This window comes from Leptolyngbya sp. FACHB-60 (assembly GCF_014695775.1).
In the GTDB taxonomy this organism is placed as follows: domain Bacteria; phylum Cyanobacteriota; class Cyanobacteriia; order Phormidesmidales; family Phormidesmidaceae; genus Nodosilinea.
In genome coordinates this window covers 1-93,907 of record NZ_JACJOX010000068.1, presented here as the reverse complement: position 1 = coordinate 93,907, position 93,907 = coordinate 1, and the positions used below count along the sequence as shown (strand labels likewise).

Annotated in this window: 87 protein-coding genes and 2 pseudogenes; 48 read left to right on the top strand and 41 right to left on the bottom strand. The window is 57.6% G+C overall.

The window, feature by feature from the left end; translation table 11 throughout:
• The first annotated feature begins 67 nt into the window (after positions 1 to 67).
• From H6F57_RS25045 to H6F57_RS25025, 5 genes are all read left to right on the top strand, one after another.
• Entirely contained in the window at positions 68 to 895 is an 828-nt protein-coding gene (locus tag H6F57_RS25045; RefSeq protein WP_190631662.1) for a hypothetical protein, read from the top strand.
• 137 nt (positions 896 to 1,032) lie between these two features.
• Positions 1,033 to 1,212, top strand: a complete 180-nt coding sequence (locus H6F57_RS25040) for a hypothetical protein (protein WP_190631661.1) — start codon at positions 1,033 to 1,035, stop codon at positions 1,210 to 1,212.
• A 119-nt stretch (positions 1,213 to 1,331) separates the two neighbouring features.
• On the top strand, positions 1,332 to 1,778 hold the full coding sequence (gene psbQ / locus H6F57_RS25035) for a photosystem II protein PsbQ (RefSeq protein ID WP_199290010.1): 447 nt from the start codon (positions 1,332 to 1,334) through the stop codon (positions 1,776 to 1,778).
• A 21-nt stretch (positions 1,779 to 1,799) separates the two neighbouring features.
• A complete protein-coding gene (locus tag H6F57_RS25030; protein ID WP_190631659.1) occupies positions 1,800 to 2,927 on the top strand; it encodes an FAD-dependent oxidoreductase in 1,128 nt (375 codons plus the stop codon).
• 42 nt (positions 2,928 to 2,969) lie between these two features.
• Entirely contained in the window at positions 2,970 to 3,512 is a 543-nt protein-coding gene (locus H6F57_RS25025; protein WP_190631657.1) for a Uma2 family endonuclease, read from the top strand.
• Positions 3,513 to 3,589: 77 nt separating this feature from the next.
• Here H6F57_RS25025 and H6F57_RS25020 read toward each other — a convergent pair whose 3' ends face one another.
• The 4 genes from H6F57_RS25020 to H6F57_RS25005 form a co-directional block, all read right to left on the bottom strand.
• Complete coding sequence (locus tag H6F57_RS25020) at positions 3,590 to 3,781, bottom strand: DUF2949 domain-containing protein (RefSeq protein ID WP_190631655.1); 192 nt, start codon at positions 3,779 to 3,781, stop codon at positions 3,590 to 3,592.
• A 377-nt stretch (positions 3,782 to 4,158) separates the two neighbouring features.
• Positions 4,159 to 5,061: an NAD(P)-binding domain-containing protein gene (locus H6F57_RS25015; protein ID WP_190631652.1), complete on the bottom strand. Its 903-nt coding sequence runs from the start codon at positions 5,059 to 5,061 to the stop codon at positions 4,159 to 4,161.
• A 77-nt stretch (positions 5,062 to 5,138) separates the two neighbouring features.
• Positions 5,139 to 5,900, bottom strand: coding sequence for a glutamine amidotransferase (locus tag H6F57_RS25010; protein ID WP_313933688.1), 762 nt, complete (start codon positions 5,898 to 5,900; stop codon positions 5,139 to 5,141).
• A 129-nt stretch (positions 5,901 to 6,029) separates the two neighbouring features.
• On the bottom strand, positions 6,030 to 6,803 hold the full coding sequence (locus tag H6F57_RS25005) for an ABC transporter permease (RefSeq protein WP_190631650.1): 774 nt from the start codon (positions 6,801 to 6,803) through the stop codon (positions 6,030 to 6,032).
• A gap of 202 nt (positions 6,804 to 7,005) precedes the next feature.
• Here H6F57_RS25005 and H6F57_RS25000 point away from each other — a divergent pair, with 202 nt between their 5' ends.
• The 8 genes from H6F57_RS25000 (at position 7,006) to H6F57_RS24965 (ending at position 15,433) form a co-directional block, all read left to right on the top strand.
• Entirely contained in the window at positions 7,006 to 8,961 is a 1,956-nt protein-coding gene (locus H6F57_RS25000) for an FAD-dependent oxidoreductase (protein WP_190631648.1), read from the top strand.
• A gap of 51 nt (positions 8,962 to 9,012) precedes the next feature.
• Entirely contained in the window at positions 9,013 to 10,137 is a 1,125-nt protein-coding gene (locus tag H6F57_RS24995) for an aromatic ring-hydroxylating dioxygenase subunit alpha (RefSeq protein WP_190631645.1), read from the top strand.
• 99 nt (positions 10,138 to 10,236) lie between these two features.
• A complete protein-coding gene (locus tag H6F57_RS24990) occupies positions 10,237 to 11,061 on the top strand; it encodes an HAD family hydrolase (protein WP_190631644.1) in 825 nt (274 codons plus the stop codon).
• 195 nt (positions 11,062 to 11,256) lie between these two features.
• On the top strand, positions 11,257 to 12,306 hold the full coding sequence (locus H6F57_RS24985) for a type I secretion C-terminal target domain-containing protein (RefSeq protein ID WP_190631642.1): 1,050 nt from the start codon (positions 11,257 to 11,259) through the stop codon (positions 12,304 to 12,306).
• A gap of 63 nt (positions 12,307 to 12,369) precedes the next feature.
• Positions 12,370 to 12,984, top strand: coding sequence for a chromophore lyase CpcT/CpeT (locus H6F57_RS24980; RefSeq protein ID WP_190631640.1), 615 nt, complete (start codon positions 12,370 to 12,372; stop codon positions 12,982 to 12,984).
• A 171-nt stretch (positions 12,985 to 13,155) separates the two neighbouring features.
• A complete protein-coding gene (locus tag H6F57_RS24975; RefSeq protein ID WP_190631638.1) occupies positions 13,156 to 13,956 on the top strand; it encodes a hypothetical protein in 801 nt (266 codons plus the stop codon).
• Positions 13,957 to 14,026: 70 nt separating this feature from the next.
• Positions 14,027 to 14,665 carry a glutathione transferase gene (gene yfcF / locus H6F57_RS24970; protein WP_190631636.1) on the top strand — a complete coding sequence of 213 codons (639 nt, stop codon included), beginning with the start codon at positions 14,027 to 14,029 and terminating at the stop codon, positions 14,663 to 14,665.
• A 72-nt stretch (positions 14,666 to 14,737) separates the two neighbouring features.
• Entirely contained in the window at positions 14,738 to 15,433 is a 696-nt protein-coding gene (locus tag H6F57_RS24965) for an SAM-dependent methyltransferase (RefSeq protein ID WP_190631634.1), read from the top strand.
• On the opposite strand, the gene H6F57_RS24960 is transcribed toward H6F57_RS24965, so the two are convergent.
• The 5 genes from H6F57_RS24960 to H6F57_RS24940 form a co-directional block, all read right to left on the bottom strand.
• Positions 15,402 to 17,009 (bottom strand): cyclic peptide export ABC transporter, encoded by a 1,608-nt coding sequence (locus tag H6F57_RS24960; protein ID WP_190631632.1) that lies wholly within the window; start codon positions 17,007 to 17,009, stop codon positions 15,402 to 15,404. The two genes, H6F57_RS24965 and H6F57_RS24960, sit on opposite strands and share 32 nt — an antisense overlap.
• A gap of 59 nt (positions 17,010 to 17,068) precedes the next feature.
• Complete coding sequence (locus tag H6F57_RS24955; RefSeq protein ID WP_190631630.1) at positions 17,069 to 18,337, bottom strand: FAD-binding oxidoreductase; 1,269 nt, start codon at positions 18,335 to 18,337, stop codon at positions 17,069 to 17,071.
• Between the two features lie 3 nt (positions 18,338 to 18,340).
• Positions 18,341 to 19,138: a glutathione S-transferase family protein gene (locus H6F57_RS24950; RefSeq protein ID WP_190631628.1), complete on the bottom strand. Its 798-nt coding sequence runs from the start codon at positions 19,136 to 19,138 to the stop codon at positions 18,341 to 18,343.
• Positions 19,139 to 19,146: 8 nt separating this feature from the next.
• A complete protein-coding gene (locus H6F57_RS24945; RefSeq protein WP_190631626.1) occupies positions 19,147 to 20,028 on the bottom strand; it encodes a DUF4230 domain-containing protein in 882 nt (293 codons plus the stop codon).
• 208 nt (positions 20,029 to 20,236) lie between these two features.
• A complete protein-coding gene (locus H6F57_RS24940; protein ID WP_190631625.1) occupies positions 20,237 to 22,738 on the bottom strand; it encodes a GH116 family glycosyl hydrolase in 2,502 nt (833 codons plus the stop codon).
• Positions 22,739 to 23,065: 327 nt separating this feature from the next.
• Between H6F57_RS24940 and H6F57_RS24935 the strand changes: the two genes are divergently transcribed.
• The 8 genes from H6F57_RS24935 to thiO all read left to right on the top strand — a co-directional run bounded on the left by H6F57_RS24935 (position 23,066) and on the right by thiO (position 32,220).
• A complete protein-coding gene (locus tag H6F57_RS24935) occupies positions 23,066 to 24,310 on the top strand; it encodes a cysteine desulfurase-like protein (RefSeq protein WP_190631623.1) in 1,245 nt (414 codons plus the stop codon).
• Between the two features lie 534 nt (positions 24,311 to 24,844).
• The gene (locus tag H6F57_RS24930) at positions 24,845 to 25,396 is read left to right on the top strand and encodes a M23 family metallopeptidase (protein ID WP_199294902.1); all 552 of its coding nucleotides are present in this window, start codon (positions 24,845 to 24,847) and stop codon (positions 25,394 to 25,396) included.
• Between the two features lie 45 nt (positions 25,397 to 25,441).
• A complete protein-coding gene (locus tag H6F57_RS24925; RefSeq protein ID WP_313933689.1) occupies positions 25,442 to 27,556 on the top strand; it encodes a pentapeptide repeat-containing protein in 2,115 nt (704 codons plus the stop codon).
• 39 nt (positions 27,557 to 27,595) lie between these two features.
• Entirely contained in the window at positions 27,596 to 28,192 is a 597-nt protein-coding gene (locus tag H6F57_RS24920; RefSeq protein ID WP_313933686.1) for a 5-formyltetrahydrofolate cyclo-ligase, read from the top strand.
• Positions 28,193 to 28,216: 24 nt separating this feature from the next.
• The gene (locus tag H6F57_RS24915) at positions 28,217 to 28,852 is read left to right on the top strand and encodes a CatB-related O-acetyltransferase (protein ID WP_190631616.1); all 636 of its coding nucleotides are present in this window, start codon (positions 28,217 to 28,219) and stop codon (positions 28,850 to 28,852) included.
• Between the two features lie 57 nt (positions 28,853 to 28,909).
• Entirely contained in the window at positions 28,910 to 29,599 is a 690-nt protein-coding gene (locus H6F57_RS24910; protein ID WP_190631613.1) for a hypothetical protein, read from the top strand.
• Positions 29,600 to 29,691: 92 nt separating this feature from the next.
• On the top strand, positions 29,692 to 30,156 hold the full coding sequence (locus tag H6F57_RS24905) for a hypothetical protein (RefSeq protein WP_190631611.1): 465 nt from the start codon (positions 29,692 to 29,694) through the stop codon (positions 30,154 to 30,156).
• Positions 30,157 to 30,234: 78 nt separating this feature from the next.
• Positions 30,235 to 32,220, top strand: coding sequence for a glycine oxidase ThiO (gene thiO, locus H6F57_RS28480; protein ID WP_190631609.1), 1,986 nt, complete (start codon positions 30,235 to 30,237; stop codon positions 32,218 to 32,220).
• Positions 32,221 to 32,391: 171 nt separating this feature from the next.
• Here the strand turns inward: thiO and H6F57_RS24895 are convergent, their stop codons facing one another.
• The 4 genes from H6F57_RS24895 to H6F57_RS24885 form a co-directional block, all read right to left on the bottom strand.
• Positions 32,392 to 32,592: a hypothetical protein gene (locus H6F57_RS24895; protein ID WP_190631607.1), complete on the bottom strand. Its 201-nt coding sequence runs from the start codon at positions 32,590 to 32,592 to the stop codon at positions 32,392 to 32,394.
• A gap of 212 nt (positions 32,593 to 32,804) precedes the next feature.
• The gene (locus H6F57_RS24890; RefSeq protein WP_199292408.1) at positions 32,805 to 34,337 is read right to left on the bottom strand and encodes an EAL domain-containing protein; all 1,533 of its coding nucleotides are present in this window, start codon (positions 34,335 to 34,337) and stop codon (positions 32,805 to 32,807) included.
• Between the two features lie 19 nt (positions 34,338 to 34,356).
• Positions 34,357 to 34,935, bottom strand: coding sequence for a hypothetical protein (locus tag H6F57_RS27235; protein ID WP_199290006.1), 579 nt, complete (start codon positions 34,933 to 34,935; stop codon positions 34,357 to 34,359).
• Positions 34,932 to 36,338 carry an extracellular solute-binding protein gene (locus H6F57_RS24885; protein WP_199290005.1) on the bottom strand — a complete coding sequence of 469 codons (1,407 nt, stop codon included), beginning with the start codon at positions 36,336 to 36,338 and terminating at the stop codon, positions 34,932 to 34,934. The genes H6F57_RS27235 and H6F57_RS24885 overlap by 4 nt, the downstream gene beginning before the upstream one ends.
• A gap of 445 nt (positions 36,339 to 36,783) precedes the next feature.
• On the opposite strand from H6F57_RS24885, the pseudogene H6F57_RS28475 reads away from it, so the two are divergent.
• From H6F57_RS28475 to H6F57_RS24855, 6 genes and pseudogenes are all read left to right on the top strand, one after another.
• A pseudogene (locus H6F57_RS28475) lies at positions 36,784 to 37,333 on the top strand (diguanylate cyclase).
• A gap of 277 nt (positions 37,334 to 37,610) precedes the next feature.
• Positions 37,611 to 42,548, top strand: a complete 4,938-nt coding sequence (locus tag H6F57_RS24875; RefSeq protein WP_190631605.1) for a PAS domain S-box protein — start codon at positions 37,611 to 37,613, stop codon at positions 42,546 to 42,548.
• Positions 42,549 to 42,611: 63 nt separating this feature from the next.
• Positions 42,612 to 42,803 (top strand): hypothetical protein, encoded by a 192-nt coding sequence (locus tag H6F57_RS24870; RefSeq protein WP_199290002.1) that lies wholly within the window; start codon positions 42,612 to 42,614, stop codon positions 42,801 to 42,803.
• A gap of 59 nt (positions 42,804 to 42,862) precedes the next feature.
• The gene (locus tag H6F57_RS24865; protein WP_199290001.1) at positions 42,863 to 43,465 is read left to right on the top strand and encodes a DUF3124 domain-containing protein; all 603 of its coding nucleotides are present in this window, start codon (positions 42,863 to 42,865) and stop codon (positions 43,463 to 43,465) included.
• 520 nt (positions 43,466 to 43,985) lie between these two features.
• A complete protein-coding gene (ltaE, locus tag H6F57_RS24860) occupies positions 43,986 to 45,044 on the top strand; it encodes a low-specificity L-threonine aldolase (protein WP_190631604.1) in 1,059 nt (352 codons plus the stop codon).
• Positions 45,045 to 45,224: 180 nt separating this feature from the next.
• Positions 45,225 to 45,845, top strand: a complete 621-nt coding sequence (locus H6F57_RS24855) for a precorrin-8X methylmutase (protein ID WP_190631603.1) — start codon at positions 45,225 to 45,227, stop codon at positions 45,843 to 45,845.
• Positions 45,846 to 45,949: 104 nt separating this feature from the next.
• Here H6F57_RS24855 and H6F57_RS24850 read toward each other — a convergent pair whose 3' ends face one another.
• Positions 45,950 to 46,504: a pentapeptide repeat-containing protein gene (locus H6F57_RS24850; protein WP_190631602.1), complete on the bottom strand. Its 555-nt coding sequence runs from the start codon at positions 46,502 to 46,504 to the stop codon at positions 45,950 to 45,952.
• A gap of 89 nt (positions 46,505 to 46,593) precedes the next feature.
• Entirely contained in the window at positions 46,594 to 47,274 is a 681-nt protein-coding gene (locus H6F57_RS24845; protein ID WP_190631601.1) for a hypothetical protein, read from the bottom strand.
• Positions 47,275 to 47,551: 277 nt separating this feature from the next.
• On the opposite strand from H6F57_RS24845, the gene H6F57_RS24840 reads away from it, so the two are divergent.
• Entirely contained in the window at positions 47,552 to 48,289 is a 738-nt protein-coding gene (locus tag H6F57_RS24840; protein WP_190631598.1) for a PHP domain-containing protein, read from the top strand.
• A gap of 170 nt (positions 48,290 to 48,459) precedes the next feature.
• Here H6F57_RS24840 and H6F57_RS24835 read toward each other — a convergent pair whose 3' ends face one another.
• The 3 genes from H6F57_RS24835 to H6F57_RS24825 form a co-directional block, all read right to left on the bottom strand.
• A complete protein-coding gene (locus H6F57_RS24835) occupies positions 48,460 to 49,071 on the bottom strand; it encodes a PAP/fibrillin family protein (protein WP_190631597.1) in 612 nt (203 codons plus the stop codon).
• 64 nt (positions 49,072 to 49,135) lie between these two features.
• A complete protein-coding gene (locus tag H6F57_RS24830; RefSeq protein ID WP_190631595.1) occupies positions 49,136 to 50,509 on the bottom strand; it encodes a heterodisulfide reductase-related iron-sulfur binding cluster in 1,374 nt (457 codons plus the stop codon).
• A 212-nt stretch (positions 50,510 to 50,721) separates the two neighbouring features.
• A complete protein-coding gene (locus H6F57_RS24825; RefSeq protein WP_190631593.1) occupies positions 50,722 to 51,267 on the bottom strand; it encodes an NAD(P)H-dependent oxidoreductase in 546 nt (181 codons plus the stop codon).
• 247 nt (positions 51,268 to 51,514) lie between these two features.
• Between H6F57_RS24825 and H6F57_RS24820 the strand changes: the two genes are divergently transcribed.
• From H6F57_RS24820 to H6F57_RS24805, 4 genes are all read left to right on the top strand, one after another.
• Complete coding sequence (locus H6F57_RS24820; RefSeq protein WP_190631668.1) at positions 51,515 to 52,504, top strand: succinylglutamate desuccinylase/aspartoacylase family protein; 990 nt, start codon at positions 51,515 to 51,517, stop codon at positions 52,502 to 52,504.
• 35 nt (positions 52,505 to 52,539) lie between these two features.
• On the top strand, positions 52,540 to 54,264 hold the full coding sequence (locus H6F57_RS24815; RefSeq protein WP_190631590.1) for an ATP-dependent DNA ligase: 1,725 nt from the start codon (positions 52,540 to 52,542) through the stop codon (positions 54,262 to 54,264).
• Positions 54,265 to 54,345: 81 nt separating this feature from the next.
• Positions 54,346 to 54,627, top strand: coding sequence for a type II toxin-antitoxin system RelE/ParE family toxin (locus tag H6F57_RS24810; RefSeq protein ID WP_190631588.1), 282 nt, complete (start codon positions 54,346 to 54,348; stop codon positions 54,625 to 54,627).
• 9 nt (positions 54,628 to 54,636) lie between these two features.
• Entirely contained in the window at positions 54,637 to 54,939 is a 303-nt protein-coding gene (locus tag H6F57_RS24805) for a HigA family addiction module antitoxin (protein ID WP_190631586.1), read from the top strand.
• Here the strand turns inward: H6F57_RS24805 and H6F57_RS24800 are convergent.
• Together H6F57_RS24800 and H6F57_RS24795 are read right to left on the bottom strand one after the other, a co-directional pair.
• Entirely contained in the window at positions 54,930 to 57,164 is a 2,235-nt protein-coding gene (locus tag H6F57_RS24800) for an AAA family ATPase (protein ID WP_190631584.1), read from the bottom strand. The genes H6F57_RS24805 and H6F57_RS24800 overlap by 10 nt on opposite strands.
• Before the next feature lie 194 nt (positions 57,165 to 57,358).
• Positions 57,359 to 57,541, bottom strand: a complete 183-nt coding sequence (locus H6F57_RS24795; RefSeq protein WP_190631582.1) for a DUF2283 domain-containing protein — start codon at positions 57,539 to 57,541, stop codon at positions 57,359 to 57,361.
• Positions 57,542 to 57,717: 176 nt separating this feature from the next.
• On the opposite strand from H6F57_RS24795, the gene H6F57_RS24790 reads away from it, so the two are divergent.
• Positions 57,718 to 58,479, top strand: coding sequence for a transposase (locus H6F57_RS24790; RefSeq protein ID WP_190631580.1), 762 nt, complete (start codon positions 57,718 to 57,720; stop codon positions 58,477 to 58,479).
• Between the two features lie 145 nt (positions 58,480 to 58,624).
• Here H6F57_RS24790 and H6F57_RS24785 read toward each other — a convergent pair whose 3' ends face one another.
• From H6F57_RS24785 to H6F57_RS24770, 4 genes are all read right to left on the bottom strand, one after another.
• On the bottom strand, positions 58,625 to 61,276 hold the full coding sequence (locus H6F57_RS24785; protein ID WP_190631578.1) for a GUN4 domain-containing protein: 2,652 nt from the start codon (positions 61,274 to 61,276) through the stop codon (positions 58,625 to 58,627).
• Between the two features lie 449 nt (positions 61,277 to 61,725).
• Positions 61,726 to 62,310 (bottom strand): hypothetical protein, encoded by a 585-nt coding sequence (locus tag H6F57_RS24780; protein ID WP_190631576.1) that lies wholly within the window; start codon positions 62,308 to 62,310, stop codon positions 61,726 to 61,728.
• Between the two features lie 224 nt (positions 62,311 to 62,534).
• The gene (locus H6F57_RS24775) at positions 62,535 to 63,497 is read right to left on the bottom strand and encodes an RpoD/SigA family RNA polymerase sigma factor (protein WP_190631666.1); all 963 of its coding nucleotides are present in this window, start codon (positions 63,495 to 63,497) and stop codon (positions 62,535 to 62,537) included.
• A 93-nt stretch (positions 63,498 to 63,590) separates the two neighbouring features.
• Entirely contained in the window at positions 63,591 to 64,445 is an 855-nt protein-coding gene (locus tag H6F57_RS24770) for a hypothetical protein (RefSeq protein ID WP_190631574.1), read from the bottom strand.
• Positions 64,446 to 64,599: 154 nt separating this feature from the next.
• Between H6F57_RS24770 and H6F57_RS24765 the strand changes: the two genes are divergently transcribed.
• On the top strand, positions 64,600 to 66,468 hold the full coding sequence (locus H6F57_RS24765) for a metallophosphoesterase (RefSeq protein WP_190631572.1): 1,869 nt from the start codon (positions 64,600 to 64,602) through the stop codon (positions 66,466 to 66,468).
• A 69-nt stretch (positions 66,469 to 66,537) separates the two neighbouring features.
• On the opposite strand, the gene H6F57_RS24760 is transcribed toward H6F57_RS24765, so the two are convergent.
• The 6 genes from H6F57_RS24760 to H6F57_RS24735 form a co-directional block, all read right to left on the bottom strand.
• Positions 66,538 to 67,875, bottom strand: coding sequence for a folylpolyglutamate synthase/dihydrofolate synthase family protein (locus tag H6F57_RS24760; RefSeq protein WP_190631664.1), 1,338 nt, complete (start codon positions 67,873 to 67,875; stop codon positions 66,538 to 66,540).
• A 277-nt stretch (positions 67,876 to 68,152) separates the two neighbouring features.
• On the bottom strand, positions 68,153 to 68,491 hold the full coding sequence (locus H6F57_RS24755) for a P-II family nitrogen regulator (protein WP_190631570.1): 339 nt from the start codon (positions 68,489 to 68,491) through the stop codon (positions 68,153 to 68,155).
• A 152-nt stretch (positions 68,492 to 68,643) separates the two neighbouring features.
• Positions 68,644 to 69,315, bottom strand: a complete 672-nt coding sequence (locus tag H6F57_RS24750; RefSeq protein WP_190631568.1) for a hypothetical protein — start codon at positions 69,313 to 69,315, stop codon at positions 68,644 to 68,646.
• A gap of 380 nt (positions 69,316 to 69,695) precedes the next feature.
• Positions 69,696 to 70,481 (bottom strand): isochorismatase family cysteine hydrolase, encoded by a 786-nt coding sequence (locus H6F57_RS24745; protein ID WP_190631566.1) that lies wholly within the window; start codon positions 70,479 to 70,481, stop codon positions 69,696 to 69,698.
• A gap of 28 nt (positions 70,482 to 70,509) precedes the next feature.
• The gene (gene mraY, locus H6F57_RS24740) at positions 70,510 to 71,604 is read right to left on the bottom strand and encodes a phospho-N-acetylmuramoyl-pentapeptide-transferase (protein WP_190631564.1); all 1,095 of its coding nucleotides are present in this window, start codon (positions 71,602 to 71,604) and stop codon (positions 70,510 to 70,512) included.
• Positions 71,605 to 71,887: 283 nt separating this feature from the next.
• Complete coding sequence (locus tag H6F57_RS24735; protein WP_190631562.1) at positions 71,888 to 72,139, bottom strand: DUF3134 domain-containing protein; 252 nt, start codon at positions 72,137 to 72,139, stop codon at positions 71,888 to 71,890.
• Between the two features lie 119 nt (positions 72,140 to 72,258).
• On the opposite strand from H6F57_RS24735, the gene H6F57_RS24730 reads away from it, so the two are divergent.
• Positions 72,259 to 72,852, top strand: coding sequence for a PAP/fibrillin family protein (locus H6F57_RS24730; RefSeq protein ID WP_190631560.1), 594 nt, complete (start codon positions 72,259 to 72,261; stop codon positions 72,850 to 72,852).
• A 7-nt stretch (positions 72,853 to 72,859) separates the two neighbouring features.
• Here the strand turns inward: H6F57_RS24730 and H6F57_RS24725 are convergent, their stop codons facing one another.
• From H6F57_RS24725 to H6F57_RS24715, 3 genes are all read right to left on the bottom strand, one after another.
• Complete coding sequence (locus H6F57_RS24725) at positions 72,860 to 73,549, bottom strand: ATP-dependent Zn protease (protein ID WP_190631558.1); 690 nt, start codon at positions 73,547 to 73,549, stop codon at positions 72,860 to 72,862.
• A gap of 78 nt (positions 73,550 to 73,627) precedes the next feature.
• Positions 73,628 to 76,924: a DUF748 domain-containing protein gene (locus tag H6F57_RS24720; RefSeq protein WP_190631557.1), complete on the bottom strand. Its 3,297-nt coding sequence runs from the start codon at positions 76,922 to 76,924 to the stop codon at positions 73,628 to 73,630.
• A gap of 52 nt (positions 76,925 to 76,976) precedes the next feature.
• Positions 76,977 to 77,771 (bottom strand): M15 family metallopeptidase, encoded by a 795-nt coding sequence (locus H6F57_RS24715; protein WP_190631555.1) that lies wholly within the window; start codon positions 77,769 to 77,771, stop codon positions 76,977 to 76,979.
• Between H6F57_RS24715 and H6F57_RS24710 the strand changes: the two genes are divergently transcribed.
• From H6F57_RS24710 to H6F57_RS24700, 3 genes are all read left to right on the top strand, one after another.
• Positions 77,770 to 78,909, top strand: coding sequence for an AEC family transporter (locus H6F57_RS24710; RefSeq protein ID WP_242042997.1), 1,140 nt, complete (start codon positions 77,770 to 77,772; stop codon positions 78,907 to 78,909). The two genes, H6F57_RS24715 and H6F57_RS24710, sit on opposite strands and share 2 nt — an antisense overlap.
• Positions 78,910 to 78,915: 6 nt before the next feature.
• The gene (locus H6F57_RS24705; protein ID WP_190631551.1) at positions 78,916 to 79,461 is read left to right on the top strand and encodes a peptidoglycan-binding domain-containing protein; all 546 of its coding nucleotides are present in this window, start codon (positions 78,916 to 78,918) and stop codon (positions 79,459 to 79,461) included.
• A 263-nt stretch (positions 79,462 to 79,724) separates the two neighbouring features.
• The gene (locus tag H6F57_RS24700) at positions 79,725 to 80,123 is read left to right on the top strand and encodes a CBS domain-containing protein (RefSeq protein WP_190631549.1); all 399 of its coding nucleotides are present in this window, start codon (positions 79,725 to 79,727) and stop codon (positions 80,121 to 80,123) included.
• Between the two features lie 102 nt (positions 80,124 to 80,225).
• Here H6F57_RS24700 and malQ read toward each other — a convergent pair whose 3' ends face one another.
• Positions 80,226 to 81,737, bottom strand: coding sequence for a 4-alpha-glucanotransferase (malQ, locus tag H6F57_RS24695; RefSeq protein ID WP_190631548.1), 1,512 nt, complete (start codon positions 81,735 to 81,737; stop codon positions 80,226 to 80,228).
• A 105-nt stretch (positions 81,738 to 81,842) separates the two neighbouring features.
• Between malQ and H6F57_RS24690 the strand changes: the two genes are divergently transcribed.
• From H6F57_RS24690 to H6F57_RS24670, 5 genes are all read left to right on the top strand, one after another.
• A complete protein-coding gene (locus tag H6F57_RS24690) occupies positions 81,843 to 82,292 on the top strand; it encodes an NUDIX hydrolase (RefSeq protein ID WP_190631546.1) in 450 nt (149 codons plus the stop codon).
• Between the two features lie 121 nt (positions 82,293 to 82,413).
• Entirely contained in the window at positions 82,414 to 82,803 is a 390-nt protein-coding gene (locus tag H6F57_RS24685; protein ID WP_190631544.1) for a RidA family protein, read from the top strand.
• 75 nt (positions 82,804 to 82,878) lie between these two features.
• Positions 82,879 to 83,838 carry a glutathione synthase gene (gene gshB / locus H6F57_RS24680; RefSeq protein WP_190631542.1) on the top strand — a complete coding sequence of 320 codons (960 nt, stop codon included), beginning with the start codon at positions 82,879 to 82,881 and terminating at the stop codon, positions 83,836 to 83,838.
• A 62-nt stretch (positions 83,839 to 83,900) separates the two neighbouring features.
• Positions 83,901 to 84,110 carry a toxin-antitoxin system, antitoxin component, Xre family protein gene (locus H6F57_RS24675; RefSeq protein ID WP_190631540.1) on the top strand — a complete coding sequence of 70 codons (210 nt, stop codon included), beginning with the start codon at positions 83,901 to 83,903 and terminating at the stop codon, positions 84,108 to 84,110.
• Positions 84,100 to 84,438, top strand: a complete 339-nt coding sequence (locus H6F57_RS24670; protein ID WP_199290000.1) for a type II toxin-antitoxin system PemK/MazF family toxin — start codon at positions 84,100 to 84,102, stop codon at positions 84,436 to 84,438. The genes H6F57_RS24675 and H6F57_RS24670 overlap by 11 nt, the downstream gene beginning before the upstream one ends.
• An 11-nt stretch (positions 84,439 to 84,449) precedes the next feature.
• Here the strand turns inward: H6F57_RS24670 and msrA are convergent, their stop codons facing one another.
• Positions 84,450 to 84,905: a peptide-methionine (S)-S-oxide reductase MsrA gene (msrA, locus tag H6F57_RS24665; RefSeq protein WP_190631536.1), complete on the bottom strand. Its 456-nt coding sequence runs from the start codon at positions 84,903 to 84,905 to the stop codon at positions 84,450 to 84,452.
• 205 nt (positions 84,906 to 85,110) lie between these two features.
• Here msrA and H6F57_RS24660 point away from each other — a divergent pair, with 205 nt between their 5' ends.
• A complete protein-coding gene (locus tag H6F57_RS24660; protein ID WP_190631534.1) occupies positions 85,111 to 86,064 on the top strand; it encodes a type I restriction enzyme HsdR N-terminal domain-containing protein in 954 nt (317 codons plus the stop codon).
• Positions 86,065 to 86,094: 30 nt separating this feature from the next.
• Here the strand turns inward: H6F57_RS24660 and H6F57_RS24655 are convergent, their stop codons facing one another.
• On the bottom strand, positions 86,095 to 86,313 hold the full coding sequence (locus tag H6F57_RS24655; RefSeq protein ID WP_190631532.1) for a helix-turn-helix transcriptional regulator: 219 nt from the start codon (positions 86,311 to 86,313) through the stop codon (positions 86,095 to 86,097).
• 212 nt (positions 86,314 to 86,525) lie between these two features.
• Here H6F57_RS24655 and H6F57_RS24650 point away from each other — a divergent pair, with 212 nt between their 5' ends.
• Positions 86,526 to 86,774 carry a hypothetical protein gene (locus H6F57_RS24650; protein ID WP_190631531.1) on the top strand — a complete coding sequence of 83 codons (249 nt, stop codon included), beginning with the start codon at positions 86,526 to 86,528 and terminating at the stop codon, positions 86,772 to 86,774.
• Positions 86,775 to 86,787: 13 nt separating this feature from the next.
• Here H6F57_RS24650 and H6F57_RS24645 read toward each other — a convergent pair whose 3' ends face one another.
• Positions 86,788 to 87,504 (bottom strand): SDR family oxidoreductase, encoded by a 717-nt coding sequence (locus tag H6F57_RS24645; RefSeq protein WP_190631529.1) that lies wholly within the window; start codon positions 87,502 to 87,504, stop codon positions 86,788 to 86,790.
• A 214-nt stretch (positions 87,505 to 87,718) separates the two neighbouring features.
• Here H6F57_RS24645 and ilvC point away from each other — a divergent pair, with 214 nt between their 5' ends.
• On the top strand, positions 87,719 to 88,714 hold the full coding sequence (gene ilvC, locus H6F57_RS24640) for a ketol-acid reductoisomerase (protein WP_190631527.1): 996 nt from the start codon (positions 87,719 to 87,721) through the stop codon (positions 88,712 to 88,714).
• A gap of 42 nt (positions 88,715 to 88,756) precedes the next feature.
• On the opposite strand, the gene H6F57_RS24635 is transcribed toward ilvC, so the two are convergent.
• Positions 88,757 to 89,044: a DUF427 domain-containing protein gene (locus H6F57_RS24635; RefSeq protein WP_190631525.1), complete on the bottom strand. Its 288-nt coding sequence runs from the start codon at positions 89,042 to 89,044 to the stop codon at positions 88,757 to 88,759.
• 190 nt (positions 89,045 to 89,234) lie between these two features.
• Here H6F57_RS24635 and H6F57_RS24630 point away from each other — a divergent pair, with 190 nt between their 5' ends.
• Positions 89,235 to 90,743 (top strand): aminotransferase class I/II-fold pyridoxal phosphate-dependent enzyme, encoded by a 1,509-nt coding sequence (locus H6F57_RS24630; protein ID WP_190631523.1) that lies wholly within the window; start codon positions 89,235 to 89,237, stop codon positions 90,741 to 90,743.
• Here the strand turns inward: H6F57_RS24630 and H6F57_RS24625 are convergent.
• The 3 genes from H6F57_RS24625 to H6F57_RS24615 form a co-directional block, all read right to left on the bottom strand.
• Entirely contained in the window at positions 90,640 to 91,794 is a 1,155-nt protein-coding gene (locus H6F57_RS24625; protein WP_190631521.1) for a beta-ketoacyl-ACP synthase, read from the bottom strand. The genes H6F57_RS24630 and H6F57_RS24625 overlap by 104 nt on opposite strands.
• 37 nt (positions 91,795 to 91,831) lie before the next feature.
• Complete coding sequence (locus H6F57_RS24620; protein ID WP_190631519.1) at positions 91,832 to 92,575, bottom strand: peptidylprolyl isomerase; 744 nt, start codon at positions 92,573 to 92,575, stop codon at positions 91,832 to 91,834.
• A gap of 95 nt (positions 92,576 to 92,670) precedes the next feature.
• Entirely contained in the window at positions 92,671 to 93,237 is a 567-nt protein-coding gene (locus H6F57_RS24615; RefSeq protein ID WP_190631516.1) for a photosystem I assembly protein Ycf4, read from the bottom strand.
• Between the two features lie 506 nt (positions 93,238 to 93,743).
• On the opposite strand from H6F57_RS24615, the pseudogene H6F57_RS24610 reads away from it, so the two are divergent.
• A pseudogene (locus H6F57_RS24610) lies at positions 93,744 to 93,907 on the top strand (photosystem II D2 protein (photosystem q(a) protein)); the annotation flags it as partial.

Sequence of the window (93,907 nt, the reverse complement as noted above, 5' to 3'; positions counted from 1 at the left end):
CAATTCCCGCCCATTCTTTACAACCTGGAGGCTCTGGCAGTGAGGACAATCCATGGCTCTGGAGTAGTTGCACTGCAACCATTTTACCCATCACCGTCTAACAGACCAGTGCCCTTTAGTCTGGGTACAGCACAAAGCAACCTCAGTAAATACCGCCTACAAACCCGTCGCAGTTCGAGCTTTCTACTACGCCCAAGCCTTTACCCTCGCCCTCGCCCACGGCCTTAGCTACGCCCTTGGCTGCGCCCACGCCCACGCCTACTTCCTCGACCTTAACCCTGAACTCGACCTTAACCCTGAACTCGACTTCAACCACGCCCGTGCCTACGCCTTCAGCTGTGAACTCGGCATCGCCCACGCTCTTGACCACGCTCTTGACCACGCTCTTGACCACGCTCGCGACCTTGACTTCGACCTTGACCTCGACCTCGACCTCGGCTTCGCCCGAGCCATCGACTTTGCCCTTAACTTCGACCACGACTACGACTTCGACCACGCCCTCGCCCGCGATCACGTCCTCGCTCGCGCTGAGCGGGCATTGAGCCAGAGTAGTCCCGAATTAAAACCTGAGATTCAGGCGTTAAGGGCTGAATTGCCTGCTTCAGATAATCGTGAAGCTTCTAAGCACTGGTGGCAGCAGAACGGCGAAGCTTGGGGCGAAAAGCTGCGAACCGTAATGACCGATCATTGCAATATTGGGCACAACTGGCAATTTTCTGAAGCTCAAAAAGAAAAGCTGAAACACTACTACTATGCCAACAAACTCTTGGTTGATTGCCTCAACAGCGATTGTTATGTCACCAAAGCCACCCGGCAATATATCGAAGACACCCTGCTGTTGCCCCTCAGCGAAATCAAAAAATATCCAGTCCCCGATGCCATAGCAAATCTATAGCTGCAAAGACCCCAGGGTTTTGAAAAATCCTGGGGTCTGGCCATCTCCCATCAAAATCAATAGATCAGATTAACTAGTGAATTTTGAGGTGAAATATGTTGGAATCTAGCCTGAGCGAAACTTAAATCAAAGATTTGATGAAGGCAGCAATTCTTGAAATCTTTCAAGAGCGGCGAGATTTGTTCCAAAACCTGATTGCAGAGGCTTTAGAAGACATCCCTTTAGTGAAAGCAATTGATGAAAGCAAAGATTCTGAGCTAGTCAGCCGCGAGGCAATCTTTGAGATATTGGGAGACTCGCAAAGGGGTCGTGGGTGAGTGAAGGGTAGGGACCTGGGGAAAGTTTAGCCCCCCTCGCCACAGCATCTTGGCGCTTCACAAGTCCCCACGGCGGCGTAAAATACAGACGACTGATGTAGAGAGCGCAAAGGTTAACTATGGGACGCTTCAGACCTCTTTTGGGAATTTTGCTGGCGGTAGTGGCCTCCTGCCTGGTGGCGTGCGGTGGCCCAGCAGCGAAAATACCGACGACCTATACCCCAGAGATTTTGCAGCAGGTAGAGCTATACACCCCCGCTGTAGCCGAGCTGCGCGATCGCTTCCCCGAGCTTCAGGGCTACATTCAACAGAAAGACTGGGTGAACGTGCAGAGCTTTATCCACGGCCCCATGGGTGAAATGCGGACGCGGGTCAACCGGCTGGCGGGCACATTGCTAACCAAAGACAAGACCCAGGCCCAGGCTCTGGCCAAGGAGATTTACAGTCACCTAGAGCGCCTAGACGAAGCCGCCGCCAACAATCAGCAGGTAATCGCCGGTCAAGAATACCGCAATGCTCTAGATGACTTTGACGCATTCTTGAGTCTGGTGCCGACGTTTCAATAGACTGACTCAGTTCACCCTCCCTTGAAGCACATCACCATCATCGGCTGCGGCGTTGTGGGGGCCGCGATCGCCTACGAACTGAGCCTCTGCCAGGGGATTCAGGTTACGGTAGTCGATCAGACCGCCCCAGCCCAGGGTTCTACCGCCGCCGCCTTAGGGGTGGGCATGGCGGTGATTAGCCACAAGGTGAAAGGCCGCAACTGGCAACTTCGAGAGCGCAGTCTCAAACGCTATCAAACCCTGATTCCAGAGCTGGAAGCGCTGACGGGGCGCGAAATTCAACACAATACCCACGGTATTCTCAGCCTGTGTTTTGCGGCGGAGGAACTGCCCCGGTGGCGATCGCTTCAAGCAATCCGCCACAAACAGGGGTATGAGCTGGAATTGTGGGAACCGGAGCAGGTGGGCGATCGCTGTCCCCACCTCAGCACCGCTGGAGTCGTCGCCGGCATCTACTCGTCCCAAGATTTCCAGGTCAATCCTACCGATCTCACGCTGGCGCTAGTAGCTGGTGCCCAGGCGAACGGGGCTGAGTTCCACTTTGGTGAGCCGGTCGTGGGGTTTGACGAGTCTGATCTGGAGGCTTCATCTCAGGAAGGACGGCGCTGTGGCGCTGTGCATACTGCAAATCAAAGCTTTGCAGCGGATGCGATCGTGATTTCCGCAGGCTTAGGGTCTCTGCCCCTCACCCAAGCCCTTTACCAGCCTACAGACGTTGGCCCAGTGCTGGGTCAAGCTCTCCGTCTTCATCTGGACGAACCTTTGGGAAATTTCGACTTTCAGCCTGTGGTCAATGGCAACGACATTCACCTGGTGCCCCTAGGCGATGGCGACTACTGGGTGGGGGCCACGGTAGAGTTTCCGCCCGATACCGGCTTAGACGAAGCCCTGGCCATAAAGCCTGAGGCCGAGCGGCTGGATGAGGTGTTAGCCAGTGCGATCGCCTACTGCCCAGCTCTAGCGACAGGCAAGATTACCCATCGCTGGTCTGGCCTCCGCCCTCGACCTCAGGGCCAAGCTGCTCCAGTTATCCAATCCTTGACGGGCTACAGTAATATTTGGCTGGCCACCGGCCACTACCGCAACGGCGTCCTCCTCGCCCCTGCCACTGCTCTAGCAATCCGTGACCTTTTAGAGCAGCTAGGCTGATGGTTATGATGAAGCAAACACCTCTGCTACGAGGGTTAAGTCATGGCGCTAACAATTCACGAATTAGAGAGACTTCAGGCCGCACACCCCGACTATCGAATGGAGTTGGTAGATGGTGAAGTGACAATTATGAGCCCCTCCAGCTACGAGTCAGACGAGGTCTCGATTGAACTGGCGCGAGTGCTTGGCAACTGGGTACGCCCCCGTCAAATCGGTCGAGTCACGGGTTCTAGCGCTGGCTTCATATTGCCTAACGCTGACACTCGCGCCCCCGATGTTTCGTTTGTCAAAGCTGAGCGGCTACGGCGTAGCCCTCGCTCCTTTGCGGAACTTGCTCCCGACCTGATGGTCGAGGTGAAATCGCCAACCGACAAACTGACGAAGCTGCGGAGCAAAATCCAAGATTTTCTCGCCCTGGGTACTCAGGTAGGCATTCTCGTTGATCCTCAGACTCGTTGTGTGGAGGTGTATCGAGCTGGGGGTGAAGCAATTCTTTTGAGAGATGGCGATCGCCTAACGGTGCCTGACCTACTGCCGGGGTGGGAGGTGGCCGTCGCTGACCTGTGGCTCTTAGTCTTCGAGTAAGTTCAATGCCCTTTAAAAACGGCAAGAGGCGCAGCCGGTGCTACGCCTCTCAAAAGTTAGGCAAGGTTGCCTTTGGCTTAAGCCGCTTCCATCCAGTCATAGATCTGCTCTAGTTGCTCCAGGGTTACCAAACCGTACTGCCACAGAATCATGGGCAACGGGCCAGGGTCTTGCTCGCTGTGCTTTAGGGCGACCTGAATTGAGGCCGTCGAAATAGCCAATTCATCCTGTAGAAACCGAATGAGATTGGGTTGAGTGCTCACCGTCATATAAGTCTCACCTCCTTAATGGGGCGCTAGGGGTTACAGATATTGCCCACGATTTTACACAAGGATGCCTCCGTGGCAACATCAATTTCGCGGTAGATTAACTGAACTTTTATCACACGTTTGCCTATAGGTGAACTAACCCGTAATGGGGCAATTGACCACCATGGCAGGGCAACTGCTCCTCGGCCCTTGATGTTTTGAGGGCAACGCTTCAGTAGTAATTAACCTTTGGTTGTGATAAAAGATGCCCAAAAATAACACAAAAACTCGGATGCGGCTTTACGGAATGTTGAAAGCCGTAATATTTAGTCAAACTTCAGAACAGTTTTGGCCCACCGTCCATTCTGGAGAAGTTCGCCCATTGGATTAGCGCGTTACTAAGGTTTGGGGATAGGGCTAACGATATTGAATAGGGCCGCGTAGTCATCGTCGTCGAACCCAGCCTGCACGGCCTGCTCAACTAGCTGGCGCACACTTTCAGCGGGGAATGGGGAAAGCCCAGCAGACTTGGCGGCAGATACAAATAGCCCCATATCCTTGAGCAAATGTTTGGTCGGAAAGTTGGGGTCGGCAAACTGGCGGGTCTGCATGCGGTGCAGCTTTTTGTCGAAGGTGGGGGCGTAGAGAGCGCTCTGGCGCAACACCGCCATGAAGATATCGACATTGATACCAGTCGCCTGCACTAGCCCTAGACTTTGAGCAAAGGCGGCGGTGAGCGAGCCAATCAGCTGATTCATAGTCAGCTTGAGGGTGGCTGCACTGCCCACGGGGCCGACGTGGTAGAGAGTAGTGCCTAAGCATTCCAGCAGGGGCTGCCAGCGTTGATAGGCCTCATTTTCGGCTCCGGCCATGATGATCAGCTTGCCGTTTTTAGCTTCGGGGATGCTGCCCAAAACTGGGGCTTCTAGGTAGGTACCTCCGGCTTGGGCCACCATTTGGCCAAGCTGCTGACTCTCGGCGGGGGCAATGGTGCCCATTTGAATGATGGCTTTGTCGGCGAGGGGCGAGGGGCGATTCTCATCCGGGGACGCTTCGCGATCGCCTAAATCTATGTCTTCAAGGAGCGATCGCACCGCCTCCCCGTTGGTGACCATAAAGATAACGGCTTCCACGTTCTGAATTAGAGCCAAGGGCGTAGCGCAAACCTTGGCCCCCGCCAGCTCTAGAGGTATGAGCCGGGCCGGAGTGCGGTTGTAGACCCAAACTTTATGGCCCGCCGACAGCAGCCTGAGGGCCATGGGCGATCCCATTAACCCGGTGCCAATTATCCCAATGTTCACCAGCGATGTCCTCTTGCTTGAGAATGGAATGATTTAGCCGGTTGCGGCCACAACTTGTGGGCCGCAATCGCGAACGGTTAAACAATCCCTTGGGGGCTGTGGTGAACAGGGCGATGCTGTTCCCAATGCGCCTCGGCCTGAGGGGTGACCCCAAGCCAATCAGCTAAAAACCGCCTCAGCCAGCCCTCTACTGCCGCACCATAAAGGCGATGCTGGCTGAGGTGATAGGCTCGCCCCTGGGCGCCGGGGTAGGTTAGCTGGTCGGCCCCTTCGGTCGTCCAATGGTTGACCATAGTAGCGGTAATTTCGGGATGAAACTGCAACCCGTAGGCTCGCTTGCCGTAGCCAAACGCCTCGTGCGGAAAGGTGGTGCCAGTGGCCAGCAGGTGGCTGCCCTGGGGCAGCGTAAACCCCTCTTGATGCCACTGGTAAACCATTAGCGGGCCAGGAAACACTCCCTGACCCGCTGGGGTCGGCAGGATAGGGTAGTAGCCGATCTCGCGCCGGCCTGTGGGGTGAGGTGTAACGGAGGCTCCCAAGGCACGGGCCAGCAGCTGCGCTCCTAAGCAAATGCCCAGGTAAGGTTTTTCGGCGGCGAGGGCGAGGGTAATCCAGTTGAGTTCTTGGCTGATGAAGTCGAGGTGGTCGTCGTTGGCGCTCATGGGGCCACCAAACACCATCGTGCCGCTGTGGCGATCGAGATTGGCAGGCAGCGGGTGGCCCAGGGCCGGACAGCGGATATCGAGGGCAAAGCCCAGGTCGCGCAGCACCTCTCCCACCAGGCCTGAGCTGGAGGTGGGCTGATGAACAACGACTAAAACGGGGTAATTGAAACTCACAGAAGGGGGCAATGATTGTCTATAGAAGCGTTCCTAAAGGTGGGCCGCTATTGCAAAGGCGGCGCGATCGGCCGAGGAAGCATCCTTATCACTGTATCGCTTCAGCTCAGAACCGGATCTATGTAGCTCCTAGAGCTGACGCTCAACCTGCACCATACGGCGGTAGGCCAGCCAGCCGGTGACTACCATAGCGATCGCGAACAGTCCCAAAAACTTCACGTGCTCACCCACGTCCGCTAGGGTGCTACCCTCAACCACTACTCCCGATAGGGCTTCGATCATGTGATAGATGGGGTTGTACCGGGTGAGCTGGGCAAGGGAGTCCGGAAAAAATGCCGTGGGCAAAAAGGTGCCTCCCAAAATCATTAGTGGAATACCGAAGGCCGCGATTAGGGCGTTGACGTCTTCGGTGCGGCGGGCCAGTTGGGTGCCCAGCACAAACCCCACCCCCACATAGGCGGCAATGCTGAGCCCCACAATCAGCAGGTTGGCGAGGGGGTTGCCGTCGAGGGTGGCCCCCTGGGAGAGGGCGATCGCATACACCAGAGCCGCCTGAGCCAGCCCAATCACCCCGTAGGCCAGGCAAATGCCTAAAAAATACGACACCCCGCTCAAGGGCGACAAAAACAGGCGCTTCAGCGTCTTCTGCTCCCGCTCTGAAACCACCGTAGCCACGCTGCCCCCCAGTCCGCTAAAGAACAGCGCCGCCCCTACCAGGGTCGAGGGAGCCGCCTGGGTATAGGCCTCGGCCAGGGTAATCTGCAACCGCTCCTGCAAGATCAAACTGTTGAGAATTAGCAGAATAACCGGAAAAATTGCCCAAAAAACCAGACTGCGCCGCCGCCGCCACAGCTCGACTAAGATTCGCTGGGCAACCGCCAGGGTCTCTCGCGCGTATTTCATCAGGATGAGTAGACTGTAAAGGCAACTTAATACTACAGTCTTTAACAGGTTCCACGCGGGATGCAGCCTCCTTTAGCCGGGAGCGCCAGATGCCCCTCTCCTGGCCGAGAGACTGTGTTACCGTTAATGCCCAAGTCGCTCTCCACACACCCTGGGGAACATCCCCAAGCGAGTCTGACCCAAGCAACGCCTAAAACTTCAGATGAGTCAATCCCTAGAGGGGCTGTTTGCCCAAACCCTGGCCCGTCGCAACGTCCTCAAGCTGTTTGGCGTTGGGGGGATAGCAGCACTACTGAGCTATTCACGCCTGAGCAAACCCCAGCCCACGGTGTTTCAGCGCGATCGACTTGAACTGCCCACCCAGGTCGGCAAGCCCACTACGGCGGTGATAATTGGCGGTGGCCTGGCAGGGCTGGCGGCGGCCTACGAGCTTAGCCAGCGCGGCGTAGCGGTGACGCTGCTAGAGCGATCGCCCCAGCTGGGCGGCAAAATTGCCAGCTGGCCCATCCAGGTGGGCGACGACTCCTTCATGATGGAGCACGGCTTCCACGGCTTTTTTCCCCAGTACTACAACCTGTTTGGCCTGGTTGACGAGCTGAGCATTCAGCAAAATTTTAAGTCCCTCGACTACTATTCGCTGGTCTATAAAGACCACTACGACCCCGAGGTCTTTCGCCCCAGCAATTCGGCGTTTCCGTGGAATATTGTCGATCTGGCGATCTCGTCTTCGAATCGGCTGGAATGGGGCATCAACCTTACCCACCTCAAGCATCTCCAGGTTTTTCGAGAAATTACCGGCTTCCGCAATCCCCAGACCTACGAACGCCTTGACCAGCTGTCGGTGACCGAATGGGTGGGCAACGACTTTCCTAGGGGGCTCTACGACCTCTACTTTTTGCCCTTCGCTAAGTCAAGCCTCAACTCCCCCGATGTGCTGAGTGCCGGGGAGCTGATGCAGTTCTTTCACTTCTATTTCTTTGGCAACCCCGAGGGGCTGGCCTTTAACGGCACCCGTCAAGACATGGGGCGATCGCTAGTCGACCCCATGGTTGCCGCCATCCAAGCCAACGGCGGGCAGGTGCTGACTGGCGTGACCGTCAGCCAGGTGGCCTGGCAGGGGGGCCAAGTCGCTGGGGTGACCTACCAAAAGGGCAGCGTTGCCGTCAACCCGGTGCCCTTCTGGGTCGATCGCAACCCGCTCCTGAGTTCAGACACCATGGAATACTTCGGCGCGGGCGACAGCGTCTACTCGGTGGCACCAGGGGCTAAAACGGCCCTATCGTTGACCTGCACCCACCAGGGCTGTAGCGTGCAGCGCCAGGTGACCACGACTGCTGAGGGCTACCTCTGCCCCTGCCACGGGGCCGCCTACGCCAGCGACGGCGCGGTGCTGGCCGGTCCAGCGCAGGAGAATCTGACGACGTTTAAAGTGTTGCAGCGAGAGGGCGATCGCATTCAGCTAATTGCCGCCAATGTCGATGGCGTGCCCAACGTCGCCCACGATCTCACCGCCGACTACTACGTCATGGCCGCTGACATTCCTGGCATCAAAGCTCTATTTTCTCTATCCGAGGGCGATATCGATGCCGCCCTGGTCACTCAGGTCGATCAGCTCCAGGTGGCTGACCCCTTTGCCGTCGGCCGCTTCTGGCTCGATCGCGACTTCGACTGGCAGCACAGCTGGTTTACCTCCCTCTCGGGCTACCGGCTTACCGACAGCATCACCCTCTACCACCGCATTCAAGATGACTACATTGCCTGGGGTGAACGCACCGGGGGCAGCGTCGTTGAGCTGCACGCCTACTGCTACAAGGAAAAAGAATTTCCCACCCAGGCCGAGATTCTCGACACCTTTGAGGCCGAGCTTTACGAGATTGTGCCAGAGCTAAAGGGCGCGACCGTGCTACACCGCCAGCTAGTGAATCAGAAGAATTTCGCGGGCTTCCCCCCCGGCAGCTTTGCCAACCGTCCACAGACTGCTACCGCCGTTGACAATCTCCTGTTTGCGGGTGACTGGGTGCGCATGCCCTTCCCCTGCGGCCTGATGGAGCGGGCGGTGAGCAGTGGTTTGCTGGCGGCCAACGCCATTTTGCAGCGCGAAGGGGTGCAGCGCCGTCCCATCCTCTCGGTCAATCCCGAAGGGGTGCTTAAAATTTAGGGGATCATCCCCGGCATGGCAGATTGTCTTCAGCGATAGGGCAGGTGTGAGATGGACGGATTGGAGAGAGACACGGCGGTCACAACCCTCAAACAGCCTGATCTGGGGAATAGTCAAGATTCCTCTACGCCCCACGAGGCTGCGGCTCCTAAACGCCATCTACGAGAACTGGGAATTAACCTCAACCACTGGTACGTGGTGGCCCAGAGCAAAGAACTGGGCACCCAGCCGCTAGCGGTGAACCTATGGCACCAGCCGATTGTGCTGTACCGCGATCGCACCGGCTCCCCGATCGCCCTCGAAGATCGCTGCCCCCATCGTCAGGTCAAGCTCAGCGAGGGCACGGTGGAGGGCGACAACATCGCTTGCACCTACCACGGCTGGCAGTTTGCCCCCAGCGGTAGCTGCGCCCACGTACCCTATCTAGAGCCTCAGCAAAAGCTGCCTACCTGCCAGCTGCGACAGTACCCCGTGCAAGAGCAAGACGGCTTTATCTGGCTCTTTCCCGGTGAGGCAGAGCTGGCCGAGCAACAGGTTCCTCTGGGCGTGCCCGAGTGGGAGCACCTCAACTTCATTGGCTCGCTGACCACCATCGACGTGCAGGCCCATTACTCATTCCTTATTGAGAACCTAATGGACATGTACCACGGCCACCTGCACGGCGGCGCTCAGGTGTGGGCTAACCCGGTACTGGCCGAGCTAAAAGCTGACGATACCCACGTCCATGCCCACTACGATGCCGAGAGCTACTACCGCATCGACAAAATCTGGTCAGCTTCGCAGCTCATCTTTCCATCCTTACGTCAGCTGCACCCTGAACCGCTGGATGTCTACTATTACTATCCCCACTGGCGATCGACCCTGGGGGATGACTTCGTGATTTACTGCCTGTTTTGCCCGGTGAGCGAGACTCACACCCGCGCTTATCTGCTGCACTTTACCTCTCTAGAGCGGTTTCCGAAGCTGCACAAAACCCCACTAGCGGTGCGGCGGTTCGTCAAACGGGCCTTCACCAACTCGGCGAGCTTTGTGCTGCGACGGCTGGTGCGCGAAGACGTGCTGATGCTAGAGCAAGAGCAGCAGGCCTTTGAGCAGCACCCCACCTATCGAGGCCCGGAGCTGAACCGGGCGCTGACGGCGGTGCAGCAGTTGATTCGGCAGCAGGCGGAGGAATGATGGGTACTAGGTCAAAGGTTTAAGGTACAGGGTTTAGGGTATAAGGCTCGGCCCCAAACCCTGTACCCTAGACCTTGAACCCCTTTTCCCCGTTTCTCGATGGTTTCTCCCGATATTCTGGCGCTCGATTTTGATGGCGTGGTCTGCGATGGGCTGCGGGAGTATTTTCAGACCGCCTGGCGGGCTTATAGCGAGGTGTTTGAGCCGGGTGCGGGGGCACCGCCGGAGGGGCTGGCGGAGCGCTTTTATCCGCTGCGGCCTGTGGTCGAAACGGGGTGGGAGATGCCGCTGGTACTCTACGGGCTGATGTCGGGGGTATCCGAGGGCGATATTCTCGATCGCTGGCCCGAACTCGTGCCGCAGATGCTGGCCCAAGCGGGGGTAGAGCCTGCCACCATCGGCAAAGCGGTGGATGGGGTGCGCGATCGCTGGATTCAAGCCGATGTTGACGACTGGCTGAGCTACCAGCGCTTCTACCCCGGCGTGATCGATCGTCTCCAGCAGGCAATGGGAAATGGGGTCGAGTTGGTGATTATTTCAACGAAGGAAGGCCGGTTTATTCAGCAACTGTTGGCCAAGAGCGGCGTTGTGCTGCCCGGCAATGGCCCTCTTGGCCCGGAGCCGATCGATCGGATTTTGGGAAAAGAAGTCAAACGGCCCAAGTACGAGACCTTAAGGCAGATCAAAGCCGTTCAACCGGAGGCTACCCTCTGGTTTGTGGAGGATCGGGTCAAGGCGCTGCAATCGGTGCAAGCCCAGCCCGATCTGGGCGGTGTGGAGCTGTTTTTGGCCGACTGGGGCTACAACACAGGGGGCGATCGGGCGATCGCCGCGCCCCAGAGCGGGATTCACCTAATTTCCCTGGCTCAGTTTTGCGCTCCCTTTGAGCAGTGGGTGGCGATAGACCCTAGCAATGTAGCTTAGGATTCACCGTAGATTTACGGAATCTTGACTGCTGGGGCGATCGCTTGAATTGTTCGTATCGATACCAAGTCATTTTTTTCCGGATTTCAGTCCCCGCGCCAGAATGTGGGATAGAACCCCAACGTCCAGCGACGCGCTTCACTTGAATTTACAGCCTTAGCCTCACCCTCTGCTGTTGTTTTTGCCTGTGCTCCTATGACTGATCTTTTTGTCCCCCCATCCAAAACCGCCCCTACAGCAGAGCCTGTCATTAGAGAAGCGCCTGTTTCCCTCTCCGAGGTGTCCGACGCGACGACAAACCCAATTTTAGAGGCCGCTTTAATTCCTGTGGAGCCCCCCGCACCAGCGGGCTTCGCTGGAGCCGCTGGGGCGGTTTTTGCAACCGACGCAGTACCTCAGGCGCAGGTTTCTGCCGATGCGACATTGGCAACGGTAGACTCCCTGTTTTTCTACGGTCGAACCAGCAGTAGCGATTCCACCCTTTACAAAGTTGACCTATCCAGCGGCACTCTGTCTCCGGTAACTACCCCGCTAAACCTGTTCCCCACCACCTTAGACGGACTCTTAGCCGCTGAGCCCCCCGCCCCCCCGGTTGGAACTGAGCAACCCACCACCGATAGGGTCTTCACCCTAGTACAGGGCAGCAACAGCAAAAACTTTCTCATCGGCACCGCTGCTGACAATGCCCTCTTTGGCCTTGGTGGTGACGATCTAGTGCTAACCGGGGCAGGTCACAACTTGGCCTTTGGCGGCCTTGGCAACGATACGTTGGTGGGTGGGGCAGGCGACGATGGCCTCTTTGGCGGCGCGGGCAACGACATAATGGAGGGCGGCGCAGGGGACGACCTGCTGATGGGTGGCCCCGGCAACGATGTGCTCGATGGCGGGGGCGGCACCAACGTGTTGGTGGGCGGCACCGGTGCCGATACCTTTAGGCTCAACACGCCAGGGGCCTACGACATCGCCGCTAGTGCTACGCCCTCACCAGACACCGTCGTCGACTTTAACGTTGCCCAGGGCGACCTGCTCGACTTTAGCCTGATTGCAGCTCAGTCTCTGTTTGCCGGTAGCGATCTGCTACCTCTCCTGAACTTTGTGCAGGTGGGGTCCGATACTCACGTGCAGGTGAGCATGCCCTTGGGTCAAGTCACCACCGAAGCGATTTTGCTGGGGGTCGAAGCCGACACTATCACCCCCGCCAACCTCACTTTTACGCCCCCCGTCGGCCTGCCCGTACTGAAATAGACTAGCTGCGCCAGTTGCCCCACTTTTCGGTAGCATCGGGGCTAAAGCGATCGCGGTAACGTTATGAGCGAGGCCCTGCTGCATCAGCTGGCCACCCACATGGCCGGGGAGTTTGACAATCGTCAGCAATCTCTGGCAGACCCAACCTGGTATCTGCACCTGCGGCTGTGGCAACGACCTCTGCCCAGGTCGTTGTTTGACGAAGGGTACAGCTTTTTTATTGAACAAATCAGTGTGACATCGGGTAAACCGCCCTATCGTCAGCGCATTTTGCACCTTACCACCCGCGACGGCCAGCTCTGGGGCCAATACTACGCGCTACCCGACCCGATCGCCTACAGTGGTGCGGCCACTCAACCTGATCGCCTGACAGCGCTCACCCGCGAAGACCTAATTGCTCTGCCCACCTGTGGGGTGGCCATTGAGTATCAACCGGCCAGCCAAACCTTTAGTGCTCGCCTGCCGGGGAACAGCCTGTGCAGCTTTACCGCCAACGGCATCACCGCCTACGTGCGGCTCAAGTTTGACCTGGGCCCCGAGTCGCCCGCTGCCAACAGCCCCGTGGTGCTGTATTTGGAGGATCGTGGCGTTGACCCCGATACCGGCAAACCCACCTGGGGACCGCTGATGGGACCGTTTCAGCTGGTGAAGCAAAGCGCGTTTGCACTGCCGGGGTAAGGTACTGATAAACCAGGGCGTTCTCGCTGCTTGCGGAGCGGCCATCGGTGTTACCCTGAAGCGATGTTTGAGGCCGTTGAGGCCTGCATTGGGGACGCTTTGCGCGTGCCTCCAGTGGAAAATCGCCCCTGTTGCCCTACCGTCCAACGTTTCCCTTCTTACCGACCACCTATGGAGATCGATATCCTGATTTTGGCGGTGTACTTCATCTGCATGTTCATTGTGATCTATCAGATGGCGCTGTCGATTGAGGCAGAACTCGAAGACCAGGTGGTGCTGGTGCCCGACGTCGTTAGTTTGGAGAGCAGCGTGCGATCGCAGCTGGTGCGCCAGGGCTTTGCCGAAACCGCCGCCACTGTGCTCCAGCCTAAAGAAGGAGCTTTGCCCAAAGCCGTCTCCCTCAGCTTAGTGGTGCCCGAGCCTAGAAGCCTAGCTCCTGCCGAAGACCAGCCAGACGAACCCGACGAAGGTCAAATTACGGTACAGGTGCTGCCCCAGGGGCCTCACCCGCTCCAGCCGGTAAATGGGCTGACGGTGCAGGTGGTCAACCAGAGCCGCGCTGTTCAGGTGATCGTCGATTGGGATCGCAGTTCCGTTAGCCGCATGACCAATGAAATTCGTCGGGTGATTCGCCACACCCCCGGCATGCGCCTCGACCTCGCTATGCCGCAGGCATCGAGCGTCGTTAACCCCAACCAGTACCTCAGCACCGTAGTGGCCAGCGAAGACTGCTTTGGCCGCAGCGCCGACAACCAGGTGCTTCAGCAGACCGCCCCGGTGGTAGACATTCCAAAAATGGCAAACCTCAAAGGTCCCTTGCGCAACTATTCTCTCGACCTAGTGGTGCAGCTGGCCCCCTTTAGCGGCCGTGGGGGCCGACCGATTATGCTGCTCTTGCCTTTTCGCTTTGTCATTGAGCCCCTCCCCGCCAAGGCCGCCATTCCCCTAGTGAATTGGATTTTGAAGCGCTAGATTATCCGAGAAGAAACCGGTTAGCGCCGTACAGCTTTAGCGATAACCCTCAACTCTCCCGGAGGAAAGCATGGGCAATTCTGACCTCAAGCTATTTATCGATGCCCAGTTCACCAGTCCCTACACGCTATCTACGTTCGTGGCCTTGCACGAGAAGGGGCTATCCCACGACCTGGTCTGCATCGACCTGGCAACCCAGGAGAACCGCCAGACCCATTATCAGCAGCGCTCCCTCACGGGTCGGGTGCCAACTCTAGAGCATGGCGAGTTTGCCCTGTCAGAGTCGTCTGCCATCACAGAATATTTAGAAGAAATTTTTCCACCGCCCACCTACGCGGCCATCTACCCGCAAAATCCTAGGCATAGGGCCAGAGCGCGACAGGTTCAGGCCTGGTTGCGCAGCGATCTACTATCCATTCGCGACGAGCGACCGACAACGGTTATCTTCCATCAGCCCTGCGACCTACCCCTGTCAGACAAAGCGCGGGTTGCAGTTAAGACGCTGTTTCAAGCGGCAGAAGCTTTACTTAAAGACTATCGCCTTTCGCTCTTCGGCCAGTGGTGCATTGCCGATACCGATTTGGCGCTCATGCTAAATCGGCTGGTTGCCAATGGCGATCGCGTGCCCGAGCCGCTGGTAGAGTACGTGCAGCATCAGTGGCAACGTCCGTCAGTACAAGCCTGGCTAGAGCAGTCCAAAGCAGTTTGACCCGTTGTGCAGGGTTCTATGGCGCGCTAGCTTCTCACCCTAAACCGTCATTTTGAGACCGACTCCCCACCTATGAAACTCAATGAGATTGTTCCCTGGGGCAGGACGCTAGATGAATATAGGGCGATGTTTAGCCTGTCAGAGGCAGATTTAAGCCTGAAAATGCTTGGTTGTGGCGACGGCCCGGCCAGCTTTAATGCTGAAATGACGCAGCTTGGAAAATCTGTTGTGTCGATTGACCCGGTGTATCAATTTTCGGCGGCGCAGATTGAGCAGCAGGTGCGAGACACCTATGACTCAATTATTTCTCAGGTTCGGCAAAATGCTAGCCGTTATGTCTGGCAGACCTTTCGCGATGCTGATGCGTTGGGACAGGCTCGCCTCGCTGCCATGGAGACGTTTTTATCAGACTATGCGTTAGCGCAAACAGACGGTCGATATTTATGTCAGGCTTTGCCAAGCTTAGACTTCAATGACGACCAGTTTGAGCTGGGGCTGTGTTCCCATTTACTGTTTTTGTACGCCGAGCAGCTCTCGCTTGATTTCCATGTCGCATCTATTCAAGAACTGCTGCGAGTTGCCATGGAAGTGCGGATTTTTCCGTTGATTCAGCTCAATTGTGAGCCCTATCCGCATTTGGATGGGGTTTTAGAAGAGTTGTCTGAGAAAGGATACAGCGTTCATATTGAGCCTGTTGCCTACGAGTTTCAAAAGGGCGACAATCAGATGCTAAGAATCAGTCGACCCGCTGGCCATACTCCAGCTTGATCAGCTGATCGGCAAGGTAAAAATAGCGATCGTCGTGGCTGATAACTAACACAGTTTTACCGCGCTGTTTTAGCTCTAGCAAAATTTGCTTGTAGAAAATTTCTCGAAAAAATGGGTCTTGATCCGATGCCCATTCATCAAATAAATAAACTGGACGATCTTCTAAATAAGCCGTCAGCAGAGCTAGTCGCTTACGCTGCCCCTGTGACAGATCCAGTGTCGAGAGCATGCCCTGACTCACCTTAACCTTGTGCTCAAGCTGAAGTTTTTCTAGGTAGTGCTGGGCTTGACCATCTAAATTGTCAGTTTGCAGACCCAGCATTCGCTCAAACAAATAAAAGTCTGAAAATACAGCCGAGAAAAGCTGCCGATAGGCGTCGTTATTTTGCTCGGTTACAGATTTACCATCCCAGCATAAAAGTCCAGACTCGGGCGAGTAGAGCCCTACGATGAGCTTGGCCAGGGTTGATTTTCCGCTGCCGTTGCCCCCCACAATAAACACCAGTTCTCCTGGCTGAAACGCCAGACTAATGGGGCCGAGGGTAAACTGCCCCTCGCGCTCGGTGTGGTAGGTGTGGGTAATATCTACCAGCTCAATGTGCTGCTGAAACGCTCTTAAATTGCGCCCATTTGAGTTAGCTAGCTCAGGCTGATTGGCCAGCGATAGCCCTAGTTCTTCAATTTTTTTGAGGGCTACGCTGCCCCGGCTTAGCGCCGGTAGCACCGTAATAATACTTTCAATTGGTCTGGCCAAATAGGTGATCGTGAGCGCATAGGCCGACAGAATGGGGATGGTGACATCGGTAAAACGGGGTAAGCCAAAAACGAGCACTCCCAAAATGCCAAAGAATAGCAGGCTGCTGAAGTTTAAGGTGACGGCCGCAATGCTTTCTGCCTGGATTTCGTAATCGCGAAACGTGGCAGCGGTGGTGTGCAAATCTTCATGGAGAAAGGCATTGCGGCGAGAGGTGTGCAGCTTTAGCTCTTTAATGCCGTCGGTAATAGTGCGAAAGTGCTTAAACAATAAATCTTGCTGATTGCGAGCCAGCCTTAGCAGGGTATACACCCGATTGAGCATGAGCTGAACGATCGCGATAGTGACCGCAATCACCACTAAAATCGTCAAAAATACCCCAAAGGAGAGCCAAGCTAAATAACCCAGGCAGCCAAGCACCAACGCTGCATTAACGCACAGAAAAGGAATATTGATGACCGTATTAGAAATCGCCTCAATATCGTCGGTCAGCGAGGCTAAGATACGATTGGCTCCCAGTTGTTCTAGCTGACGCAGTGGGCAGGCCAAAATCCACTGGCTCAGCTGCAGCCGCATTTTGTAAACCGCCTGTTGAGACAGCCGCGCCAGCAAAATCTGTGAGCTACTCCCCGCAATTAGGGTCAGAATGGCCAATCCAATAAACCCCTGCAGAAGCTGATTTGTATTCTGAGCCGGGTTGCTAATCGCCGCGTTGACGGAGGCCAGCATGAGGGCGCTGCCTACGCCGCTCAGCCCACCAGCAAAAACGGCGATCGCGACCGTAAGCCAGGACGAACGAAGCAAAAACGTGATTAGCTGCATTGGTCTTGGTGGAGGTCGTAGGTTCAGTTAACTCTCGCTGACAGCCCTGGGGTTCATTCTTAAATGCCGCCGACAAAGCGACCTGGGCTAAGGCAATGGTGGGGGTCAAACTGAGCTTTGATCGCTTGCATGACGCTCAAGGCGTTGCCGCTGTAGCCCCACACATCCACCGATTTTTTGAGGGAGAGAGGTGCTTCGAGCAGGGTAAAATAGCCTTGGTTGGTGGTGCAGCCCCTGTGCAATTCGTTCACCATATCCGCCGTAGCCACTGCCAGACGCACTGTGCCAATACCGCTACCCCCATGGATGCGCGCCAGGCTACCCGAGGGCAGTTGGTCGAGCCAGGCCACGGCCTTGGCTAGCGGTAGGCCCACCTTAGCCACGATCGCCTCCTTCTGTTCCTCAGATTGAGGGAAAAGAACTGCGCTGACCCCTGCCCAAACTTGCTCATCCTCCGCGCCCTGCAACACTTGAGCAGATAGAGCTGGCTCCACCATGGCCAAGAGAGCCTCAACCTGTTCGTCTACTCCCGGTGCAATGGACTGAAATCGAGCTACCAGAGCAAATCCTTCATAGCCCAAACGGTTAGCTAGGGCAGGGGATAGGATATCGAGGGCCGCTGGGGTTAGCGGCGACAGACGTAGGGCATTCACCAGGGCTTCTATTTCTCCTGCCACCCCAGTAACCACTACGGTTTTAGAGGTGTCTTGCCCTGGATAGAGACGAAAGGTGAGCTGAGAAATAATTCCCAGGGTGCCGTAGGAGCCAGTTAGCAGCTTCATCAGGTCGTAGCCCGCAACATTTTTGACCACGCGCCCGCCCGCCTTAGCGATCGCCCCGTCATAGCGCACAAAGGAAATGCCGATCAGCATATCCCGCAGTCCGCCGTAGCGCTGGCGTAGGCTGCCGGTGTCGGCGGTAGCCACAATTCCTCCTAAAGTCGCCCGCTCTGGATAGGCAGGGTCAACGGCGAGGAACTGGTTGTGCTGAGCCAGCCTAGGAGCGAAATCCGCTAGTTTTGCACCCGACCATGTGGTGAGAGTCATATCCCCCACCGCATGGTCGATCACTTGGTCGAGCCGGGCGGTGCTGACGACTAAATCTACCCCAGACCCAACGCCGCCCCAGGTCAATTTGCTGCCGCTGCCGCAGGGGATGACCCGCCAGCGATGCTCATGGGCACAGGCCATTACCGCCGAAAGTTCGGCCTCGCTGGTGGGATAAACAACGGCCTCGGGTGTTAGATATTCCGGTAGATTGAGGGATTTGGGAGGGAGGATGCGATCGCGCTCAACCACCTCCCCCAAAGTTTCAGCAACGTTGGCCATACCCTAGTCGATGCTGATGGGGGTGGGGCCGCCGCTGGGGCTGGCGGGAGGCACATTGGTGCGAGCGGTGCGAAACTCCGCATACAGGCGATCGCGCCAGTCAAAGAAGGCTCTGTATTCGGGCACATCGGCAATGCCGGGGACTCCCTTGCCCCCAATGCCCTCGGGCAGATCGACGTACTGCGCGGTGGGGAACTTGAGGTACATGGTGGCGGCGGCGACGGCGAAGTCAGCCAGGGTGGGCTGATCGCCCAGCAGGTAGGGACTGGTTTGCAGCATCAGCACCAGAGCTTCGAGATCCTGACGTAGGCCAGCGGTGGCAACTTTAATATCCTCGGGGCCAAAGCCGACGCCTGTACCCACCAAATTGAGCAGGTCGCCAGGTAGAGCGCCCACCAAGCTGCGCAGCGGCGCGGGGGTAAAGCTGGGCAGCAGCGCCGTACGAAAATTGGGGTGCTGCTTAAAGGCACCGATCATGACCACGCGGGCCTTGGTGACAATCGCCTCGTCGGCCCAGCTTTCTAGCGCTAGGCACAGACCCTTTTGCTTGGGCTCGGTGGGAATGAGGGGGCGATCGGGATAGGCTTTTTCGAGATGCAGGGCGATCGCGGTCGAATCGGGAATTACCTGCTCACCGTCTTTGAGCACGGGCACTTGACGCTGGCCCGACATTTGAAAGATTTCGACCTGGCCCACGCCGGGAGTGACTTCGACCTTGTGGTAGGGCACCTGCTTGTAGTCGAGAATCAGCCGAATTTTTTCGGCAAAAGAGGAGGCTTCAAATTGGTACAGCTCTAGCATGGAAATCCTTATTGGCCGGGTTCTTGAGGGGGCGGCTCGGGTACGGCCAAGCCCGGTAACACTGTATCGCTATTTGCAGGCGCTGCACAGGCGGAATTAGTCGGCGGCTGGGTGGTGACGGTGACGGTTTCAAAGCCTGCGGTGGCTAGGAGCTGCCCAACTGTGACTTCGGCGCGACGGTTGGCTTCGGCCAGCAGATTTTCTTGGCAGGCAGCCTCTTCAATCTTAACCAGCGCCTCTTGCTGGGCTTTTTCTTGCAGCTCGGGCGCTACATCTGGCCCTAGGCCTAAAAAGCCGCGGCTGTAGTCAAACACGTTTGATTTGCTGAGATCGATTTTGCTGTCGAGAATCTTGGGCGGCGGCAGGGTGATCTGAATTGAATTATCTCCGCTCACCTGCACATTTTCGGACGTAAGTTCAGCCAGATCGACCCCGGCCCGCACCTCGCCGTAGGCAATATAGAGCAGGTTGGTGGAGCCGATCACGTAACCCGCCAAGGTGCGATCGCTCTTGGTCGGCACCACCGCTTCCATGGCAAAAATCGCCGTGGTCAGCTCGCTCGCTCCCCGCAACTGCTGAATGATGACGGAACGCACATCCACCTGCGGCTCCGCTGGGGCCGGGGTGAGCATGATGCGCACCCCTTCAAGGAAGCGATCACCCGCCCGCCAATAGCCCACCCCAACGACAATACCCATCAGCACTGCGCCGCCAATAAAGGCGTTGAACATACCCTGCACTACCCGCAGCGGCCCGGCTTTCTTACGCTCTGGCTGCGGCATAGGAACGGGCTGCGGCTGAGCTGGCATTCTCACATCAGCCGTCCTTGTATCCACATACCGAGGCGGCAGCGGGTCGGGAAGTTTGCGATCGGGGGGAGCAGGGCGCATGGGCAGTGAATGTTAATGAGCTGTAGGATGCATTCGCGAAGCAACGCACCATTAGAAGAAACACGAATCAAAGACCAGTTCAAGCGTACTTCATTGTCTCTGGAGGCAAATGCTTTATGAAGTTTCCCGACAGGGTGCATTGCTACCGCTTTTGCGGAGCCTCGCTTTAGCATCAGGCACCTTACGCAGACCACCATCCTAGCTTGGGCTACGGGTTCTGGCCTCCGGTTAACACATCGTACAAACCCCAGATTGCCATGGGGCGCATATAGTGGCAGGCGCGGTAGGTGCCCAGGGCGGTGATCGCCTCCGGGGTGCGAAATTGCAGACCGTAGCTGTAAATTTGCTGTACGACGGATTCGGCGATCGCCATCGCCTCCTCAGTTCTCCCCATCTGGGCAAAGAACGCCGCCAGCCCAAAGTTGATGCCGATCCACACTTCCTGCTGGTGGGTGCTGTCGGGGTCTTCGGGGGAGCCATCCGGCAACACGCCATTGGCGGCCCCAATCGCCAGCTTCAGCGTCGCGGCGCTAAAGTTGCCCAGTTGCGCTCCCTCAAACTTCTGCTGGGGCGGCCGTTCCTGGCTTTGCACCACCTGGTTAAATTTCACAAAGCAGGCATCGTAGATGGCGTCGAGGGCCGACAGGGTGAATTCGTCCTCCACCAAATCGGGCAGGCTCAGGTGGCGCACCATAAACTGGCCGCAGAGCTGGTCGGCCATCACCACATCCGAGCCGCTGCCCGTATCTAGCCGGTAGTAGCGGCCGTTCCACAGTTTGGGATGGTAGGCCTTGAGACCGTTGTCGAGCCAGCGGCGGTACTGGCTGAGCAAAATGGGGGTGTTGCCGGGGGCCAGCCCGTTCGCGGTGAGAATTTCGGCGATCGCGATCGCGGCCTCCATTGCCCCTAGCCACAGCCCGCCGCAGTAGGCGCTAATGCCCTTCAGCTGCCAGTCGTCGAAGGTCTGGTCGGGGGCTCCCTCGTTTTCGGGAATGCCGTCACCGTCGCGATCGAACTGCTTCAGGTATTGCAGAGTATCGACCACCGCAGGCCAGCAGTCTTTGAGAAAGGCCACATCCGTCGCCCCGGTGAACTGGTAGGCACGATAGACCTGGAGCACAAAGTCGCTGCCCAGATCCTTCCACTGGTTGCAGTCTTGGTAGCTGGTGTAGTTGGTCTGCGCCCAGGGGTGCTCATTGGGGGCACCGAGGTCGTGGGGCGTTGCGCCCTTGAGCTTGCGAACTGCCGGGGGCTGCTCCAGCCCCATTGTGACGTAGTAGCCGATAATCCGCCGCCGCTCGTCTTGGGCAGGGATGGCGCGGGCAAAGGCGCGCAGCACCGCTTTCTCTAACTCGGGCCACAGCAGCAGGGTGGCGAAACCACCGTAGAGGCGCACATCTAAACTTTCGTACCAGCGGTAGTCGATGCACTCCAGCACTGCAAACTGGCCTACGGGATCGACCTCGGTGGCGGCGCTCCACAGGGTGCCGCCGCTGGCTAAGTCGTACAGCTCGTTAAATAGCGCCATTTTGAACCAGTCGGGCAGGTCAGCGCGATCGAGAATCGGCTGTTGCCAGGCGGCGATCGCCTGCTGCCAGGTTTTGTATTCGGTCAGAGCATCGAAGGCGATCGCCCTAGCATTGCGCCCCGTTCTGCCAAAGAAATCTGTATAGCGGCGATAGTTGACCACCCCCGCCGCAAACTCCGTCACCGGCAGATCCCACGCCAGGGCAACGGGGATTTGGCGAGTTTCGCCGGGTTGTAGGGTGAAGCGCAAGGCGATCGCACAGCCGATCTGCTCCTCACCTTCGGCTGGAGAGGTATCCAGCAAATTCATCAGCCGCCCCAGCTTGGCGAACGACGCCCAAAGGTCATTGCCGTTGCCTGCCGGGTTCCAGCGCAGATCGTAGGAAACTTCCACATTGGGGTTGTCGAGGGTGGCGATGCACCACTGACCGTCGCCTTCTTTGGGGTTGTCCTGCCAAGCCCCATCCATCACCAGGGCCTTGAGGCCGTCAGCGTTGATGAACTGGTTGAAGTTGCCGGTGCTTTGCCCCAGGGCGGGCACGTAGTCGTAGTAGGGGCTACCGTCGTCGCGCAGCAGCACCTCGGGAGATTTTTGCGTATTAGTGAACCAGCCCACCATGTTTTGCCAGCTCACCATGATGCTGAGGGTGATGGGGGTGGTAGTCGGGTTGTGGGCCGTCCACTCAAAGGCCACTACTGGATAGCTGGCCTCTTTATAATTGTCGGACCAGATGGGCGAGATCTGTTCGCAGGTGATCTGGGCGCGAAACACATTTTCGTAGCGGTACCAGCTACGGGGGTAGAGGGCGTGGTAGCTGCCCGTGGCGCGGGCTTTAGTAGAGGCGGGATACCACGACCACGACGACAGAGTGCCATCCTCGGGCGGCTGGGTACTGAGGGCATAGGTCTGAGTTCTACCGCCCCCCTGCTCCCAAAGGCTGAACTGGCAGCCGGGGAAGCCTTGGAACACATGCTCGCCGCCATCCAGATGCCAAAGGTTGAAGTCACCGTTGGGCGATCGCCCCACACAGCCTGCCCCTAGCCCGCCGAGGGGTGCCCCATGGTCTGGGCCATCGTCGAGGTTGCTGGCGTAGCGCACAATATAGTGGTGCTCCCACGGCTGGCCGATCGGTCGCTGCCACGCCTGGGACGGAATCTGGGGGAGGGATGGGGTTTCAGTCATCCCAAAATATTACCGGAGCGGGTTGATTTATAGGACGTTGCCAGGCCTTCTCCAAAGTTGCATCCGGCGATGCATGAAGTCAGCGATCGCAGCTCATCAATGACACCAGTCGATAGGGATTAGTGGTTAGGCATCATCACCCGTTCGTCAAAGTCAATTTCTTGCACCAGATCCGCATTCCTAGGCTCGTCACCAATTCCTCACGCCTGGGTGCACTCAAGCCCACACTCGCTGTAGATCCCTTTAGAATTGGGGAGCTTAAGAGGCGATTGGCACGTCTCCCACGGCGTCAAACCCGCCCTTCAAGAACATTTGGACAGGTCAACCTTGCCCCTTACCCACAATCCCCCCGCTACGCTCGATCTCGACTTTGTCCGGCAGCAGTTTCCCGCTTTGGCGGGCGACTGGGTCTTCTTTGACAACGCTGGCGGCTCGCAGATTCTCAAGCCCGTAGTCGATCGCATCACCGCATTTCTCTACGAGTCGAACGTGCAGCTGGGGGCCAGCTACGCGGTGTCGCAGTTAGCGACGGAGCGAGTAGCGGCAGGGGCTAAGGCCATGGCCACGCTGATCAATGCCGATGACCCGACGGAGGTGGTGCTCGGGTCCAGCACCTCTGCGCTGTTGCGCATGCTGGCCCAGTGTTTTCGCCCGACCCTCGAACCGGGCGATGAAATTGTCGTCACCAACGCCGACCACGAGGCCAACATTAGCCCCTGGGTGGAGCTAGAGCGCGAGGGCGTTGTCATTAAGACCTGGCGGGTAAACCCCACCACCTTTGAGCTAGATCTAGCGGATCTGGAGGCCTTATTAACGCCGCAAACTCGCTTAGTCGCCGTCACCCACACATCGAATGTCTTGGGCAGCATTCATCCGGTGCGAGCGATCGCCGATCTCGTCCACGCCCATGGCGCGCTGCTCTGCGTCGATGGGGTTGCCTTTGCCCCTCACCGCCGCGTCGATGTGCAAGCGTTGGATGTCGATTTCTACACATTTAGTCTCTATAAGGTGTATGGCCCCCACATGGCGCTGCTCTACGGCAAAAAGGAGCTGCTGCTGGCCCTGCCCGGCTACAACCACTACTTCATCGACGACACGGCAATCCCCTACAAGTTTCAGCCTGGGGGCAGCAGCTACGAGCTGAGCTATAGCCTCACGGCAATTCCTGAATATTTCGAAGCCCTAGCCCAGCACCACGGACAGTCTGGCGATGGGAACTCCATCGATCAGGCGTTTAGCCTGATTCAGCAGCACGAAGGAGCGCTCAACGAACGGCTGCTCTCGTTTCTGCACAGTCGGCCCAAGGTGCGCATTATCGGTCGAGACACCGCTGATCCGACCGAACGCGTTTCAACCATTTCCTTTGTGGTGGAAGGGCTGTGCAGCGACCAAATTCCGCCCCAGCTCGATGCCCACAACATTGGCATTCGCTACGGCCACTTCTACGCGCTGCGGCTGATCGAAGATTTAGGGTTGTTGCCCCAGCAAGGCGTGGTGCGGGTCAGCATGGTGCACTACAACACCCTTGAGGAATGCGATCGCCTGATTGAGAAACTCACCCACTGTCTATAGAATTCCTTAGCCAACGCCGAGGTTTAGAGTTGACCTGGTGTCAGTGCCCCCTTGGCAACCCTATTCACCAATGTAGATAGGCTGCAACAAAGCTTATTGCAATTTAGCGTGTCTTCTGTCAGGTCGGGTGGAGTTCATCCGGTGTGGCAATAACCACCATTCGAGCCTACCAGAACGCCAGTGGGCAAGGGGGAAAGGGCCTCTACCTTTGCTTACGGCCTAATATCTTTAATTTAGCGTTGGCAGAATTTTAACAGCCAAAAACAGGCTGATTTATGCCTAGCTTACCGTTTTGCGGGGGCGAGCAAAAAGCCAGTTCAAAAAGTGTCCCAGTTGTGAAATCTGGGATAAGCTAATTGGCGACGTTCGCTGCTCCCTCCGATCGCGATTTAAACCATGAATTGGCGACTCTGCAATCTCCTCAGACTGACTTCTGCTGCTCAATTCAAACCCGGCACGGTTAAGACTTTAGTTCGTAGTTTGGTGGGCGGTTGGGGGCAGAGGCCTCGCCGCAGAGCCTTTCTCGGGCTAGGTTTGGCCACTGCTTTTCTGGTCTCGGTAGCGCTGCCCCGCTCGGTATCGGTGGCTAACGCCCAAGACCTCACCGCCGCACTCTGGACTCGGGCCTCGTTTCCGGTCGAAAACTTTCAAACCTACACATCCCCCTTTGGCTACCGCAGTGACCCCTACAGCGGTAGCTCTCGTTTTCATTACGGCCTCGACCTAGCAGCCCCCAACGGCAGCTATATTCGCAACTGGTGGGCGGGCGAAGTGCTCTGGGTCGAAGGCGACGGTGCATGTGGCACCTCTATGGCGATTAAATCTGGAGAATGGACCCACATTTACTGCCACATGCAGGGGCATGTAGAGGGCAGCGGCCAAAATAAGGTGATGGTCGATCGCGAGGGCGGCATTCAGCTGCGGGCGGGCCAGCCTATCCCGGCTGGGGCGCGCATTGGCCGAGTGGGCATGACGGGCCGCACTACCGGGCCGCACCTGCACTGGGGTCTTAAGTACCAAGACAACTGGGTTGACCCGGCCCTGGTGCTGCGGGCCATGTATGTTGGCCAGCAGGCAGCGCTGTAGGTCTCGGTGCCTTGCCCCTGGAGGCGGTGGATAGCTTGGTTGGGGGTGGTTTGGGTGGTGGGCTGGGCGATCGCCCAGCCGCTGCCAGCCCTAGCCGCTGACAGCTATCCCCCCCTGACTTTAGACCTGTTGCGCCAGCGGCTAGCGACTCCTGTGCAGCGGGAGGGCAGACCTGCCATCGACCTGCGCTATTACACAATTGATCTGAGGCCTGACAGCCCCCTGACCGATAGCTTTTACCGGCTGCTGAGCAGCGGTCTACAAAAACCAGCGACAGCCCCGGCGCTCGACCTGAGCTACGCCGTGGTGCAAGGCGACCTCGACTTGCAGCGCCTAGGCCAGCGCGAACCCCTCTACGGCGACAACCTTTCACCGTTGCTAAGCGATGTCGGGCAGGCCCAGCTGAGGCGCGATCGCCAGCGCTTGCTCCAGCTCAGCCGGCTCTCCCAGTCGTTACTCATTCAGGGCCAGGGTAGCAGCCAGCAGATCTATCTATTTAAAGCACCGCTGGTGGCGGTGCAGACTCGCTTTACAGGCCAAGTGCTAGGGGGCGATACATTCTTTTTGGGCCGGGTGCTAGCCAGCGGAGCGGTGTTTGAGCAAGGGCTCTCTGTAGGCGGGGCGCGCTTCAACCAAGCGGTGAATTTTTCGGGGGCCAACTTTCGCCAGGGGGTGCAGGCCAAGGGCAGCCTGTTCTTTGAGCCGGCCCGGTTTGACCAAAGCCAGTTTCGTGGTGGTGCGACATTTCAGGGGGCCGAGTTTAAGGCCGATGCCAACTTTAGCCGGGCGGTGCTGGCGGGCAATTTGAACTTTAGCCGAGTGCAGTGGCATGGGGTGGCCGACTTTGCCCGCACGGTGTGGCAGAGCAGTGCCTTCTTTGTGCGCAGCTACTTTGCTAAGGCGCTGTTTTTCACCGAAGCCCGCTTTGACGCGCCGCTGGTGCTGCGCCAGAGCCGCTTTGGCGAGCCAGTCAACCTGCGCAACGCTATGGTCGGCAGCGAGGTCGACCTGGGAGATGTGCTGTTTCTGCCGGGGGCCTACCTGAATGTGGCGGGCTTGGAGTTTAGCCTGGAGCAAACCCAGATTTTGGGCACCCCCAGCAAAATTGGTCGGGTGTTTTCGGTGCCGCAGTTGGCGGGCAACGAGACCCTGCTGCGCAACCTGGAGCGCAACTTTCGCAATCAGGAGCAAATTAGCGACGCCAACTCGATTGCCTACACCGCCGAGCGGCTACGGCTAAAAAGCTGGCAGCAGCGGCTGCTGGGCACCAACGTCAACACCGCTTCGGTGGCCGCCCTGGTGCGGGCAGGCTTTACCGAGACCCAGGCGGCGGCGGTGGTCAACCAGCGCCAAACCCAGACTTTTATCGGCACTGAGGGGGTGCTGAGCGTGCCGGGGGTTGACCTGGCAGCGTATCTAAAGGTGCGCGATCGCATCTTTGCCCGCGACACCTTCCCCATTACTCAGCGGCTGACCCTGGGTTTGCAGTGGCTGTGGCTAGGGGGGCTGGTGGTGCTGAGCCGCTACGGCACCAGCTTTGGCCTCACCTTTGGCCTCGGGCTGGTGGCCATCCCCACCTTTGCGCTGATGTTTTGGCTGGTCGATCGCTACCGTCGCCGCCGAGCCACCCCAATTCTGCCACCGCTGGCAGAGGGGCTATGGCTGGGGGGGGGCTGTAGTTTACTGCTGGGGCTAGGGCTTAATGCTCTGCTGCGCGCCGCCGACTATCCGCTGCTCACCCTGGGCTTTTTGTTTATGCTGCTGGTGCCGGTGCCCGCTGTGCTGATTGGCCTATTAATTAAGCGGGGCCGCTACCACGACCTGATGGCGGAAAGCTATTTTGTCGAAGACGGCAGCCTGCGCCAGCTACGGCTCTTGATCGCCCGCTTACCGGTGATACCTAAGTTTCCGTTTTTTCGCGATCGCTACACTTACCTGCTGCTCGATCGCCGCTGGAACTGGCTGAATTACTTAGACTTTAGTCTTAACAACTGGCTAAAGTTTGGCTTTAATGACATTCGATTACGAGACGAGCATGTGCCGGGGCTGATTACAGCTTTGGTATGGTATCAATGGGCGTTGGGTCTGCTCTACACAGCGCTGCTCCTGTGGACGCTCTCACGCACCATTCCGGGGCTAAACCTGCTGATCTATTTCTAGCGCCGCTGTTGGCTATCCATGGACCGTTTTCTGCCCCCCGTGACCCAACCCTCTGCTTCAGATCTCAACCATCAGGCCAAATCCGATCTGCGCCGTCGCCTCATCAGCGCCCGCCAGAGCATTCCCCCCCAGCTGTGGAAGCAAAAGAGCGATCGCATCTGCTCCCACCTGCTCAACTGGAGCTACTTTCGCCAGTGCCGCATTATCTTGGCCTACACCAGCTTTCGCCAAGAGCCCGACCTCAGCCCCCTGACAGGGCACCACCCTCATTGGGGGCTGCCCCGCTGCGTCGATAAAAACCGGCTGACTTGGCACTATTGGTCAGCCAACAGCCGCTGGCCTCTAAGCAAAGGCTCCTACGGCATTATTGAACCCCACCCCAGGTCGCCCCAGGTAGACCTTTCTCTAGTAGATCTCATCCTCGTGCCCGCCGTCGCCTGCGACGTGCGCGGCTACCGCCTCGGCTACGGCGGCGGCTACTATGATCGCCTGCTCAGCCAGCCCCCCTGGCAGGGCATTCCCACCGTGGGCATTGTGTTCGAATACGCCCGCCTGCCCAGCCTGCCCAAAGATGTTTGGGACAAGCCCTTGGCCGGAGTCTGCTCCGAAAGCGGCCTATTTCTAGGCGGAAAATAGCCTCCCTATCTCCTTCACCCTGCCATGCACGGCCCTCACCCCACCACCCGCTACCCCATCCCCGGCATCACCCGCACGGCCTTTCTCAACACCCTCGTCACCAACCCCAACATCCTCGTCGGCGACTACACCTACTACGACGATTTTGAGAATCCCGAGAACTTCGAGCGCAACGTGCTCTACCACTTTGACTTCATCGGCGACAAACTGATCATCGGCAAATTCTGCTCCATCGCCTCCGATGTCAAATTCATCATGAACGGTGGCAACCACCGCACCGACTGGTTTACCAACTACCCTTTCCCCGTATTTGGCCAGGGCTGGGAGTCAGTCATGCCCAACGAATGGCCCTACAAAGGCGACACCGTCATCGGCCACGACGTGTGGATCGGCTACGGCGCGACTCTCATGCCCGGGGTGCAGGTAGGCGATGGGGCGATTATCGCGGCTCAGTCGGTGGTGACTAAGGCCGTGCCCCCCTACGCCGTAGTTGGCGGCAACCCCGCCCAGGTGATTCGCTACCGCTTCGACGAAACCACCATTGAGGCCCTGCTCGAAGTTCAATGGTGGCACTGGGAGATTGAAAAAATCACCCGCCACTTGCCCGTCATCTGCGGAGCTGACCTCCAGGCTCTGCGAGAGGCCCTCCGAAGCGTTTAAGACTCACAAAACGGTAGCGCACCTGCTGAGCGATTACTCTCTCGCCAGAGAAATTTTGTGGATGACTGGCCCGGCTGTCCACTCGCCAGCAACACTGGCCCGCTCCAGCTGGCTGGTCAGTGTTCTCGGCCTAACCATCTGGGGTATTCTTTGGGCAAATTCCTTCGGGTGGCTAAGAGCATGAAACGGCGCGGCATAGTCAATAGTTTGTTTTTAGCGATCGCGGTAACCGTGCTGCTGGTCTGGCCCTTGGGGTTGCGAGCTCCGGCTCAGCAAAGCTCTGGGTCTCCCCCACCCCTCGGTGGCGTCGTGCGGGAGTACGAGACGCTCAGCATGCCCACCGCTACCGCCTACTCGGTTTATACAACCAACGCTACGACTCCTCACGAGGTGTGGTATCGAATTTATGGTGGTAATGCGTTGTTTCGGCAGCGGCTACGGGTCTATCAAGAAAACGCTGGCCCTCGCCCCATCAACCAGCTTCCTCCCGAGTCACAGTTAAAGGCAGAAATTACCGACAATGACCCTACCCGCTGGTATCGCTTTGATTCCGAGGCAGATGTATTTACCTACTATTTCGACGGTGACAATCGTCTGACGGCCAGAAGCCCCTGGCGCGATGCCTTTGGAGTCAAAATCAAGCGCACCCGTTACACCAACGGCAACCGCTACGAGGTTGACTTTGAAGATCACGACTCCCTAGACGACTTTAATGACCTCAGGATTGAAGTCGTGATTCTTCAATAGGCGTAGCATTGAGAAGGCAAAGCCAGGCGAGAAGCTGCGTCAACAGGGGCGATCTGCGCAATCATAGAACGTAGGTATGGGTGAGGAAGGCTATGAATCGCTTTATTATTGGTGGCATTGCAGCGGCGCTGGTGTTGATGCTGACGGGCATGCTTAGCCGCCTTTCGGGCGATCGCCCCGAAAGAGAACGGATCGCTAACCAACAGAATACAACTGCTCAGGATGCCGATGGCTTGGGCGCTCTGCCCCTCGAACAGGCTGGTCAACTGGTGCAGCGCCAGAGCGAGGTGGGCACTGGAACTGCGGCCAGGGGCGACAGCACGTTTACCGACCAGGGCAGCGATCGCGCCACCCTCTCGCCAGACAACACGGGGACAACGGGAGCCAATGGCGTCAACCCTGCCCCTGGCAACGTAATTCCCCGCACCGGAGCGGCAACTACCTTTCCGGCCACGGGTGGCGACATTGCGCCTATTCAGCCGGGTTTAGTGCAGCCCGATGCGGTGCAGCGTCCAGCCTCCGACCCCGAATTAGACTCGATTCCAGCCCTGTGGTAGGCCCATTCTCCTGCGACAGAGGCGCGGCGGTGCGCCCTCCAGTGGCCTAAAATGAGGCTGAGCACTTGAGTTAAACGCATGGCAAATCAGGGAAGCGACGTCCTGGTAGTGGGCGGCGGGGTTATTGGCTTGGCGAGCGCCCTAGAGCTGCGGCAGCAGGGGGCCACCGTCACCGTGCTCAGCCGTGACTTTCAGCAGGCCGCCAGCCACGCCGCTGCGGGCATGCTAGCCCCCCAGGCAGAAGGGTTGCCGTCAGGGCCGATGCTCGATCTCGCCCTCGCCAGCCTGGCGCTGTATCCCAGCTGGGTGAGTAAGTTGGAAGCGCTCACCGGGCAGTCGGTGGGCTACTGGCCTTGCGGCATTTTGGCTCCGCGCCGCACGGCTCCAGAACTACCTACAGAGGGCTGGTTAGATGCCGCGACCCTAGCTTACTACCAGCCGGGCCTCAGCCACGACGTGCAGGGGGCGCTTTGGCACCCCGACGAGGGCCAGGTGGATAACCGATTGCTGGTGCAGGCGCTGCGATCGGCGGTCATTGACCTGGGGGTGATCCTGCACGAGGGCACTGGGGCGATCGCCCTGCGCCAGTATCAGGGGCGCATTGAGCGGGTCTGCACGGCCCAGGCAGGTGACTTTAGCGCTGACCAGGTGGTATTGGCCACCGGGGCCTGGGCCCACGAGCTATTGCCCCTACCGGTATTTCCCAGAAAGGGCGAAATGGCGAGCCTGCGGGTGCCCCTCGGCTATAGCACCCCTCAACCCTTGCAGCGGGTGCTGTTTGGCGAAGACATCTACATCGTGCCCCGCCGGGATGGTCGCATTGTGCTAGGGGCCACCAGCCAAGACGTTGGGTTTGCGCCCCACAATACGGCGGGCGGAGTACACCAGCTGGTGGGCAATGCAATCGCCCTGCTGCCCCTGCTGGCCGACTTCACCCTTGAAGAGACCTGGTGGGGATATCGCCCCGCCACCCCCGACGAGTGGCCCATCCTCGGCCCTGGCCCCGCCGCCAACCTCACCCTGGCCACGGGCCACTACCGCAACGGCATTTTGCTTACCCCCATTACGGCTCAACTGGTGGCCCAGGCGGTGCTGGGCAAGCCAGACCCGCGCTTAGATGCGTTCTCTTGGCAGCGCTTCCACACCGCCCCGCCGGCACTTCCCAACCTTTCCGCTGTTTCTCCTACCCCTCAGGCTATGACCTTTACCGATGCTGCCCCTGCGACCCCGGCTACTCTGGGAACGAATCTGTCCTTCACCAACGACTTGACTGACACCCCTCTGACCATCGCTGGGCGCACCTTTTCGTCTCGGCTGATGACCGGCACCGGCAAGTATGACGATTTTGGGGTGATGCGCCAGAGCATTGCCGCCAGCGGCTGCGAAATTGTTACTGTCGCGGTGCGACGGGTGCAGACCAACGCCCCTGGCCACCAGGGGCTAGCCGAAGCCCTCGACTGGTCAAGAATCTGGATGCTGCCCAACACAGCGGGCTGCAAAACCGCCGAGGAAGCCATCCGGGTCGCCCGCCTGGGCCGCGAAATGGCTAAACTGCTGGGTCAAGAAGACAACAACTTCGTCAAGCTCGAAGTCATTCCCGACGCCAAGTACCTGCTGCCCGACCCCATTGGCACCCTGGAAGCCGCTGAACAGCTTGTAAAAGAAGGCTTTGCGGTGCTGCCCTACATCAACGCCGACCCGCTGCTGGCCAAGCGATTAGAAGAGGTAGGCTGCGCCACCGTCATGCCGCTGGGGTCACCCATTGGCTCGGGCCAGGGAATTCGCAATGCCGCCAATATTCAAATCATCATTGAAACCGCCAATATTCCAGTTGTGGTAGATGCCGGCATTGGCACCCCCAGCGAAGCCGCCGAAGCCATGGAAATGGGGGCCGATGCCCTGCTGATCAATACCGCGATCGCCAAAGCCGCCAACCCGATCGCCATGGGTCGCGCCATGGGCCTAGCTACCCTGGCTGGTCGCCTGGCTTACCGCGCTGGCCGGATTCCGGTGCAGCGGGCAGCGATCGCCAGCTCGCCGCTGACGGGACGGGTGACGGAGTAGGAGTGACGGGTAGGGAAGATGGGGAAGGTGAGGGAGGTAAGGGAGAAGAGAAACCTGTCCTTGCAAGAGATAGTCGTGGCAAAAGTCGCCTTTCCTTTCTACTCATCCCCCCATCTTCCCCGTCTCCCCCACCTTCCCTATCCCCCCATCTCCCTCACCTCCCCTAGTCCCCTAGTCCAAAATCTTCACCCGCCCAAGCTGAATTGCGTCGAATAGGCGATTGACCTGCTTGCGTTCGCTCTCGTCGATGGTGCCATCGGCCAGTACTAGGGTGGTTAGCTCCTGATACTGGGTCTGGGTAATGGCGCGGGCCTGAATAAACTGGCTGACTAAATCGGTGATGGGGCAGCCAGGCTGAGATGTTGACGACATAGGACAGACCCTTGACAGACGTACTGAATAGCGTTGGCCACTGCGCTGCACAGTAGTCACTGCTAATAGCAAAACCTAGGGTGGCGCACTGGCGTGTAGCGATCGCGACAAGAGGGCATACAGAATGCTGTAATCGACCTGGCGATGGCTATACCAGTTTTAACCGGTAGATGCGGCTAGTGGCCAAAGTAATGGAGATCGTTTAAGTCGGTCTATGACTGCTGAATAAACGCTTCCACCTGGTCGGGGGGCAATGGTGGGGCAATCCAGTAGCCCTGAATGGCATCGCAGCCCAACTGCTCTAGTCGGTGGTTTTGAAATTCGGTTTCGACCCCTTCGGCAATCACCGTCATGCCCAACGACTTGGCAATCTGAATGATGGCTTTGACGATGCTGACATCGTCGTGGTCAACGTCAATATTTTCGACAAACGATTGGTCAATCTTCAGAGTGTTGATCGGAAAGCACTTGAGATAGCTGAGGGATGAGTAGCCGGTGCCAAAGTCATCAATTTTGATGTCAACCCCTTGTTCCTGAAGGTTCGACAGCGTCGATAGCACACCCTTCACGTTCAGCAGCAGCAGGCTCTCGGTTACCTCTAGACCAAAGCTGGTGGCCGGTAGCGCTGTCTGCTCCAAAATGGCCTTGATCTGCTCAAAAAATTCGGGTCGCTCAAACTGTGCTGCTGCCACATTCACATTCATCTTTAGCCCCCTAACCACCGGAAATCGGTGATACCAGTCGGCCATCTGGCGGCAGGCCGTCTCAAAAATCCACTCACTGAGGGGAATAATCAGCCCTGTTTCCTCCGCTAGAGGAATAAATTCACCGGGGGAAATGAGCCCGCGCTGGGGATGCACCCACCGCACCAGCGCCTCAAACCCCAGCAGCTGGCGATCGCGCAGGCTGACGATCGGCTGATAGTGGAGAACGAAGTCTTGATGCTCTAGGGCCTGGCGCAGCTGAGTTTCTAGCTCAAATAGCGCGATCGCGCTGGCGTGCATCGCGGGGTTAAAAATTGCGTAACCTGAGGACTGCCCCCCGCTCTTAGCCCGATACATGGCGTTGTCGGCATCGCGCAGCATGTCTTCGCCCCGGTCGTAGTCGGGGCTGGCCAGAGCAATGCCCAGGCTGGCAGAGGTAAACACCGTGCGGCCCATCAGCTGAAACGGCGCTTTGATATCAGCCTGAATGCGCTCTACCACATGGATGGCTTCGTTCAAGCTGGTGATTTGCTCTAGTAAAATGACGAACTCATCGCCCCCCAGTCGGGCGACCGTATCGCTAGCCCTGACGTGGCGTTGCAGAATGTGGGCAATTTGCACCAGCAGCTGGTCGCCCACCAAATGGCCCAGGCTGTCGTTAATCACCTTAAAGCGGTCTAAATCGATGAACAAAACCGCAAACAGCTGCTCGGGGTGGCGTTTGAACCGCTGCATTGCCTGCTCTAGGCGCTCGGTAAACAGGGCGCGGTTGGGCAGGCCGGTGAGGGCATCGTGCAGGGCCTGGTGGCGCAGTTCTTCTTCAGCTAATTTGCGATCGCTGATGTCGATAAAGGTCACCACCACCTGGGTCAGCCGTTGGGCCTCGTCAAAGCTGGGAAACGCATTGACCAAGACCCAGGTGCAGCCCGGGGCCTGGGAGGCGCAAACGCCCAGGACGTGGTTTTGCAGGGGACGTTGGCTTGCGAGCACCTGCGTCACCGGATAGTGCTCGGGCGCTAAGGCCACGCCGGTTTCATCCACAATGGCCCAGGAAAGGGTGTCAGTTCGCTAGGTAGGTCTGCTGCTCAGCCATCAGCTGCCACACCAGCATGCGCAGAAGCATGAGCTCTGCACGCTGGCTGTCAGGTAGGGTGGCGAGCAAATCCTTTAGCTGGCGGTGAACCTCATGGTTCAGACTATCCTCTGCAATGCGGCGAGTAGTCGTTTCAAAGGCCGATTCGTAGTTATTAAATAGCGAGCCCAGTAGGGCAAATTCTTCGGCCAGCTCAGGGTTCTGAGCTTCTAATTTTCTCAGAGCAGCTAGTTTCTGGCGGGCCTGGGCCAAGTAGGCGTGGTTGGTTTGGATATGCACCTGGGCACTAGCATCGATGTTGCCCCCTTGCCAGGTATCAAAATAGGCCTCCTCAGCCTGGCGAGCCAGCAAAAAATTGGTTTTTAGTTCTAAACTGAGTTCCCGCAGCTGGGCGGCATTGTCGAGGGTGGTCTGACTGCGGGAGCGGAACCGCTGCAAGCTGCCGTAGCCGATGGCGGCGCTGATGCCGTGCAGCAGCAAAATGATGCCAAACCCCAGCATTAGCTGAGCCCGAATGGTTCTAAACCACCGCAGACGGCCCATCATGGCGATCCCTCTCTCGTCATCAACTGCCTCACGGTGGCCTGGAGCTGGTTGGCGGCCAGGGCAGGTTCTTCCCCGTCGTAGATGTCGTGAATGGTTGCCGCGATCGCTAGGGCCACCTGGTTCCATCGAGGATGCAGCACCGCTGTGGGGCGCGAGGTTTGCATGGCGGTTTGCACGGCTAGAGCATAGTCAAAGTTGATTGCCTCGGTGTAGACCGACGGCGTCAACCAGCTCGAAAATCGGGGTGCCCCACCCGTGGCAACGGCAATTTTGGCTTCCATCTCCTGGCTGGTGGCCCATTGAATGAACAGCCAGGCAGCCTGGGGGTGGCTAGAGCGCCGGGGAATGCCGAGCCCCCATAGCCAGTGGCCAGTCAGGCTCTGTTGGTGAACCCGAGGCAGCATAGTGTAGCCCACCTGACCGGCGATCGCAGAGGTTTCGCGCTGCTCAAAGTCAGGCCCAAACAGGCTGGCATCAATGTAAAACGCCGCTTTCCCCGATTGAAATAGCTGAGTGGCCTCTGGCCAGTTCATCTGTTTGGTGTCGGCTGGCCCCGCCTGCATCAGCTGGGCATAGGTAGTCAACCCCTCAACAACGCGAGGATCGGTGAGGCGGGGCTGTTGCCAATCGCCATCAAACCACAGATTAAAGGGCAGCGGGGTCGGCTCGGCTCCCCAGCTGTTGAGTACAATCCCCGACACCGTATCGATAATAGCGTCCGATTTAACCCCGCGCATCACCACCCCCAAGGCCTGTCCACTCTCGTTAATCTGGTTCGCGGCCTGCACCAGCTCAGCCATGGTTTGGGGCACCCGACCCGCCAGAAACTGATTCACCAGGCGCTTGTTGTAGAACAGAATGTAGGCTTCAAAGGTGGCGGGGATGCCAAACAGCTGGGGGCTGCTGCTGTCTGGCGGATACATGGCCGCCAGCCGAAACCCCTCGGGAAAGTCAAACAGATTGTAGTTGGCCGCCGTTAGCCTGGGATTATTGATCAACGGCGTCAGCGGTAGCAGCAAATCGTCTCCCCACAGCCGGTAGGCCGTGGAATCCATCGGTAAAAAGAAGGCATCCGCCGTCACGGGGTCAGCCCGCAGCAGGGCCTCCATCTCTGCAAAGTAGGCCGGTTCTGCCACCGTGCGGGGCTTCAAAGTGATGCCGGTCAGGGCCTCAAAGTCTGGCAGGTAGGGCAACAGGCCAGTGGTCCAGGGATGATCATCCAGCAGCAGCCCGATCTGCTCGCCCGCAAACCGTCGCCAGTCAAAATTCTGGCCAGCCTCGATTGTTGTTTTACCGGTAGGGGGTCGGCAGGTTGTTAAGCTCGTCAACCCCGCCGCTGCCGCCAGTCCCATAAACCGACGACGATGAAGCACACCCATAGACTGAGCAAATAGCTCTGGCATTACAGCAACGATTGAAAGGAACAACGATCATTGAGGGATGCACCGGCTGTTTGTTTAAGCATGCCCTATGGGGGCATATTGCAGAACCTGGGCGGGGAGGGAGCGCAAGATTGGGCCTAAAGGCTTAACCCGCAATCGGCAACAGCCTCTCAAATACCCAAGAGGTTAGGGGGCCTATTTTCCCACAGGGTTTGCCCCAGTCGGTTGAAGGTTAAGTCAATTGAAGGTTAAATCCAATGATATTGCTGTAGCTACACAGAGTAGTTGACCAGTTCCCCAATGCTGATGGTCTTAAGCACGGTATCGGGCAGTAGCCTACCCAGGGCTTAAATAATGCAGGCGATGCAGCGCGTTCAGCTGGTCTGGTGACTGGCCCCAATGCCCGAGTCGTCATCGCCGTGGAAGTATTCGTAAAACAAAATTAGATTCTGCTAGTGGGGGCCGGTTGGTCGAGATATTCAAACATTGGTGCTGTTTCCTTTGTGGTTGGCAGAATGGGTTAACTCAGATCGCGAACCGACGTTGTTTTGACGAGTACCTAGTTCAGGAATGGCTACGGTCCTTGCGAGAACAGCAACCACTGGGGTTAATTCTCTGCGATGTTGACTTTTTCAAACAGTACAATGACTGCTACGGGCACCTGATGGGAGATGACTGTTTGCAGCGAGTTGCCCAGCAGATAAAACTCGCAGTTTCTCGTCCTAACGATTTAGTAGCGCTACGGTGGCGAAGAGTTTGCGGTGATTTTGCCCAACACAGCGCTGGATGAAGCCGTTGCCATTGCCCAAAAAATTCAAGCCCAAATCTGGCAAACTCGGATTCTGCATTCTGACTCTAACGTTAGCCCATTCATAACGGTGAGCTTGGGCGTTGTTAGTCTCAAACCCAATGCCGAAACAACCGTTTTATCGCTGATTAAGCAGGCTGACGAGGCGCTCTATATGGCAAAACAGCAGGGGCGTGATCGGCTGCAGGTGGCTTGTCATTCAGTTTGATTTTGGCTGTTAAAGGAAAGAATTAACGTGCGTATCTAGTGACCTGCTCTAGGAGTGGACGATAGTAGCCTCGGTGTCTCTACTCCACCCATCTCTGCTGTAATAGGCGCGATCGCACCTCCTCCTATTACCTGCCCCCTTAACTCAACTAGGACGGCAGCGATAGAACCCTTGCGTAGATTTTATCCAGGAAAAACGTCTATCTGAAGGATGATTTATATTCACAACGGAGTCGAGTTGAATGGAATTACCGTTTACGCATACGGCCCCATTCTCCATGAAACGCGACGCGAGCGGGAAGTTTGTGAACAACTGGGATCGAGAGACCAAACATCGAGTCAGCCTATCGCTGACCCACACGGCTTGGCGATCGCTCGATCAAGCGGCGCAGCAACGAGGGACTTCGCGCTCTGAAGTGATTGAACAGTTTGCCCGCAGTTTAGCAGTGGAGAATGCTGCCAACTCCAACAGTGAACCGACTCAAATTGTGCAGCTGCAAAACCAACTACGGTCGCTACAACAGCAGAACCAGGCGTTAGCGGCGCAGTTAGCCCATACCCCAACTCAAGCCGACCAAGCAACAGAGCACAACGTCGTCACTCTTTTAGAAAACATCACCGATGCGTTTGTAGCCTTTGATCGCCATTGGCACTACACCTACGTCAACCAGGCCGCCGCCCAAATTTTGCACAAAACCCCTGACGAGCTGATTGGCAAACAGGTTTGGAACGAGGTTTTTCCTGAGTTGGTGGGCGGGGTGGCCTACGAAGCCATGCACCGGGCGATCGCTGAGCAAGTTCCGGTGGCCTGGGAAGAGTTTGGCGAGCCCCTTCAACGCTGGCTGGAGATAAAAGCCTATCCTTCAGCATCGGGATTGACGGTTTATTTTCGAGATGTGACCGAACGCAAGCGCGTCGAAGACCAACGCAAGCAGGCCGAGATAGAACGAGAGCAACTGCTCCGCGAGTTAGAAACAGAACATGCCCAGTTTGAAGCAGTGCTACGGCAGATGCCGGCGGGCGTGCTGATTGCCGAGGCAGGGTCAAACAAATTAGTGCTAGCCAATGAGCAGGCGAAACGAACGTTGGGCTGTAGCTATGAGCAGTCCTACGAACTAGAAGCCTATGTACCCATCACTCCCTATGAAGCGTTTCGCCCCGATGGGCAAAAGTATGCGCCCCATGAATATCCCCTGCCGCGATCGCTGAGAACCGGCGAAGTCATTACCGATGAGGAAATCGAGCTTCGCCAAGAAGATGGTCAACGCACCATAATTACGGTTAATTCAGCGCCAATTTTAGATCGGCAAGGGCAAATTTTGGCGGCTGCTGTGGTGTTTCAAGACATTACCCAACGCCAGCAAACCGAAAGGCTACTCAGGCAGCAGGCAAAACATCTCGAAAACCAACAGAAATGGTTAGAAGCCGTACTAGATTTAATGCCAACGCCAACTATTTTTATTGACCCAGACACCGCAAAAGTTATTTTTGCTAACCGAATTGCCAATGAATTAGCTGGGGGTGAGTTCCCAAAAAACAAATCCTTAGAGGAGTATACAAATGCCTATTACTGCACCGATGCCCAAGGCGATGGCGCAGCCTCCCCAAAGGAAAATCGCATTCCCACAGCCCAACTGCCAGCTGTGCTGATTGCTCGTGGAGAGCGGTTACAGAACTATGAGATGAACTGGCATACCCCCGACGGCATTCGGGCCACGCTTTGCTGGGGAGAGACCTTGCCCGCTATGCATGGGCATCCAGCGATCGGCATTAACATGTTTCAAGATGTCACCCGTCTGAAGCAAATTGAGGCAAACCTGCGGCAGGCCGAAGAACGCCTACAGCTTGCCCTCTCATCGGCCCAAATGGTCGCTTGGGATGTCGATCTAGAAACGCAGCAGGTCGTGTGTTCTCCCAATGCCCAAGAAATTTGGGGCATGGAGGTGGGCACCCCTGAGGCGTTTCAGGCCTTGATTCACCCAGACGATCGCCCGCTGCTCGGGCAAGCAACCGAGCAGGCCGTCGCGGGGAACCAGGCTTTTGCCCAAGAATATCGCGTGATCGCTGCCGACGGTAAGGTTCTCTGGCTCAAGGGCCAGGGACAGGTTTACTTTAACGCCTCTGGGCAAGCCGTCCGTATGACCGGGATTTCGATCGATATTACCGATCGCAAGCAGATCGAAGCCAATCGCGAGGCCCTACTGGCAGAACTACGGCAAAAAGAACAGCAGCAACAATTTTTGATTGAACTAAACGATGCCGCTCGCACCCTGCAAGACTCAGAGGAAATTATCTGGCAGGTCGTTAATGCCACCGGCCAGCATTTCAACGTCACGCGCTGCGCCTACGGTGAAATTGATGCCGCTCAAGAGCACGTGATCGTTGAGCGCGACTACTGCAATGGCGTCACCAGCGTGGTGGGTATCCACCAGATGGATTCGTTTGGGGTTGACATCATCGCCGAGCTCAAGCAGGGCAAAACCGTTGTGGTCGATGATGTCGATCGCGACCCTCGCACCAGCGCCGGTGTGGCGGCCTTTGCTGCCATTGAGACCCGATCGCTGCTCTGCGTGCCCCTGGTGAAGCGCGGGCGGTTTGTTGCCATATTGGTGCTGCATCACGTCACGCCACGCCGCTGGACGGCCGACAACGTGGCCATGATAGAGCGCATCGCTGAAAAAACCTGGCTGGCCGTAGAGCGATCGCGGGTCGAAGCCGAACTACGCGAGAGCGAAGCGCGGCTACAGCTCGCCCTCAACATTGGCCGCATGGGCACCTGGGAATGGGACATACAGACCAATACCTTTCGCTGGTCGGCGGGGCATTTCATTATCTTGGGGTTCCAGCCCTACGAATGCGAACCGAGCTGCGAGATGTGGGCCAGCCGCGTCCATCCTGATGACCTAACTGCCGCCCAGGCAAAGCTTCAGCAGGCGATGCAAAACCGCACCGAGTACTATCACGAATATCGCCTACGCTGGCCAGATGGGACCATTCGCTGGGTCGAATCCCGAGGGCAGTTTTCCTACGATGTTCAGGGCCACCCCAAGCAGTCGATCGGGGCGGTCATCGATATCACCGATCGCAAGCTGGCTGAGCAGGAGCGAGAGCAACTGCTCGAGCGAGAACGCGTAGCCCGAGCCCAGGCCGAGGCCGCTCAACAGCAAATGGCCACTCTGATTGACACCTCCCCGGTGGGGCTGGCGCTGTTAGACAGTGAGCAGCGATTTATCGCTATCAACGATGCCATGGCAGGGATCAATGGCTTACCCCGCGACTATCACCTTGGTAAGTCGGTGGTAGAGCTATTTGGTCAAATTGATCCGGCGATCGTTGAGGTTATGGACCAGATTTATGCCACGGGTCAGCCATTTCTCTCGCCCAATCTGCCTCTCAATGCCCCTGGCCATGACGATCGCCGCCCCGGCTACTACGACGTTTACTACCTGCCAACGGTTGACGCAAATCAACGAGTAGAGCGGCTTTTGGCCTATGTGGTCGATGTCACCGAGCGCGTCAAGTTGGAGCGCGCCCAGCAGTTTCTGGCTGAGTCGAGCGCCGTGCTGGCCTCGTCTCTAGACTACCAAACTACCCTAGAGCAAGTTGCCCAGCTCACCGTACCGAAACTGGCCGACTGGTGTACCGTTCACATTGTGGAAGAGGATGGCTCGATTGACCAAATTGCCGTGGCGCACATCGACCCAGCCAAGCTGGAATGGGCTTACCAGATCCGAGACAAGTATCCCTTAGATACCGATGCAGAGCGCGGTGCCGCCCTTACCCTGCGCACCGGACAGCCAGACTTGGTGCCTGAAATTCCCGATGAACTGTTGGTTCACGCTGCCAAAGACCCTGAGCATCTAGAGATTTTGCGGCAGGTGGGCTTTAGCTCGGTGATGACGGTGCCCCTGCGCACTCAAGACCAGGTGGTCGGCGTGATCACGTTCATCTCGGCTGAGTCGGGCCGCCGCTACACTGCCGCAGACTTACAGCTCGCCGAAGAATTGGCGCACCGGGCTTCTCTGGCGATCGAAAATGCTCAGCTCTATCGGTCGGCTCAGCGCGATCGCACCAAAGCTGAAGCTGCCAACCGCATCAAAGATGAGTTCTTAGCGGTTTTGTCCCACGAATTGCGATCGCCCCTGAACCCAATTTTGGGCTGGGTCACGATATTGCGCAGCAGGCAGCTGGATGCGGCCAAAACTGACCAGGCCTTAGAAACCATTGAGCGCAACGCCAAGCTCCAGGCTCAGCTGATCGAAGACCTGCTCGATGTTTCCCGCATTTTGCAGGGCAAGCTGACCCTGAGCGTTGCCCCAGTCAATCTAGTCACCACCATTGAAGCGGCAGCCGAAACCGTGCGCCTGGCAGCTGAGGCCAAACGGATTCAGATTCAAACCGCACTGCCCGCGATCGCGGGACAGGTGTTAGGTGACACCAACCGGCTCCAGCAGGTGATTTGGAATTTGCTCTCCAATGCGGTTAAGTTCACCCCGGCGGGTGGGCAGGTTGCCATCACCTTAGAGCAGGTTGATAGCTACGCTCAAATTCAGGTGAGAGACACCGGCAAAGGCATTCATCCCGACTTTTTGCCCCACGTATTCGACTACTTTCGGCAAGAGGATGGCACCACCACGCGACAGTTTGGCGGCCTCGGCCTCGGCCTGGCGATCGTGCGTCAGCTCACCGAACTGCACGGCGGGCTGGTGGCAGCTGAAAGCCCTGGCCAAGACCTCGGCGCGACCTTTAGGGTGCGGCTCCCCCTCACCCTAGCAAGGCCAAATCAACCGTCGCCCGCTGAACCCTTGGACAAGGCAACCGACTTAACCGGGCTACAGATCTTGGTGGTCGACGACGAGGCAGACATGCGGGAGCTGGCGTCCTTCGTTCTCACCCAGGCGGGGGCTGAGGTAGCTGTTGCCGGCTCAGCCATGCAGGCCCTCAATCGGCTGAATCAGTCTATGCCCGACCTGTTGCTGTGCGATATCGGCATGCCCGAGATGAATGGCTATGAACTGATTCAGCAGATTCGCCAACGGCGGCACGACCAGGGTGGCCATATTCCAGCGATCGCCCTGACGGCCTATGCGGGAGAGGTCAATCAGCAGCATGCTCTGGCCGCTGGCTTTCAGCTGCATCTGGCCAAACCGATTGAACCAGACCGATTGGTGCGAACGATCGCCACGCTAGTCAAGCCGCCCCCGCCAGAACGCTAGCGCCGCGTCGGCACCGGCTGCGGGAGTGGGCGATAATACCCTCGGTTTGTCTGCCACTCACCCATGCTGCAATACGTGCGATCGCACCTGCTGCCCTATCTGCGCACCCAGGTGCTCCCCTCCAAACCTACCCAGCTGCTCATTCAAACCTGGCTGAAGTGGGATCGCGACAACGTCCCCGGCATGGCGGTGGCATTGTCATACTGCGCGTTGTTTTCAGACGAGGTCAGCGCATCACATCGGGCTGCACCATGATTGGTCTGGGTGCTTATGTTGCAGTTGCCGAGCAGAGCTAACGGCCTGAGCAATCAGCGATGCTGTCAGTGCGCGTGTCAGGTCAACTAGCCAGGGAAAAACGTCTGATGGTGAGCTTTAAAGTAGTGCTGATTTGTTTAAGTCTGGCAGTGCTATCGGCCTGCGCGGCCCAAGCCCCAGCCACCAACCCTTCACCCCCCAAATCGACCCAGGAGCGCTTTAGCGATCGCCCCGGTGTCACCGTTTTAGCCGCTGCCCCAGCTGCTGCGGTGCAGGGGCAAACCCTCTACGTGCCGGTGTATTCCGAAATTTTTGACTCCGAAACCAACCGCGCCTTTCAGCTGACGGTGACCCTAAGCCTGCGCAACAGCGATCGCCAGCAGCCCATTGTCATCACCGCGCTGGATTACTACAACTCGGGAGGCGATCGCATCGTTACCTATCTCGATGCGCCCATTCAACTCGGCCCCCTGGCCTCTACCGAAGTCGTCGTTGACCGCACCAACGTCACAGGCGGAGTAGGAGCCAACTTCATCGTCGCCTGGCAATCCGTCGCCCCCGTCAGCGCCCCCGTCATCGAAGCGGTGATGATCAGCACCGCCTCCCAGCAGGGCATGTCTTTCGTCAGCCCCGCCCGCGTGATCGAGGAACTGCAACCCTGAAGGAAATAGCTGGGTTGCGATGGTCTAGACCCAACCTGGCCCACAGCTCCATCACTAATCACTAGAGTGCGATCGCCCCGCAATCCTATATCACCCCCTGGATATGGCATAACATCAGGTGGTTCTAGGATGCGATCGCCCCGCATTGCTATGTCACTCCCTGGATATGGCAAAACAGCAGTTGGTTTTAGGATGCGATCGCTCTGCACCGCTATGCCATCCCCTGAATACGGCAAATCACTGCCTAGAGGCACCCTACAATTGCCCCACACCGCTATGTCATCATCTTGATATGACATGCGATCGCAAAGCAGATGCAGCAAAAGAACGAAAATAGGAAAAATGCCCGGTAGGCTCGAACCATAGCATTTTGAGCTGTCCCAACCCAACTTCACCTGCTATAGCCCGCAGCCCGCCAGCAGCGGGAACCCACCCACAACAACTATCTCTCCTCCACTTCCCCATCCCCCTCACTTCCTCATCTTCCCTACCTCACCCACTCCCACACCCCTCCACTCCCATGTCCACCATCCACCCCGCCACCGACTTCCGCTCCGACACCGTCACCTGGCCCACCCCAGCCATGATCGAGGCTATGGCCACCGCCGAACTGGGGGATGACGTCTACGGCGAGGACCCCACCGTCAACGAGCTAGAAGCCCTGGCCGCCAATCTGCTGGGCAAAGAAGCGGGGCTGTTTGTCACCAGCGGCACCCAGGGCAACCTGATCGCCGCCCTCACCCATGCCCAGCGCGGCGACGAAGCCATTCTCGGCGAAGACGCCCACACCTTCTGCTGGGAGGCGGGGGGCATCGCCGTGCTCGGTGGCATCACCACTCGCCCGCTACCGACCGACAGCCGGGGCCGCATGGCGATCGATCAGATCAAATCGGCAATTCGGGGGGATAATCCCCACCTGCCCCACAGCCAGCTGATATTGCTAGAGAACAGCTCCGGCGGCAACAATGGCGCGGCGATTGAGCCTGACTACTTCGCCGCCATTAGCACCCTGGCCCAAACCCATCATCTCAAGGTGCATTTAGACGGGGCGCGACTGTTCAATGCCGTAACCGCTCTTGGGGTCGAGCCAACCGACATCACCGCCCATGTCGATTCGGTGAGCGTGTGCCTCAGCAAGGGGCTGTGCGCTCCGGTTGGTTCCCTGCTGGTGGGCAGCGAGGCGTTTATTCACCAGGCCCGCCGCCACCGCAAGCTGCTGGGCGGCGGCATGCGCCAGGCCGGCGGGCTGGCCGCAGTGGGCATCATTGCCCTGAAGACCATGACCCAGCGGTTGCAGAGCGATCACGATAACGCCCAGGCTCTGGCCCAGGGGTTAGCGACAATTCCTGGCATTGAAGTTGACCCAGCGGTAGTCGAAACCAATATGGTGTTTTTTGACCTGGCCGAAGGAGTTGCTATTGATCCAGAAGCCCTGATCAAAGCGCTAAAGATTGAGTATGGGCTGCACATTGGCGGGTATGGCGATCGCCGCCTGCGAGCCGTCACCCACTACTGGATTGATCCGCCCCAGGTCGAGCGGCTGATAGCGGCCCTGCGCACCATTTTGACTCGGCATTGACCCCAGCAGCAGGACAATCCGCAGCGAGGGTGTAGGGTTTAAGGAGCGTGATCCGAAGCCGCCCTCTAGAGCAGTTCTTGAGGAATCCAGCTGCGGCGATCGCGCTGCTGGTTGCGCTACACCCCAGACCTGGCTAAACTTAGCCCAGCAAACTGACCCACCTCTCTGAACCGGCCCCCTATGGAATGGCATGTGACCGATGCCCAAAGCCTGCGAGTGATTGACTCCGAAATTGGCGACCACAGCTTCTCGCCGTCGGAATACGAAATTTTGCGCCGGGTAATCTATGCCACCGCCGACTTTGATTTCAAAAACCTGATCCATTTCTCTGACCAGGCGTTGCAGTCGGGGGCCGCAGCCCTGGCGGCCCGCACCACCATCATTGTCGATGTGCCCATGGTGCAGGTAGGCATTACGCCCTGCATTCAAAACACGTTTGCCAATCCGGTCTATTGCAGCATGGATGCCTTGACCCGCCCCCAGAAGGGCAAAAGTCAGGCCTCGTGGGGGATAGAGACCCTGGCCCAGCGCTACCCTGAAGGTATCTTTGTGCTGGGGGCCTCTGAGGCCGCCTTGTCTGCCCTAGTAGACCTAATCGATGCCGAAAAGGTGCGCCCGGCTTTAGTGGTAGCAACGCCGGCCGGGTTTCTCGAAACCGCTGTGATTAAAGGCCGCCTACAAGACACCATGGTGCCCCACGTCGGCATCAACGGCCGCAAAGGCAGCGCCGTGGTGGCCGCTGCGATCATTAATGGCCTGGTTGACTTGGCCTGGCAAGCCTACGGCAAAGAGAATCCCTAGCGGTTGGTAGCTTTCGGGTCTAAGGTGCAGTGCAAGGGAATGGCCCTAAACCCTACACCTTCAACCCTATACCCTACCTACTCAGCGTTCCTAAAAACCACCATTTAACAGTCGCGGTTTTCGATCGCGCCATCGGGCATGGTGGTATTGCAAAACCGCACCATGCTGCGGTTGACGCCGCGCAGGTTGGCACCCTTGAGGTTGGCCCCCTTCATGTTAGCAGTGCCGAGGATGACGCTGAGCATGACAGCACCACTCAAATTGGCATCGGTGAGGTCAGCGTCGGTGAGGTTGGCCTGGGTCATCTCCACGTTAGAGAGGTCGGCCCCGGAAAGATTGGCGTCGGGCAAGTTGGCACCGTTCATCCGAGCCCCGGCTAGATTGGCCCCGCTGAGGTCGGCCCCTTCCATATCGCTGAGCATCAGGTTGGCGTTGCTCAGGTCAGCTCCAGCCAGGTTGGCTCCGGTGAGCACCGCGATTTTGAGATTGGCCCCGGTCAAATCGGTGTTGCTGAGCTCGGCCTCATTGAGAATGCACACTTGGCACTTTTTGGTGTCGAGCAGCTTTTGCACATCGTCGGGAATGGCGGCTTCAGCGCGGGCAAAGCTCAGGCTCCAAAACATGAGGGCAAGGGCCAGCATGGCTGTCAAGCGTTTCATAGTCGGCAAAAATCCTGTAAGGCGGGTCTTGGCTATTCTCCCATTCATTGGGATACCTGGGGGCAACCGGAGCGGCTGGGGCGATCGCCCTAAAACGCTGATCGCCCCAGCCAAAACAGCTCGGGCTGGGGGTTGTGGCGGCAGGGGGGCCAGTAGCACAGCGCTTCGGCATCGAGCTGGGGCGACGGCATCGGCAGATCTTGAGCCAGGCACAGATGGGCGATCGCGCGGCTAAACTCAACCCCATGCCCTGGAATTCTGGCGATGCCGTGGGCCAGCTCATGGGCTACTAACCCCGGCCAGTCGGCGGGTACAATGCGGCCTGCGTCAACCATCAAGGTAATAGGGGCAGAGCGATTCTCTCCCAAAGCTCGGCTCGGCCCATCACAGCAAAATCCATCTACCCTGGCCTGGGGTGCGATCGGGGCCGCAAAAATTTGCATATCGGAGTACAAAACCGGCTCAAAACACCCCAGCAGGTCGCTCAAAATAGCGTTGAGCTGCTGGTTGACCCGGTGAATGTGCTGACCAATCCAGACTAGAGCGTCCCCAGGCGGGTCGGCTATATGGGCCAGGGCAATCCAGCGGGGTTCGACCGATAGGTCGCGCAGCATGCCTAGGTATTGCGTAGCCCGCACCACGGGGTCAGCGTCGCTGGCAGGGGCCTGCTGCCAATAGGTAGCCTGACGCTGGGCCTGTTGATCAAAGCCGGAGGCATCATGGGAACACTGCTGGGATGATTCCCGCTCGTTTTGCGAATCGCTGACCATGGCTGAAGGATTGAAAACCGGGGCAGTAGGCAAAATTTTCCCACAGGATCTCTGCGATCGGTCAGCGACGAACACTTTAAAGCCGCTATTTTCGTTAGGCTAAATAGGAGCACAACGCAATAACACTGACATTGTCACCCCTCTGGCAACGTCAGTCTAAATTGAAAATTTAGCTGAAAACAGCCTCCAAGGCACAGAAATCTCCTCCGCCAACGGGGCAAAGTTATATATTTAATAAAGAACCTTTGGTAAAACGCAGCACTCATCCCCACGATTCATGGTTGCCACTCATAGTCTCAGCACCTTTAGTCCGCGCCCCCGCAACGGGGACGCGGAATCGCTGAGAAAAATTTTCGCCGCTGTAGACGCAACCAGCTGCCCCTATACCTACAACTTTCACATGCACACCGCTTGCTCTGACGGCAGGCTCCCCCCCGCTGGTCTTATGGAGCAGGTGGTTGACATTGGCCTTAGCGCCTTTGCCATCACGGATCACCACACCGTCAAAGGTTACCAGCAGGCCAAAGCCTGGCTGGAAGATTGGCAGTGGCGTCACCCCACTTCTCTCCGCAGCCGTCAGCGGGGCAAGGGCGGGGCCGTGCCCAGGCTGTTTACCGGCGTAGAGATCACCGCTATTTTGGCGGAAACCGAGGTGCATATTTTAGGCTACGGCTTTGTGCCCAGCCACGATGCGATCGAGCCCTACCTACGAGGCTACGCGCCCCGAGGTGAGACCAAACTTGCGGCTGCCGTCATTGCGGCTATTCAGGCGGCGGGGGGTATTGCGGTGTTAGCTCATCCCGCCCGCTACCGAACCTCGGCTAAAACCCTGGTGCCCATTGCGGCGGCCCTCGGCATTGACGGGGTCGAGGCCTACTACGCTTACGCCAACCCCGAACACTGGACTCCCTGCCCTCGCCACACGCCTACCGTCGAGCAATTGGCCCAAGACCACAGCCTGCTGACAACCTGCGGCACTGACACCCACGGGCCTAGTCTGCTGCGGCGACTGTAGTTTTCTAAGGCTGCCTACTCGGTGCTCAAGCATGTGATTGAGCACGACGCTGGGCCGCAAGCAGCTCGCTACGGTTTGGTGCAGCAAACTCAAAGACCGGCCCGCGATGACGACGATGGAGAATAAATGGGCGGTTCGTGCCCTGGGTCAGATCTGGGTGCGATCGCTAACTACCGCCGAAACACGAACAAGTTGCCTGTAGCTCCACGCCCAAACCGCAGGTCTTCATCTAGGTAGGAGGTGATCCACAGCGCCTCTTGGCGAAGGAATTCAAGCACCGGCACAGTAATCTGGGGCAGGTGCAGCCCAGCAATTCCCAGCAAGCGGGTAGCTTGCACTGTAAAGGCTCCAAAGCTAACACGAGCGCTTTCGCCTTCTTCATAGGGTTTCCAGACGCCCTGGGCCGTGGCGGTGAGTTCGCCAAAGAAGGGTAGGGATAGCACAGCGCCATTTTCGGTGGCGATGCCAGCCCCGTTGCCCTCGGAGTCGGTCAGCTGCTGCCATACACGCTGAATGCTTACGGGCAAGGGAAACTGCCGCCCCAGCCGCCGCGTGACCACCGTGCCCCGCGAGGCATAGACCAGAGCCCAGGAGCCTAGGAGCATGGGCCAGTGCTCCTGCCGTAGGGGCTGGTCAATAGGGTTCAAGGTTTCCAGTTCGCAGATGATTTGATCAATAGCAGGATGCTCTACAGGCAAAATAGCATCCTCAATTTCTAAAGCGTCGATGCTCTGGAGCAGCTGAGTTTTAAGCTGATGGCGGCGAGCGTGAAGAGGAGTCATTGCAGCAAAAAAATGAGGGGAATGGGGAGCCTAACGTCGGCTGAGCTTAGGATACCCGGCGTGGTTAAACAGTCTTCTCCACCGGTAGCGGCAGATTGCGAATCGAAAAGTCGAGCAGCTCTATGGGGTGAAAGAGCGGAACCGATCGCGCTTGCCCAGCCATATGCTGCTGAATTTGCAGTGAGCAGCCGGGGTTGGAAGATGCAACCAAAGTCGCGCCAGTATTCAGCAGATTTTTCACCTTCATCTGGCCCAGCTCTGCGGCCACGTCGGGGTACAGCATGTTGTAAACTCCGGCGCTGCCGCAGCAGAGGGCGGCATCAAGGGGTTCTCGCAGGGTGACGCCGGGAATTTGCTTGAGCAGCTGTCGGGGCTGAAGGCTAATTTTTTGGCCGTGGAGCAAGTGGCAGGCGTCTTGATAGACGATGGGTAGAGCGCCTGGGGTGATGGGATGCAGTGGCGTTGTCAGCCCCACCTGGGCGAGGAATTCCTGTACGTCGCGAACTTTGGCTACAAAGGCTTTGGCGCGATCGCGATACTCCGGGTCATCCTGCAAAATATGGTGATACTCCTTCAGAGTATGGCCACAGCCCGCTGCGTTGATCACCACGTAATCAACCTCAGCAGCCTCGAAGCAGTCGATCATACGGCGGGCCATGGTTTGAGCCTGGGCCTCTTGCCCCTGGTGGGCGGGCAATGCCGAGCAGCACCCCTGCTCATGGGGAATCACCACCTCGCAGCCGTTGGCGCTGAGCACCCGCGCCGTTGCCGCATTCACATCCGAGAAAAATACGCGCTGTACACAGCCGAGCACCATGCCCACCCGGTAGCGCTGGGTGCCTACGGCCGGAACCAGTTCGGGCAGATCATCTTGAAAGCTCTCGGCGGTGATTGGGGGCAATAGCGATTCCATGGCCGCCAGGCTGGGAGAGAGCTTGGCCAGCAGCCCGGTCTTCTGCACCAGCTGAGAAATACCCAGCTTTTGGTACAGGTACAACGGCCCGGCGATCGCCCGCAGTCGGGTGGGGTAAGGAAACAGGTTGAAGATTAGCGATCGCACCAACCGTTCTGCCAGGGGCCGTTCATGGTGGCGCTCGACCTGGGGACGCACCGCTGCAATCAGCTGGTCGTACTGCACCCCAGAAGGGCAGGCAGTGGTGCAGGCCAGACAACCTAGGCAAGAGTCAAAATGCTTTGCCGAAGTGGCCGATAGCGGAGCCTCCCCAGTATTGATCGCATCCATTAAATAGATGCGGCCTCGGGGGGAGTCCATTTCGGTGCCGAGCACGCGGTAGCTGGGGCAAGTGGTGAGGCAAAACCCACAGTGCACACAGGCATCAATCAGCTTGGGGTCGGGGGGATGCTGGGCATCAAACCCGTTAGCAACACTGGCAGCGGTGGGCCAAGCGGCAGGCGCTGAAGACTCGGGGGTCGGCATGGAAACGTGGGTAAGGGCTGCTTTCAGCCTAACGCGATTCCGAAACGGATACACTCGTTTCGAGGCAGTTCCCGAACGCTTCACGAACCGCCCCTCTCGGAAACGAAACTCTCGCAATGGTCAGCATAGTAAGGTAGGGAAGCCCCCTCAACCGTTGCATGGGCTCTACATCCTTTTGGAGTGCGGAACCCCTTACATAGGGAAGACGACGCTCAGTCTACCCCGCGTAGCTTGCGGGTGTTGTCGTAGAGGCTTTGGGCCAGGCCATCAAGACGTTGGGAAAGTTTTTCATCGACGATTTTGCCTTGGTCGTCAAAGGCTTGCCAAGCCTGCCCGATCGCTACCTGTTCTGGCACTACCCAGGTGTGCACCCAGCGCAGAATGGTGCGCAGATCGTTGAGGGCGTTGTTATTTGACTGACCGCCGAGAATGCTGACTGCCCCGGCCACCTTGCCGTCGAGTTGATCAAAGCTCATCAGATCCAGCGCATTCTTGAGCACGCCGCTGACGCTGCCGTGGTACTCGGGTGTTACCAGCACAAAGCCATCGGCGTCTAGAAAAGCCTGACGCAGCCGCTCGACATCGGGGTGGTCGGGGTAATCTTTGCCGCCGTGGCAAAGGGGTAAATTCATCTCGCGCAGATCGAGCAGTTCAACCTCGGCCCCTAAGGCGCGGAGGCGATCGCATACCAGCTCCAGTGCCAACTGACTGTAGGAATTGGGCCGCAAACTACCGGCAATACCGACAAACTTCACCATTGCATACCTCTCGCCTGCTTAAACATAATCGTAATGACTTCAGGTTAATAAGGATTGTCACGATTTGTCAACTCGTCTGCGATTCCTCAACCAGCTTTGCTAAAGCCCTTCCCTCAATAGAATGTCCTCCAAAAAACGGCCATGCCCCACGGTTGATCGGCTATAGTGACGGCAAATTACCTTGCCGGTTGCCTTGGGCAAACCCTCACCAGACTCCCTCGACTACGTTCGAGCCGTTGGCCCGCCGATGGCTATCCCGGCTGCCGTTCCCCTGGGCCCATTCACCATTGGGGGCGAAACGATTCCTTTGGGTAAGCGGGTGCGGCTCGACCTGCCCGTGGCCCGCCTGACTACCGGCACTATGATGTCGCTGCCGGTGACGGTGATCAGCGGCAAAAAGCCGGGGCCGCGCCTGTGGCTCAGCGCTGCGATTCACGGCGACGAGCTCAATGGAGTTGACGTCATTCGCCGGATCGCTAAGTCGCTTAGGCCCAACCGCCTGAGCGGCTCGGTGATTGCAGTGCCGGTGGTAAATATCTTTGGCCTGCTAGAGCAGTCGCGCTACCTGCCTGATCGCCGCGATCTCAACCGCTCGTTTCCCGGCTCTAGTCGAGGGTCGATGGCCAGTCGGCTAGCGGCCCTGTTTATGCGGGAGGTGGTCAGCCAGTGCACCCACGGCATCGACCTGCATACGGCAGCGATTCACCGCATCAACCTGCCTCAGGTGCGGGCCGACCTCAACGATCCGGCTACCTACGATTTTGCTAAAGCCTTTGGGGCTCCAGTCATCATCCACGCCTCGCATCGCGATGGCTCATTACGCCAGGCCGCCGCCAAACGCCATATTCCCACGCTGCTCTATGAAGCGGGCGAGGCGCTGCGATTCGACGAAGCCGCCATTCAAACCGGGGTCGATGGCATTTACCGGGTGATGGCCTACCTGGGCATGTATACACCGCCGGCAATGGACCAACCATCGACTTTGGAGGTACACGAGACTCGCTGGGTCCGCGCCTCTCGCGGCGGCATCTGGCACCGATCGGTTTCCCTGGGCGATGAAGTCAAGCAGCGCCAAACCCTGGGCTTTATCAGCGACACCTTTGGCGATAAGCCGGTGCAGGTGCGTAGCCCCATGGAAGGTATTGTGATTGGCCACGGCCAAAACCCGCTCGTGAACCAGGGCGATGCCCTAGTTCACGTCGCCAGCGTCAAGGCAGCGATCGAGCAAGAACAGTAGGATGAGCACAGCGACACCCGCCCATCCGCCCAGCTATGCAGCGATTTACCCAGCTCTTTCAGGATATAGATGCGACCACCTCGACCAATGAAAAGGTGCGATCGCTGCAAGCCTACTTTCAAGAGGCCGAACCCGCCGACAAAGTCTGGGCGCTCTACCTGCTGCTGGGCAAAACCCGCCGCCGCACGGTGACCTCGCGGGTGCTGCGAGACGTATTTTTGCAAATTTCTGACATTCCCGAATGGTTGTTTAAAGACTGCTACGCCCAGGTGGGCGACTCGGCAGAGGTGATCGCCCTGCTGCTGCGGGATGTGGATCTGCCCGGACAATCCTTGGCGGCTGGGGTTTCTGAACGAGAGGCAAGCCAAACCGGCGGTATTTTCCCTGAGGGCGCCCAGCCAAGTTCCCATAACCAGGTCGATGCCGATCGCCAACACCAGGCCGGTCGGCCTCCCTCTATCCCGCTGCACCAGTGGATGGAGGATGTTATTCCCATGTACAAGGCGATGGAGACCGACGATGAACGCCGGGATTTGATCGTGTCTTGGTGGGCGGCGCTGGATAACACCGAGATCTTTGTGCTCAACAAAATTCTCACCGGAGCCTTTCGAGTCGGTGCTTCGGCAAAGCTGGTGATCAAAGGCCTCGCTGCCGCCACGAGCGTTTCCGAAGCCGTGCTGACCCATCGCCTAATGGGCGACTTTATCCCCACGGTCGAATTCTACACCAGCTTGACCCATGAAGCGGCCACGCAGAATGCCCCCAGCCAGCCCTACCCATTCTTTTTGGCCACCTCTCTGGACGAAGAAAAATTTCAAAGCGAAAACTTTGAGCGCTGGCGGGCCGAGTGGAAGTGGGACGGCATTCGTGCCCAGGTGATCAAGCGGGACGACCAGGTGTTTGTCTGGTCACGGGGCGAAGATCTCGTCACAGACCAGTTCCCGGAAGTAGAAGCGATGATGGCCACCTTCCCCAACGGCATTGTGATGGATGGGGAAATTCTCTGTTGGCAAGACGGTCTGCCGCTGTCGTTTAATCACCTACAAAAGCGCTTGGGCCGTAAGAAAGTCAGCAAAAAGGTAATGGAAGATAGCCCGGTCCACTTCATCGCCTACGACTTACTGGAGTTTGGCGGGGTCGATTTGCGGGAGAAAGAATGGCGCGATCGCACCCACTCGCTCTCTACTCTGCTGGCTGTGCACACCGCCCCCAACCTGCACCAGTCCGTTCCCCTGGAGTTCCAGTCTTTTGCCGAACTGGCGGCACTGCGCGAAAATTCTCGCCAGCAGGGAGCCGAAGGGCTGGTGGTAAAGGCGATCGACAGCCCCTACCTGGTGGGCCGCAAGCGCGGCTACTGGTGGAAGTACAAGGTTGACCCCATGAGCCTCGATGCGGTGCTGATCTACGCCCAGGCGGGCAGTGGCAAGCGGGCCAACCTGTTCACCGACTACACATTTGCCCTCTGGCAGGGCGAGAATCTGGTTCCTTTTGCCAAAGCCTACAGCGGGCTAGATAACGCCGAAATCGACGCGCTAGATAGATGGATTCGCCGCCACACAACAGAGCGGTTTGGGCCGGTGCGATCGGTGGAGCCAATTCTCGTCTTTGAGATTGGCTTTGAGGGCATCGCCGCCTCGACTCGCCACAAATCAGGCATTTCAGTGCGCTTCCCCCGCATTCTGCGCTGGCGCAAAGACAAGCCCGCCGCCGAAGCCGATACGTTAGAGTCGGCTAAGGAGTTGCTAGAAGCTTTTCGATAGCCATTAGGAGGGACAAAGACAATTTTTTGGCGTCTAGCGTCACGCGTTATAAACTTGAGTGAGTTATGTAATTCCCGAACGTTGATTCGAAGCTTTAGAGATAAAGAGACTCAGAAGATTTTTGAACGTCAGCGATCGCGCAAATTGCCGCCAGATATTCAGCAAGTTGCACTACGAAAGTTAAGAATGCTCAACAATGCGGAGACACTTCAAGACCTCCGCATACCGCCAGCAAATCGGTTAGAGCGTTTGGTTGGTAATAGGGCCAATCAGTACAGTATCCGCGTTAACGATCAATGGCGAATTTGCTTCGTTTGGCAAGACGGTAAAGCTTTAGATGTAGAGATTGTCGACTACCACTGAGGCCGAAAAATGAAAGAAGAGAAGCTTATACCCATTCATCCTGGCGAGGTGCTTTTAGAGGAGTTTCTCAAGCCGATGAACCTCAGCCAAAATCAAATTGCTTTGGCTTTGCGAGTTCCCGCTCGTCGAATTAATGAAATCGTTTTAGGTAAGCGGCGAATTACCGCTGATACTGCTCTGCGACTAGCTCGCTATTTCAATATGTCGCCCCGTTTCTGGTTGGGCCTGCAGATGGATTATGACCTGGATATCGCTCAGGATGAAATTGGCGATCGCCTTGACAAAGAAGTAGTCGTGTTAACTCAGGCTTGATGCAATTGGGGAGCCGCTTTAGCCACTAAATAGACCAGGGGCGATCGCCACTGCACCGTCTGCCCCTGCAATTGCCGCTGACAACTCTGCTGAATGGTCGCCACATCTTTTTCAGACAAGTGCTCCACCAGCTGATCGCGATAGCTGGGCGGGGTACCGCCCACTGCAAACCACCGCTGTAGCAGCGCGGAAGACACGTAGATGCTGTTGTGCAGAACGTCTTCGGTGAGCTGGACGGCAAAGCCCGCTTTAAGAAAGAGGGTTTGGAGGGTGTCAACCTGCCAGTTGAAGCGGGGGTCGGTGGTAGAGGTGGCGATCGCGTCCTCCGCCTGGTGCCAGCGCTTGACCAGGACTTTGCTCAAGCCCGTGACATCCACCAGGGCCGAAATGCGCTGGCTGTGACGGGGGATGGTTTCGGCCAGTACCACCACGCCACCGGGGGCCAGCAGGTGTTGCACAATCTCGATGAATCTGTCTCGATTTATCACCTGACCAAAGGCATTGCGGCCCACAATGCATTCAAAGCGAACGCCTGGCGTGTGAGCGGCAAGGTAAGCTGCCAGAGCTTCGTAGCCAGCATGCACAAACACGGGACGAATCAGTTCGAGCAGTTGGGCCGCTTGTTCCTCCAATGCGGCCTGGTCTTGGGCGGTATGCACGCGGGCATAGACGCCGCCCTCGGGCACCTGGCGCAGAGCCTCCCAGGTGAGTAGCCCCGTGCGGGCGTTGAGGTCGAGAATGCGGTGGTGGCGCTGGGGTAGAGCCAGAGCAAAGATGCGATCGCGCACTTGCCCTAGCTGCTCGCCCGCCTGGCTGAGGGTGCGCTGCAGCCAGCGATCGCGAGCCGGGTCGTCTGGGCTGTAGGTAAGCACTTCGGGCAGCGCGCCGCCGCCATCGACCATTGCCGCCAGTTGGGCCTCGCGCCGCTGGGCCACCTGGGTCTGAATCGAAGCCTCATAGCCCTGAGCCGATGGCTGATAAAACACCTGCCCTTGCAACCCGCTGGGCAAATACTGCTGCTCGACCCAGTGGTCGCGGTAGGCGTGGGGATACAGGTAACCTTTGCCGTGGCCAAAGCCTTTGCTGTCGCGGTTGCCATCTCGCATAGGATTGGGCACCTCGCGCTCGCGCTCCTGCTCGATGGCGGATAGGGCGTCGAAAAAGCCCATGGTGCTGTTGGATTTGGGCGCAGTTGCCAGGTACAGTGTCGCCTGGGCCAGAGGATAGCGCCCCTCGGGCATGCCCACTCGGTCGAAGGCGGCGGCGCAGCTAGTCACCATTGTCACGGCGTGGGGGTCGCCCAGGCCAATGTCTTCGCTGGCCAAAATCACCAGGCGGCGAAAGATAAAGCGGGGGTCTTCGCCCGCATAGACCATACGAGCCAGCCAGTACAGCGCTGCATCGGGGTCAGAGCCGCGCACGCTTTTGATAAAGGCGCTGATGGTGTCGAAGTGTGCGTCGCCCTCTTTGTCGTAGAGCACCGCCCGCTGCTGAATCGATTCTTCCGCCACATCCAGGGTGATTTGGATCTGGCCCTCGGCATCGAGGGGCGTGGTTTCGACCGCTAGCTCCAGGGCGTTGAGCAAGGCGCGGGCGTCACCGTTGGCCACATTCACCAGGTGATCGATCGCGGCAGGTTCAAGCTGAATGGGGCGATCGCCGTAGCCCCGATCTTTGTCCGCTAGCGCCTGCTCCACCACTCGATACAAATCCGCCGGCTCTAGCGGTTTGAGCTGAAAAATGCGCGATCGGCTGACCAGCGCCTTGTTGACCTCGAAGTAGGGATTCTCGGTCGTTGCCCCAATCAGAATTACCGTGCCGTTCTCCACCCAGGGCAGCAGCGCATCCTGCTGGGCCTTGTTAAATCGGTGCACTTCATCGATAAAGAGAATCGTGCGCCTGCCGTACTGGCCGCGCAGGTCTTGGGCCGATGCGATCGCCTCACGAATATCCTTCACTCCTGCCAACACCGCATTCAGCGCAATGAAGTGAGCGCTAGTCGTGTTGGCAATGATCTGGGCCAGGGTGGTTTTGCCCGTGCCTGGCGGTCCAAAAAAAATTAGCGACGACAGCTGGTCGGCCTGAATCGCGCGCCGCAGCAGTCGCCCCGGCCCCACCACGGCATCCTGGCCAATGAATTCATCGAGGGTGCGGGGTCGCAGCCGCGCCGCTAGGGGCGCATCGCGGGCGATCTGGGCCTGGCGGCTGTGGTCAAAGAGATCCATGCAAGGCAGGGCTGGCGAAACACCTCGGGCAGCGATCGCGCCGCACCGTTGCTCTATGGTACCGCCGGGACTATGGGCTAGAACTCAGATCGGTGGGCGGTGCATGGCGGCTTGGTGAAAATTTTGGTGCGATCGCAGCCTGTCGCCTGGGCCACTTAGGCAGAGTCGCGACCTTGGCGCTATGCGCCCTAGGGCTAGTTTGATGAAGCGGAGGACAGCTGTTGTTTTGATGCATTAAGAAACTCGATGCTGACTAGTTCAGCATTTTCGTCGTAGCTGATAATTACTCCACTCGGTTTAGAGATGGCCTCGCAAGGTGGCGCATCTCTCATGCTGAAAATCAGCACATCGGCTTCGGCATCGTATTTGACGTTCATGCTAGTTTTCCTGTCAGTAGGTTGGCTGGCGGCAGCCTTTCAAATGGTCAGAGCATTGGCGGCAAACTCATAGCACTCCTACGATTGATGCCAGAACGTGCCGATAGGGGAAGATAATCAAGGGGCCGACCACCGGCTGCCTTCCTCGGTTAAGGAGGGCGGGGTGAGTTATGCCTATGCCGCGCCAACCGCGCCAACTTATTTCAGGCTATTGCTACCACGTCACGATTCGCTGCAACAACCGCGAGTTTAAGCTGATTCGCGATGAATGTCGGGAGGTGTTGTATGCGATCGCCAAATGCCACGAGAACTATGGCTTTAAGCTCTATGCCCTGTGCATTATGAGCAACCATGTGCACTACCTGCTAGAGCCTGCCCAGCCCGACGACCTACCCAAGATCATGCACTGGCTGAATTGGTACACGGCTATGTGTTTTAACAGAATGCTGAACCGGACAGGGCACTTTTGGGAGAAGCGGTACCACAGCACGGGTTTTCCGCTGAGCGACAAGCGGCGGGCACTGAATACGCTGCGCTATATCCACGCCAACCTCAAGGCGGCGAACATGCAGGAGGGGTTTTTCTACGACTACAGCAACTACGGCAGCTATGATCGCTTGACCACCGATGGTTTGACGCAGTGGCACCCGGCATTTTTGGCCTTGGGGGCGACGCTGGAGATCTGTGCGGCGGCGTACCGAAAGTTTTGTAAAAGATACAAGCCCAAGCCCAAACCAGAGAAGCGAAACCACTGGGGTAGCAAGCTGCTGGCCCAAATTAAGGCCCGAAGCAAGCTGAAGAAAAAGACCCCAGGGCAAAAAAGCCTGTGGGAGGAGTGGCATGCCCCAGCAGAGGACATTCGTAAAGTGGCGGAGAAGTTTGTGCTGGCGAATTGTTTGAACCCAGAGGTTGTGCGCCTGCGGTTTGAGCCGCCCTGAAGAGAGAAATCCGGTTTTTTGAAAAAACCGGGTTTCTGGGTAACCTGTGGTGCCAGGTAACGGATCGCTGAAAGGCAGGTAAATCGTGTAGAAAGCAGTACTTTACAAATTTTAAAAAACGGCTAGAACTGGCTTGTGCTACAGTTCACAAGTCTCTGTGCGAGAGAAGAAGAGAAGAGACTTCCACAAACCCCCAACCTCCCTCAACCCCACACGGAAATTCTCCGTCGGGAGACAAAGAGGGATTGGCTTTTAGGTTGCTGTAGTTCAGATAATTTCCGTCCTTGCGCCAGCCGACGCGATCCGCAAATGCGTGCCAAGTTTTTTCATGATACTGCCCATCCAGGGGGTTACCGGTCTCTACATAGATTTGTTTCTGCACGCTAAAGCCAAACTTGCCGCCGCTGTGCTTCACCCACAACTGGTCAATAATTCGCAAGTCTTCGCAGGGAAATTCTCGCAGAGCTTTTGCACTCAGTCTGCCCCCAGCGACTTCTTTCATAATCCGATAGGTTTCTCCATCGGCGTCGCGCCAACTGCCGCTGGCCAAGTAGTTCACCAACTTTTGATAGCGCTCTGGAATGCGTTGGCGCACAATTCGAAGGCTGTTGCCGGGGCGCATCGAGTCTGCTGTCCAGGGTTGTAAAGCGGCAGTGCCCTCAACTCCTGCCGTGGTCAACTCTTCAACGGTTGGCAGGCGATAGTCATAGACACCCCTGACTGGGGCAAGGTTTGACTGGGTAGAGAGCCAGGCACAAAACCAGCGGGCATCTTCCCACGTAATCCCATTAACCAGAGATTTAAGGGAAAATTCTTCTACTTCAAAGCGATCAGTATCTGCCCAGGAATGGAACTTGCCATCCACCTGGTCTCCAATCAATAAAATGTATTCTCCCCAAGTTATGTAATCGGATAACTCAACTCCATCGCCGACAGACATGAGAGCTTGGAATCTTTGTGCAAGCTGAATTTCTGCTGATTCTTGTGTTTGATAGTAAAGAGCTTCTAATAATTCTTGTTTGATGCTGTCCTTTATCCAAGGAGATTCGTTTGCAAGACGTTGGGCTAGCTCCAGGGTGTAGAGGTTAGTGGAGTCTTTTAAGGCCGCTTCGATAAATGGGGTTGGGTCGCTCAAGGCCGCAAAGAAATAGACCACTTCTTCCCAGGTTTTATCGCTTAACTTTTGCATCAACCGATTGCGGCCCGTGGGGCTGGCCAGCAGTTCTCGGGCCGCCAGGTATTCTTGAAAGGTTTTGTGGGCAAATTCGTACAGGTTGCTTTCTCCGCCCGCCAGCAACCCCGAAACCTGCTGAATTTCTTGCAGAAATCTCTTTGGTGTTAGCTCTGGGTCTGGGTAGAGACTGGTTAATGGCTCTTGAATCCACCCCGTGCCCTGCTGGGGCGAAAACTTGGTGATGCCAGCCTCAGTAAGCTTTATGGCTAACCGCTGCAAAATGAGTTGGTTGTCGTCGGCGTTAGAAATAGTTAGGCGAGTGTCGCGGCGGTTGGGGCGATATTCTAGCAGCAGCTTAAAAATTTCTTGGTAGAGATGCACGCGCCGGGTGGGCAACTGTTCGCTGGCTTCGTGGGTGGCGGCAATGATGGTGATCAGCAGTGGGTTTTTGGCCAGGTCAGTGAGGCTGCGATCGGCAAAGAGCTGACGTTTGAGATCGTCAGCAGCCCGTTGGGCGGCGGCATTGCTCTCGGCCTGGGCCTGCTCTCGCGACAGATGCTTGTTGAGGTCAGCGTCGTGCTGGCTTTCTTGCCAGTGGCTTTTCCAGGTCAGCTCCCAGGTAATGAACCGATACCACTGGTCGATGAAGGTGCGTTTTTGGTCGTCGTTGAAGTCGAGAATATCGACCCGCTGCACCCCCGCAAACAGGCTGCCATCGTAGCCGTGGGGGCGCGAGGTGAGAATGAACTGGCTAGGATAGTGCTGCATTTGCCAGTTGGCCCACTGGCTAACTCGCTCTCGCTGGGCATCGGGTACCTCGTCTAGCCCGTCTAGCATCACCAAGCCCCGGCCCTGCATCAGCTGCTCCTTAAACCACAGTTCAGATGTGTGCAGTTCTGCACAGCGGGGCAGTTTTTGCACTTCTTCAACAATCAACTGGGTCAGCGAAGGCTGGGTTTGAGACTGAATGCGCCCATAGAAATCTCGAAACAAGAGCAAGATTGGAATCAGCGGTTTGGCGTTTTGGGCGGTATGGCTCTGGTTGGCAAAGCTGAGGGTGAGAAAGCGCAGCAGGGTCGTTTTGCCATAGCCCGGATCCGCAATGATCGCCAGCAACCGCTCAGGAAAAGTTTGGTCGGGTTGATTGGCCTTGGGCAACAAATCCCAAATTTCCCGGCGGCGGTGTAATGAGTTACCTTTTTGGGTGCCCGCATTCACCCGCAGGGGAACGTAGACCTCGTCCAGCACCAGACGGGGCAAGCGCCCCTTGTAGCCTTCGACATTGAGGTTGTGGCAGTGGGTCTTGAGCGCTTCTAGGTACTGCTTCGACAGGCCCGACAGCCTTGCCCAGGTCAAATCTCGCGCCGTCCCCACCGCTTCGGTGGTCACCTCTCCCACGATCTCGCCCTGGCGTTTCATTCCGCCTTTGAGCTTGTCCATCAAGCCTTCGCCAAAGCTAGTGAGCAGGATCGCCCCAGCGCTGACCAATGCTGCAATTACCGCCTTGGGCAATTCGTTGAGATAGAGGAAGTAAAGCGCTGAGCCTCCGCTGCCCGCAATAAACAGCTTAATCAGCACATCGGTGACCTTGTCGGAAAAGCTATCTGGGGGCAGCTGACTCATGGGTGAGAATCCGTGCGTTTGAGAATTGTACGTCTCCTCGCAGAGAGCAGCGCTCTCTAGCCCTCGGCGGCGGCCTGGTCGATGATTTGCAGCAGCTCGTCGTGGGTCATAGCGATTTTGGAATGGCGATTTTGGATTTTGGTTTGAGCAGGCAGAATTCTTCCCTTTTATAGCTGCCATTTGGGTGAAATGGACAGGTCACAAGGTTGTTAACAGAAAGTTGGTATCCGTAGGGTGGGTTAGGCAGCCGCCCTACTATGCCACTACCCTTGAACGTTTTGCCCCGCCGTAACCCACAACCTATCCACATAAAGCAGCCTGGCAACCACAGGTAAGTAAGTCAACTATGTCGATGGGAACAAACTGTCGCTAAGCTGCAACGCACCTACCCATAACGAGAATCTCGCTATGGGTAGGTGCGTCAATTGAATATATTGGTGGATAGAGCCTTAACCGCGAGCCCGTTCTAGCAAAATCATCATGATTAGGCTGAGCAATACTTGAGTTTCTTCTTGAGACGACAGTTGATCGATTGGCTTAACAATAAACTTGCGGGACAAAAGCGATGGCTGCTTTTCTAGACGCATGACTACGGTGCCGTCACTGCGCTTTACCAAATATTTAGGATTGAGCACATAGCCGCTCAAAGCCCCTAAAATTGGCACTTCTTGAAACAGCGAGTCAAGCACTTTAACCCAGGGGTTTTCTTCCTGAATGTGCAGGTTGCTGTTGACGTTATCAAAAACGTCGTAGTGGGCTTTCCACAGCGATCGCATGCCCTTTCGCTTAACGCCCCCTATTACTGCACCATTCCTATCGGTGAAGTTGTAGCGAGCCGAAAAATCAATGATGCGATCGGCTTTAATGTCGTAAAGCCTCTGAGTTTGGGTTTCGTCAGCAAACACACCAATCGCTTCTTTTAGCTTAAATAACTTTTGCTTAACAAAGAACACAACCTTTCCGTTAGCATCTGTAACGGTAATCTTAGGCGCAATCGTCCAAACCTTAAACGTAATCTCTAAGGGATATTGCATACCTTATAACAGCTCCGGCTTCTAGAAAATGTTGCTCTCTAGTAATCCCCTGGTTAGGATGCAAATATCAGCCACGAAAGAGCAGTGGCGCAAAGTTAGTATTTCTTAAGTATTTAATCTAAACAAGTTGGCGGTTGTGTGAGTTATGGCAAGACCGTGCGATCGCAAAAATGGGCAAGAGGCTTTACCCCTTGCCCATCTAGAGCCAATTGCCTTACTCGCTTTTAACCAGCCAGATATGCCTTTAAATCGTGGCGGGCGTAGCGCAGTTTCTTAATCGCATCGCGCTCGATCTGGCGGACTCGTTCGCGGCTAACGTTGAGCTGCTGGCCCACCTTCGAGAGCGACAGCCCTTCCCCAGTGCCGAGGCCAAAGCGCAGCACCAGCACCTCTCGCTGCTGCGGCGTCAGGCGATCGAGAATGCGAAATATATCTTGCTTGAGACTGTTTTGAGCCGCGTATTCTTCGGGCGATCGCCCCTGCTCATCCTCCAGCATATCAGCCAGTTCAGTGTCGCCTTTGTCGCCCACCAAAGCGTTTAGCGACATCGGCTGCTGCGATTGCGATAGGAACTGACGCACCTGCACCAAAGGCATATCGAGGTAGTTGGCCACCTCTTCAAGGTTAGCCGTGCGCCCCAGCTCCTGGGCCAGGTGGCGTTGGGCGCGCTTGATCTTGGTCAGCTTCTCAAAGATGTGAATTGGCAGGCGAATGGCGCGGCTCTTTTCGGCGATCGCCCGAGTTACCGCCTGACGGATCCACCAGTAGGCATAGGTCGAAAACCGAAAACCCTTGGTAGGGTCAAACTTTTCAACTCCACGCTGCAGGCCCATGGTGCCTTCCTGCACCAGATCCATCAGATCTAGATTGCGTTTGGTGTACTTTTTGGCGATCGAAACCACTAGGCGCAGGTTGGCTTCCACCATGCGGCGACGGGCTGCCTCTCCAGCAGCGATCTGCTGGTGCAAATCTTCGAGCGAGATCTGAGCAGCCGCGGCCCACTCGTCTTCTGAGGGCTCGCGGCCCAAGGTGTTTGTCAGTTGGGTCGATATATCAGTGAGATGATTCAGCTGCTGCACATGCTTACCCAGCGAAATCTCTTCGTCGCGGGTCAGGCGGGGAATGCGGCCAATTTCTTTCAGGTACGCCTGAACAGAATTGCTAGAGGTGGAGAGAGCTTGAGCCATGGGGAAATCAGTAGCGGCAATCGACTTACCTGCCACTATGACAAGGGTTGCTCTCCCATGCCTCTACCCAAGGGGAGGAAGGCTAAGAATACCTTAAAGACTACAGTTAGCGCCGTCGTACTGCACCTGCACCGGCAGCCAATGGGCCTGGGGGTTGGGCAGACTGCCAGCTTGAGGCTCAAAGCTGCGCTGTAGGGCCAACTCTAGTGCTTTCTCATCCAGCACCGTGTAGCCTGTGCTGTCGAGCAAGACTGGGTCTTTTACCAGTTGACCCGCACCGTTGACAATCACCCCAACCAATCCTTCAGCAGGGGCTGGTGTCAGGCAGGCCGAAATGGGGTAAGTCACCTGTATAGGAGCGAGTTTAGTGCCTAAAACAGGCACCTCGCTGTCGCCTAAACCCTGCCCCTCTGCCTCTAGCCACCCCGGCACCACAGCGGTGTGAAAGGCAAACTCGTCGGCCACTAGCGACTTAGCCTGCTGATTAAACTGATACTGCTCCGGATCACGCAGGCGATCGTCAAGGGTAGCGGGCGGTGACTCTGGGGGCACTGGCTCTAGGTCAGCAACCTCCGTGGGCGGCGCAGGCGGCGTAGCCTCTACCGGCTCCACCGGAGTTGGCAATGGAGCCGATGGTGGCGAAACCGGCGGAGTGGACGGTGCTTTGGGCGGTGGGGTTTGGGGCGACTGGGGGACTGGGGCAGCCGCAATAGTCTCGGCAGCGGGCTCAACAGCAGGCGGTAGCCGCAGCACACCCACGGCCACCGGAGCGGTGGTCTCGGTCAGACTCTCTGGCAAACTCTCTGGGGCCTCTGGATTAGACTCGGGCATCGGCCAAGCCAGCAGCACGCCGTGCAGCCCAATGGAAAGCAGCGCCAACAAACCACCCCCCGACCACTGGAGAGAGCGCTTACCCACCCTGAGTTTGAAAGGAAATGTTGTGCCCATGCCCGTTTTTCTGCGCTGGTAAATATTAGCGTTTGACGTCCTCAAGGTGGCACATGTTTTGGACAGTGTTATCAGTGGGCAGACAGTTTTTATATTGTCGTTATTTGCCGTTACGCTAGGGCTGTTGAGGCTCTAACCACCAAGGCTCAAAACAATGCGGCGAGAAGACTTGACCCTACTTACGACGGGCCTGCTGCTGGTGATAACAGCTATCCTTTTGATCGCTTTGGAGCCCCGTCAGTTGACCGTTGCTCCATCCCCTGAGGCCAGTGCTGTGACCACCCATCTTTTGACCGATCCATTTTTGCAGAACCCTACCTCTGGGACGGTACGAGTGGTGTGGTTTACCGAGTTTGAGGGGCAAGACCATCAGGCGCGGTGGGGTTCCCCCGGTCAACCATCCGAAGCTAATTTACCCAATCTGGCCTCGGCCACTACCACCCGACTGGCTCGCACCCGAGAAGATGGTCAGTCTCGGATTGATCACCCCAATTTTGCTGAGCTACAGCAGACCGTAGCACGCCCGATCTGGCGACATGAGGCCGTAGTCACAGGGTTGCCCCCAGGGCAACGAGTGCCCTATCGGGTAGCTAGCACCGGCCCCGATGGCACCGTGATCGAAAGCCGCACGTTTACTCTGGCTGGAGCCCCCGCCGCTGGGCGGCCTACCAAGATTTTGCTCACCTCCGATCACCAGAACATGCCTATGGTCGCGGCCAACCTGCAAAAGGTGGTAGAAACCTTAGGCCAGGTAGACGCGGTGTTTTTGGCGGGCGATTTAGTCAACACTCCCGATCGCGCCTCTGAGTGGTTTGATGACAGCCGAGGCACCGGCTTTTTTCCCTGTTTGCAGGGCAACACTCGCTACGACCTAGAGCGCAATGGCCGTACCGTGACCTACAGAGGCGGTGAAATTATTCAACACGCGCCGCTGTTTCCAGCTTTGGGCAACCACGAGGTGATGGGACGCTTTGCAGCAGCGGCTCCCCTGGGCGAGCAGTTTAACCAAGCCATACCGCGATCGACCGCAGTTGATCTGTACGAGACCAATGCCGATCTGTTTAACCCCGCTGACGACCCCGCCCTGCGCCGCCAGTGGATTATTGACAATTCTTTTAACAGCGATACCTACGAAGCCCTGTTTAGCCTGCCGACCACCCAGGTGCCTAACCCCGATCGCCCCGAAACCACCAGCCGATACTATGCCGTCACCTTTGGCGACGTTCGCCTAGTGTCGCTCTACGTCACGCAAATCTGGCGACCCTACAACGTTGATGCCGCCACACGAGGCCGCTACCAAGAGCGCGAAGCCGATCTGGGTACGCCCCAAAACTGGGGCCACGGCCAGCACATCTTCGAACCCATTGAAGGGGGAAGCTTGCAGTATCAGTGGCTAGAGCAGGAGCTAGCCAGCGAAGCCTTTCGCCAGGCCAAATACAAGGTGGTGATGCTGCACCATCCACCCCATACCCTGGGCGACAACATCGTGCCCGCCTTCACCAACCCTGTGCGTCGCTACGATCGCGACAGTTCTGGTCGCCTTACCGCCGTTCGCTACGAGTATCCCCGCACCGACGACTACATCGCCCGTGACCTGGTACCCCTGCTCGAACAGGCCGGGGTAGACCTGGTCTTCTATGGCCACTCGCACCTGTGGAACCGCTTTGTGTCACCCCAGGGCACCCACTACCTCGAAACCTCTAACGTGGGCAATTCCTATGGCGCGTTTTGGAAAGATCAATCTCGCCCAGTCCCTCCCGAAACGATAGAGGGTTCGGCAGTGACCTATTCGCCCAGCGACTACGTGGCCCAGGGCGACCCCAACGGGTTAGAGCCTGTAGTGCCTACGATCGCCCCCCTGCGGGATGATAGCGGCCAGCCGCTACCCTACCTAGCCAGCAACGACATTACCGCCTTTAGCCTGTTTGACACCGGCAGCGGCACCATTAGCAGCTACTACTTCGATACCCGAGAGCCGAACTCAGCGGTAGTGAAGTTTGACGAGTTTGCCGTAGGCCAATGAGCGGACGGGGAGAGCAAATTTCTGGATTGTAGCTGTTGGGTTGTCCTTCCTTTCCCCTACCGCACTTCCTTATCTCCCGTACCCTTCACCATCTTCGTAGTGCTCGGTGGCGAGAAAGTAGCCAATTAGGTATAGCGAACCGCACAACACCTTGAGTGGAGTTGGGGACTGACCAAGTTGGGCCAAGCCATCTCCGAGAGAATTATGAACGTCGCACTGGACCAAGTTGGGGCAGACCGATCGCGCGATCGCCGCTAGCTCCTCCGGCGCTGCCGTCTCGTGCCCTGGCACGGGCACCAGATGCAGAGCATCCCCTGGCCGCAGCAGAGCCGCAAAAATATCGCGATGGTCTTTGGTCGAGAGCATTCCCATCAACCACGCTGTCCCCGCTGGGTTCCCCGGCTGATCTGCCCACCAACGATCGACATACTGACGCAGCACCTCAGCTGCCGCCGGGTTGTGAGCACCGTCAATCAGTAATGGGTAGCCTACTGATTTTTGCCCCCAGGTCACCCACTGCAAGCGTCCGGGCCAGCGAGCGTTGCCCATGCCCTGGGCGATCGCATCGGCAGAAATTGTCCAGCCCTGGGCGCGCAGGCCGAGCAGAGTGGCGATCGCGATCGCTGAATTGGTGAGCTGGTGCTCTCCCAAAAGCGCCAGAGGATAGGTAATGGCTTCGTTACCGCTGCCATAGCGGGCCTCCCCCTCCCTCAAGGAAACTGCGGGCGCAGGCCACACCGCCGGACAGCCCAATTCGGCCAAACGAGCCTGCACCACCGCCGCCGCTTCAGCAGGCAGCGGCCCCACCACAGCGGGACGACCAGGCTTCAGCACCCCCGCCTTTTCGCGGGCGATATCCGCCAGGGTAGGGCCAAGGCGCTGCCAGTGCTCGCGGCTGAGGGAGGTAATCACACTCACCAGAGGCACGTCCACCACATTGGTGGCGTCGAGTCGGCCCCCCAGGCCCACCTCCATCACCGCCACATCTACCTCAGCCTCGGCAAAGTGCAGCCAAGCCGCCGCCGTAAACACCTCAAACTGAGTCGGTGAGGATTGGGATGGGTCAATACCTGCCACCACCTGCTTCAGTCGAGCAACCAAATCCTGAGTCGCAATGGGTTCCCCATTGACCACAATGCGCTCTCGCCAGCTCACCAGGTGCGGCGAGGTGTAGCGCCCGACCCGATACCCTGCTGCCCCCAACACTGCCGCCAGGTAAGCACACACCGACCCCTTGCCGTTGGTGCCTGCCACATGCACCAGCGGCACCCGTTGCTGAGGATTACCCAATGCCCCTAGCAATCGCTGAATGCGCTCTAGCCCCAGCTCTACCCCAAATCGCCCAAAGGGGGCCAGGACGCTCTCAATTTGCTGCTCTTGTTCCGACTGAGGTTGATACACAGGCAGTTCTCTCCGCCAGCAAAGGACGGGGTAGCTGGGCTATTAAGCATCTTATCTGAGGGCGATCGCCCTTGTCCCAAACCATCACCCCCAGTAAGCAGTTGGGAGCTAACTCTAACTGATGCCCAATTCAAAGCAAGATCTGCAACGGTTCATCCACCCAGCGTAATTGAACCTCCACTGGGGAAAGCGGACGCGAAGTAGATCACTAGCTGTGAACGGGCATGAAAAAAGGCGCAGCCTGTGCTGCGCCTGAGTCAAGGCATTATTGTCTGGGCCAGAGCTACACGGCCTCGGTATTTTTCTCCCCAGTGCGAATGCGGATGATTTCATCGACGGGGCTGACGAAAATTTTGCCGTCGCCAATTTCGCCAGTGCGGGCGGCGGAAATAATTTTGTCGACTACAGTGTCAACCTGAGTCTCTTCGACCACAATTTCAATCTTGAGCTTCTGGAGGAATTCAACGGTGTATTCCGAGCCTCGGTAGCGCTCGGTCTGTCCTTTTTGGCGACCAAAGCCGCGCACCTCCGAAACGGTCATACCCACAATGCCGGCATTGACCAGGGCAATCTTGACCTCGTCAAGCTTAAAGGGGCGGATAATAGCTTCTATTTTTTTCATAGATCAACCAGGGTGCTTCAGCGGATATCTCTTAGCTTCGGTCTATGTGTATCGGGCCTGACCCCTACAATACTGTATCGTCAGCTACAAAAAGTCAGGTAAGCAAAGCCAAAGCGGCTAGAAAAGCAAGCTATAGAAAGTAATTCAGCGTTCTACCGAGAATTGCTCAGCAGCGGCTTCATAATTAAGAAACCGGCCCCAAAAGCACTGATCACGATTAGCAGGATAGTTGCAGCTAGCCATAGCCCACTCAAGTCCGACGACTTCTGGTTCAGCTGACTAGGACGGTTAGCATCTATCCGCTCTTCGGTGTAAAGCCGCTGGGGCGCTGCCTGGGGCCGTTTGGGCGGCATTTTGTGCGTTTTCTTCGCTTTGGGCTTCACCATTTGAGTCAGCTGGCTGGCTAGGGTCGATACCCCTTCTCCGACCGACTCTGATAGCCGTTCTGGCAAAGAAGCCGAAGACTCTTCAGCCACTGAGTAAGTCGCAGCCATCGCCGGAGCCTCAATGCCCAAGGAAGTCGTGACAGGGCGGACGATGCTCTCCGGCTCGATCGCCTGAGGTTGGCTGACCTCGATCGCCTGCTTGAGGCGAGCTGCCGAGTCCGCAAAGCGAATCATTTCCTGGCGCAGCACCTGGTTTTGCTGGTTGAGCTGCTGATTTTGCTGGGTCAGTGAATCGACCATGCCCTGGGTAGCGCGCAGTTCTGTGGCCAGCTCGCGGTACACCGAGATCGGCACCGAAGGAGCCTGACGGCTGCCTTGGGGTGCTTCTGAGGCCACGGCTCCAGGGTAAGCAGATTCGGGAGAATAGGGTACGTTCATGATGACGGTAGAAGGGGCGTTTAAGAACTAAAAAGAAGCCTGAAAATTGGTCTGCCCAAGGGTAGTTCACATTAGAGCAATTGCACCAGTTTTAGTCAAGAAAAGTTTTGGTCCTTATAAATTTGGCATTGCTGAACGGTGGCATGAACTCAGCTAGAGGCAAACGCCGTTTGCCCTTACGAGAAACGTTGATTTTTTGATTCGTACCTGTATTCAGCAATCCCTCAAATTCCATTGTGGACAGTGGATTTTAGCAACTGTCTTACCCTAGGACTAGGTTCGACTGTCAAAGGGTGCGGGGTTTTGAGTCTAACGCTGACTTCAACTTAAAGAAACCAGCTCGAAACCAATATTCTATATATGGCATATGGCCTTTTTAGCTAGAGCGCCACGGAAGGCTCTAGGGCGGCTGCTAAGGCAGCGCTATCGGCCACAAAGCCAAAGCACTGGTTGACGTTATAGACAGTGGCCTGGGCGCAGTAGTCGGGGGAGGTAGTGGCGCTACAGTCACTCAGCAAAATACAGTCGTAGCCAAGAAAATTGGCGTCTTGCAGAGTGGCCATAACGCACTGATCCACATTCACCCCGGCGAAGAGTAGGGTGGTTTTACCTAGGTTGCGCAAAATGCTGTCGAGGGGCGTATCCCAAAAGCCACTCATACGGTACTTATCAACCCAAATGTCCTGAGGTTGAGCTTCTAGCTCATCAACTACAGCCGCGGCCCAGCTGCCTTTGGTGAGCACAGGGGCACCGTTGGCCGGCAGGGGGTCGCCGAGGCCCACACCAGCTCCGCTAGGGTTATAGACATGGTGCAGGCCGGCACTAAGGTTGAGGCGATCGCGGCGGTTGCCCCAGTTAACCCAGACTACCGGCACCTGAGCCGATCGCAATTTAGGCAACAGAGATTGCAAGGGCTGAATCGCCTGACGGGCCCGGTTTACGTCGACCCCAATACTGGCTAGCCAGCCATCGGGATGGCAAAAGTCGTTCTGCATATCGATTACCAGGCAAGCGGTTTTAGCGAGGTCAAACCGCACCTGCTTGGTCTGAGTGACGAGGGTAGCCAGCCGAGGCTGTAGCGCTTGACGGCTAATGTCAGCCACCTGCTCGTCGACCCACCAGGCGTTGGGTGGGTGGCCTAAAGGGCACAGGTTTGAGCCATTCATATCAAACCTCCCAGGAGCGCGACGCCGACTATCTCACCTGAAGGGCCAGCACCGCTAGCCCAGCCGTTACCGCGTAGGCCACTGCTACAACTTGAATCTCAGACCAGCCCGACAGCTCAAAGTGGTGGTGGAGCGGAGCCATCTTAAAGAAACGCTTGCCTACGCCGTCGGGGCCTTTGGTGGCTTTGAAGTAGCCCACCTGAATAATCACCGACAGGGTTTCGGCAAAGAACAGCAGGGTCAGCACCAGCAGGGCAAACAGGTTGCCGCTGAGAATGCCCACGGCCCCTAAAGCCGCACCCAGAGCTAAAGAACCCGTATCGCCCATAAACACGCGGGCGGGGTTATGGTTATGGAGTAAGAAGCCCAGGCAGGCACCGGCCATAGCGGCGCAAAACACCATCAGGTCGGGATGTGTGGGGGCAACAATGGCAGCTAGGCCCATGAAGGCGATCGCCCCGGTGCCGCCCATCAGCCCATCGAGGCCGTCGGTGAGGTTGGTGGCGTTGCTTTCGGCCACCAGCACAAAACCGGCCAGGGGCCAAAACAAAAAGCTAAGGGGTAGGCCCAGGCTCAGGGGTAGAGCCACGGTAGTAATGCTGGCGGGTTGGCTGGTAAGTACCCAAAGGCAAAACAGCACCGCGATCGCAATCTGTAGGATTAGCTTGACGCGGGGCGAGATGCCTTTGTTAGAGCGCCGCTGAATGACCTGCCAGTCGTCAACCCAGCCAATGGCACCATAGGCCAAGGTTAGGAGCGATACGGCCACCGCATCGCGGGCAAAGCCCGTCGCCACTAGGGCAACAATGACTGCTACCGGCACAAAAAAAGCGCCACCCATGGTTGGAGTGCCTGCTTTTTTGAGATGGCCCTGGGGACCTTCTTCACGAATAAATTGACCGGTTTTGAGCGCCCGCAGTAGGGGAACCGCAGAAAAACCGAGCAGGCTGCTACCCAGAGCGGCCACAATAAAGGGAACCGTAATTGAGGCACCCAGGCTGACGGCATTGCCTAAGGTTCCATCTAGCCCGGCGGCAGCGGCGCTGAGCCCTAAACCCAGCAGCCAAAACAGCGTTTGGCCATTCAGGGATAGCCGCCCCGAGGCTAAAAACTTCGCATCCACAAACAATTCCTCACTTGCTTCACACCGCACACCATCAGGAGTCTACTGGATGATCTTCCAATTGACTACATTTAGTGCCCGGAAATAGTCAGGAAGCTTAAATGAATCGTCTCACTTCGGAGCGAAGTTTAACAACACTTAACGGCGTATTGATTGCGACCTCCAGCTCCGCTGGCCTAGTCAGACGGGGGCCAGCATGTTCCAGCTAAAACCCCTTTGAGTTTCGCAACGGCCAGCAGGCCAAATTCCCCTAACTACATCGTTTTTTTTGGACGGGCTACGCTTAATCGTCGTCATCGTCGAGGGCGAGATCGGTATCGTCATCGTCCTCAAAGGCGTCGTCGTTGCCCATCAGATCGGAAATTTCCTCGTTTTCGGCCTCGTCGGGGATAGCTTCAACGACATCGCGGGTGCGCAAGCGACCGATACTCTCTAGCCAGTGCAGAATGGATGAGTCGCCGTTGGAAGGCAAAATTGGGGCCTTGGCGTTGCGAGGCACCTGGCGCAAAGACGGGTTGTAATACTTGTTAGACATAGGGGTGGTCTTGTACCAGTAACGAGGCTATACACAGACATTCCATCGTAGCAGAGACACTATTCTGCGGTGCCCGAAGTTTTGCCGTATTATGCCGGTACTGCTGTGGAGACCAGGCCATGTTGGGCAAAGCTGAGCTATTGGAGGCCGTAGCCCCCGTCAATCGGGGCATTAGCAGCAGCCCCAGCGATCGCACCGCGATTGAAGCGGCGGCCGCTACCCTAGAGGGCCGTAACCCCACACCTAACCCGCTCCAGGCCACCGATCGCCTCAATGGTGACTGGCGATTGCTTTACACCACCAGCCGGGAACTGCTGAATATCGATCGCCTACCTCTAGCCTCCCTTGGCCCCATTTACCAGTGCATTCGCCTGGCCGAAAACCGGATTTACAACATTGCCGAGGTGAACGGTCCCCCCCTGCTATCGGGGCTAGTGGCGGTGGCCGCAACCTTAGAGGCCGTGTCTACCCAGCGTGTGAATGTCGGCTTTGAGCGGGGCGTGATTGGTCTGCGACAGGCCCTGGGGTACGAATCGCCGGCCCAATTCGTTGGGGCAATGCAAACCACGCCCAAATTTTCGCTCTTCCAGGGCATTGATTTTAGAATTAACCGCGATCGCCAGGCCGGCTGGCTGGAGGTCACCTACCTCGACGACGACCTGCGAATTGGGCGCGGCAACCAAGGCAGTCTGTTCGTGCTGCAAAAAGTGTAGGCGGGCGCTAGGCCGCAGCTTCTACCGAGGCGCGGTTCGCTTCGACAAGGGCGCAGCAGTCGGCCACCGGGGCGCGATCGCCCATGGCTGTCACCAAGGCATCAAAGGTGTCGCGGTGCTTTTCGAGCAGGGTCTTGGCCTGGAGGGTGGCCCAGCGCTGCTTGAGGGGAGCTTCGGCGGGCGATCGCCCCAGCACCGTCCAAAACTGGCCCAGGGCAGCCGTATCGTCGCCGCCCCCCTGGGCATCGCCATAGATCATCTGTTCAGCGGCTATGCCCGCCATCCACACCTGGCAGTAGCGGTCAATGGTCTGGGGCGTGAGCCGCGCTAGGGCCGCTGGGTCGCTGGGGCCAAACACCACGCCCCCCTGACCAGGAATCCCCTGCTTCCAGGCCTCCCAGGTGTTGAGGGTGTAGGCTTCGACTGGAATCTCCAGCAGCACCGCCGCCAAAAAGTGCCCGGCCTCGTGGTGCAGCACTCGCTGGCGGTGCTCAGGCGAAGCCCAGGCCACCGTATCCATTAGAATGTCACCGATGCGGCCGCTCAAGCCCAGCTGATCGACCGCAAACACCGCCAGCCCGGCGGCAGCGAACACCGCCACTACGGCAGGAGACAGGTTGATGAGCGGCCCCAGTAGGCTGGCCATGGTCACCCCAAAGATGACGACAGCAATGGTGTTGAGGGTGGTGTCGCGCATGCGGTCTCTCAGCGGTTGGATAGCTAGCGGCGATCGCTCTGCTCTATGGTAGCGAGGATGGGGAACCGGGGCTAGGGCTCAAAAAATGCCGGCCTCTAGTCGTTTGGCCGTTTGCAAGCTGTCTTGCAGGCGATCGCGTCCGGCCTCGGAGTGCTCAATGGGCACGCTCTCCAGCAGGGCCGGGAAGAACAGCGCCGTCCAGCCCTCCGGCAGCGGGCAGCGGGTGCGGCCTCGCCGCAGGACCACGCGCTGGGCTTCAGCATCCCAGACAAAGGCGGTGGCGGCTCCTAGGGCGATTGCCGCCACGTAGGGTTCATTTGGACAGCTAGCCGCATCGGCCCCATTCAGCGCCGGAGCGCGATAGCCGGGTCGAGCCACGGGCTGAAAACTCACCCGATGGTCGTGGGCCTGGATGCCCAGCCGGGTCGCCTCCACATGGATGCCCTCGACTCCCACGACAAACAACAGGTCGCGGCGAAACTGGGCGTTGGGGAAACCCACACTCTGAAGCGCCGGGGGCAGGTCAGGTCGCTCTACACCGGCGGCCAGCAGCGCGCCGGTGAGCAAAATGCGTTGAAACCCTGCCGTATCCCACTCTGTAATCAGGCCACTGGCTATGGCTTCGTGATACAGCCGGGCCAGCGCCCGAATACGCGGGGCATCGGCGATATCGACGGCGATTAGCTCCTGCACATTGAGGGTTTCTTGGCCGTAGGCTCGCAGGGCTGCCTCAGTACCGCCGTAGACCGAAATATCGGGGGCTTCCCTGAGGTATATAGCCAGGCTGCGGCGAAAGGCACGATAGCGTGGGTCAGCTGGGTCGGCGGGGGCAAAGGCCTGGTCGAGCAAGCGCGCCAGGTGGGCCTGAAATCCTACCGCCTGCTTGAGTGTCGCGCTGACGCCAATATCTTGATCGGTGGTGACCAGGGTCGCGTAGAACGTCTCATGCAGGGTGGCCCCCTGCTGGGCCAGCTGTTGGTAGGCGCTGACGTCGGCGGCGATCGCCCCCAGCTGAGCCGCCAACAGCGGCTCTTTTTGCGCCAAAATTTGCCAAAAGCGGGGGCTAAAGGCGTGATCTTTGAGCAGGGCAAACACAATGTGATCGCCCCCATCTCCCTGGTCTACACCAGCAAGGAGCTCCAGCAGCAGCAGGCGGCTGTTTTGGTAGGCTTGCTCCAGGCTGTAGCCCGCCTTCTCCTGGCGAGAGATCATCACCGACAGCGTGTTGCCGCCGGTAAGATGGGCGGCCCCGCCCGGGAACAGGTGCTTGCCCATGCCTACCTGCGCCCAGTCGCGATCGCTAAACCGCAGTAAGGCAAAGCTCAGAGCCGCCCTGTTCTTAGTCGCTAAGCCCTGCATTCTGCCCGTGATAGTGGTGCGCAGGGCGTGCTTATCGAGCTCGTTTTGCTCAATCGAGGCAGCCAGCGATCGCAGTGACTCGGGGTAAAGCCCCTCGCCCTCAAACCGCATCATGCCCAGAGCTAGGGCGATCGCCCCCTCCTCAGCCCCAAAGGTGACGTTGGGAATTTTCGACATCAGCTCTGGACTGCTCGACAGCCGCCGACTCTCTAGGGATGTCGAGGCATTGAGCTGCCTGAGCAGGGCCAAGCGGGTCAACTGCCCCGTTCGCCCCGGTTTGGTCAGCAGCGGCCGGGTGAGCAACTGCTGCATCGAGAGCTGCTGCTCGCCCGCCCAAAACGAGCCCACGGTGCCCGCCCCTGTGGTAATCGGTTGAGCATCGGGGTGGCGCAGCAACGGATCGTGCAGGGTGCGCAGCGAATGGTCGAGCATCCACAGCGCCTCGCCGGGGTCGAGCCCCGCTGCCCGGCTCGACTCAACGTAGACCGGCACAAAGTACTCTACAAAGAAGCGATCGGTATCGAAACGCTCCCCTTGGCGATAGGGCAGCAGCTTGCCCTTAGCCAGATCGGCGGCAATCGCAGTGACGTAGGGGTTGGTCTGCAAAAACCAAAAAAACTTGCGATCGAGGGCCGGGCGCAGACGGCTGTTTAATCCCCCACTGGCCCGCTGGTAGGCCGCCTCCGACAGGGGTGGCACCACGGTGCCATCACTGAGGGTAAACCAGGCCCCGTTGCCCCCAAATTCGTAGTTCGCCCCTTCAATTGGGCCAATCCAGTCGCGGGGGGGAAGCCCCTGGGCCTGCATTCCTAGCGCCACCGCCACCAGGCCTAAATCCAGCGCCAAGTGGCCGGGCGGCAGCAGGGCGGGGTCGGGCTGCACCTTCAAGATAGGCTCTTGAAACGACCCGGTGAGGCTGGCCTGCCACTGCCAGGGCTGGAGGTCGAGGGGCAGGCGATCGCCCACGATCGCCCGCAAATCATCAGCGGCTACCGGCGGCACCTGGGCGCTCAGGTCGTAGCCCGTTTTTAGATCGAGACTGCCGGCCGCCGTCAGCGCCATAGCGCCCACGTTGAGATTGGTGTCAGAGAGGGTTACCCGCTGCCCCTGAAATTCCAGCCGGCTCTGCAAGTTGTGGATTGGGGCCGACCGCTGGCCCACAATGCCCTGCCCATCCCGCACGGCGATGGTTCCTTGCAGGTCGAGGGCCGCTAGGGGGGGCACAACGGCATTGGGCAGGGGCGTGGTCAGCCTCAGATCACCGCTGAGCAATCCGGCCTGAATGTCAACCGCTGGCGGCAGCACCAGGTTGAAACTGGACAGGGGCAGATCTTGGCTCTGAAGGTTGAGCTGGAGCGATCGCCGCGCCAAATCAACCGTGCCGCTGGTCTGCCAGTGGCCCTGGTCGAGTAGCCCCTCCAGCGCAAAGGAAACCTGACGAGATATCTGCCCGCTAGGCAATTGGACTGCGGCCTGCACGCCGTGGACTGTGACGGCAGGTCTATGATCAGCGCCATCAGCGCTAGGCGCAGAGAGGGTGAAGGTGCCATCTTTCACCCAAAGCCCGTCTAAGGTTGCCCGCTGATTGGCGGCGATCGCCGCCCCCCTTCCCCCAACAAAGTCAGGCTCTGTCCCTGGTTCTGGCACTACTACCCACAGATCGGGCCGCACCAGGGTCACCGAGAGGCGCAGTTGGCCTCGGTGTAGCAGCTCTGGCCAGTCCAGCAGAACGACAACAGCATCGATTTCTCCCCCTAGCCTGCTGGCTTCAGTTCTGGGGATGACGGTTTTGCCCAGCACAATGCCCCACTGCGCTACCCCCCGCACTCCCCCCAGCTGAACGGGCTGGTGCAGAGAATCTGAAATCGCTTGTTCTACCTGGGAGTGCAAGGTTTTAAGCAGCAGTCCTCCCCCTAGAATGACGCTGATCAACGACCAGGGCATGGCTGCCCTGGCCGCCAGCTTGAACCACGCTGCCAGCTGGGGGGCAGAAAGTTTTTGACGGACAAGAGCCATGGAACCAACGCCGGGCAGAACTGGTGAGAAATCTTGGCCTATTCGCTGTAGCCTATTCGCTATAAAAAGTCTCTAGGCTGGCGCGATCGCCCACAAACCGCCAGTGCCAGGGCTCAAAAGCCACCCCCTGAAAATTGTCGGGCGGAAAGGACAGCTCATAGCCGTAGCGCACGGCATTGGCTTCCATCCACTGGTAGGCGCGGGTATCGGCAAAGTCGGTGTTTAGGTTAGCACCCGCTTGGTTGCCGTCGCCGATGTCGATGGCGTAGCCGGTGTGGTGCTCGCTATAGCCCGGCGGGGCACTGACCTCGGCGCGGGTTTCGGCATTTTGGCCGCGATCGGCCTTGAGGCTAAAGAAAATTGTCTCTTGCTCCGCCTGGGAACGAAAGCCCGACAGCGGCACCAGTCTCACGCCTTCGCGACGGGCGGCCTGGGCCATGGCCTCGTATTGGCTGGCCGCACCGGCACGCAGACGAATGGCGGCATTGGCATTCAGCGTCACCAGCTCTTCGTCAGGGGCTTCATCGTAGGCGCGATGGTTCAGCAGAGTGCGGCTAGAGGGGGCGAGTTGCACGGCTACGTCGCGATCGCTGGTGGCTGGTTCTGCTCCATCGGTCTCAACAGCGGAGCGGTTGACCATCGTCTCAAAGGGCTGGGCAAACTCGACCGCAGAGAACCCGTTGGTCTGATACCAGGCCACCAGCCCGCCCGCCGCCAGAGCCAGCATAGCCAAACCCAAAAAGCGCCGCAGCAGACGCGTGCGTCGCAGCCAAGGGTGCTGCTCTGCGCCCGCAGAATAGACAGGGACATCGCGGGCCGCTTGGGGAATATCGTCGATAGGAGGCATGGTCACTCGCTTCCGGCAAAGCTCTACCCATTATGGCCCTTGGCGGCGATGCGGTTACAACTTCTCGGCCGGAGTAGCGATGGCTATACCCAACTCCGGCCTCGCCTGTCACAATCGCAGTGCAAGGTATGGGAGGGCTGCTGTTTTGCCACCGCTTGAGGTATTGATGCGCCTATATGGGCCAATTGGAGCTGGCATCTGCGCTGGAATTGGCCTGGGGGCGTTGCTGTACCGGTTTACCCCTCACCAAGAGACAGCCCAAGGGCTGTATCAGCAGGTGCCCCTGCGCCTGGGGCGGTTTTTGTTTTGGTTGGGCATTCCTCTCAGCATTGTGGGGTTTATGCGCCGCGCCGACCTGTCGGGCAACCTGTACCTAGCTCCGGTGGTCGCCTGGGCCGCTATTTTGCTAGGGCTGCTGTGCAGTCGCCTGTGGATTCGCGCCGATCAGAAGCCGTGGGCGCGGCCTACCCAGGGCAGCTTTTCCCTGGCGGCGATGCTGGGCAACACCGGCTACATTGGCTATCCCGTGGTGCTGCTACTGCCCCAACTGGGGGTGGGTGTCTTTGGCTGGGCACTGTTCTACGATGCTCTGGGCACGCTGCTGGGCTCCTACGGGCTGGGGGCGATTTTAGCTTCAGAAATGGGGGGGCAAAGTCGCAGCTCGTCGCAGTCCTGGCAGCGGCAATGGTCAACCAGGCTACGGGCGGTGGTGCAAAATCCGATTATTCTGGCCTTTGGTCTGGGTCTGGGTCTGAAGGCGATCGCCCTGCCCGCCTGGCTCGACCTGGCCCTTTATCGGTTTGCCTGGGCTATTGTAGTGCTGTCGCTAGTGCTAATGGGGCTGCGCATTCAGCAGCTCAGCTCGTGGCAGCACCTGCATCGGGCCACCATAGCCGTGGGGATTAAGATGCTGGTGCTGCCCCTGGCGGTGGGGTTAGGCCTCACCGTCTTGGGCATAGACGGTCCGCCTCGATTGGTGATGATTTTGCAGGCAGGCATGCCCTGCGCCTTTTCTAACCTGGTGCTGGCCGAGGCCTACGACCTCGATCGCGATCTGTCGGTCACCTGTGTGGGGCTCAGTTCGGCCAGCTTGCTGTTTACCCTGCCCCTCTGGCTGTGGGCATTTTCTGGGGAGTGACGACCAATGATCACCCGAAGAACGACAACTTTGCACCACGGCCGCCGACGGCTGCTAGTCAGCCTGCTGGCCCTAGGAGGACTCGCCCCCCTCGCCTCTGGTTTAGCCCAGCCTGTTCCGCCGACTGCCCAGCAGCCCGCCGACCCTGCTCCCCTGCTACAAACCGAAGACAGGGGTCCGTTGGTCAATCAGCTTCAGACGGAGCTGGCAAATTTAGGGCTGTTTTCTGGAGTGGTGAATGGCCACTATGGCCCCGATACCGCCGCAGCGGTGCGATCGCTACAGGCGCAGCAAGGCTTGGTCGTCGATGGCATCGCTGGCCCGCAAACCTGGCGTGCCCTAGAGGCAGCACAGCGAGCGGCGACCCTACCACCGCCGCTTCTCACCGCCAATTTAGTCACCTTTACTCCCCTGGTTGTGGCTCAGCCCAACCCGCCTCCCCCCGCCATTTGGCTTGCTCTGATGCCCCTGGTGCCCATTGCTGGCGGCGCGCTAACCTGCTTACACCGACGGCGGCAGCGGGTGTCACTGCCGTTTAAGCCAAAACTTTAAGAATTTGTAACTGCCAATCCTTGGCAATCTAAAGAAAAGCTACAAATACAACCCGTGATCCCAGCTCTAGAGGTCACCATAGGAGAGATTGCTGCAAACCGAATCACAGCGCTGAGGAAGCTTCCCCAGCAGCCAGATTTTTGATCTTTCAGACCGCAACTTGTTAGCCGGTTTATGGGTTCAGACAAAGGCCTGCCCGTGGCGTGCAGGCCTCTGTAATGCGCGGTTGTAGCCCTTACCCCATTCGTTTCCTGGAGAGTCCTATGCTGACCGTGGCCGACATCATGACCCCTAACGTCACTACCATCGCCAGCGGTGCCACCGTCGCCGATGCCATTGACCTGATGCAGCAGCGACAGATTCGGGCGCTCCTAGTCGAGCACCGCAGTCAAGATATGCCTTTTGGCATGGTGACCGAGCGCGATATTGTCTACACCGTGGTGGCGCGGGGCCACAATCCTAAAAAGGTGCTGGTCCAAGACATTATGCGTCAGCCCTGCATTTCTCTGGCCCCTAACCTCACCATTCAGGAAGCTTCCCAGGTGTTGTCTGACACCAGTGTGCAGCGCGCCCCCGTGGTTCAAGACGGGCGCTTGCTAGGGGTGATTTCGGTCACCGATATTTTTATGCGGGGCATGTCGGCACCAGCCTTGAGGCGTTAGATAGAAGAAGATAGGGAGATGAGACGGGGAAGAGACTGGTTGAATAGACTTCTAGCTCTCCTCACCCTCCTCATCTCCCTATCTTCTGACTCACGCTTAGCGCTAATCCGTCGAGGCTGTGGCTCGGTTGGAGAGTTCGGTGAGCGATCGCAGGCGATTGCTCACCTCATCCGTTATGACTTTGGCCTCGTAGCGCCAGCCCCAGTTGCCGTCAGACCGGCCGGGGGTGTTCATGCGGCAGTCGCTGCCGTAGCCCAGCACATCTTGTAGGGGAATAATCGCCTGGTTAGAAATCGACAGCAGCGCTAGGCGAATCAGCGACCAGTGAATGCCTTCGGGGCTGATGCAGCCGAGGTAATGCTGGAGGGAATCGCGCTCGTGGTCGGGCATTTTTTCAAACCAGCCAATCGTGGTGTCGTTGTCGTGGGTGCCGGTGTAGACCACGCTGTTCTCGACATAGTTAAAGGGCAAGTAGGGATTATCGCTGCCGCCGCCAAAGGCGAAGTGCAAAATTTTCATGCCCGGAAACTCAAACTCGTCCCGCAGGGCCTCGACCTCTGGGGTAATCATCCCCAAATCCTCAGCCATGACAGGCAGTTTGCCAAAGGTTTCGCGCACGGCTTCGAACAGCTCTGTACCTGGGGCTTCGATCCATTCCCCGTTGATGGCGGTGGTTTCGCCGGCGGGCACGCCCCAGAAAGCCTGCAACCCCCGGAAGTGGTCAACCCGAATGATGTCAACGTAGCTCAGCAGCGCCTTGACACGCTGAATCCACCAGTTAAAGCCTTGCTCTTTCAGCACATCCCAGTTGTAGGTGGGGTTGCCCCAGAGCTGCCCAGTTTCGCTGAAATAGTCGGGCGGCACCCCGGCCATCTGCGCCGGAGCTAAGGTTTCTGGGTCAAGCTTAAAGTTGTCGGGATAGGCCCACACATCGACGCTATCGTGGGCCACGTAAATGGGAATGTCGCCAATAATTTGAATCTGGCGATCGCGGGCATACTGCCGCAGCGACTGCCACTGGCGATGAAACTCAAACTGCAAGAACTTGTGGGAAAAAATATCGCCGGCTAATTTCTCCCGCCAGGCGGCCATCGCCTCGGGTTCGCGTCGGGCGATGTCGCTGGGCCATTCCGTCCAGCCCGCACCGCCGTGGGCATTTTTAAGCGCCATAAAAAAGGCAAATTCATCCACCCAAAAGTGGCACTCTTCGCTGAACTGAGCCAGGGCAGCTCGGTCTTCATCTGAGGCCACCTCGTCAAAGCGGCTGGCCGCCCGCTTCAACAGCTCGGTCTTGATCGGAATCACCCGGTCAAAGTCAATCTGGTGGGGAGAAAAATGCTCTAATTCATGCAGTTCGTCAGGGTAGAGTAGAGAGCGATTGCACAGCTCTTCGAGGCTGATTAGCAGAGGGTTGCCCGCCATCGCCGAGTAGCAGAGATAGGGCGAGTTGCCGTGACCAGTCGGCCCCAGCGGCAGCACCTGCCAGAGATGTTGGCGAGTCGACGCCAAAAAATCTACAAATCGGTAGGCTTCAGGCCCGAGGTCGCCAATACCAAACCGACCGGGCAGCGACGTAGGATGCAGCAAAATGCCGCTGGCTCTGGGAAAGGGCATAGTTAGCTCGGCTTAAATTTCAGTTGGACTCTAACATGGCCTACCAAGACGAGTCGGCTGTCCTAAGAGTTATTTTTGTTTCAGGAATTTCCTATAAAGTCCCCTATGACCACCTATCGCAACCCTACCCCCACCGTTGACATCATTATCGAGCTGCTGCACCACCCCCACCGCCCCATCGTGCTAATTGAGCGCCACCACGAACCCTTCGGCTGGGCCCTCCCCGGCGGCTTTGTCGACTATGGCGAAAGCGTTGAAACCGCCGCCCGCCGCGAAGCACAGGAAGAAACCGGCCTCACCGTCACCCTGATCGAACAGCTCGCCGTTTACTCCGACCCCGATCGCGACCCCCGCCAGCACACCCTTAGCGTTGTGTTTCTGGCCACTGCCACTGCCCACCCCGTCGCCGGTGACGACGCCAAAACCGCCGCCATCGTCACACCATGGGAGGTGCCGCAAAATCTCTGCTTTGATCACGATCGCATTTTGCGAGATTATTGGCAGTACCGCTTTTACGGCCAACGACCCCGCTTTGGCAGCGACCTAGAGAAGTAGGGAGTGGGAAATAAGGAGTACGGATACAGCCCCTACCCCTCACCCATCCACCCCCTTACCCCTCACCCATCCACCCCCTTACCCCTCACCCATCCACCCCCTACCCCTTACCCCTCTCCCCATGCAGCGCACCATCATCAACACCCCCGCCGCCCCCGCCCCCGTTGGTCCCTACAACCAGGCCGTGGCCGTGAGCGGGCAAATGCTCTTCGTCTCTGGCCAAATTGCTCTCGATCCGGCCACAGGGCAGTTGGTGGGTGAGGGGGATGTCGTCGCCCAAACCGAGCAGGTGATCGCCAACTTGGCAGCGATTTTGACCGCCGCCGGAGCCGGCTTTGACAACGTGGTAAAAACTTCGGTGTTTCTCAAAGACATGGGCGACTTTGGGGCCGTCAATGAGATTTACGCTAAGTATTTTGGCGGTGACCATGCCCCAGCTCGGGCCTGTGTTGAGGTGGCGCGCCTGCCTAAGGATGTCGATGTTGAGATTGAATGCATTGCGGTTCTGTAGCCCTGCTCAGCGCTGTCTCACACTTAACCGGTGCGTGGGATGCTAGAACTCTACTTGGAGTATTGAGCATCGCCTGTGAAAGTTGCCTTCATTATCGACCCCATCCACCGCCTCGACCCCGGCCACGACACTAGCGTTGCCCTGATGGAAGCGGCCCAGCAGCGCGGCCATGAGGTGTGGATTACAGCGGCTAACGCCCTCAGTGTGGTGGCGGGCAAAGCCCTGGCACTCATGCAGCCGGTGAAGCTCACCCCCGTAGACCTAGTGGATGGGCTTTGGGCGGCAGCTAACCCCTGGTTTGAAGTGGGTGAAGCAGTACAGCTGCCGCTAGAAGAGATGGACGCGGTGTTTATGCGCACCGACCCGCCGGTGACGGTGCCCTACCTCTACGCCACTTACATTCTCGACTACATTGACCCGGCCAAAACCCGTGTGATTAATTCGCCCAAGGGGCTGCGGGCCGCCAACGAGAAAATGTATGCCCTGCAATTTACTGAGGCGATTCCTGAAACTATCGTTAGCCAGAGTAAGGCGGTGATTCGCGAGACGGTGGAGCGGTGGGGCTCGGCGGTGCTCAAGCCTCTGGGGGGCAAGGCTGGGGAGGGAATTCTGTTTTTGCAGGCGGGCGATCGCAACCTCAACTCCATGGTTGAAATCAGCACCCAGCAGGGCAAAGAGCCGGTGATGGTGCAGACCTACCTGCCCGCTGCTAAAGACGGCGACAAGCGGATTATTATGCTCAATGGTGAGCCCATTGGCGCGGTCAACCGCATCCCTACCGGCAGCGAGTTTCGCGGCAACATGGCAGTGGGTGGGCGGGTTGCTCAGGTCGATATTACGGAACGCGAACTTGATATCTGCCGTCAGCTAGCCCCCACTCTGATTCGTGACGGCCTCTACTTTGTGGGCATTGATGTGATTGGTGGCTACCTCACCGAGGTCAATGTCACCAGCCCCACGGGCATTCGCGAAATCGATCGCCTTAACGATGTGCGCCTGGGCGATCAGGTAATTGCCTGGGTCGAGCAGGGATAAAGCGCTGATTAATACGAGGTTACACTGGTGTTATACCCGCAAACAATGCCGTAGGGAAGCCTATGCAAGCGTTATCTGAGCAAGAAAGGCAACTGCTCGACAAGATTCGTCAGTTCTCTCCTTTGCAGATTGCTGAGGTAGAGGATTTTGTTGATTTTCTCAGTCAGCGCTATTCAGATAGACAGTTGGTTGCCGCCTCCGCCCAAGCGTCTGAGCCGTCGTTGGCTCAGGTCTGGGATAACCCAGAGGATGCCGCTTACGATGACCTTTGATTTCGGCCAGGTGGTGCTGGTGCCGTTTCCTTTTACTAACCAGAACGCTCAAAAGAAAAGGCCATCAGTTGTCATCAGCTCACAAGACTACAACACAGCTCGCCCCGATCTCATTCTCATCGCGGTAACTAGCCAAGTGCGAACACCTTTATTGTTCGGTGAGATGATGATCACTGACTGGCAAACGGCAGGACTGCTTAAGCTTTCAGTTATCAAGCCTGTGATTACGACAATTCAAAAAGACTTGGTGATTCGGCAATTGGGCAATCTTGCTTCATCAGACAGTGAGTCACTGAAGGATTTGCTGATGCTTTTGCTTACAGAGTAAGGCGACAACAGCTAACCAAAGTATCGCTGGTGTTCTTCTGAGGCGAGCCAGTAAGCGCCAGCGGGTTCAATTTGGGTGACGATAGGCTTGGGGTAGTGGCCTGAGTCTTGCAGCTTGTTTTTGGCCTGGCGGGCAACTTTGCCCTGCTCTGGGGTGTGGTAAAAAATCACGGAACGGTATTGCTCGCCGCGATCGCCCCCCTGGCGATTGAGGCTGGTGGGGTCGTGGATGCGCCAAAAGGTTTCGAGCAGTGCGTCGTAGGAAATCTCGGTGGGGTTGAACTGCACCTGGCAGACCTCGGCGTGGCCAGTAATGCGCGACAGCACATCCAGGTAGCAGGGGTTTTCGAAGTGGCCGCCCATGTAGCCGACGGAGGTGTCAATTACGTTGTCGAGTTTGCGAAAGGCGGCTTCTACACCCCAGAAGCATCCGGCCCCAAATGTGGCGAGTTCAGCAGTAGCGGTCATTGGCTTGGAACCTTTAGGAAAACGCCCACCTCTAATTGTAGAAGGTGGCTAGATACTCATAATTCAATACCTAGAAGCTCTCAGTAACTTTTAGGTGAAGTACTTAACTTATTTTGGGAACACTCAATCTGACTGATGTAAGTTTTCATCTGTCAGAGCTTTGAGTATTTAAATCATAGTCACGAGTGCCCCCCTCACATACGTTATGACTACAATTAGCCCCAGCATTGTTGACAACTATATAGGTTTTACGTCCTGCGACGACTGCAAGACCAGATTTAGGGTTAAGAGCGAATATCAGAACCAGATCGGTAAACCTGTTAGATGTCCAAAGTGTAGAAACGTATTTGTGATGGAGTTGGTAGAGCCAACTCCGCTTGAAGTTGTCTCTATTCAAGCTGCTAACACAGAAGAAGAGTCAGATAATAAGAGCAGTACAAAGACAATTAAGCGGCGCACAAAAGCAGAAATTCGACAAGAAACTATAGACTCCATTCGTGATGGGTTTCGCCGCCTCCACCCCCGACTAGTTGAAATCTCTAACTCACCAAAAGCCTCTGAAGAAGAAGTGAGGAGATGGTGCATTGAAGCCCTAGAGAATGTGCTGGGATACAGCAAAAACGAGCTTGATACAGAGGTTAGAACACTGGGAGGGAAAGTTGACATAGCCCTCAAACGCGGTGATCATATCTTTCTAGTAATTGAGTGTAAGAATATTAGGGCAAAACTAAATAACAATGTAAGAGACCAAGCTGCTGGCTACGCTACAAGCCTTTCAGCAGAATGGGCTGTTGTCACAAATGGCCAAATCTGGCGACTTTACCATGTTATTCCTCAGCCTGGAAAAGATCCTCGCTTTATTGAGATATTCGATGTTTCTTTACTTGATGAAGATGGAGTTAGCGAAGTTGACGCAGAAAAGTTATATCTGCTGACTTCTAAAGCTGTCTTCGGTGGCGATCTTGAGAATGAGAGCCACCTAGTAGCTTGCATCAGCAAAAAGCGCATGTTGAAAGCGCTTGACTCCGATCGAGTCGTCAAAGCATTGAGATTAGAACTTACTACAACATACAAAGATGAGCAAGATAAAAATGTATCTTTAAATGACGAGGATGTGCAGAGGGCTCTTCAAAATGTGTTGGGTCTAGGCGATTTGTAATACTTGCTCCACAACATGGGATTTACAAGCTTATTTTCTCGTTGCGATCGCTAACTCATCCAACGTACAGCTAAGAATCTCTAATAGCTTTTGAACCTGAGAAACCGTCATTTTGGGCGGATTGTCGCTGGTTTCCCAGACGTAGACCGTTTTTTCGGTAATTCCTAGGGCATTTGCCACCTCGCGGCGGGTCAAACCTGCACGAGTACGCAAATCCATCAGCGTGGCTTGCTGACTTTGGCCAGACATACTATACTGCTCAGTAGTTACCGTTCGGTATAGAAAGAACGGTATAGTTTTTAGCCGCATTGAAGCTTTCTTCAGGACGACTCGATTTCACAGTGTCGCATTCTGCGATGGGTTTCGCACCCTTCGTGCAGTTTCTTGCAGCAACAGATCCCAGGGTTTTTCAAAAACCCTGGGATCTGGATCCTCTCTGTCAACCTTATCAACCGATCGCCATGTCAGAATTCATCCCCAACAGCGAAATCTATAGCCAGCCGCCCTCCAACGACCCACCTAGCGCAGAGCCAGTCGACCCGCGCGAACCCGTGCGCGTCATGCTCATCGGCACCGCCACCAACATGGAGCTAGTCATCGCCCATCTCCACAGCATCGGCTTCGCCGAACCCCGCGCCTGGCGCAAACCCCAGCTCGACCCCACCACCGGGCAACCCATGCGCATCCTCACCAAATGGATTCGCCGCTAGCGCTCTGGGAAATCTACCAATCCAGCGGTTTGCCATCTCGAAAGAACCCGCCCGTAGGGCCATCGTCGGGCAAAGTCGCTGCCCACACAACGCTGGTTGCGCCCTCCTCTACCGGGCGACCACCGCTGCCGCCCATATCGGTGGCGACCCAACCAGGGCATACCGCATTCACCAAAATGCCGGTGCCTTGTAGCTCAGCGCCTAGCAGTCGAGTAAACGCGTTTAGGGCCGCTTTAGATGTGCTATAGGCCGGGGTGCCTGCCCCCATGCTGCTCAAAGCCCCTGCCCCGCTGGAAACATTGACGATGCGACCACGTGGGCTGCGCTTGAGCAAGGGCAAAAACGCCTGGGCCATGCGCCAGGGGCCAAGGGTGTTGGTCGCGATCGCCTCCTGCACCACCGCCAGGTCGGCATTGCTGGCCTGCTGCCACGTGTCGTAAAGAATGCCTGCATTGTTGATCAGCACATCGAGGCGACCAAACCGCTGCTCTACTAACTGGGCTAGGTAGGCAATGCTGTCTAGGTCGGTCACATCTAAGGGCTGGGGCAAAACCTCTAAACCGGCCTGAATCATCGGCGCTGCGGCAGCTTCTCCCTTGGCCGGGTTGCGGCTACCCAAAATCACCGTCATCCCCGCCTGGGCCAGCTGGCGAGTAACTTCTAAGCCAATGCCCCGGTTGGCTCCGGTAACCAGGGCAACGAGGGTCGAGGGAGAGGTTGCTTTAACCATCAGCGGTGCTCGTAAGGAGGACTGTAACCACGATTTTGGTGCATGCCCTTATTCTACCGATGGGCAGGTTGCCGCCGTTGCATTGAGGTGGCTAAGCGCGCGATCGGCAAAGGCCAGATCATAGTCTGAAGGATTTTGGCTAGCCCCCTTAGTTTGATAGAATCAAGAGCTTGCACAGAAAACACCGCAGCCCGTCAAGTTCAAGGAGAACCCCATGGCCCGCATGTATTACGACAGTGACGCCAACTTAGATTTGCTCAACGGCAAGACCGTGGCCATCATCGGCTATGGCTCCCAGGGTCATGCCCACGCCCTCAACCTCAAAGACAGCGGCGTCAACGTCATTGTGGGTCTCTACGAAGGCAGCCGCTCCACCGCCAAAGCTGAGGCCGAAGGTCTCACCGTTAAGCCCGTCGCCGATGCCGTGAAGCTAGCCGACTGGATCATGATCTTGCTGCCCGACGAAGTGCAGCGCACCATTTATAAAGAAGCGATCGCCCCCAACCTCGAAGCGGGCAACGTGCTGCTGTTTGCCCACGGCTTTAACATCAACTTTGGCCAAATCGTGCCCCCCGACGATGTGGATGTGGTGATGGTCGCCCCCAAAGGCCCCGGCCACCTGGTGCGCCGCACCTACCAAGAGGGCCAAGGGGTGCCCTGCCTGTTTGCCGTCTATCAAGATGCCACTGGTCAGGCCCGCGATCGCGCCATGGCTTACGCTAAGGGCATTGGCGGCACCCGCGCTGGCGTGCTCGAAACCACCTTCCGCGAAGAGACTGAGACCGACCTGTTTGGTGAGCAAGTGGTGCTCTGCGGCGGCCTCAGCGAGCTGATCAAAGCCGGGTTTGAAACCCTGGTCAATGCTGGCTACCAGCCCGAGCTCGCCTACTTCGAGTGCCTCCACGAAGTGAAGCTAATTGTCGATCTTGTTGTGGAAGGTGGCCTCGCCAAAATGCGCGACAGCATCTCCAACACCGCAGAGTACGGCGACTACACCCGTGGCCCCCGCATCATCACCGACGAAACCCGCGCCGAAATGCGCAAGGTGCTGAAGGAAATTCAGACCGGCCAGTTTGCTCGCGAATTTGTGCTTGAGAGCCAGTCGGGCAACGCCGGGTTCACCGCCATGCGCCGCCGCGAAGCCGAGCACCCCATCGAAGAAGTGGGTAAGGATCTGCGAGCCATGTTTAGCTGGCTAAAGAAAGCGTAATTGGGCGGTAGGGGCACAGCAGTGCTGTGCCCCTACATAGACCTAGGCTTCTACCTTCACCTTATTGCTATAAAACGCCACGTAGCCCTTGATGTTGCTCGCGGCGGGTTTGGGTTCGGCGTAGTACCAGGCAGCTCCAGAATTCACATTGTTATCAACAACGATGTCGTAGTAGCTGGCGGTGCCTTTCCAGGGGCAGCCGGTGGTTTTGCTGATGGGCTTGAAGTAGTCCATATTCAGCGAGTCGGGGGGAAAGTATTGGTTGCCTTCGACAACTTCGCAGGCGTCGCTTTCGGCTAATACAACGCCATTCCAGGTAACTTTAGCCATGGGATACTCTCCAGATTTTCCTCTCAGACTATAGCGAATCTGGGGTGAGACAGCCGGGACGGCTATCCCACAAGAACACTCTCAGAGACTCCCCAGACTCGAATGACCACCCTCTTGTGAGATGAGCCTCTGGCCCGTCCGGCTGCTTTGGCTTAATCATTAATAATCCAGGCCATCGAGTTACACCGCTATGCTCGATCAATCGCAAACTCCTATTCTCACGGCGTTGCAGGCGAGTAGTCAGCGACCCCACGCAGCGTTTTATGCGCCAGGCCACAAGCGAGGGCAGGGAGCATCGCCTCGGTTGAGAGAACTGCTGGGAGCGGCGGCGCTAGCGGCAGATCTGCCAGAATTGCCGGAGCTAGACAATTTGTTTGCTCCTGAAGGTGTGATTCTCGAAGCCCAAGAGCTTGCTGCCGAAGCCTTTGGAGCTGAGCACACCTACTTTCTTGCCAACGGTTCGACCTGCGGCATTGAGGCTGCTATTCTTGCCACCTGCGGCCCTGGGGAAAAGATTATTGTGCCGCGCAATGCCCACCGCTCGGTAATTGCGGGGTTGGTGCTGTCGGGGGCGATGCCGATTTTCGTCGCGCCAGAGTACAGCGCAGAGCCGGGGCTAGCGCTGGGGGTCAAGGCCGAGACGATCGCAACTACCCTCGCCCACCATCCCGATGCCCGCGCGGTGCTGCTGGTGTCGCCCACGTACCACGGCATTTGTTCAGAGGTGGGGGCGATCGCATCCTTGGCCCACCACCACGGCATTCCCCTAATCATCGACGAAGCCCACGGGCCGCACTTTGCCTTTCATCCAGACCTACCCACACCGGCGTTGGCTCTGGGCGCTGATCTGGTGGTGCAGTCAACCCACAAGGTGCTGGGGGCACTGAGCCAGGCGGCAATGCTGCACACGCGGGGCGATCGCATCGATCGATCTCGCCTGCAAGCAGCCTTACAGCTCACCCAATCTACCAGCCCAAATTCTCTGCTACTAGCTTCGTTGGATGCTGCCCGCCACCAGATGGCGATCGAGGGCAAGGAGCTGTTAGCGAATACTCTCGCTCTGGTGCAGCAAATGCGAACCGAACTAGCTAAAATTTCCGGTCTAGGGGTGATCGACAAACCGACGGTGACAGCATTCTCCAGCGTTAGCGATCTGGATCTGACTCGGCTGACGGTGGATGTGTCGGGACTGGGACTCACGGGGCTAGAGGCCGACGAAATTCTTCACGAAGAGCTAGGCGTCACTGTCGAACTGCCGGAGCTGCGGCACCTGACCTTGATTGTCAGCCTAGGCAATACAGACGAGGATCGGCAGCGGTGCGTAGCTGGTTTTCGTTTGCTGGCAGAGAAATATGCCAAGCAGTGTGCCGCCGCTGAGGTCTGGCCCCAGCCTGCCTCAGACTATACCGACACCTCATTTACCCTGCCGCAGGTGTCACCTCGTGAGGCGTTCTTTGCCCCTACAGAAACCGTCAGAGCTGAAGCTGCCATTGGCCGCATTAGTGCCGATACGATTTCGGCCTATCCCCCAGGAATTCCCGCCATTGTGGCAGGGGAGGTGATTGGTGAGGGGGCGATCGCCCATCTCATCGCCATCAAACAGCAGGGAGGCTACGTGACCGGCGGCAATGCGCCAGAAGCGTTTCGGATTCTAGCCCCAGCGCGAGCACACCATTTTGCCCCCCAAAGCCGAAGCTAAAGCACAGAGCCACCTCCAAATCAGCAGGAATGGGGTGAGTCACGAGCTTAGGATAGATGCTCTCGTCCTGAACCCCTGTGTTGGGCGGTAGCACTTGATGGCGCAGAGCCATCAAACAAACAGCCGCACCGATCGCCCCAGATGCCCCCAGGGTGTGTCCTGTCGCTCCCTTTGTCGAACTAGCTAGGGGTAGAGCAGGAAACCCTTGGGTCAGAAGGCTAGCTTCGTGCTCATCGTTAAGCCGAGTGCCGGTGCCGTGGGCATGCACGTAGCCCACTTGAGCAGGCGTTATTCCGCTGTAGTGTAAGCAATTTTTTAGGGCTAGGCGACTGCCCACCAGCTCAGGGTCAGGAGCGGTGCGGTGGTAAGCATCAGCACTAAACCCTGCCCCTAAAACGCAGCCGTAGGGTTGGGGGCCACCTCGCGCCCGCCAAGCTGCCTCCGACTCCAGCACCAGCACCGCCGCTCCTTCCCCTAAAACCAGCCCTTCTCGGTAGGGTGCAAAGGGGTAGCAGCCGGTGGTGGCAAGGGCTCCCAATTGCTCAAAGCCAACCAGGGTGAGAGGCGTTATAGGCGCTTCGGCGGCACCGACAATGACGCGATCGCACTGCCCTCGCCGCACTAGCTCATAGCCCTGAAAGATCGCCGTTAGCCCGGTGGCACAGGCCGTCATGGGGGCCAGCACCGGGCCTTGGGATTTAATCTGGCGAGCAACGGCGATCGCCCCCATGTGCGGCAGCGCCGCCAGCCAGGGATTGGCTTCCCAAGACTCAGCGTGGGCCATCTGTTCCCAGCGACCTTGAAAGCTGCGGCTAGAGCCAATCACCACGCCACAGTCGGCGAGGGGAAGCGTGAGCTGGGCATCGGCGATCGCCTCAGCTACCGCCAACCCCAGCAAATCCTTAATGTCAGCGGGCCTATCGCCCACCATAGCCAAAGGCCGAGGCGGCAGCTCTGGAAACGGCTGCCCTACACAAATGCCTGATTTTCCCGCCAGAAGATTGAGCCAGGTCGTCGCTGCCGTAGCCCCTAGGGCTGTAACCAGCCCCATTCCGGTCGCAACAACGGCCTGGTCTCTAATATCTCGCCTACTCAGTCTTCAGATTCTCCAGCCCGGCTGTGACCCGCGCCGACTCAATGCGATCGCCCTGCTGAATGGCATCAACGACCTCCATGCCGCTGGTGACATAGCCAAACACCGCGTAGCTACCGTCCAAAAAGGGTAGTTCCGCCAGGGTGATATAAAACTGCGCCGAGGCCGAGTCTACCGCCTGCGATCGCGCCATTGCCACGGCACCCCTGGTATGGGGCAGCTCGGGGGGTTCATTGATGCGGGCTTCTTCCAAGGTTTGGCTGTAGATGGGCTCTGCCGCTCCAGCGGGCTTAATCTCTAAGGGAACGTAGCGGGGGGCCTGGGTGTCGGGGTCCCTAAAGCTCCCCGTACCCAACTGTTGGGCCGGCACGCTGGGGTCTTTGCTCTGGGGGTCGCCACCCTGAGCCACAAAGGGCTGCGGGTCGCGCACCACCCGGTGAAACACCAGGCCATCGTAAACGCCACGGTTCACCAAATCTACAAAATTACCAGCGGTAACTGGGGCATTAGCGCCGTCTAGCTCCATCACAATGGGGCTACCGTTCACTATCATCTCCACGGTCGCCGTACCCTCCAGCACGGGCAACCCGGTCGGGGCCACCGTGACTGATTCGGTTAGGCCGGGGTCTGCGGGGGCCTCGCTCGTCGAGTCTAAGCTGGGAGCACTGGTGCAAGCGCCCAGCCATAGGGTGAGCAGGGCAGCGAGGGCCAGGGTAAACGGGCGGGTCGATAGAGCCATCAATACGTCGATTCCTAAAAGTTCAACCGACCCCCCATGTTATCGCAAGGGCTCAACGCCGGGGGCTGCCAGTAAGCCTTTGACCTTAAAACGGTCTACAGCCCCTCTAACGGCACCTGCAAAAACCGTGCCAGTTCTGCCCCCTGATTTTCTAAATCAGAGAGGGGGATGGGCTGGCCCACCCGAGTCAGCGGAATGTCGGGACGACCCTTAATGCGGAGGTAAAGAGTGCGCTTAGGGTTAAGCCCTTCTTTAATCGCCACTCGCACAGCCGTCACCTCTTCTAGAGGGCGATCGATCTCGATGCGGCGGTTCTCTCCCCAAAACCCTTTGCGCACAATCTGTAGGCGATTGCTGACTTTGTCAAAGCTGTTATACCCACCGCCCACATCTAAGCTGATGACGACCCAAAGAAACGTGGCCAAACCCAGGGCCGCTACTCCGTAAAAGCCCATGGCAATGCCCTGGGGAATAAATACCAGCTGGGTCGGGTCAGCGAAGGGCAGCAGGTTTTGTTTCAGGTAGCTGGAAGCTCCAGCTAGAGCAAACCCCAGCCCGCCTAAGGTAAGCACCACAGCCCAAAAAATATTGCTCAGACGGCGGCCCCCCAGCACAGTGCGCTTAAGGGTTTGAGATTGAGTAGACGACAGGGAGGTAGTCATAGATCTTAACAAGCGATAGTGATAGATGAAGCGCGACAAAAATTTAGCAAAAGTCTGGACGAGGCGACTCCGACGCCACCGTTTTCTTCGATTGGACTGAGCAGACTGGGTATATCACCCGCTATTAATCTATATAAACACTGAATTAGTCCAGTCTAAACCCCAGGGGCTTTAAGCCGGTCGGCCCCGGCGGCTGACCCCGGCTGCATCGCCGCCAAGCCCCTGGCACCGCTCACCTGAGAAACTACGTGTCAGATTGTAAAAAATTAGAACACTCCTTATCATAAATAGAAACCTAGTCTTTAGAAGCTTGTCTTCTGAGACTGCTGGTGCGACTCAGGCAGAGGTATCGGCGATTAGAGTAGGAATATTATTCTCCCTGGCTCTAATATCTGGAATACTTAGTAGTTACTAACCCCTGCTTTGAGGTAATGCTCTGCCAGCATAGTCTGGATCCAACAGAGCTGCGACCTTATGGATTGGATGTCATATAAAGAGGATTTGACATGACCATAGCAATGGGACGCGCGCAAGCGGAGCGAGGATGGTTCGACGTCCTTGACGACTGGCTAAAGCGCGATCGCTTTGTGTTTATTGGGTGGTCGGGCATCCTGCTGTTCCCCTGCGCCTTCATGGCCGTAGGCGGCTGGCTGACCGGCACCACCTTCGT

What these genes read in the sequence shown, in the direction of transcription:
- H6F57_RS24745 (WP_190631566.1), bottom strand. Translation starts at nt 70,481, where the DNA reads ATGAATGGCTCAAACCTGTGCCCTTTAGGCCACCCACCCAACGCCTGG.
- H6F57_RS24865 (WP_199290001.1), top strand. Translation starts at nt 42,863, where the DNA reads ATGCTGTCAGTGCGCGTGTCAGGTCAACTAGCCAGGGAAAAACGTCTG.
- H6F57_RS24785 (WP_190631578.1), bottom strand. Translation starts at nt 61,276, where the DNA reads ATGAGTCAGCTGCCCCCAGATAGCTTTTCCGACAAGGTCACCGATGTG.
- H6F57_RS24625 (WP_190631521.1), bottom strand. Translation starts at nt 91,794, where the DNA reads ATGGGGCTGGTTACAGCCCTAGGGGCTACGGCAGCGACGACCTGGCTC.
- H6F57_RS24615 (WP_190631516.1), bottom strand. Translation starts at nt 93,237, where the DNA reads ATGACTACCTCCCTGTCGTCTACTCAATCTCAAACCCTTAAGCGCACT.
- H6F57_RS24655 (WP_190631532.1), bottom strand. Translation starts at nt 86,313, where the DNA reads ATGTCTGGCCAAAGTCAGCAAGCCACGCTGATGGATTTGCGTACTCGT.
- H6F57_RS24940 (WP_190631625.1), bottom strand. Translation starts at nt 22,738, where the DNA reads ATGACTGAAACCCCATCCCTCCCCCAGATTCCGTCCCAGGCGTGGCAG.
- H6F57_RS24990 (WP_190631644.1), top strand. Translation starts at nt 10,237, where the DNA reads ATGGTTTCTCCCGATATTCTGGCGCTCGATTTTGATGGCGTGGTCTGC.
- H6F57_RS24725 (WP_190631558.1), bottom strand. Translation starts at nt 73,549, where the DNA reads ATGCGCGACACCACCCTCAACACCATTGCTGTCGTCATCTTTGGGGTG.
- psbQ (WP_199290010.1), top strand. Translation starts at nt 1,332, where the DNA reads ATGGGACGCTTCAGACCTCTTTTGGGAATTTTGCTGGCGGTAGTGGCC.
- H6F57_RS24675 (WP_190631540.1), top strand. Translation starts at nt 83,901, where the DNA reads ATGCAAGCGTTATCTGAGCAAGAAAGGCAACTGCTCGACAAGATTCGT.
- malQ (WP_190631548.1), bottom strand. Translation starts at nt 81,737, where the DNA reads ATGCCCTTTCCCAGAGCCAGCGGCATTTTGCTGCATCCTACGTCGCTG.
- H6F57_RS24845 (WP_190631601.1), bottom strand. Translation starts at nt 47,274, where the DNA reads ATGGTCAGCGATTCGCAAAACGAGCGGGAATCATCCCAGCAGTGTTCC.
- H6F57_RS24635 (WP_190631525.1), bottom strand. Translation starts at nt 89,044, where the DNA reads ATGGCTAAAGTTACCTGGAATGGCGTTGTATTAGCCGAAAGCGACGCC.
- H6F57_RS24955 (WP_190631630.1), bottom strand. Translation starts at nt 18,337, where the DNA reads ATGGCCAACGTTGCTGAAACTTTGGGGGAGGTGGTTGAGCGCGATCGC.
- H6F57_RS24995 (WP_190631645.1), top strand. Translation starts at nt 9,013, where the DNA reads ATGGACGGATTGGAGAGAGACACGGCGGTCACAACCCTCAAACAGCCT.
- H6F57_RS24705 (WP_190631551.1), top strand. Translation starts at nt 78,916, where the DNA reads ATGATCACCCGAAGAACGACAACTTTGCACCACGGCCGCCGACGGCTG.
- H6F57_RS24855 (WP_190631603.1), top strand. Translation starts at nt 45,225, where the DNA reads ATGGAATGGCATGTGACCGATGCCCAAAGCCTGCGAGTGATTGACTCC.
- H6F57_RS24650 (WP_190631531.1), top strand. Translation starts at nt 86,526, where the DNA reads ATGTCAGAATTCATCCCCAACAGCGAAATCTATAGCCAGCCGCCCTCC.
- msrA (WP_190631536.1), bottom strand. Translation starts at nt 84,905, where the DNA reads ATGACCGCTACTGCTGAACTCGCCACATTTGGGGCCGGATGCTTCTGG.
- H6F57_RS24820 (WP_190631668.1), top strand. Translation starts at nt 51,515, where the DNA reads ATGGCTATCCCGGCTGCCGTTCCCCTGGGCCCATTCACCATTGGGGGC.
- H6F57_RS24980 (WP_190631640.1), top strand. Translation starts at nt 12,370, where the DNA reads ATGAGCGAGGCCCTGCTGCATCAGCTGGCCACCCACATGGCCGGGGAG.
- H6F57_RS24660 (WP_190631534.1), top strand. Translation starts at nt 85,111, where the DNA reads ATGACTACAATTAGCCCCAGCATTGTTGACAACTATATAGGTTTTACG.
- H6F57_RS24715 (WP_190631555.1), bottom strand. Translation starts at nt 77,771, where the DNA reads ATGCCTCCTATCGACGATATTCCCCAAGCGGCCCGCGATGTCCCTGTC.
- H6F57_RS24870 (WP_199290002.1), top strand. Translation starts at nt 42,612, where the DNA reads ATGCTGCAATACGTGCGATCGCACCTGCTGCCCTATCTGCGCACCCAG.
- H6F57_RS24950 (WP_190631628.1), bottom strand. Translation starts at nt 19,138, where the DNA reads ATGCTAGAGCTGTACCAATTTGAAGCCTCCTCTTTTGCCGAAAAAATT.
- H6F57_RS24630 (WP_190631523.1), top strand. Translation starts at nt 89,235, where the DNA reads ATGCTCGATCAATCGCAAACTCCTATTCTCACGGCGTTGCAGGCGAGT.
- H6F57_RS24670 (WP_199290000.1), top strand. Translation starts at nt 84,100, where the DNA reads ATGACCTTTGATTTCGGCCAGGTGGTGCTGGTGCCGTTTCCTTTTACT.
- ilvC (WP_190631527.1), top strand. Translation starts at nt 87,719, where the DNA reads ATGGCCCGCATGTATTACGACAGTGACGCCAACTTAGATTTGCTCAAC.
- H6F57_RS24905 (WP_190631611.1), top strand. Translation starts at nt 29,692, where the DNA reads ATGAATCGCTTTATTATTGGTGGCATTGCAGCGGCGCTGGTGTTGATG.
- H6F57_RS24780 (WP_190631576.1), bottom strand. Translation starts at nt 62,310, where the DNA reads ATGCAATATCCCTTAGAGATTACGTTTAAGGTTTGGACGATTGCGCCT.
- H6F57_RS24830 (WP_190631595.1), bottom strand. Translation starts at nt 50,509, where the DNA reads ATGCCGACCCCCGAGTCTTCAGCGCCTGCCGCTTGGCCCACCGCTGCC.
- H6F57_RS24710 (WP_242042997.1), top strand. Translation starts at nt 77,770, where the DNA reads ATGGTCACTCGCTTCCGGCAAAGCTCTACCCATTATGGCCCTTGGCGG.
- H6F57_RS24985 (WP_190631642.1), top strand. Translation starts at nt 11,257, where the DNA reads ATGACTGATCTTTTTGTCCCCCCATCCAAAACCGCCCCTACAGCAGAG.
- H6F57_RS24790 (WP_190631580.1), top strand. Translation starts at nt 57,718, where the DNA reads ATGCCGCGCCAACCGCGCCAACTTATTTCAGGCTATTGCTACCACGTC.
- H6F57_RS24965 (WP_190631634.1), top strand. Translation starts at nt 14,738, where the DNA reads ATGAAACTCAATGAGATTGTTCCCTGGGGCAGGACGCTAGATGAATAT.
- H6F57_RS24840 (WP_190631598.1), top strand. Translation starts at nt 47,552, where the DNA reads ATGGTTGCCACTCATAGTCTCAGCACCTTTAGTCCGCGCCCCCGCAAC.
- H6F57_RS25040 (WP_190631661.1), top strand. Translation starts at nt 1,033, where the DNA reads ATGAAGGCAGCAATTCTTGAAATCTTTCAAGAGCGGCGAGATTTGTTC.
- H6F57_RS24960 (WP_190631632.1), bottom strand. Translation starts at nt 17,009, where the DNA reads ATGCAGCTAATCACGTTTTTGCTTCGTTCGTCCTGGCTTACGGTCGCG.
- H6F57_RS24815 (WP_190631590.1), top strand. Translation starts at nt 52,540, where the DNA reads ATGCAGCGATTTACCCAGCTCTTTCAGGATATAGATGCGACCACCTCG.
- H6F57_RS24825 (WP_190631593.1), bottom strand. Translation starts at nt 51,267, where the DNA reads ATGGTGAAGTTTGTCGGTATTGCCGGTAGTTTGCGGCCCAATTCCTAC.
- H6F57_RS25000 (WP_190631648.1), top strand. Translation starts at nt 7,006, where the DNA reads ATGAGTCAATCCCTAGAGGGGCTGTTTGCCCAAACCCTGGCCCGTCGC.
- H6F57_RS24895 (WP_190631607.1), bottom strand. Translation starts at nt 32,592, where the DNA reads ATGTCGTCAACATCTCAGCCTGGCTGCCCCATCACCGATTTAGTCAGC.
- H6F57_RS24730 (WP_190631560.1), top strand. Translation starts at nt 72,259, where the DNA reads ATGTTGGGCAAAGCTGAGCTATTGGAGGCCGTAGCCCCCGTCAATCGG.
- H6F57_RS24885 (WP_199290005.1), bottom strand. Translation starts at nt 36,338, where the DNA reads ATGCCAGAGCTATTTGCTCAGTCTATGGGTGTGCTTCATCGTCGTCGG.
- thiO (WP_190631609.1), top strand. Translation starts at nt 30,235, where the DNA reads ATGGCAAATCAGGGAAGCGACGTCCTGGTAGTGGGCGGCGGGGTTATT.
- H6F57_RS24800 (WP_190631584.1), bottom strand. Translation starts at nt 57,164, where the DNA reads ATGGATCTCTTTGACCACAGCCGCCAGGCCCAGATCGCCCGCGATGCG.
- ltaE (WP_190631604.1), top strand. Translation starts at nt 43,986, where the DNA reads ATGTCCACCATCCACCCCGCCACCGACTTCCGCTCCGACACCGTCACC.
- H6F57_RS24645 (WP_190631529.1), bottom strand. Translation starts at nt 87,504, where the DNA reads ATGGTTAAAGCAACCTCTCCCTCGACCCTCGTTGCCCTGGTTACCGGA.
- H6F57_RS25025 (WP_190631657.1), top strand. Translation starts at nt 2,970, where the DNA reads ATGGCGCTAACAATTCACGAATTAGAGAGACTTCAGGCCGCACACCCC.
- H6F57_RS24945 (WP_190631626.1), bottom strand. Translation starts at nt 20,028, where the DNA reads ATGCGCCCTGCTCCCCCCGATCGCAAACTTCCCGACCCGCTGCCGCCT.
- H6F57_RS24835 (WP_190631597.1), bottom strand. Translation starts at nt 49,071, where the DNA reads ATGACTCCTCTTCACGCTCGCCGCCATCAGCTTAAAACTCAGCTGCTC.
- H6F57_RS24750 (WP_190631568.1), bottom strand. Translation starts at nt 69,315, where the DNA reads ATGAACGTACCCTATTCTCCCGAATCTGCTTACCCTGGAGCCGTGGCC.
- H6F57_RS24875 (WP_190631605.1), top strand. Translation starts at nt 37,611, where the DNA reads ATGAAACGCGACGCGAGCGGGAAGTTTGTGAACAACTGGGATCGAGAG.
- H6F57_RS24770 (WP_190631574.1), bottom strand. Translation starts at nt 64,445, where the DNA reads ATGGGCACAACATTTCCTTTCAAACTCAGGGTGGGTAAGCGCTCTCTC.
- H6F57_RS27235 (WP_199290006.1), bottom strand. Translation starts at nt 34,935, where the DNA reads ATGATGGGCCGTCTGCGGTGGTTTAGAACCATTCGGGCTCAGCTAATG.
- H6F57_RS24735 (WP_190631562.1), bottom strand. Translation starts at nt 72,139, where the DNA reads ATGTCTAACAAGTATTACAACCCGTCTTTGCGCCAGGTGCCTCGCAAC.
- yfcF (WP_190631636.1), top strand. Translation starts at nt 14,027, where the DNA reads ATGGGCAATTCTGACCTCAAGCTATTTATCGATGCCCAGTTCACCAGT.
- H6F57_RS24685 (WP_190631544.1), top strand. Translation starts at nt 82,414, where the DNA reads ATGCAGCGCACCATCATCAACACCCCCGCCGCCCCCGCCCCCGTTGGT.
- H6F57_RS24700 (WP_190631549.1), top strand. Translation starts at nt 79,725, where the DNA reads ATGCTGACCGTGGCCGACATCATGACCCCTAACGTCACTACCATCGCC.
- H6F57_RS24720 (WP_190631557.1), bottom strand. Translation starts at nt 76,924, where the DNA reads ATGGCTCTTGTCCGTCAAAAACTTTCTGCCCCCCAGCTGGCAGCGTGG.
- H6F57_RS24975 (WP_190631638.1), top strand. Translation starts at nt 13,156, where the DNA reads ATGGAGATCGATATCCTGATTTTGGCGGTGTACTTCATCTGCATGTTC.
- H6F57_RS24755 (WP_190631570.1), bottom strand. Translation starts at nt 68,491, where the DNA reads ATGAAAAAAATAGAAGCTATTATCCGCCCCTTTAAGCTTGACGAGGTC.
- H6F57_RS25005 (WP_190631650.1), bottom strand. Translation starts at nt 6,803, where the DNA reads ATGAAATACGCGCGAGAGACCCTGGCGGTTGCCCAGCGAATCTTAGTC.
- H6F57_RS24795 (WP_190631582.1), bottom strand. Translation starts at nt 57,541, where the DNA reads ATGAACGTCAAATACGATGCCGAAGCCGATGTGCTGATTTTCAGCATG.
- H6F57_RS24765 (WP_190631572.1), top strand. Translation starts at nt 64,600, where the DNA reads ATGCGGCGAGAAGACTTGACCCTACTTACGACGGGCCTGCTGCTGGTG.
- H6F57_RS25020 (WP_190631655.1), bottom strand. Translation starts at nt 3,781, where the DNA reads ATGACGGTGAGCACTCAACCCAATCTCATTCGGTTTCTACAGGATGAA.
- H6F57_RS24690 (WP_190631546.1), top strand. Translation starts at nt 81,843, where the DNA reads ATGACCACCTATCGCAACCCTACCCCCACCGTTGACATCATTATCGAG.
- H6F57_RS24775 (WP_190631666.1), bottom strand. Translation starts at nt 63,497, where the DNA reads ATGGCTCAAGCTCTCTCCACCTCTAGCAATTCTGTTCAGGCGTACCTG.
- H6F57_RS24620 (WP_190631519.1), bottom strand. Translation starts at nt 92,575, where the DNA reads ATGGCTCTATCGACCCGCCCGTTTACCCTGGCCCTCGCTGCCCTGCTC.
- H6F57_RS24805 (WP_190631586.1), top strand. Translation starts at nt 54,637, where the DNA reads ATGAAAGAAGAGAAGCTTATACCCATTCATCCTGGCGAGGTGCTTTTA.
- H6F57_RS24915 (WP_190631616.1), top strand. Translation starts at nt 28,217, where the DNA reads ATGCACGGCCCTCACCCCACCACCCGCTACCCCATCCCCGGCATCACC.
- H6F57_RS24850 (WP_190631602.1), bottom strand. Translation starts at nt 46,504, where the DNA reads ATGAAACGCTTGACAGCCATGCTGGCCCTTGCCCTCATGTTTTGGAGC.